Raw genomic sequence first — 115,343 nt, 5'->3', positions numbered from 1 at the left:
ATAGATGTTAATATCACAGGAGTTGATATCTTAATCAACACCCATATAGCTTCTTTACTGATAAGCAATACATCTAAATTGTCCATAAGAAATAGCAGGCAACATAATTAACTGAAAGCTTAACAGCTCAACAATTAACTATCTACAACTATGATTTACCGAAATTACTTTCTGTGACTTAAACATAAAAGCCAATTATAGCATCAATTTTTTTTAAAATCTTCATAAAGTCTGATAAATTTATCCCAACATTTCACATCCAAGGATTTGTCACGCAACATATCATAATGCACCAAGCCTGTAGGAGAAGTGACATTAATCTCTATTAAATTATTCCCTATGAAGTCAAGACCAGCAAAATAAATGCCTCTTTGTTTTAAATCTAATGCAATTTTAGTTGCTGTATCTAAAGCCTTATTTGAAAGATCCACTTTATATACCTTAGCACCTAATACAGTATTACTTAAGAAATTATCTTTGTTCTGTCTTTTAAAGTAACCAAGAATCTCTCCATCAAGTATTAAAACTCTTACATCTCCATCGGTTAAAACATCAGAATCAAAACGCTGCATTAAAAAATGAGTGCCATGATTATTAAATTTTTCAGAAAGGATGTCTTTATAATTTGCATCAGATTTATCAATGAGAATTATATTACTACCACCATATTCATACAGTGGTTTAAAAACAACCTTCCCATATTGCTCTACGAATTTAGTAGCTGTCTCAACATCACAAACAATAATGGTCTCCAAATCACTATACAGGTGATACTTAAATATCTTTTCTGGAGAGAGTAGTATAGCCTGCGGATTATTAATAAAAAAAGCTCTGGTACACAATCCAAATAGATAAAGAGATGTTTGATAAGACATATCAACAGGTGGGTCATGTCGAATAAAAACCATATCATGATTATCTATATAGTCATAATGCTCTGATTTTATAACGATCCCATCATCATCAAGAGTAAAACTATAGTTCTTAGATTTAACACCATCAACAGAATAAAAGACATTCTCAGGATAAGTGAAATATACCGTGAATCCACGATTAATAGCTTCTCTCATTAAATAAATTGAGGTATCTACATAATAACTTACAACAGGCGATATATGAAACAGAACTTTATTCATAAAAATCTCTTAAAAAAAATCAAAATTATTTATAATTAAAAAAAATCCTAACAATCATCAACATGGATGTAATCTTGCACTTTCTTATCAGAAAATGCCTTCACAACAAGGTTAATGATCTTATTACGCTCTTCATCACTATTGGCACGGCCCATCACATATAACACGCCCCTAGTAGATTCAAAAGAGAATCTATCTACAACATCTCCTTTCTTTAATCTCACAAGTAATCTAGCATTACTTGAAACCCATTCAGCTTCAACATACTTTTTTCCATACTCAGCAACTTTTATCTGATTATCAACAGCTAAAATTCCCCTAACATCCCAAGTAATCTTTGAGGCCTCTATTCTCTGTAAACTAGTACTTAAATTTCCAAACAATCTTGCCTTGTTATCTCTGACTTCAACACTTATGTTATTATACGTTGCACCAGCTTCGCGCAAACCTTTCATAACAGATTGCTTTAAAGATGCATCTGTATAAACCGAACACTCTTTGTGCACCCAAGAATAATTGCAACCAGCAAAAGCAACATCTAAATTTAAGCAGTTACAGAAGATTAAAGCCAACCAATACAGCTGTAAGCAACAACATAAATCCCTTGAATGCACAAAATCATCTCAAATTTTCAAAAAAAGAAGTGTATAACAAGACCAGATGGCTGTAAACAGCACCCCCTAATCTGTTACAGTTAAAATGTTTATCAATTTTTCAGCATCGTTCTCCATAATAAAAGAACTCACTATGTAATCTACACAAGTAACAGCATCAACACTCAATGGATCAGATTCCACAAAACCGTAAGGAATACCTTTTTTAGTAACTAAATTATGAAACTTAATCAACTGATCTATTCTTGAGTCCACAGCTCTATAACTAGCTAGATCTATAATTATTCCATCCTTCATATGTGCTAAATAATACCAATTTATTTTAAATATCCTCTGCTGGTATAAACTATTACGATATCTGCAAGCAGTTTCAATTTTTTCTATATCATCCCATGAGTAGTGTTTACTACTAACACCTAAAACCTTTTTAATGTGTACACCATCATCATCAATATAATTTATACTGCGCGCCTCTAAAAATAAGGCTGCAAAGAAAAGTACACCAATAAACACATCATATATTATTAACTTTTTTATTATGATCCATCTTAATTTTTTTACTTTTTCATCTGCCGAAAGATGGGTCATTTTTTGTAGAATTTTACCATCTGCTTTTTTATCAACAAAAATGCTATTTAAAGTAATATGCATGCTGTATGCAGGGAAAAATAGACTAACAAGATATTCAAATAATAATAGATCTATAGGAGTCCAAATAAGTAGAAGTAATGCATCCAACGTATGAGAAAAATCATAAATAAATATCTCACTTTTTGCTGCTAGTTCCTCAAATTTAGTAGTATAAATTACATCATTATTAATCAACAGAATATAAATCACTGGCACAAGTAACGACATTGCAGTGATAAGTATTCTAATAAAAAATGAAATATTTTTATAGCTTAGTTTACGGCTAATTTTATCATATTTATCAAAATCTTTCCCTTCGAAAAGCTTATTCAAAAAACTTTGCATATCATAACTAATTTCTACATAAGAAGTTAATTATATAATAAAAAGATAAACAAAATATAAATTGAAAGATAATTAAAGCATTATTAAGCAATACAGATATTACTAAAAATAAAAAGCAAATCTGCTGCACATTTCTCTAACTTGAGTTTTTGCCTCAACAACACTTATTTGATTCTTAAGTATTTTCACTATCAATTCACCAACTAATTTGAAGTCCTGTTCGGTAAAACCACGAGTAGTCTCTGCGGCTGTTCCAAATCTTAATCCAGAAGTAACAAAAGGGCTTTCAATATCAAATGGTATTGCATTCTTATTGCAAACTATGCCTGTTTCTTCTAATTTATTAGCAACAAAATTACCTTTTAATCCCAAAGAACGTAGATCAACCAATATAATGTGAGTATCAGTTCCTCCGGTGCAAACATCCACACCATTGGAGACCAACACTTCACTTAAAGATTGTGCATTCTTTATAACATTTGTTGCATATTCCTTAAAAGAAGGCAAAGAAGCTTCTAAGAAAGCAACGGCCTTAGCAGCGATAATATGCATAAATGCCCCTCCCTGCATTCCAGGGAAAACTGCACGATTTATTAATTTTATTAATTCCCCATTATTAGTTAGTATTAAACCACCTCTAGGCCCTCTGAGCACTTTATGTGTTGTTGTAGTAATAACATCTGCATACTCGATAGGAGATGGATAAGCTCCCCCTGCTATTAATCCGGAATAATGAGCAACATCAGCTAGAAGGTATGCACCAACTTTATCAGCAATATCACGAAAGGCAGCAAAATCAATTGTTCTAGAATAAGCGCTAGCACCTGCTATGATAATTTTTGGTTTGTGTTCAATTGCAAGCCTTTCAACCTCTGACATATCAATTAACAAAGAATCTTCATCAACTCCATAAGATACAGCATTGAACCATTTTCCGGACTGATTAACTCTACTGCCATGTGTTAGATGTCCACCTGCATCGAGTGAAAATCCTAAGATTGTATCTCCAGGTTTTAAAAGAGCAAGGTAAACAGCTTGATTAGCCTGTGAGCCTGAATGTGGTTGAACATTTGCATATTCACAGCCAAATAACTTTTTTGCCCTTTCAATAGCTAAAGTCTCAATTGCATCACTATTTTCTATCCCCTGATAATATCTTTTCCCTGGGAACCCTTCTACATATTTATTTGTAAACAAAGAAAAACTTTCTATATCAGAAACAGCCCTACTAACTCTATTTTCAGAGGCAATTAAATTAATAGTATCTTTCTGCCTATTTCTTTCCTTAACACATATTTCATAAGCTTCTGGATCAACATGTTCAATAGAGTCAGAAAAAAAATTGTTTACATCATAAATCATAAGCACTTCCTTTATTATTATATTTTTGGATTCTATTAATGTGCCGTGATAAATCACTAAACTTAGTATCTAAGAAAGACTGGATCATATCCAAAGCTAATTTACCATCCACAAAGCAAGCTCCTAAGCAGAGTATATTAGCATTATTATGTTCTCTGGATGCAATAGCCATTTTTCTGTTAAAACAGAGAGCAGCACGAATATCTCTAAATCTGTTTGCACTTATTGACATCCCAATACCAGTGTTACAAATTAGAACACCAAAATTACTAGCTCCACTTAGCACATCCTTCACAACATTAAAAGCATAGTCTGGGTAGTCACATGAATTTTCATCATAACACCCTCGATCAATAAACTTTATATTATCAAAGCTATGCTGCATTATCTCACTTTTTAACTTGAAAGCTGCATGATCAGAGGCCAAAGAAACCGATATCACAGTAAAAAATTGAATCAGTATTAAAGTGAAATTATAACTAATTATGAACAAAAAATAAAACAAGTTTGCTCTTAGTAACAAATAAACATCACCTATATAATTGGAAAAAATAATATTATCTTTTTAAGGAGATAGGTAATATCCATGGATATTACCTATAATTATTTTGCTATTTATCCAATGACTAAACCCTTTTCCTCTGGAGCTACTAATAATTCAATTGCCTCCTTCAATTCAGTACTTATATTTTCACATTCTAGTTTAAACTGCAAAGAAGTAGATGATTTAGGTCTGCTGCTCTCACCTTCTGCTTCTTTCCATTTTTGTTGAATTGCTTCCAGATCTTTAAGTATTGCATTACATCCCATTATCGAACTTTGAGCACTAGTTATCATCACTCTGCTCTCACCTTCTTGCCTTTCATTCGATTTCCCATCTCCTCTTGCTTGAAGTACTGGAAGAGATAATGACGTTAAACGCAAAGGATCTTTTTCTGCAGATGTAGATGGCTTTCCAAGATCATGTTGATTGAGATCAGCACTTGCCTCCGCCGCCTCTGCAGCGCTTTCTTCGCGTATGCTTTCCAAAGGCCTTCCAGATAATGACTCTAAAAGCAAAGGAGCTTTTTCTGCAGATGTAGATGGCTTTCCAAGATCATGTTGATTTAAATCAGCACCTGTCGCCGCCTCTTCAGCGCTTTCTTCGCTTATGCTGTCCAAAGGCCCTCCTCTTGTTGTTTCATATCCATCGTAAAGAAGGCTAGATCTTCTATCAATTTCACAAAATTGAAGACAGTCATACCGCTCAACAAGTGCAAGAAAAATATTTACATTATCAGAAATTGTTGGGGTCTCTCGTTTTTCTTCTGTAGATGCACATATACACTGACAAAAACCAGATTTTGACTCTTTTTCCAGCAAGATAGATCCATCCATACTTTGAAAGGGATGAGTACTAGCAATACTGTGATATTCACGATTACTACTATAATCTTTTTTCAATTCTTCTAGATAAATACCAGAATCCAAAAATACTATTAATTTTTTATCAAGATCAAGAACCACAGGCACTATTTTTTCAAACTTACGATATACTATTCCTACATCTCTCTCTCCCAAAACACTTGAGATGTTAGCAAATTCAGATTTACCAATAAGACAAAGTACTTTACCTGGTTGTTTGCAATTTGTACGTTCCTTCAGAATTCCGGATATCAAATTCAAATCATGTGTATAATTTTTAATATTATTAGCCCATAATACTACATCCCATTCTTGTAATTTCTCTGCTGCATTTTCTGCAGATAAAAAATCAGACTGTCCTAATTCACTATTAAATTTTCTATACAGATCAGTTGTAAAATTCTCTGCCAAAAGTTCACCACTAAAATCCGTAATATACTTCCCTTTTTCATAATAAGTCTTATCCGTCATATTGATATAACTGTTAAGAACTAATTCATCACCATGCAATTCCCTTTTTCTACTCACTACAGTTTCCTTCAGTTCTAAGCGCTGCATTTGTTCTTTTACAAAAACCATATCCCCCTCTATTAAATACAATTATATGAATATTAATTCTCTCTAGAGAGAATTAATTATATCAATCTTCATAATATCAATAAAGATTTTAACTTACAATTCTTTTATTATTTGTGCAGCAATTTCCTCCACAGATTTATATGTTACGTCTAGTGTCATCCATTTTTTGCTCTGAAAGTACAACCTAGAGGCTTTAATTTCTTCTTTAATGCTTTCATGAGAAGCATAATTTTCCGCTTTAGCAAGACCAATTGTATAAAGTCTGCTATTACGAATAGCAAAAAGATGCTCAACCTGTATATAAAATCCTACTGTTAAACTCGCAGAGTTTATTTTTTCAGTGAAAAAATCCATATCAACGCCAAGTACATATGGTATATTTGCTACTTTATATCCTTGAGAAGATAAATAAATGCTAGTAGGTGTTTTAGATGTACGAGAAGCACCAACAATTACTATATCAGCGTTTGTTAAATCCCATATATTTTTTCCATCATCATGAGAAATAGCATAATTCATTGCCTCTATTCTGGAAGAATAGGTATCTCTAAAAGTTAATAGTTCTTCCATGCCAATTTCGTTAGGACTAACATTGCAGAAACATGATACCTCTTTTATCAAATGAGCAAATGCAGGAACAACCATGATTTGCTCATTACGACAAAAATCTTTAAGTTTTTGTCTTATATCAAGATTGGCAATATTATAAATTATCATTCTGTTTTTCTGTTTACGTACAATGTTCAAAATACGCAACATTTTCTTTTCCCCAACAAAAGACCAAACATACGTTTTAGCAGTCAATTTAGATTGGAATCTACTAAAAACATCACGAGACATGTAAACCAAGCTATCGCATACAGAATCTGATATTAAATGTATTTTTATATTTTTCATTTCTCAAAATAAACATCTTCTTGTTAATTTATAGTTATATCACACAGTATGTTAAACATAAGAATACAAAATATTTAGGGCTGGTAAATTTATTATTAATTGTTATAATATTAGGGTCGTTTTGACCGTGCGCCCTTAGCTCAGCTGGATAGAGCAACAGCCTTCTAAGCTGTGGGTCAGGGGTTCGAATCCCTTAGGGCGTACTCAGATTTTCATGGTTCTTTCTGCATTGGAAGCGTTTATCAGTTGTTTTATTCTTCTAAAAACAACAATCAATATTTAAAGCTACGCACCATAAAATATTTTCTATCTTCTAAATTCAAAAGATTTCTTATTGTTTTTTACTAGAAAAGAGACCTCTAAAAATGAACCCTATAGCAATAAAGCTAAAACTATATATTCCTCTGCCTATCCATTTCGTTATTTCCTCTAGATAAATTGCCCCAGGGAAAAATACTAATCCACCAAAAAACGCCGAGCCAAGAAAAACAATAATAATAAAAAAGAAATAGACAGTCCAACTTTTAAACCTTGCAAAAGCAGTATCAAGCATTATGTCATTACAATGATCATTAATTATCCTATCCTTTTTAGTGACATCTGCAGCAGCTTTAACAGAATCAATCCCTTCTAAAAATTCGCTTGGATAATCAGTCTCTCTATTGAATGAATTTCTTTTTTTCTTTCCTTTTGCCATTATGATACATCCTTATTCATAGTAACATCCCCAACTGAAATACTGAGTGTTATTTATCTCTCTTTGCTATTCACATAACCCCTAATAATATATGCGCTCTTACCGTCACTGCTTCAACCGAAACATTAAAAAAAGATGCTACTTCCTGCAGTGTATTACTTTTCTTATATATTTCAATGAATTTCGACGAAGGCATTAAAAGCTCTGCTGCAAACTGATTTGCAAGAATTTCTCTTTGAGGAGATAATAATTGTGTATTCCTATTTAATCTAGGGTTTTCTTCTATTTTATGATTTTTGGTTAAATAGTCATCATCATAAAAAAAATGACCTACTTCATGAGCTATTGTAAATCTATTTCTTCTAAGAGAATGCTTTGTATTAACTGTAATAGAAAATGTACCTGTTGCTTTATCCTTTTCTATATACCCGGAAATATCATCTTCTAGATCATCACACGTGAACATCTTTATCCCTAGTTCTATAGCGAAATCTATCACATTAAAAGGATATTCTCCTCTATATTTTTCGAAGATACTTTTCTGCTCTTTCGTCATTTTTCCGGTAACATCTATCTCCATATTCCATTCTTCATAAAAAACATTTCACTTATTGATATTTAATCATAATATAATATCAATACCTATCCAAAACATTTATTAATATCAAGCTTAAAATAATTTTTAAGATAAAAAAAAGGCAAGAGAATCAAAAAAATCCTCTTGCCTCTTAAAGCAGATTATAATGTTCTGTTTATTCTTACTTTAAATTTCGTTAGGAGTGACGATATTAAACCAGAATTCAAAATTATCAAGCATATTGAAGAAATCCCTAAAGGCTTGTTTATCACCATTAATTTTGACTTTTCCATCACTTAATAAATCTCCCATATTTTTTTCACCCAATTGAATCAAATCAAGATCAGATCTATTAATCTGCACATTACAATCAGCGTCTGATACATGCTTACCAATAGTGTAATTCATAACACCGTGTTCTATATAGATAACAAATTTCTTTGATTTATCAGGGAAAAAGAAGTTCATTGTCATTTTCGCATCGGCAGCTTTTGGATGATTTAAACGAACTGCGATAAAATCTAAGTAAGTTTCAAGCTCCATATTTTTTACCATATCTGGAGAAACGGTATTAATTGCTGGCAATTTTTTCACACCGCCACGCAACTCTTGTGCACCTGTTAGATAAAAATTTCTCCATGGACCATTTTCACTTTGATAGCCCAATTGCTCATAGACATCTGCTAACATATTTTTTGCATTCTGATTATGTGGTTCAGAGAAAACTAGATGTTTTAACACAGTAGCAGCCCAACGATATTCTCCTTTTTTGATATCTTTTTGAACTTTATGCATTAATTTCTTGCTACCGCCCATGTATTCGACCACTTTTTTACCTTCTTCAACAGGCACCAAAGGGTGTAAATCTGAAGGATTACCACTAAAGAAGCCAAAATACTTCTGATACTGTGCTTTAGCACCGTGGTTGATATGACCATAATAACTACGGTTAGCAAAGTTTTTAGCTAAGCTATCTGGCAACTGAAGATATTCTGCAATCTCAATCATTGTCAAACCTTTATTTGCCAATCTCAATGTTTCATCGTGAATATAACGATATACATCTCTTTGCGCTTTAAGTAATTTCATTATATTTTCATTACCCCAAGTGCTCCAGTTATGTGATCCAAAAGAAACTTCAACATCCTTTCCAAATCTTTCTATAGTATCGTGTATATATTTAGACCAGAGTAAAGCATCTCTTACCTGTGCTCCACGAGGAGTTAATAAGTTATGCAGAGTGTGATTCACCTCTTCAGACTGACACAGAGCTTTATATTGCGGAATGTAAAACATTAATTCTGCTGGCGCCTCTGCGTGAGGAGTATTAATGAAAACAAATTCAACGCCATCTATCATCAATTTGGTAGGCGTTTTTGAAATAATAGTATCAGGCTTTATTAAAGTTGCTTTTCCAGAAGAAAGGTTCGCTCCCAACCCTACACCAACATCCCCTTTTGGGTTACCTGGTAAGAGACTTCCATACATATATGAAGCTCTTCTAGACATTGTGTTTCCCGCCATTAAGTTTTCATTAACAGCTTCAATAACAAAATTTTCAGGAGCAATTACTTGAATATTATCTTTTTTGACCCGTTTTTCATTAACAACTCCTTTAACACCACCAAAATGGTCTAAATGAGAATGAGTAAAAATAACAGCTTTAATTTTCATCTTTCCCAAATGTTTTTGAGCAAGTTCATAACCTGCTTTAGCACATCCAGGTGAAGTAAGGGGATCTACCATAACCCACCCAGTTTTTGTTTTAATAAAAGTCATATTAGATACATCAAAGCCTCTAATTTGATATATCTCTTCTGTTACTTTGAATAAGCCTTTTGCTGCTGTTAATCCGGATTGTCTCCATAAACTAGGGTTAACAGTGTCAGGAGCTTCACTACCTTTTTCAATAAAATCATATTTTGTAGTATCAAGTATTTTAACTCCTTTTTCTTCAATAGAAGTTTCAGTTATATCACCTATAAATCCACGATAGGCATTCTCGATATCCGTTTCATCATCAAAAGGAAGATAATTTTCCAATTTCTGATTTTCTTTCTTGGTAGCATTGCTAGCACCTTTTGGCTCTGATGTAGTTTTTATACTACCTTCTCCACCCATTTGGCCAATAATAAGCCAAACTATAATAAGCCCTATCAGTAAAGAGACAGCCCAAATAATATTTTTTTTCTTCATTTTTAAAATTCAAGATAAAATTCTATGCTAAAGTCATTCTAACAAACAAAATTGTAAAAAATATTTAACATCAGTTTACATTAATAAAATTTGACATCTCAATAAAATACAAATATCTTAAAAAAATAAAGTAAAAAAACCCCGTCTTTTGTGATATAATTCAGTGATTTATAGAAGTCAAATTATGATGGAGAGCAGCTCAAGAATTCTCTTACTAATATATAAAAAACAACTATTTGTATTAAAATCGTTTAATTTGCTTAACATATTATTATCTATTTCAAAGGATGCAAAAGACACAAAATTTAGAGAAATTTTTGTTATAGAGCGAATAAAAAAAATACTCAATCAGACAGAAAGAAATTCTATAGGTAATAGATTAAAGGAAGTGTCGATCTCACAAATATTGGATTTCCTAGATATAGCTCTTTATGATTTAGACATCACAGAAAAAGATAAGAGGCAGTTATCTCAATTTTTGAGTAAAATAATGTACATTATCTTCTCCTCATATGAAGATATAAATCTGTTATTTACAAAGATAAAAAAACTCAACAAAGAATATTACGATAGAGATAGTTCATCAATTGAAGATAATGAATATGATATATTGAAACACAGTTTTTTTTCAGAATACAGAGAGAAAATCCGATGGTTATTTTTACAAATAGAACTTTTAGAAAAATACGATATATATAAATCCACAGAATTTACCTTGCTGGAAATCAAAGTATTTTTGAAAGATATTATAAATAAAACGCAAAAACAACATCATATAAATAAAAATGCCGCTGATGATCATTTAATATCTCAGAATGTAACTCAAGAAGATATAAAATCTCCTTTTAATCTGGTAATATTCGATATTTTTAATTGCGACCTTGATGTAATCAACGATTCTCTCTCAACGTTAATGTGGAAAAATAAATATGTAGAGAAAAACAATATCAAAGCATCAGAAGGAAAAAACTTATGTCTCCTAGGGCTATATTTAAAAGAAAGATTAAAAATAAATATCCCAGAAAATAAGAATCTACTAGATATAATAAAAGCTTTTTTTCTTCATCAGATGCTGGATATCCTAAAAAGGAATTATGAGCTCGATAGAAGAAGTTTGGTAGGATATAAAGCCAATAACAAATTCACAAAAGTGATGCACAAAACACCTATGCTATCTTTAAATAACTTAAGACACGAAGAAGATATAACCTTGTTCACAAAAAGTATACAAAGATTCTTAAACTCCAAAGAACAAGTGGAGTTGTGCTGTGAGTTGAAAATTGATGGTGTATCTTTCAATGCTTATTATAAAAATGGATTCTTAGAATACGTTACAACAAGAGGAGATGGAACAGTAGGAGAGGATATAACAGATAATGTTATACATATGCAATCTTTTCCAAAAGAGATAGCATATAATGAAGAGTGTGAAATAAGAGGGGAGTTCTATATGCTAACTAGTGAAGCTCTTGCTCTTGGATTTAAAAATCCGCGAAATGCTGTTTCAGGCTCACTTAGGCAACTAGATAGCAAGGTCGTTGCAACAAGAGATATCCAATATTTTGCATATCAGGCATATTTTCCTAAAGGAAATAACATAACAACTCAAGAAAATGTATTATATTTTCTTGAATACAACGGATTTAATGTAAATAAAAAGCGTCTAATCAGCAGCGATATAAACCTGATAGAAAATTTCTATGCAGATATTTTACAAAAACGTCAACAAATAAAATATGAAATTGATGGCTTAGTTTATAAGGTTAATTCTTGCGAATTGCAAAATAGACTGGGTAACAGAAGTGATTCTCCAAGGTGGGCTATTGCTCATAAATTCCCTACTCATATAGCTAAGACCAAAATCATCGATATAGAATATAGTATAGGTAGAACTGGAATAATAACTCCTGTAGCACTGCTAGAACCTGTAGCTATCAATGGAGTAACATTAAGTAAAGCAAGCTTATACAATCATCAAGAAATAATAAGGTTAAATTTAAAACAAGGAGATACAGTAATCTTAGAAAGATCTGGTGATGTTATTCCTAAAATAAAGCGCGTTGTAATAGAAGAACGAGCAAATAATGCTATACCATTCGTGGAAATAAAAACTTGTCCTGCATGTGGAAGTTCTATCTCAGAGGATGATATTCTTGTAGCTAGAAGATGTAGTAATGCTTCTAAATGCCCTGCTGTAACAATAGAAAAAATAAAACATTTTGTATCGAAAGATGCCTTAAATATCAGAGGTTTAGGAGATGCTCAAATTAAAGTTTTATTCAACGAAGGAATAATTGAGAATATCAATGATATATTTCTCCTAAAAGATAAAGAGGATATCTTATGTAATTTAAACGGATGGGGGAAAAAAACTTTTGAAAATATTATCCAAAGCATAGAGAATGCTAAAAAAATATCTCTAACAAAATTTATTTATTCCATAGGTATAGATTATATTGGCATAAATACAGCAAAAATACTATCTAAGGAATTCGTATCTTATGAGAACTGGAGACAAAAAATGCTCTGTATCGAAGAAACAAAAAGCAGGATAATATCTTTAGATGGTGTGGGCACAGCAGTTGTAGAGTCTTTAGCTTCTTTTTTTAATAACAATAATAATCTAATTTTATTGGAGAATTTATCAAAATTCTTAGATATCCAAAACCATGAAAAAAATGACAACAAATTATTATCTGGTAAAATTATAGTTTTCTCAGGAAAGATGAGCATAATAGGAAGAGAAGAAGCAAAAACACAAGCAGAAAAACTGGGCGCCAAGATATCCTCTAGTGTTTCAAAAAACACTTCATTTGTTGTAGTTGGGGAAAAAGCTGGTACAAAATATAAGAAAGCTTTACAATTAAAGATAGAAGTAAAAAATGAAAGTGAATGGTTGGAATTAATATCAAAACAGATTTAAAATACCAGGAAATTTTATTTCCTCGTGAATTTTAAAGAGGATCTGTTTGTACTCACTATCATTGAAATGTAATAATTTTGATCTGGGTAGTTTATCGCAACATATGAAAAGTTCATCATATAATGAATGTGCAAAAGATCTTATCACAAACTGCTTTTTATCTATTGGAAAATTTATTACTGATGTTATTTAAGGTCTAATCTATACTTTGCCTCGGGATGAGTATGATACAGGAGAAATAAATTTTGACATTATGCAACCATTGTACAATCATGACCTATTAGCTTTGATTGGATTAGGTGAATATGGCATGCACTTCTGTTGCTATGAGATTTAATGTGTTGTAATGCATCTTCTACTAAAGAATTCTCTACAGTTTTAAAGAGATTGCTTCAGATGTAGGTACTGTTTTTATTTTCAGTTTATCTATTATATTAGATTACAGTAAATGTATTGTAACTGCGTTGATTTCACAGTGTTTACAATTACATCTATAATGTAATCATTGATTATAAAAACATAAAAAGCATTTCAAATTTAGTAGCTTAGTAAAGAAAGTTATTCTAAATTTGACTTCTATTTCTTTCATATTAATGATTATTTTTATGCAAGACTCCACCAATTATTTTGACCAATCAGATAAGATGACAGATTTATTCTTTATTTAATATAAAAAAAACTTGACATTAATACTTTTACAACATAACAATATTGTAAAATAATGTTTACTTTTACAATACATTTTTATGGTAATATTCAATAAAATCACCGATCTTAACGATACTCTAAAAAAGACTTATCATGTATCAGATACAAACAATGTCTCCTATAAAATGCTAGAAAGTACAGGTTTATTTATCCTTAGTATGTGTGCAATTTCTTATTTAACGTGCTTTTTTTATGAATCAGCTTTTGATTATTCTCCATCGGAAAGCTTTGGGGATCTTAGCATGAGTTCATTTGATAATATACAATCTTCGAATAATCCATCATTTGTCTTTGATCTATAAATAATCTATCCTATAGTTCAGTAATTTTTTTACAAGACAGATATTTGACATCTTTGATCGCAAACAAGAACAAAAAATTGTACCTTATTATATACAATGGTTTAATCTTACTTTAAATGTGTATTATATCATGTGTACCTTACTATGATATAATAGTTAATTGCTCTTTACTTTATTAGAACATCCAAAATGGACGATATGGCACTTTTTATTGCTGATAATCATATTGCGGAAATGGGCATGAATATACTAGGTTCTTCGGTGCAGCGTGTCTTAATATTATCATATTTAAAATATGGACCTGATATAATATTGCAATCTAACACAGAAACCTCAGAAGGTCTTTTTATTGATGAAGATCCACCATCAAAAGGAAGAATTATTTTGGAAAATTATGCCGATCCTCTAAATCTCATTTCGCCATTAAATACTGTTTTATCCATAGTGCGTGCTATAGGCAATTCTTTCTTGTACCCTATATTCCCTAAACTTTTTACAGATCCTGAATATCATAATATTCATACTAGCAAATCTTTGTTGTTGTTTTCAATGAGGAAATTTGTTCCTTCTTGTCTTTGTCAAAAAAGATTAAAAGATTAACTCAATAATCTAAATAATTAATGTTATAATGATTGTCTAATATATTTAGGTAAAATTGGATATGACATATGAATTAATAGCCGAACCGTATGACACATCAATGGCGGAAGATGTTATCGAGACAGTAGGAGTGTGGAAGTATTATAATTTTCTAATGAATGGCACTGATTCTGATAACATAGAAGCAAACGCAATATTTATAGGTTTTAGTGTAGGTGTTGTAGTATCATGCTTGGTACTTTTTTTAACAGATAGGTTATTAGGAATTTTTAATACAACGTAATTTGTTAAGGCATCGATCATGAATAATTTGCAAAAGACTACTTTTACTTGTTTGAAGTTTTTTTAAAAAACTAAAACATTAGCTTCTTTTATATGGGGATTTAAAAACAGATACGGAATAAGAAATGTATGCACAAAAATATAATGATTTTATTGAAGATCATAATTATGGAAGAGTATATGAATGTGGCAAGGTATTGGGTTTTTTAGCAGATTATTTATAGTGCCTTATACGATTTTTATACTATCTCTTTCAGCATTAATATACGGGGATTCATAACCCATTACCGGGCGTAAAAATATCTCTTTGTGAATTATCATCAAGAAAATGATTCACAGAATATCTATTTACCATTGTTTTCATAAGCCATGTCAATGCTGTTAATATCATTGCTTTTTAGAAGATTTATGCAATCCTTTAGATTGTATAATCTTTCACATGATCTATCGTTTTGACGTATATTTCAGTATCTTTATTTTCAAAGTAGAGTTTTTTACCTTTTTGACATGAAAAAATATTAACTTCCAAAATAAATTCTGCTTTGATATACTATTAAAGAGAAGTTATATGTATTTGATTTTTTGGATGATATTTTACTAACATGTTTTAATAAGCTAGTTACATGCAATATCTTGGCGATATATGCATTGATTTTATGTCATCAAATTGATTCACTTATGCCTTTTGAACTTTCTATTGATCAAGAAAACGGAAACACCTCGAACAACCATGAGGAGTCATTTTTTACAAATATTGGTACTATAAATAATTTCTGTAAACATTGAAGTATAAAAAATGGAACTTAATAATTAATGATTTCTTTTAGTCAGACTATTTTAGGCCTAGGAGTAGGATGTAATCTATATGATCGTTTGTGTGATGGATATCTCATTGAAAATTCTATGCCGATCACAGATAAAGACTCTGCTATCTTTTTGGATGGTAATTCGCAAAGTCCCTTACTTGATTTTTTTTATAATGGATATCCCGTTGAAAATTCTATGCCAACCACAGATAAAGACTCTATTATCTTTTTGAATGATAATTCGCAAAGTACCGTATTTACTTATTCCTTTTTTATCGATAATACAAATAAGATTAAAAGCTATATTAAACCTGGAAAAATCTTTAATATGAGTTATTTTGATCCTCTAAATTTTATATCTCCAGCAAATGGGATATTATCTCTATTACGTATTTTTGGCCAAATTCCGTTATATCAAAAATTCCCTGCACTATTTGAAAGCCCAGAGTATAATAATATCCACACTACTAAATCACTCTTGTTATTTTCAATGAAGAAATTTGTTCCTTCTTTTCTTGTTTAGTGAATGCCAAAAGTAGTATTTTATTTACAAAATAAATATGCTATTATTGTATGTAAACGTATGGATATTTTAATTAATATAAAATAATAATGGATGACTATTTTTCTGATGATGAAAAACCTTCTAATAACCCAAATAATTTAGATTTTTTAAAGAATGCCTCTGATTCAATAGATAACGAGAAATTAATTTTTCTAGGTATACCTCTCGAACTACACACACTCTCTAAAACAGAACAAAAAATTATAAGCGCCAAAATACTTTTTGAAGATCCTAATACGCATGAAGATAAAATTATTAAGGCCAAGATATTTCTTGAATCTGCCACTGAAGAAAGAAATCTTGAAGAGCTAAGCAGCTTCGCTTGTAAGAATCCAATAGAATTCCTTATATTAGCTGGCATAGGATCTGCTATCACTTATGTAATCAGCTGTGTTATGTGTGCATTCGCTAAGCTGGTGCGCTCTGGTTTTAGTTATAAGGATCCAAATATTTCTTAAATAATTTTTATTAAATTTAAAAGGTTGTTATATGTTCGAATTAAACTCGAGTTCAGATCCAGAAATACACATCTCATCTTCTGAGAAACTACATGTTGAAGAGCCACCTATTGTAGAAAAATCATCTGTAGAGTTATTTACTGAAGAATCTACTATTCAGGAAAAAGAAAGCTTAACAACAAGAATTTATAATTTTATGACTAGTTATAATACTACAAATGCAATCTCTGTGATTGTTGGTGTTCTTGTTTTTCTTATCCCCATGATAAAAATCTATTTTAGAAAATAAAATTATATTATAATTAGTATTGTATTTATTTTTATATATACGAAAATAGTAATATGATTATTGTTATTGTCTAAAAACTGGATCATCAGCTTCGCAATAGACAATAAGTCGTTGAATATTTTTATCATTTTTGAGGTCCTTATGTTAAACATGGATTTAAATGCAGACAGTGTGTCATCGATAGATAACCCTTATGATAAATCATCCAATCCCATTTGTAAGACATCTAGTGAGGAATCAATTATTGATGAATCTTATGATAAATCACCCAGTACCATTTGTAAGACATCTAGTGAAGACTCTTCTGCTCAGCAAAAAGAAGCCAGTGAGATTATCAAAGGTATACAATTTAGCATTTCATTAATCTTAGGCTACGGCCTTTTCTATCTGATAAAAAAATGGTACGCCATATAATTTTGCACATTCTAATCATGATGTTAAAATAGGGATTAGCTATTCGTAAAAACAGAAAAAGGTTAAAATCCAAACAAGATAAGATAACTCTGGTTATTGATGTACTTAATGGCAAAAATTATAACATCATTATCCTTCTATTTTTATTAAAAAATGCTTAAATTGATATTTAAACATAAAAGAAGAATAGTAATTCTTCAAATATTTTTTTATATTGATTTAGGTATGGCTTTTGGCTCACTTTTTGACTCATCGTATAATTCTGGATGCAACAAGTCAATTCCCTCATCATGTTGATGTATAACAAACATCAGCACTCCTATCCAGACAATCATGATGATAAATATCGCTCATTGTGTCTTGCATCGTGCGCTACTTTTATTATCGCCATTATATTTGCATTGTGTCTTGAAAAGATTTTCAAAAAGTGAACATAGATGATGTAGATTAAAAACACGAGTAAATACTCCTGCTGTATTTACTCAGAACCCCTCTGATGAATTATTTTGACTAAAGAATATGCACTCCTCAACATACACTATTCTTTTAGAAGTATAATTTTATACCTTACTTTTTATTTCTTTCATTCGATTTACTGCTTCAAAATGAAATTTTTCAGTGTATCTAAACATTCTTTTGAAAGATTTAAATATATTGCCAGATTCTATCAGCAATCTATTTTTTTATCACACAAAGGAATGTAAAATACAAAATATTCTTATACATGTTTTTTAAAAAAGTAACAAAGTATAGCAAAATATTGTATTTTATTTTTTGGGGAAAGGTAATTTAAATATGGATAATAATGCAAACGAAACTTTAGATATGGATAGTCGCGAAAACGACACATGGGCATTTGATTTCGATAAAAGTGGCATTCCTGGTCATCTATTTGCAGGATGCAGAGATGACAACGAAGAGCCTAAGTATATTCTATCTACAAAAATCAACGGTGAAGGCAACGTCGTTAATCGTTATCTATTTGTAGCAGAAAATAATAAACCAGCAGATGATAAACCAGTAGAAGAAGAAGATCAATCCAACTCAAACACACCGTCATGGTTAAGCATATGCTGTCTTGTTGGCATAGTATTCTTTGCTGTGATCTTCAGTCATAACTTTAGTAAGAGAGGGAGGTGATCGTGATTAAAAAAATGAAAGAAGGGTTCATGTATCTAAACATTCTTTTAGAGAGATTTAATACATTGCCAGACTCTATCAGTAATCTATTTTTTTCACACAAAGGAATGTAGAATACAAAAGGTTCTTGTATGTGTTTTTTAAAGCAGTAACAAAGTGTAGCAAAATATTATATTTTATTTTTTGGGGAAGGCAATTTAAATATGTACGATGACGTAGCATGGGAATTTCTTTGGTGTGCAAAGACCACTCCTAGTCATCTATTTGCAGGATGCAGAGATGACAACGAAGAGCCTAGGTATATTCTATCTACAAAAATCAACGATGATGGACAAGTCATTAATCGTTATCTATTTGTAGCAGATACAGCAAATCATGAACCTGAAGATAATAAACCAGAAGAACAAACCAGCTATTACAAGAAGCTATTATTCGGCATATACGGTGTTAGCGTAATGATCATTATTTTGACATCCATTTTTAACCTTGGTAGGGATGATTAGAAAAATGAAAGAAGGGATTCATTATCTAAATATTCTTTTGAATAGTTCTAGTTATATTGCAAAACTCTGTAACTGATATATCTTCTGGTCTTTTACTCAAATCTACAACAGAAGATATATCATTTATATTGTCACATAATGTAGCAAGGGTCTTGCGTATCATTTTACGTCTGTTATTAAAAACAGCACTGACTATTTGTAGAAACAAAGAAAAGTCAAAATCCAAGGTAAGGTTTTTTCTAGGGACTATTTTTATGACTGAAGATTCAACCTTAGGTGGTGGAGCGAAACTACTAGCATTCACATCAAAGCCATAGATAACATCACACATAAGTTGTACTACTACAGATAGTTTGCCATATTTTTTACCATGTGTTGCACATATTCTTTCTGCAACCTCTTTTTGGAACATAAGTGTCATATCTATGATTTCTTCTGAATATTCATTAATTAATTTCATCAAGATATTATTTCCCACATTATAAGGAAGGTTGGCTATCACCTTAAAATTGTGGAGATTAAAATGTAATAAATTAGTTTGTATAAAATCGCAGATAGCAAAATCAAAATTTGTATAATGATTTTTTATATCTTGCAGATGGTTAGTGAAGCGACTATCTTTTTCTATTGCGAACATTTTAGAGACATCCTTAGAAAGTATCTTTTTTGTCACAATACCCTTTCCAGGGCCTATTTCTAGAACGTTTACCCCACTAAGATCTCCAGCAAAATCTATGATATTTTGAACAACACTATCATCTTTCAAGAAGTGTTGTCCAAGAGATTTTTTAGGGAATACCATTGAGAACGCATTTTTAAGAAATTATTTAAAGTGATAAAACATTATCAGTGTCTATTATATCTCTCTTAACATTACTCGTCCATATTACGATACCTCTTTGACTTCTACGAGTCTCAAAAAGGCCGCTTAATAACTCCTGAGTATCATCATCAAGATTAGTGAATGGTTCATCAATTAGCCATATATAGGCGTTGGATATCATCACATAAGCAAAATATACCCTCTTTTGCCACCCTGAAGATAATTTATACATTGGAATATCCAACACATCATCTAAAGACCAAAACCTGACAGCAGGCATTAATAATTCTTCTGTTTCATAAAAAGAAGCCCAATATTTTAAATTGGATATAACTTTTATATTTTCTGACATAAAATCAGTTTTCCCTAAAAAAATCAACTTCTCTGAATAATCTTTTCTATCAGAACCAGTGCTTTGTTCTTTTCCATTATAAAAAAGACTCCCTGCATCAAAAGAAATAAAGCCAGCAAGAGCTCTTAAAAAACTAGTCTTACCGCTACCATTTATCCCGCTTATTTTAAGATATTCTTTTTCTGCTACTTTAAAATTAACATTATCCATGATAATTTTTTCATCACGGATAATTCTTAAATTTTTGCCTTCAATAATTTTCATTATATAATCTCCGATTTGTAGCTCATAAAATTCATATGAAACCATCTTTAAAGATAACAAAGAGAAGGTCTTTAATCATATACATATTGATGATAATAGGTTTTCTTCTTTTGATAACTAAGATGCTAATGATACAAAAAAATTCTAATCGCACTCAAAAAAGACATAATTTAGTCATCGATAAAGAATTCTATCATGCTAAACAAAATAAAATAAATATTTATGATAGAAACGGTTTTATTTTATCTGGTGATTTAACACATTATTCACTGTATATAAAGCCAGAAAAAATTTTGGAAAAAGAGTTAATTCTTAAAGATCTGCATAACTTTTTTCCAGATATGCAATATAACTATTTAAAAGATAAAATATACAGTAACAAGGCATTTGCTTGGATAAAAAAAAATATCTCTGCTAAAGATAGAGAAAAGATGTTAAATCAGGGAATTCCTTTTCTACACTTTATAGAAAGCAACAAGAGATACTATCCCCATAATAATTTATTTTCGCACGTTATAGGTTTTGTAGATATAGACAACAATGGAATAGCAGGTTTTGAACACTTTTTAGAAAAAAATATACAGAAAGAAGAAATAGCAAATTATATAGAAGATAACAGCATAACTCTCTCGTTGGATTTATTCGTTCAATATATAGTAAGAGATGAATTAGAAAAAGCATATAAAGAAACTCAATCTATTGGAGGTGCGGCAATATTAATGAATATAAAAAACGGAGAAATAATATCTACTGTAAGTGTTCCAGATTTCAACCCTAATAACCCTTACAATACCCCTCCTGATAATACGTTTAATCGCTCAACATTTGGTCTATACGAAATGGGTTCTGCTTTTAAGATATTTACTGTAAGTGCCGCACTAGATAGCTCTTTAGTATCCACCGAAGATAGCTTTGATACAACTAAACAAATGCATATTGGAGACTATAAAATAAGTGATTACATAAGTAATATTGGGCAAATATCCCTAACAGATGCGATTGTAAAATCTTCAAATAAAGCCATCTTACAAATAATGGAAAAACTAGGCTCCTCGAAGCAAAAAGACTTTTTTGATAAGATACACATTTTTGAACAGCCTAATATAGAAATTTCTGAAAAATCAAATGCTATAGTTCCTGCTAAATGGTCTCAATCAACTGCTGCTACTGCATCTTATGGATATGGAGTAGCAATATCGCTATTACAACTCACTCAAGGAATAGCAACCATGGTAAATGATGGCTATTTCATCCCTAGCACCATAATAAAGGGGAAAAAAAATAATAGAGAAAAAATAATATCCAGCGAAACTTCAGAAAAAGTAAGAAAAATAATGCTAGAAACAGTTGAAAGAGGTACCGCTAAATCAGCTAAAATCACTAACTACAAAATAGGAGGAAAAACTGGTTCTGCAGAAAAAAATATCAATGGGAAATATGTAAAAAATAAAAATATTGCGACTTTTGTAGCATTTTTCCCCTATGAGGAGCCAAAATATGTATTAGCAATAATGCTAGATGAACCAAAAAGAAACAATAAAGCTCTAACTGGTGGAACGTCAGCTGCTCCTGTAGGAAAAGAAATAATCAAAAAGACCAAAGCGATATTAACGCCATAGTGGTGCCGTTACCGAGAATCGAACTCGGGACCTATTCATTACCAATGAATTACTCTGCCAACTGAGCTATAACGGCTGAAAGAATCCTTAAAAAAATTATAAACCTATATGGAATAAATTAGCAATATATCCAACACAAATGAAAATGTGACCCACCAAAAACAGGTAAAATAATTATACAGTTTATATTTAATGATAAGAAAAATATTGATATAATTGCAAAACAGATTTTATAAAAGAACCTTCTACAAATGAAGAAAAGCAATGAAACAAAAAAAGGTTCCCTTTCCAAAGAAGTTGTAGATAACCTTCGGAAAAATCTTATCAGACGTAAAGTAATGCAAAAGAAAAATAATGCCGGAACTACCAGAAGTGGAGACAATTTGCAGATACCTAAGTGAAAGAATCACTGATACAAAGATTCACTCTGTTATAGTTACAAACCATAGATTACGAAAAAAAGTAGATATAGATCTCCCTGAATTACTAAAAAATAAAATAATAAAAAAAATATACAGATTGGCAAAATATATAATTATCTTGCTGGATGATAAAAACTTTCTAGTTATACACTTGGGTATGTCTGGTAATTTAACAGAGTCTGAAATATCTGATAAACACAATCATATTGTATTTAATTTATCAGAAGGGAAAAAAATAATATACAATGATCCTCGTCGTTTTGGATTAGTATATTTAGCATCAGACATAACAGAATTGAAAAATAAAATAGGCCCAGAACCACTTTCAGAAGAATTTTCTTGTACAAAAATGCAAGAACAGATGAACAGGAAAAATATAGATATAAAGAATGCTCTGATGGATGGTAATTTAGTTTCTGGCATAGGTAATATATATGCCTGCGAAATATTATTTGACGCTAAAATCTCCCCTTTCAAGAAAACTAATGATATCTCAAGTGCAGAATATAAAAGAATTTGGAAAAGCACAATAAAAATACTAAAAGAAGGAATTTTACATGGAGGTTCGTCAATCAGAGATTATAAAACTCCTGTTGGCAATAGTGGTAATTTTCAAAAGCATTTTAAAGTGTATAAAAAACAGAATGTATGCTGTAAAGAATGTAATAATCTAATAAATAAAGTAAAACAAAATGGACGAAGTACTTATTTTTGCAAAATTTGTCAAAAATGAGAAAAATATCTGTATATAAAATCCTTTTTAATATAAAATAATAGTGGATATATTTACTCTTTAAATATACAGCCTCTTATGGCCCGGTAGCTCAGTTGGTAGAGCAAAGGACTGAAAATCCTTGTGTCACTGGTTCGATTCCTGTCCGGGCCACATTTTTGTTTACCTTTGCATTATGAAAGTTTCCAGTTCTATATTGTCTGCTGACTTCTCTAATTTGAAGTCTGAAATAGATTTATCAGATGAAGCCGATATGCTACACATTGATGTAATGGATGGTTTGTTTGTTCCTAATATAACAATAGGCTCATGTGTCATACAGTCTATCCGTAAAGCGACAGAAAAAATCTTGGATATCCACCTTATGATCAATAGACCGTCTGATCTGCTAGACGATTTTATATCTTCTGGAGCAGATATAATAACAATTCATATTGAATCAGAAATCCATGTTTGTCGCACTCTGCAAAAAATCAGACAATCCGGAAAAAAATCTGGTATTGCGCTAGTGCCATCAACAAACATTGAGTCTATATACCATACTTTGCCATATGTGGATTTGGTCTTAGTAATGACAGTTAATCCCGGTTTTGGTGGACAAGATTTCATGCAATGCCAAATGGAAAAATTGACAAAATTGAAAACTATACTGAAAGCAAAAAACTTAGATATAGATATAAGTGTAGACGGTGGTATAAATGAACAAACCGCTTCTGCAGCAAAAGAACATGGCGCAGATATTCTTGTTTCTGGATCTTATATATACTCTGACAAGAAAAAACAATACAACGAGAAAATAAGGCTTTTGAAATCTCTGTAGTATTATTTATTATCTTTTGCATCCCCTGAAGGGATTTTATGTTGTATGAATTTTGAAATAGGTTCAGGGATTTTATCAGACCCTAAAAAAGATGCAAAGAATGAAATTATAGCCGATATCAAGAGTAATTTGATGTGCGGACTAATGGAACGAAAAATCATCATCAAAATGAGAAACAGCGGGATTAATAAAAGAGCAGCACTTTTTATATCTAAATTTTTTATATTATCAATATCAAAAAATACTTTTATAAAATCCATTACTATAATCTCAAAACAAAAATACTATTTTTTATGAATGATTTTGGAATCGTTATTTGCATACGTTCTCAAAGTTAAATAATCAGAATTTCTAAATCTATTTTTTATAACCGATAAAGTATATTCACTTATTCCATTAAAAGAAAGCGCTGTTGCCCCCAACTGCAAACCTAATTCATAAGATTCAACAACAACATTATGCACTCCAAATTGTTTGTACATATTAGCATTAGAAAAATCCTCTAAGCTAACAACAACATTTGCCTCTGGAAACTTAGTGTTAATTATTTTTGTAGCTTTTTTAATAACATTAATGTTAGTAGTAGTGAAAACAAAGGTAGAAGCTCTATCAGAAACAACTTTCTTTAAATCTGCTGCTTTTGTGGCATCACCCTGATAAACAGTAAAACCCTCTGATTTAGCTTTCTCCACTACTTTTTCATCAATATCTATGGCGATATAATTCATTTGACCATCAACTACCATTTTAGAAACAACTTTCCCAACTTTTTGAAAACCTATAATAACAATATGTTTATCTATATCTATTGCCTCGTCTTGGATTGAATTCTCAGAAAAGCCTGAATCAAGCACCAGCATATTTTTGACAGAACCTCTTTTGTGTTTTACTAACAGCCCTCCAACATATGAAAGTAAAGGTGTAACAGCCATAGTAAAAGTAACAACAGAAATCAAGAAATTTATTATTTCATCTCCAACTAAAAATTTACTACCTTCTAAGCTAAGTAATATAAGTGCAAATTCACTCCCTTGGGACAACAATAAACCACCTTGTATAGCTGATCCCCTTTTGAAACCAAAAAACCTAGCTAGTACTAAAATAATGAATGTCTTAACTACAACAAGAGCTATAGACCCAAGTAATATGTATAGAAAATTACTAAACAAGAAATGTAAATCCATTGACATCCCAACTGTCATGAAGAACAACCCTAGTAAAAGCTTCTTAAATGGTAAAATTACTTTTTCAACCTCGTATTTATATTCTGTCTCAGCAACCAATAAACCAGAGACAAAAGCACCCATAGCCATTGAAAGATCCATTTTTTCTGTTACATAAGCAGAACCTAATACAATAAGTAAAGTTGTAGACATGAAAAGCTCGCTGCTTTTTGTTGCAGCAATTATCTTGAAAAATGGCCTGAGAAGTATTCTTCCAGCTGCAAAAATAAATACCAGTGCAATCACTGCACGAAACAAAGAACTAATAATGGGATAAAAAATATTATTTACATCGCCACTAGATAATAAAGGCACTAGCACTAAAAAAGGTACCACTGCAAAATCCTGCATTAATAATACAGCAATTGCAAACCTTCCAACTTGAGTAGATTGCATGCTAGAGTCCTGCAAAACCTGTAAAACAAGAGCAGTAGAAGATAATGCAAGCGCGCATCCTATAATTATAGATGCCTTGCTATCTAAATTGAAAACAAAGTGACAAATAAAAAAGACAGTAAAAGCAGTTAATATTACTTGTAAGGAGCCTAATCCAAAAACGTGTAATCGCATTGACATCAGCCGTTCTACAGAAAGCTCTAACCCTATAAGAAAAAGTAAAAAGACTATCCCAAATTCTGCGAAATATTCCAATATAACAGTAGAATGAACAAGCCCTAATCCGTATATACCAATGGACGCTCCAGCTACAAAATAACCAATAATCGGGCTTATTTTTAACCTAAAAAATAATGTCACAACAAAAACAGATGCTGCAAGTAGAAAAATTACTTCAGAAAGATAATTGTTGTAAGAATATATTTCAGTTTCCATGATCAGACCACTTTATAGAACAACCAGAACTAGACTTTTGTTCTTGAGATATTTTTTTGCTTAATATAACATCCTCTATTGCTTTTTCTAGCTCTTTATTATCAGATCGTCCTCTATATCTCAGAAAATTATCTTGATTGAATACAAAAAAATCAGGAGTACATATAGCACCATAACTCTTAGCAACATCCTGCGATGAATCAAAAAGATAAGGGAAAAAAAATCCTCTCTCAGCAGCAAATTTTTTCATATTATCAAACGAATCATCAGGATATTTTTTTGTATCGTTAGACATAACAGCGGCAATCCCCAATTCATCACGAGAAAATTTATGGAGAGATTCTATAACTGAATCAATTGAGTTTTTTACATAAGGACAATGATTACATATAAACATAACTAATGTAGCTTTATTGCCTCTTATATCATTAAATGAATATTTTTTATCATCGGTAGCCGAAATCATAAAAAAATCTACTGCTTTAAAGGAAAAATCAACTTTATTGCTGCTTAATAAAACCATAGGGCGAAAAAAAAAAGAAAAGGTAAATACACTATAACACCACAGGTGTAAAAAAACGCTTTATAAAAAACAAAAAAACATCAAAATAGGAATATTTTATATATATTTCTATCTAAAAGACCCTATCATATATTATATCTACACCTTTGTAAAAAGATTCTGTAGAAAATAAACTTTCTATTTCCTCCTTCGACAATTTCTCAGAAACCCTGTTATCTTCACTAATTACTGAAAAAAAGCTATCAGAACTCCCATCCCATACTTTTGCTGCTCCTTGCTGAACTATAAGGTATGCATCTTCCCTAGAAAAGCCAACATCTACTAATTTTAAAAGCACTTTTTGTGAAAAAACCAAACCTTTTAAAGCATTAAGATTCCTTTTCACATTATTTTCATGAACAACACAATTTTGCAAAACATTTTTCAATCTATCTAGTGCAAAATCCAGAGTTATACAGGCATCAGGGCATATAAAGCGTTCAACAGAAGAATGAGATATATCCCTTTCATGCCATAACGCAACGTTCTCCATTGCAGGAATAACAAAACTCCTAACCATTCTAGCTAAGCCTGTTAAATTTTCAGAAAGAACAGGATTTCTCTTATGCGGCATGGCTGAACTACCTTTTTGTTTATCAGAAAAATACTCTGAAAGTTCAAGAACCTCTGTTCTCTGTAGATGCCTAACTTCGACAGCTATATTTTCTATAGAAGAAGCAATTCCTCCTAGAATTGAAAAGAAAAAAGCATATCTATCTCTAGAAATGACCTGAGAAGCTGCATTTTCTATAGATAATCCGAACTTTTCTGCAATAAAAATCTCCAACCTAGGGTCCACATTGGAAAAATTTCCTAAAGCACCAGATATTTTACATACAGCAACTTCCTTGCGAGCACTATTCAAACGTTCTCTATGTCTCTGAAATTCAGAAAAGAAACGTACAAAACGCAACCCAAAAACTGTTGGTTCAGCATGAATACCGTGAGTTCTACCAACACAAAACAAATTTTTGTGTTTATAAGCCCTTTTTTTTAAGATATCCAACACATCATCAACAAGAGATATAAGTAGATCACAAGAACGCGTAAGCTGTATAGAAAGGACAGTATCAAGAATATCAGAAGTAGTTAGGCCTTTATGAATAAATCTAGAAGATTCTCCAACATAACTTGCAACATTTGTTAAAAAAGCTATAAAATCATGTTTAACATCTTGTTCTATTTTAGAAAAATCTTCGTAATTAAAATCAGCTTTGTCTTTTATTTGTTTGTAATCTTCTGCTGAAATCTCCCCTATCTTGCTAAAAAATTCGCAAACAGCGACCTCTATTTCAAGAGCAATACGCCACTTTTTATCATGCTCCCATAAAGAAGACATTTCTTCTCTACTATAACGCTCAACAACCATATAATTACAAGAAAAAGAATATAAAAAAACTACAATTCCTGATCACTGACAACTTTTACGTTAATAGAGTGTGAGATAGAATCGCAGAAAAAGATCTCAACTTTATATTGACCTAGAGTTTTTATTGCACCAGCACCACTTATAATTAGATTATCATGAGATAGGCCAACTTTATAACGCTCAGATATTTCACGAGAAATATCTTTGGTGGTAACAGAACCAAACAATTTTCCTTCAGCAGTAGAACGAACTTTTAAAGTAATTAAATCAACATCAGATAGAGCCTCTTTCTGCTTTTTAGCAAATTCCAAACTATCATCTAATTTTTTTACATACTCACTCTTTTGACTTTCTAAATCCCGTAAAGCAGCCTTAGTAGCAAAAACAGCATATCCTTGTCTCACTAGATAAGCAGCATATCCAGGTTTTACAGAAGCAACATCACCTATAGAACCGACGTATCTTATGTTTTTTCCTATTAAAATAATTTTTATTAAACCAGACATAAATTACCCCTCTCTATTTATGATTAGCACAAAAGGGTATTAAGGCGAGAAATCTTGCAATTTTCACTACAGCCCTAACTTTCCTTTGATGCTTACAACAAAGACCTGTAGCTCTTCTAGGTAACACTCTCCCTCCTTCAGATACAAATTCCGAAAGCTGGGTTATATTGTTAAACTTTATATCTTCATTAACTACATCTTTTAATGGGCAAACCTTTTGCTTCTTTTGCGGAGAAAACCTAGCTGTTCTATTTTCTCCAGAAGGCTTCGTAAACTTTCTTCTCATCATAAAACTATAAACTTAAAAAACTAATCATTAGAACCAATGGTGATAGTACCAGTATCTTTTTCTGGATTAAAACACTTCTTTTTGATAAATAAATGACGTATTATCACAGCATTTAATTTTATCTTTCTTTCAAATTCCAAAAGATTTGCATGGATTTCATTTTCAACATAAAAAATTATATAAAAAGCTCTATTACTTCTTTTAATAGAGTATTTAAGGTCAAAAAGACCACAATTATTGCTTGCTAAAATTTTCATGCCATTGTCTTTAAGCAAATCACTTATACCTTCCATCAGATTTACCACTCCTGAAGTACCCAAAGTGTTACTTGCTAAGAAAACCATTTCGTATATTCTTATAGGATCCTTTATTTTTGAACTCATAGAAATCAGCCATATAAAACTAGCTTCAGGATATCATATGAGTAAAATTTTTACAACAAAGTACACAAACTAGAATTAATAAAATATTTTAATTTGTTAATAGAATTACCAATAGTAATTTTTATATACTCATAGTCCTAGATTTTTAAACATTTCATGATATAACCATGAGTAAAAAAATTTATTATTGTTTTTTTATTTATATGAAAACTAGAATAGAAAGAGATTCAATAGGAGAAATAGAAGTCGAAGATAATAAATTCTGGGGTGCGCAAACTCAGAGGTCTTTGCAAAATTTTGCCATAGGAAAAGAAAAAATGCCTGAAGAAATAATTCAAGCTTTAGGTATCATTAAAATGTGTGCAGCAGAAGTAAACAAAGAAAACAAAGATATAAAAAATGAAATAGCAGCCTTAATAATAGAAATAGCAAGTGATATCTCAAAAGGAGAATATAAAGAACACTTTCCTCTTTCAGTATGGCAAACTGGCTCTGGAACACAAAGTAATATGAATATCAATGAAGTGATCTCTAATATTGCCATAGAAAAAACAGGGGGAGAAAAAGGCTCTAAAGATCCGGTTCATCCGAATGATCATGTAAACATGGGGCAATCATCTAATGATACATTTCCTTCTGCTATAAACATAGCAACAGCCATTGCTATAAATAAAAAATTATTACCAGCTCTTGAGAATTTTAAGAAGACTATAAAAGAAAAAGTTGATGAATTTCAAAATATAATAAAAATTGGGAGAACACATATGCAAGATGCCACCCCTCTCACTCTTGGACAAGAATTTTCAGCTTACTATCAACAGATATCAAAATCTATCATTAGAGTAAATAAATCTCTTGATAACATCTATGAATTAGCACAAGGAGGAACTGCTGTTGGAACAGGAATAAATTCAAGAAAAGGTTTTGGGAAAGCATTTGCAAAAAAAGTGGCTAAGCACACTAAATTACCTTTCGTATCGGCAGAAAATAAATTTGAATCTTTATCATGTAGAGATGGAATTGTTGAAGTAAGTGGATCTTTAAATGTATTAGCATCTTCGATGATGAAAATAGCAAATGATATAAGGTTATTATCATCTGGCCCAAGATGTGGCATAGGAGAATTAGAAATTCCAGCTAATGAACCCGGTTCTTCAATAATGCCTGGCAAAGTTAATCCAACTCAATGTGAAGCAATGACTATGGTTTGTTGTCAAGTAATGGGAAATAATACAGCAATAACCGTAGCCGGTTCCAATGGACATTTCCAGTTAAATGTTTTTGCACCTGTGATAGCATATAATGTTTTGTTATCGATAAACAACCTATCTGATGCAATAAATAGCTTCAACAAGAATACTTTCAAAGGAATAAAGCCAAATATAGAAAGAATAGATAAAATGCTACACAGTTCCTTAATGCTGGTCACGGCACTTAATAAGCATATCGGTTATGACAATGCCGCAAAAATAGCAAAAAATGCTCACGCAAAAGGGATATCTCTTAAAGAGTCTGCAAAAGAACTGAATATTCTTTCTGAAGAAGAATTTGAAAAATTAGTAAAGCCAGAAGAAATGATAACTCCTAAATAACAAAAGATACTAAAAAGCCTTATAAATCAGACATAAAATTTATGAACACATGAATAATCCCCTGCAGATAAAAAGGGGATTAGTGTTTTTTCACACTCACGAAATTCTTCTTTTGTATTTTTCTAGCTTTATCTATTTTTTTCTTCCTTCTAATTGCAGAAGGCTTTTCGTAATAAACATTTCTCACAGGAGAAATTCCTTCCCTTTGTTTATCCTTTCTCAGAGTTCTATATGCTTGATCAACATCACCATGATGAACTATATATTTCTTCGACAAACTAGAAACCTCTTAAATAAATCAGAAAACTTTGAAGTATTTTATAACTTAGATATTAAAAAGTCAAAAAAATAATAAAAAACCTAATTAGAACTAAAATTTTTCATTGCTTCAAAAAAGCTATTATTATTTTTTGTTATTTCTATTTTTTCTCTTAAAAAACTCATAGAATCACTTACTCCCATATTATTAAGAACTCTACGAAGAATCCATACTTTACTAAGAATCTCACTATCTATCAATTTTTCTTCATTTCTAGTTCCAGATCTAGTAATATCAATAGCAGGAAATATTCTCTTATCAGATAATTTTCTATCTAAAATTATTTCACAGTTACCTGTGCCTTTGAATTCTTCAAATATAACATCATCCATTCTGGAGCCCGTCTCTACCAATGCGGTAGCAACAATTGTTAAAGAACCACCTTGTTCGATATTTCTAGCAGCACCAAAGCATCTTTTAGGCCTCTGTAAAGCGTTAGAATCAACACCCCCTGTTAATACCTTACCAGACGAAGGTACTACTGCATTATAAGCTCTAGCCAATCTAGTAATCGAATCAAGTAATATTACGACATCTCTGCCTCTTTCAACCATTCTCCTAGCACGCGCAATGACCAATTCAGCCAACTGAACATGACGATGTGCTGGTTCATCAAATGTGGAGCTTATAACATCACCTTTAACGAATCTTTGCATATCAGTTACTTCTTCTGGTCTTTCATCAATTAAAAGAACCATAAGGTGTGTATCGCTATGATTTTGTGCTATAGAATGAGCTATAGTTTTTAACAGCATTGTCTTTCCAGTTTTTGGAGGAGCCACAATTAACGCCCTTTGTCCTTTTCCCAAAGGAGCCATAATATCTATTATTCTTGCACTTATATTTTCTTTATTGCTTAAACCTGAAGATTCACATTCTAATTTTAACTTTTCATTAGGAAAAACAGGGGTCAAACTATCAAAATTTACAAATTTGCTTTTAGTGAAAACTGATTCACCATTTATAGATATAATTTTTGTAAGAGCAAAATATCTTTCATCTTTCTTGGGAACTCTTATTTCTCCCACAACATTATCACCTGTTCTTAAAGAAAATCTCCGAACTTGCCCTGGAGAAATATAGACATCATCAGGACTAGCAACAAGATTTGCTTCTATAGTTCTTATAAATGCAAAGCCATCTCCTAAAACCTCTACAACTCCTGAACTAATAACAGAAGCCCCCCCTCTTTCAAAGATTTTCTTTACTAAAGCGGATATTAATTCGGATTTAGTCAATCCAGATATATCATCCAAATTCTCCGTTTTTGCAACTTCAAGAAGCTTACCAATTGAATATTTTCTTAAGAAAGAAACATCTATTATTTCAACATTTTTTTCTGTCTCTGATTCTTCTGTTTTAGCATCTTGTGCTTCACCATTGTTATCATGATTTTTATTATTAGATCTTCTTCTACTTTTTATAATAGCACCAGAAGGTTTTTCAACCTTATCAACTAATAATGCAGCTGATGATTTATCTATCACAGCATCATCAATATCAGACCCAACAACAGCATGGGTTTTATCTCCAAGTAAAGAACTCATCTACGAAACCAAAAAAGAAAAAGGAAAAAGGAAAATAAAAAAAGAAGTCCAGCTAAAAGGCAGGAACAGTCTTAAAGAAAGCAAAACCGATAAAAACAATCTAACACAAAAAAACACAAACTGTCAACATAACCATATTTAAAAAACAATCATTATTTTTTACATAAATTTACAAAATCCTCCATAGAAAAAGGTTGGAAATATCTTTGTGCCTCTACATAATTAAGTGGAACTATATCATCTGCAAAAAGAGGAACTTTTTCCCCACAAAAACTCTCATCTTTTAGGGGAAATTTATTTTTAACACCACAAATTACAGAGTAAAAAAAAGCAATTATTACATTTGTAAAATCAACATCGCTACCCGATAATCTGTTTTCTATAACTCCAATTTTTTTTTTATTCTAACAGAAGTTTTTCTATTATTATTACTCCATCCTATCACAGAAGGTGTATAATGATCTGAATATTTAAATCTATCAAAAGAAAAAACGGTTGGAGCATAAAATAGCATATTATTTTTCATGTAATAAAGAATACCAGCAACAATTTTATGCAAACATTCTGTATCACATAAAAAAACGTTATTATTTTTTTCATCGAAAAGAGAAAAATTCATTTGAAAACTACTTCCATAGTCTCCCAAAAAAGGCTTAGAATTAAATAAAAAACCCTTTTTTTTCAAAAATTCTCTCACAAAATATAACTCTTCTATCAATCCACAAATATCAGAAGAACACTTTGTGACATATTCAAATTGATTTTTCCCTCTTTCTTTTTTAATGCAATGAAAAAAACTCAAAAACCCAAATATCTTTTCCAACTCTTCTACAGAAACGCTTTCATCAATCGCATAAAATTCCAATTCAAAACCACAAAATGGGGCGAAACCAATTCTATTAAAAAAACATTTCAGCAAAGAGAAGGAGTATTCTAAATCAATTTTATTAAAAATGAATTTATTCATCTATATCTTTTGCATTATCCATCATCATAATAGGAATTCCCTCTTCACAAGAAAAATCCTCTGATCCACAGAAAGATTTTAACATATTTTCATCAGGATCATAAAAAAATCCTGTTTTTGTTTTGAAGCCTTCTAAAATGGCAATCAATCTGAAATCCACCGTTAGTTTAGCAAAATTAAGTAAAAAATGATTAAATACAGTCATACAACTGTAGATATAAACAATTTACAATATAAATATCTGTATGTAAAATGTATATTGTTGTAGACTAATCGTTGGAAGCACACATTAATCCATCTTTTAAATAAATCATTAGAAATTTTTCAATAAAAATGTCAGAAAATAGAAATTTAATAATAGCAGTTTCCTTATCATTAATATTATTTGTTACTTGGAATTATTTCTTTGGTATGAAAAAAGATCTCACAAAAGATAACAATAAAACAAAAATAACAGAAGTTAGAAAAAAGCATAACAAATCTTATGCAATTGCTATGGATAATTCTGGAGAAAGAGTATTTTTTGAAAATGATAAGATAAAAGGTTCTATCACTTTGAAGGGGTTAAAAATAGATGATATAAAAATGAAAAATTTTTATTATGCATTAAACAAAAAAGATAATGTCTCAACTTTATATCCTATAGGTACTGATAATGCTTTTTTTATTGAAAATGGTTGGATATCACAAAGTACACAAACTCCTAATAAAAATTCTTTGTGGCAAAAAATAAAAGACGATGAAGAAGAAAAGGTTTTCTCTTTTACAAACGAAGACAATGTTACTTTTTTAAATGTACTATCATTGGACGATAATTACATGATAAAAATGACACAAAAAGTTATTAATAATTCTGATAAAAACATTGTTTTAAGAGATTATGGAAGAATTAGTAAATCCATATCTGAATACTCAAAATCTAAGACTAACATGGTTTTACACGAAGGATTTGTATCATCAATCAACAATGATTTCACAGAAAAAAAATATAGTAAAATAAAGGGAAAAACCAAAACAAAAATATTAGAAAATAATGAAAGGTATGATTATAATTGGGCTGGTTTTACTACGGGTAAGTATTGGATAAGCTCTTTGATATTTGATGTAGAAAATACCGATTATACGACCGTAGCTAATCTAAAAGATAGAATACAATTTCATTATGTAAGCGATCAATATCAAATTCTTCCTAAAGAAGAACATGAAAGCGAAAATTACTTTTTCTCAGGTCCTAAAAAAATAAATTTATTAGATCAATATAAAAATGAACTAAAAATACAAAAATTCGACAGATCTCTTGATTTGGGGATGTTGTATATATTCACACGTCCAATGATGATATTTCTAGATTACATCAATACTTTTATCAATAATTTTGGACTGACTATAATAATTTTTACGATAATTATAAAATTTGCACTGATTCCAATTAGTTTGAAATCTTATGTATCTACTTTAAAGATGCAAAAAATATCTCCAGAAATACAAAAAATAAAAGATAAATTTAAAGACGATAAGGTCAAAATCAGCCAAGAAACAATGAAACTTTTTAAAAAAAACAAGGTCAATCCTTTGTCAGATATAATACCTCTGCTAATACAGATACCTATTTTCTTTTCTCTATATAAGGTACTATATGTTTCAGTTGATATGTATCAAGCTCAATTTTTCAATTGGATAACAGATTTATCATCTCCTGATAAAACGAGTATTTTCAATTTGTTTGGATTAATAGATTGGACTCCTCCTGGCATGCTGGGAAGTCTTGGTATTCTTTCTATACTCTTAGGGGTTTCTACTTTTGTACAACAATATCTCACTACTGGTAAAAGGAAGGTGCAATCTGAACATGAAAAGATAATAAAATTTATGCCATATGTGTTTGTTTTTGTATCTGCTTCTTTTCCTTCTGGCTTGTTGATTTATTGGATATCAAGTAATTTATTCTCGATATTACAAAGCTCTTTTATGAAAATTTTTATAGCAAAGAAATACTTGTAGAGAGTATATAAAAAACAGATAATAGAATCGAGTAGATTTACAATATATTTTTTTATGATTTTTATAGTAGTATCAGATACCAATAATCACATTACTTATAAACTGCTTGAAAGTGCTGATAAAATATTCAAGGAACATAATCTTGAATATAATACTGTACATATACCTGGATGCTTTGAAATGGTCTCTGTTGTTTCCAAATTAGCTAATAAATATGGAAAAGATATAGAAGCTATAGTTCTTTTAGGATGCATCATAAAAAATGAAACAAAACATGATGAATTCTTATTAAATTTTCTTGAAGCTGGAATATCTAATCTAATAACCAAGCACAATATTTGCGTAACCAACGGAATAATCCACTGTGAAGATGAAAAATATGCAATTGATAGGTCAGAAAATATTAGCAATCCAAATAATTATGGATTGGTTGCAGCCAAGGCATGCGTAGATATGCTAAAATTATATAAATTAATATAAATATTTATAAATGTGTAATATCTACGAAAAAAAAAACGCTAGAATTTTTGCTATTCAATCCTTATATTGCTTCGACTTTAATAAGAAGCACTTTGAACAATATGCAAATGATATAAAAAGTACAATAAAAGAAATATGCAATATAGAAGAAAATAATAATAGCCAAAACAAAGATAAAACAGATTATGATTTTCTGTTATTTTTAGTAGAAAACGCCATCAAAGAAGAGAATGAATTTCTAAAAATTATAAAAAAACACCTAAAAGACACTTGGTCAATAGAAAGATTAAATCTGATAACATTGTGTATATTAAAATTGGCTGTGGCAGAATTTACTTTTTTCAATGATACCGACAAAGATGTCATTATCAATGAATACGTTGGGATTTCCAAAGTATTTTATCTAGATGATAAAAATGTAAATTTCATCAATGGCATTCTTGATAAAATTGGTGATTCTATAAAGAACAGTTCTGTTAATTAAATATACTCATTATTTTGTTAATGTAATTCGACTTTTTTTCCTTATTTATTTTGCCGTTGTATTCTATATTATTATTAAAAATAGATAACATCCCAGCCAAAGACGAAAATCTAGGAGATACGGCATTACTATTAACACTATCCACATCAGAGTAAAATGGCGCTCTTATTTCTACCTCTACGCCATACATAGTACTCACAAGCTCCTTTATTCCTATTAATCTAGAACTACCACCTGTTAAAATTATCTTATGATTAATTTTAATTTCACTAAAAAGAATATCAAATATCTCTTCTACTCTAGGTCTTATATAATTTACTATGCTATATACTGGGATCCCCCTATCATCAAATGTTTTATTACCTATTTTTATTGTCTCCTTATCACTGAACTTATTGGTAAAATATGCTCCACCATATTTTCTTTTTATATTTTCCGCATCTTCTATACTGATATCCAAAGCATAAGCAAGATCATTTGTAATGTTTCTTCCACCCAAAGAGATAGTATTTGATTTCAAAAACATATCATCCCTAAAAAAACCCACAGAGGTGAAAAAGTGTCCAATATCCACGACAAATATACCTAAGTTTTTTTCCTCTGGTAGAGACACAGAAAGGGTTGAACTATAAGCAGAAACACTACATCCATTCAAATATAGATTGTTGGAAGCCAAACAGTGTTTTATATTAAGAACTGAAGTATCAGAAATACATATAACATGAGAACAAATTTCCATTTTCTTCCCATACATACCTATAGGATTTTTCACTCCCTTCATGTTATCAATTGAATAATTTAGAGGGACTATATTCATAACATTATCATCAAAGCAATTACTTATCCTAGACATCAAATTTTCTATATTAACTAAAGATATTTTCTTATCTGATAAATTAATTTTTTCATTAATCACCTTGGTTTTTATATCAACTTTAGAAAAACATATATATACATCTTCTATGTTTTCTTCGCATCTTCTCTCTGCTTTTTTTAAAATTTCAGATATACTGCTCTGCATTTGCTGAACATTTATTATGTTATCACCAATTACTCCACTAGATTCTATTACATAAGAATCCATTATTTCCTTTATTGTTCCTGTTTTTAAACTAAAGTTAACCAATATAGATTTTATGTATTTGCTACCAAGATCTACTACAAGAAAAAAATTTCTTCTAGGCATACGAAAATTAAAGAACATATAAAATATAAATCTAAATAAAAATATTCAATTCTCCCTGTCTATCAAAATTTTCATAAAATAAAGTAAATTTTTACATATAAGATCACTCTTCAAGGTTGTTTTTATAATTTCTATATTTTCCTCTGCTTTTTTTATAGCAAAAGACCTTGCTTTTTCTAACGAATTATTCTTATAAATTAGATCCAATATTTTATCTATATCACTCTCACTTCTTTTCTTTAAAAATTTATTAATAACATTTTTTTCATCATCAGAAGATTCTTCATATGCAACAATAAGTGGTAAAGTTATTTTCCCACCTTTTATATCAGAGAAAAATTTCTTACCAAAAGAATGTCCCGCTCCATAATCCAATATATCATCTAATATTTGAAATATTATTCCTATATTATTTCCAAATTTTATAACTTTTTCTGACAGATCTTCTGTATTACCAGAAAATAACAAACCCACATGACAGGCTAAACAAAAAAGCGGGGATGTCTTTTTTTCAATCATTTTAAAATAATTGTATACACTTTTATCATTTAAAACACCCTCCATTTCCATCTGTAAAAATTCACCTTCAATAAGTTTAAAAGCAGAATCACAAAGAAGTTCTATAACTTTTATGTTTTCTGTTTTTAAAATAAATTGCAAAGATTTACTGATTATGAAATCACCAGAAAGGATACTAACTCTATCTCCCCATTTTCTATTTACTGTATTTTTATCTCTACGTAAAGCCCCATTGTCTATTACATCATCATGCAAAAGAGTACTAATATGCATCAATTCAATGGCAACAGCTGAATTAATAACTTTATCTACATTATTTTTATCCCCTCCAAAAGCATAAAAAATAAAAAGACATAAAAAAGGCCTTATCATTTTCCCCTGTGCACTCATGGTATATGATATAACTTCATTAAGAAGATTATTTTCACTAAGAATCCCCTTAGATAAAATATTTTCTATTAAAACAACATCCTCTGTAGGAATATTAAATTTCTTAGCAAGATCTTTTACATTCATGATATAAAAAAAAAGTCTAGTTTGTAATTTAAATGGTATTATTTATCTATAATAAAGCAAATTATACGGATCTCTTTTTTATATGTTATATATTCTAAATAATAAATGATAAACATAGATAATCTAATAGAAGGAAAAAGTTTACATAATACGACTGCTATAGTCGCAATGTCAGGTGGTGTTGATAGTTCTACTATAGCAACCTATTTACATAAAAAAGGATGTAACGTAATAGGAATAACATTAAAATTATATCAATCAAAAAATAGTAGTACAAAGACTTGCTGTAACGATAGAGATATATATGATGCAAAAAAAGTAGCTGAAAAATGTGGTTTTCCGCACTATATAATAAATTACGAAAAAATATTTAAAGAAGAAGTTATTGAAAAATTTGCACAATCTTATTTATCAGGGGAAACGCCTATTCCTTGTATATTGTGTAATCAAACAGTGAAATTCAGAGATTTACTGGAACTTAGTAAAAATCTAGGAGCAGATACCCTTGTTACTGGTCATTATGTAAGAAGAAAGATAAAAAATAAAAAAGCAGAATTACATCAAGCGGTAGATCTGGAAAAAGATCAGAGTTATTTTTTATTCACCACCACTCAAGAACAATTAGATTTTTTAAGATTCCCTCTCGGGGATATTGAAAAAAATGAAACTCGCCATTTAGCTGAAACAATGGGCGTTCCAACAGCAAATAAAAAAGATAGTCAAAATATATGTTTTGTTGGAGATGGCAAACATCACAAAATAATAGATAAAATTTCTACAGAAAATAATAACGAAGGAAATATAATATTAAAAAATGGCAAGATACTAGGAAAACACAGTGGTATACATAAATTTACAATAGGCCAAAGACATGGCCTTAGAGTATCTTTTTCAGAGCCTCTTTATGTGACAGAAATAAATAAAGAAAACAATGAAATAACAGTAGGAATAAAAGAAGATCTAAAAAAAGATTACTTCGACATAAATATAGAAAATTGGCTAGAAAAAAAGGAAAATCTAGACGATGTATCTATAAAAATAAGATCAGGAATAAAAAAGATAAAAGCGAAAGTTAATATAAATGAAGATAATAAATCAGCAAAAATTGAAATAAAAGAAGAAGGAATATTTGCTATATCTCCTGGTCAAGCATGTGTAATCTATAAAGATTCAAAAGTATTGGGGGGGGGATGGATAAAGAAATGAGATACCTAAAAAGGTATTTCATCATCTATATCAACAATGTTTTTTTCAACATTATTGCCTGAACTATTCTCTGTAGTAGAAGAATTTTCTGCATCATAATTATTGCCAAAGCCTTCATTTCTTTTTGTCTCAAGCATTTTAAGATCGCCTGAATTATTCAATATAATTTCCGTCGTATATCTATTATTGTTATTAGAATCGACCCATTTACGTGTCTTTAGGATTCCTTCTAAATATATCAATGAACCCTTTTTAATATATTTTTGGCAAAGAGAAACTATATTTTCTTTATATACAACAATATTATGCCATTCCGTTGACTCTTTTCTCTCATTTGTATCTCTATCAATCCAAAAATTTGATGTAGCAATGGAAAAAGTAGCCATTTGTTTTGAATTATTCATAGTTCTTATTTCTGGATCTTTCCCTAGTCTTCCCATTAAAAGAACCTTATTTAAAGAAGTCATTTTGTATAAAAGTAAAAAACTCAAGCAATCTGGTTATTATAAAATAACATGCATAAAAAAAACACCTTTATTTAAAAGATCTATAATCATCTTTCTTGTATCTGTAAACTATTCTGGCTTTTTTTAAGTCTTTTTTCGATATTTCCATTTTGACTTTATCGCCCACCAATATTTTAACTCTATTCTTTTTTATCTTTCCAGAAGTATAGGCAAGAACTACTGTTTCTTTCTTTTTATCTTGACTTCCTATTTTCACCCTAAAATTAACATTAGGTAAAAGAGCTATAACCTCCCCATCAATAATTAAAAAATCTTCTGATTTATCAGTTTTCATAAAATATATACATATACAAAAAAATTAAAAAATAAAAACACGCACGATAGAAAGATTACATCTATTTTGCTTATTAAGAAAGAAAAAATAACATATAATCCGCTATTTTAGAATTTAATATAAAAATGTTAATCAATTATTTAATAAAAAATAAAGCCAAGAGAAAAAATTTTAAAAACATTTATGAACATGTATATGAGACAAATTCATTACATAAAAAGATAAAAGATGAAAAAAATTTTGAAGAAAGTTACCTTAATAACCCCATAGTATTTGGATGTGTAAATTTAATAGCAAAATCTGTATCTTCAATACCTATAGAGACCTATCAGTATGAAAATTATGCAAAAAATTCAAAAAAAATAAAAAAAAATTGCAAATTAAGAAAATTGCTAGATACCCCTAACACCACTCAAACTAGACAAGAGTTATTTGAACAAATAGTTTCAAATATACTTCTTAATGGGAACTCATTTTTATTGAAAGTTAAATGTAACTCAATCTCTGAAATATATGCAATAAACCCAAATAGGATAAAAATAGTTCAAGGACCAAATAATATTCCTATAAAATATTTTTATACTATACAAGATAAAAAATTTGAGTTTGATGTTAATCCATTAAACGGAGAGTGCAACATTTTACATATTAAATCATTCAATCCTTCCAATGAAGAATATGGTTTATCTATTACTAGTACTGTATACAAAAACATAAATCAGTATAATAAAAGCTCAGAATGGAACGAATCTCTTTTAAATAATTCTGCAAGACCAAGCGGAGTATTGTCTTTTAAAGATAATAAAAATGGTAATTTTAATTTATCGGAAGAGCAATATTTAAGGTTAAAATCACAGATTGATGAATATATGGGGAATAAAAACTCTGGTAAACCACTTTTATTAGAGGGAGGCTTGGAATGGAAAGAAATGAGCTTTTCTCCTAAAGATATGGATTTTTTAGAAAATAAAATAAGTAATGCTCGTGATATAGCTACAGCCTTTGGGGTTCCTTCTCAATTACTGAATATTCCAGGAGAAAACAAATATAATAATTATCTAGAAGCTAGAATTTGTTTCTGGGAAAATACTGTGTTTCCTATAGCAGAAAAAATTAGAGATAAAATCAATATATGGTTAAGAAATGATATTGAAAAAAATACTTTTTTTGACTTCAACAAAGAAGATATAAATGTATCTATACAAAAGAAGAAATATCTATCAGAATTATTGGAGAAAAATAGTTTTATGACTATAAATGAAAAAAGAACAACAATGGGTTTAAACCCTCTAAAAGGGATGGATATTCTATAAAAAATAATAAAAATTAATATAGTAATATTATATAAACATTGTTGTTATATCATATATTATGAGATCTATAGAGTAAAAAACATATGAAAAAAATATACTATGTATACGAAAAAGAAGGTAAAAAAAATAAATTTTTTATAAAAAAAGGCTTTAATTTTTATGCATTTATTTTTAATTTTTTTTGGTTTTCTATAAATAGGATGTGGATATTATTTGTCCTATTTTTATCAATTTACATATCCTTAAATGTACTAGAAAGTGCCAAAATAATAGATGATATCCAGAAAAATATAATTAGTATTGGCCTTACATTTTACATTGGCTTAACAGCTAACGAATTAAAAAGATTTTCTCTTAATATAAGAGGCTACAAGAGAACTTCAACTATTTTAGAAAAAGATATAATGGAAGCTAGAAAACAATTCTATGAACAAAATTTAAAAAAAAATTAATAAAATAAGACATATTGTATTAAATTTTGCTATATAATATATATTATGTTATCTATATTTTGTTAAAGTAATGTTCTATAAAAAGGATAAAAAAGAAAGTATAGGAAAAAACTTTTTTATGGAAGCAATAAAGAACTGTAGAACTGTTGTTTTGTATTCTTTCATTTTCAGTTTTTTTCTCAATATGTTAGTTTTGTTCATACCTGTTTATACATCACAGGTGTTGGATCGCGTAATATCTAGCGGTAGTCTTAATACTTTGATGGTTTTATTTTCCATAACCTTCTTTTCCATATGTATATCATCTGTACTGGAAAGTTGTAGGTCTATAATGTCTGTAAAAGTAAGTGAATGGCTAGATACAAAGTTGTCTTCTGATTTAATAAGAAGAACAATATCTTCAAAGGTAAAAAATCCTAAATTATCCGTTGGTGAAGTTTTAAGGGATTTTTCAATTATAAAAAACTTTCTAACGTCTCCTAGTTTTTTCTCAATAATGGATTTGCCTTGGACAATAATATACATATTAGTCCTATTTATGATTCACAAATACATGGGATTTTTATCAATATCAGCAATTGTTATTCTCTCCACAATGGCTTTCATTAATAATAGAATGAACTACTCTTTGCTAAAGAAAAACAATGAAAATATGATAAAGAATATCCATAGTATGGATAATATATCTAGAAATTTTGAAGTCCTAGAAGGCATGGGTATGATAGAAAATGTTATGTCTTTCTGGTCAAAAAAGAATGGTTTAGCAGTACAAAATAGCTCTAAATCTAGCATTTTGTCTTCCATAATAATGTCTATAACTAAATTTTTTAGAAATAATATACAAATTATAGTTATATCTCTGGGAGCTTACCTAACAGTAACTCAAGGGAAATCTTGTGGTAGTATAATAGCTTCTTCTATTTTGATAGGAAGAGCTGTAGCACCTTTTGATTCTGCTATAAATAGCTTATCTTTCTTTTCCAATTTAAAGCAGTCTTATAACAGAATTATGGATATAATAAATAATAGCCCTGTTAGAGATTCCAAAAATACAATGATTGATGAAGAAGAATCACAAAAATCAGATAAAGGTGCTCTTATAGAAATAATTAATTTAATTTACTCTCATGAAATAAACAGAGATAAATTAGTACTTGATAAAATAAATTTGACAGTAAACACTGGATCTTGTGTAGGTTTAATAGGAGAAAGTGGTTCTGGTAAATCTACTTTAGCAAAAATGATTGTTGGTATATATAAACCAAATTCAGGAATAATAAAATTAAATGGAAATGATGTCTATCATTATGACAGACAAATGTTTGGTAAAAAAGTTGGTTATTTACCACAAGAAATAGAATTATTTAATACAACAGTAAAGCATAATATATCTAGACTATCTCCAAATATAGATATGGAAAAAGTCAAGAATGCTGCTCAAATAATTGGTATTGATAAATTCATAGAGAGCCTTCCTAATGGGTACGATACTATAATAGGAAACGGTGGTATAGAGTTATCTGGAGGTCAAAAACAGCTGGTTGGTATAGCAAGGTGTTTTTACGAAGATATAGATCTTTTAGTTTTCGACGAACCCAATTCAAACTTAGATGAAAGATCAGATAAGTTGTTGGAAAACGTTATGGAGTATGCGAAGAAGAAAGGTATAACAACTTTTGTTATGACTCATAAGAAATCTATACTTAAATGTGTAGATGCTGTAATAACACTTAAAGAAGGTAGAATACAAAATATAGAAAAGAAAATAAACAAAGAAAAAGATCTATTACTTGATAACGTTGCATCAACAGATTAAGTAAAAAGTATCATTTTTTGGATATCAGAAAACCAAAATTATCTTGTTTTTCATGTGTTTTTATAGAAAAATTTTCTTTCATAAATTCATGCATAAACTGAGAATTTGGATTTTCTGATTCATTTTTAATCATCTCTAAGTATTTTGGTAATTTAGAGTAATCAAAATCCTTCATAACAATAGAAAGATCATTTTCGTTAATTCTGTCAACAATAATAAATTTCGTGGCTTTATTTTTTAAACAGAACAAAAGCATGTTAGTGATAACAACTATCTCATCACGAGATATCTCGTTAAATAAAACATCAATATAACAATCTTTTATAGCAAAATATTTTTTTATGTTATCTTTGTAGTTATAAGTACAATTAAACATATTGAAAGCATACTGCATCACTAAAAAATTATTAATAATTGTGTTAATAATTTCTATAATTTTTTCTTTCGTAATTTCTTCTATATCATCCTCTATAACATCACGATAGAGTGAAAGATATGACATCAAATTCCCTATATCATGAAAAATTTTACCTAAAAGTATATTATTCAGAGACATTTTACAAAAAATAAACTTAATAGTTTATAGGTTATAGTCTACAAAATTATTACAATGTATACAATAATTATTACAATATATACAATAAATAAAATATAATATAGATATTAGTAATATTTAAATGATAAAATGTTCTTATAATGCAATTTTTTGAAGGTTTTTTATGGTAGAAAATAAAGAAACAAGTCTAGAAGAAAGAGAAATGGAAAACATTATAAAAAAGACTATTGAGGATATGGATATCAAAAAAATGATGGATGATCCTAACATGAAAAAAATAATGAGCGATGCTGAAGATATAAACAGATCTTACCAGGAAAAACTTATTGCAGATTTTAGAAAAGTTATTAAAGAAGAGCTTAATATTGTAGTTGATGAAATAAGAAAATGTTGTAAGTAATATGGTAGATTAAATTATCTGTCTGTCTATAATATGAAGAGCGATTTTATGTGCTGCATAGGTTATTATCGCTCTAGATCCCGCTCTTTTAAGTGAAAGTAACTGTTCCATTAACATGTTTAAATTATCTTTTAGCATAATGTATTCTCCACTTACTTGATAAGATATTATTGGTATATTAAATTCTTTACTTGCCCTGTATATAATATCGCAATAAAACATAGATGGTTTAACGATAATAAAATCTGCTCCTTCTTTTATGTCTAGTTTTATTTCTTCTATAGCTTCGTCAGAATTTCTAAAATCCATCTGATAACTACTCTTATCTATTTTTTCTTTTCTTTTACTACCTATAATTTCTCTGAAAGGGTCATATAAATTAGAGTTATACTTAACGGCATAAGACATAATGGATACATTGTGCATATTACAGTTATCTAGAGCGTCTCTTATATGCATTATACGGCCATCCATCATATCTGAAGGAGATATTATATCAGATCCTGCGCTTGCCTGAATTAATGATTGTTTACACAACACTTCAATAGTTTTGTCATTTAAAACATCATTTTCCTTTGTTAATCCATCGTGACCACTTATAGTATAAGGATCCAGAGCAATATCAGATATAACGCCTATAGAGTTACCAAATTTGCTCTTTATCTCTCTTATGGCTCTACATATCAGATTACTTGGATTTATAGCTTCAGCAGCATTATACGTTCTTAATTTTTCATCTATGCAAGGGAATATCATAATAGATTTTATTCCCAAAGATATTATTTCACTTACTTTTTCTAATAACTTATCAATAGAATATCTTTCTATTCCATCACAAAAGGTTTCTATTTTATCTTTTCCTTCTATAACAAATAAGGGCTGTATTAAATCATCAATCGAAATATTATTTTCACAATAAATAGATCTAACCCACTCACTAGATCTTCTTCTACGCATTCTGACACGAGGATACATAAAAAACTCCTTTATACTATTTCATTATTTTTACAGCCATAGAAATACCTAATGCAAGAGTAGCCACACCAACAACTATTGCAGTAAGCATTAAAACATGTGGTAAAGGGTTAGAATAAATAACGCCATTATCATTATAAATTGGAGAAAAGCTATTATCTATGTAAGAAATAGATATATAAAAAATTATCGCAGAAAGTTGTAATATGTTTAAACCAACAAGCTTTTTTATCAAAGAGTTAGTAAAAAATATTATGATTAAACTCAAAGAGAAAATTAAAAATATAACAGCGAAAATAATATTACTTATCACTTTTTTTTACCATACAAAGTTCATAAAATATCAAAAAAATGGATACCATCACAGAAAATACAGTTATAAAAACTCCTAATTCAACGGCAAAAACTCCTATATGCCTAGAAGTTACAATATTATTGGAAAAAAATTCATAATCTAGGAAATATCCACCGAAAAAAATTGAATAAAGGCCAGTACAAAAATAGATAAATACTCCCCAAAAAGACATGTCTAAAAAAAACGAAAGTTTAATAATCTTATTATCACAGAAAACAAATTTATATAAAATAAAAGCGTATGAAAATATTAATCCGCTTTGAAAGCCTCCTCCTGGACTATCTTCCCCATAAAACTGAATATAACAACCATAAAGTATAATTAAAGGAAATATTAAAAATAAAATGCTTTTAATAATAAAATTATTCTTCATCTTCTTTTAAAATTAAAAAAATTGATATACCAGCAATAAAAACAACTATTGTTTCACACATTGTATCAAAACCTCTATAACCTGCCAAAATAGAGGTGGCAATATTATTAAAACCAAAATTTTCATGAACATTATCACAATAATACTGATAATTATGACCATTAACATAATTTGATATGTTACCAAATGTAGGGATTTTTAAAGATACAAAAAATAAAACAACAATATAAAACAAAATAGTTATAGGAATAATTATATAAAATTTTTTAATATTTATTTTTTTACTCTTTTTATCGTACATATAACCAAATAAAAGAACCATGGTAGACATAACAGATCCAACTGCAACTTCTGTCATTGCTACATCAGGAGAATTGCTAAATATGTAGTATAAAACAACTAAAAAACTTATAAACGAAGCTACTAAAATTATTTTTAGAGTTTTATTTATGAAAATAATAGAAACAACACATACAAGTATTAATAATAATATGATTAATAAAAAAATCTGGTTCATTTTGATTTATCGTACTTATATTTAATAGTTCCTAATATGTATCCGCTGGTAGTGCTACCTATAAAATAGATTATCAAAAATAATGATATTTTAAGCATAATATGAAAATTAAAATTGGCTAAAATTATCCCCACAGAAAATAACAGTATCCCTAAACCATCACCTAATGATAAAAAGTGTATTTTGTTATATGAACATTTACTTCTTATTATTCCTATTGTGGAAGAAAAAATAGTAAAAAACCCAGATAACATAAACAATAAAGATAAATAAAACATATCAATATTTTTTATCTATAAAAAATAAAAATACAAGATTCAAAACCCACGAAAAAATTGAATAAATAAAGATATTATCCAATAAAAAAATTTCACTTTTATAAGAAGAATATATCATTATTGCACATACAACACTTGAATTTACTGAATTAATAATAATTATTTGGTTAATATAAACCTTTTCTATAAGAAAATTCACCAATATACAAGCGATATTAAAAAAGAAAAGGGCAAGTATGATAGTATAAAAAAATTCCATATTATACATTTTTTTTATAAGTATCCTCTTATTTTAGTTAATAATCTACTAACATTATCTATAGGAGTATCTTTTAAAATACCGTGTCCCAGATTAAAGATAAAAGGGCTTCTACCATATAGAATATCAATTATATATTCTGTTGATTTTAGAGCATTATCTATGTCATAGCAAAGTAAATAAGGATCTAAATTACCTTGTATAGCAACAATTCCTTCTATATTATCTTTTATCCACTTAGGAGATACAGAATAATCAAAGCCTACACAATCTACGCCACTTAACTTTGCATAATCAATATAGTTTGTTCCTGCATCTTTTGGAAATCCTATTACTTTACAATTTAAACTACTAACAATTTTTTTTGTAGGTTTTATAACAAAAGAATAGAAATCTTCACTGGATAAACAACCTGAAAGGCTATCAAACAATTGTACTAAATTAACACCAGCTTTGATTTGTTCTTGTAGATACATTATTGTTACATCAGTAATAATATCCAAAATTTTTTCAAATTCTTTTCTTTTTTTACTAGCAAAATGTTTTATTTTAGAAAATTTTGAACTACCAAAACCTTCTATCATATAATACGCCACTGTCCATGGAGAGCCTGCAAAACCTATCAAAGATTTCTCATTATCAAGTTTTTTCCTCGTCAAAGATATAGCATCTATTGTATGTTTCAAGTTCATCAAATCACTTGGATGATTTTTTATATCTTCTACAGATTGTATAGTTGTTACTGTAGGATTATTCTTGTTTTCAAAATTTATGTTACATCCTAGATATTTAGGTATAACCAATATATCAGAAAATATAATTGCAGCATCAAAATTGAATCTTTCAATAGGTTGCATTGTTATTTCATGTGCTAGATTAGCATTTTCACATAAATTGAAAAATTTACACCCGTTATTTTGATATAGTTCTCTATACTCTGGTAGATATCTTCCTGCTTGTCGCATAATCCAGCAATATAGCTTTTTTGATTCAAAATTAATTGCTCTTTCTAAATAAGTTTTTTTCATGAATAAATAATATTTCTTATTTATATAAATAAATCTTTATTATTATTATTTATTATCACTGTTGAAAACAAGTTATCAATAAATTATCCACATTATAAACATTGTTGATAAAATATGTTGATAAAATATAATACATGTGATTTTTTCAGATTTTACCATTTGTTTTTCATTTTTAAATTGTTATCAAAATAAAAAATACTATGTGTAAAATAAATATTATTAACATATAAGAAAAATAATACTTACATGTTATTAAAATTGTGGATTATGTTGAATAAATAAAAAAAAAACGTTTTATCGTAATATATGAACATTTTTTTTAACATTATATAAACAATGTTTAGAGGGAGTTATATCGATTCGATTATATTAGAATAGATGTCTATTAAATCTTCTAAATCTTTTATTTTGCAATTTTCATCTATTTTATGTGCGCTTTCGTTATGTAGTCCTATTTCTATTACTGGAGCATAATTTTTAATAAATCTAGCATCTGATGTGCCGCCATTATTTATTATTTTGACATCTCTTTGAGTGGTTTTTTTTATGCAATTTTTTATTAATTCTATAGTTTCTTTTTTTATTTTTGAAACAAAGGGCTCAGAACGTACTTCTATGTTATATTCCAATTTCATTTTATCAGATATTGATAATATAATTTCTTCTATTTTTTTTACTATATAGGAGCTTTTATTTACATTATTGAACCTTATATTGGAAATAATATCTATTGTCTCGGGAATTATATTTTCTATATTTGTATTGCTTTTTATTCCTACTATTTCACAATTTGAAGGTTCAAAAAAATCGTTTCCATCGTCTATTTTATATTTCTTTATTTTGGATATCAGTTCATCTAGCACATTTACAGGGTTTATACATTTTTTCTGGTATGCAACGTGTCCTGCCTTTCCTATTATGCGTATTTTAAATGTTATAGATCCTCTTCTACCTGTTTTTATTACATCGCCCAGATAATTTTCGCTAGTTGGTTCACCTACCAAGCATAGATCTATAATCTTTTTTTTCTCTTTTAACCATTCTATTACTATGGGCATACCATTTTTACTGTTAGTTTCTTCATCAGAGGTCAAGATAATGCTGATGGTTTTATCTTTTATATTAGTTTTTTTTACTGCTTCTAAAAAACAAAAGATAGAACCTTTCATATCAACAACACCTCTTCCGTAACATATATTTTTCTCAATATGCAAAAGAAATGGATTTTTATTTTTCCATTTATTCTGATCTATTGGGTCAACAACATCCATATGTCCTGCAAAACATAGATTTTTACTTTTACCTTCGTTGATAACACAATATAGATTCTTGAAATTATTCTTTTCTATAACTGTTACCTTAAAATTCATGTTTTCTAAGATAGGTATTAAATTTAAAATGCTATCTGAGCTGTCAGGGGATAAAGTTTTTAGATCTATTAAATATTTTAGGAGATCTACGTTCATTTCTTTTTTCGCAAACTAAATAAAAAAGCTAAGGAAACAGCAGTAAAAATACATAATACATAGTAAATTGATGGGTAATCTTTACTTAATAAGAGGATTTTTTTTGTTAATAACTCATCTTTGACTTCAAATAATATTTTTTCTTCTTTTATAATTTCTTCTTTATCAGAAATATAATATATTTCTATTTCATATGTTCCACTTCTTATTTTAGAACCTAATATATCTTTTTCACATTCTTCAACATTGATCTTTTTTATATTATAGTGTCCTTTCTTTACTTTATTTTTTATAAAGAAAGATTCATATTCATTCCTTGATTTAAATTCATCGTAAAATTTTTTTAATTTTGCCTTTTCTTTTAAATCAAATGAAAAATTCTTATTGCTGTATATCTTCAGATAGTTGAACTTTTTTACATCGTGAGTCGATATTTTTTTATTGAAAAGTATTCCTTCGGTTTTTTTAACTGTTCTGTTTTCTTTTGTATCGTGAAGAATTAAAATGAAATCTAAATCATTTTTCTCTTTTATTTTTTTTAATATATCCTCTCTTTTTGATAAATTGGAGCTAAAAATACTTTTTTCTAGAATTACTTTTCCTTCTGCAGATGCAATTGAGGATAAAAACAAGTTAAATACGAATATAGTTGCCAATATTTTATATAATTTCATACTTAATTTGGTTTAATAAAAATGAGTCAAATAAAAAATTTATGAAAACTATAATAGTTATTATTGATAAAGATAGCTTTAAATATTTTGGAGATATTTTTATTTCTATTGTTGAACCAATTAAAACTCCTGTAACAGAACCTAACATAAGAAAAAAAGATAGAATTATATCTACTGTATGCAACAAATAACAGTGCAATAATACTACAAAAGATTGTATAAAAAGAGACTGAAAACTGGACGTCCCTATTGCGTTTTTTATATTCATATTTAATCCATATGCTAAAAATGGTATTAAAATTAAAGCTCCTCCTATTCCTGTCACAGATATAACAAAACCTGTTATCAATCCTATTAATATTATTCCAACTACACTATTTTCATTCTTACTGAACTTGAAGGTTTTTTTTATAGGAAAGCTGTTGATCATTTTATATAAAGCGTTATTTTTGTTTTTTTTAAACCCCCTTATTTCTAGGATGCTATCTTTTAGCATTATCAATCCAGAAAAGCATAATATAAATACATAAACTAATTTTATAAAATCAGATAAAAAATCGTGCTTAGCAAATGTAAATATCAATCCTGTTCCTATCATTGAACCCAAAATAGAGCCAATTAAAACATTGCATCCAACTTCGTATATGATCCTTTTTTCTCTTCTATTTCTTATATATGATGAAGTAAAACTACAAACAAGAGAAAGCATGGAGCTACTGATAGCAAACATTGGTTCTATATCTTTTATCATCATTATTGGGATTATTATAAAATTTCCACCTATACCAAATATTATTGTCATTAATCCTTGTATAAGACCAAGAAGAAGTATTTCTAATGGATTGGCAGTAAAATTAGATATTGGAAAATTAATTAGCATATATTTATTTAGTATTTTAAAATATTACGGATGTTATATTTGTCTTTTTTATAAATCATTTTGTTTAATGATAAGAGAAGTTATTTCTAATGTTACCGAAGGAATAGGAAAAGAAAAGCTAATATACATATTCAAAAGAACTTACTCTTTTGAAAAATTCAGGATTTTTTTAAATTTTATACTTACTCTTTGTCAGATAAAAAGGATCAATATAGTTTTATCTGATTTTAAAAAAATTGATGACTATTTAGGGTTGTGCCATACTTTTGAACACTACCAAATACCAGAAAAGGGCAATTTTACAAATCAACTTGTAAGGGTGAAAGATATATTTACTAAGAAAAGTGTAGTTTATATAAAGAGTATAACTTCTCATGTTGTTATGCATGAACTTGCTCATGCTGTAGAAAAACAATTGCGTGTTCCAATAGAAGATGATTTTTTTCAAGCAATTATGAGTGATTTACAATCTTCTAATATTACAAATATTATTCTAAAAAATAAATTGAAAGGCCTCATGATAGATGAATTAAAGAACTACAAAAAAAAAGACTTTATCTCAGAATTATTTGCTAGATATTTTGAAATATATGCATCATCCAAAGAAATATCTAATGAGAGTTCTATTCCAATATTAGAATTGGATAAAATTTTCCTCAAAACAAATTTTTGGGTTAAAAATAATCTTCTTCCAGCGTTAGATGTATTTTGCTCAGATGATATAAAAAGCTATTCTAGAAGTATTCCTTTTGCCGAATTAAAGGCAAAGTGGATAGATAAAAGTAAATCTTCTAGATCTAATTTGAAGTGGTCAGAAAAAAATAAATCTATATTTGATTAAAAAATATAAAAATGTTAAAAAATATTTTAATATTTGTCTATTTCATTTCGCTCTAGAAATAATGCAAAATTTGTTATCTGAAGCAATAAGGAAAAAATTTGAAGATTTTTTTTCTAAGAAAAATCATAAAATTTTAAAATCTTCTCCATTAGTATTACTAGATGACCCTTCCATACTCTTTGTGAATGCTGGCATGGTTCCCTTAAAAGATTATTTTATCTTCGGGAGAAAAGATGCTTCAAAAAATCTGTGTTCTGTTCAAAAATGTCTTAGAGCTGGAGGAAAACATAACGATCTGGAAAATGTAGGTTTTTCAAAAAGACACCATACGTTCTTTGAAATGCTCGGAAATTTCAGTTTTGGAGGATACTTTAAAGAAGAAGCTATTTGCTATGCATGGGATTTTATAACTAAAGAACTAAATATTGACCCTCAAAGGCTTTATATAACCTATCATTCCAGTGATAAAGAAACTTCCAAACTCTGGAGAAAAATTTCAGGATTAAAAGAAGATAGAATAATTGCTGTTTCAACTAACGATAATTTTTGGCAAATGGGAAATACAGGACCTTGTGGACCATGCACAGAGATATTTTATGATCATCAAAATGATGAGAGTATACAATTTTTAAAAGACTCTAGAAGTGATGACAGGTTTGTTGAGATATGGAATATTGTTTTTATGCAATATAATCTTACGGAAGATGGTAAAAGAGAAAATATAAAGACTCCTTGTATAGATACGGGCATGGGATTAGAGAGAATAGCAGCCGTTTTACAAGGCACAGACGATAATTTTGAGACTGATCTATTTAAAGATATAAAGGATTATTTTGAAGATATTACATCTTGTAAGTATAACAATCAGGTTAAAAATATTGTTGCAGATCATTTACGTTCTTCATGTTTTCTGATTTCAGAGGGGATTTATCCGTCTGGGAAATCAAGAGGATATATATTGAGAAAGATAATAAGAAGGGCTGTTAGTAATTATTACATAAATGGTATAAAAGAACCAATTTTATATAAAATGGTAGATTTTTTCGTAAAAAAGATATCTTCAAGGTATCCAGAGCTAGAAGATCAAAAAGAAAATATAAAAAAAGTTTTAAAAGCAGAAGAGACATTATTCCTTGCTACTATGGGGAGATCAATGCAGTTTATAATGGAAATTATTGACAAAGAAAAAAAAAGATATCCTAATATTTCTTCTACAACAGAGGATAGAGCTGTTGATGATATAGATGGCAATTCTTCGACTCCTTTCTTTCCATCTGCTGCGGCATTTAATCTTTATGATACACACGGTATGCCATTTGAAGTAATAAAAGAAACAATACATAATTTTGGATTTTCTGTAAGTGAGAAAGAATTTCTTGAAGAAATGGAAAAACAAAAAGAAAGAGGTCGTAAGTCTTGGAAAAAAATTAGCCACGATAATTCTTTTTATGAAGATATATCAGAATTACAAACAAAATTTATAGGATATATTAGTCTTGATACTAAAACAGAAATTTTAAATATAAGAAAAAAAGAAGATGATTTGTTTGAAGTTGTTTTAAAAGAAACCCCATTTTATCCTGAATCTGGTGGACAAGAAAGTGATACAGGAACTATTTCATGTATTGATGATAGTTGTGATTTAATGCATGTTCTTTATTCAAAAAAAATAAATGATGTAATTTTGATTACTTGTAAATTAGAAAGAGGTGTTTTTAAAGAGGGACAAAAAGTTTTTGCAAAAGTTGATTATTCTAGAAGAAGGGGGCTTTGTAATGCTCATTCTGCTACTCATTTATTACACTATTTTATTAGAGAGCTTTTTGGTAAACATATAACACAGAAAGGTTCTTTGGTATCTAATAATAAATTTAGATTCGATTTTAATTTTGAGCGCCCCTTTACAAGAAAAGAATTAACAGAAATAGAACATTTGATAAATAACACAATCAGTCAAAATATTACTTCCAAAACTCAAACTATGTCTACAGAAGAAGCTGTAAAAAGTGGAGCGATGTCTATTTTTGGGGAAAAATATCAAGAAGAATCAAGAGTTGTTTCTATAGGAGATTCCGTTGAATTATGTGGAGGTATGCATGTTTATAACACTTCTGAAATAGGTGTTTTAAAAATAACAGATGAGAGGTCTATTTCTAGTGGAATTCGCAGAATAGAAGCTGTAACAGGGTTGGGTGTTATTAGTTATTTTGATACTAAAATAGAAACTCTTGATGAAAAATTATCCGATGAAGAAAAAAAGAGACTACAACTTCTTGCAGATCTTGATAAATTAAAAAATGAACTGATTAAAATAAAGCTAGATAATATTTCCTTAGAGCCCTTCTTTATATCTCAAAAATTCAAATTTGTCATAAATAGTCTAGATTATATAGAGCATTCTAAAATACGAAATTTTGTTACTAATTTTTCTAGAGATAAGAAAGATAGCGTTCTTATTTTTGTTAGTAGTAGCAACAATAAAAAAATAGTTATAATCTGTTGTGGAGATGATGCTGCTAAAATTTTTAAAGCATCAGAGATAATAAAGTTTATAACATCAAAATATTCAACAGGAGGTGGGGGTAGCGATAAAATAGCTCAGACATCTAATATAAGTATTGATGAAAATTCTTTAAAAGATGATATTAAATTTTATTTAGAAAATCATCAGATTTCATAAACTCTACAATATTAAATAATTTTTCTGAATTAGATCCCTTGATTGCTATAAAATCGCCTTCTTTCACTATTTTATGGATGTCCTCTTGTAGATTACTTTTATCCTTAAAGATAATCTTTTCCTTGAAAACATTATTTTTCAGGTGGTTGGAACATTTACCAACCAATATCACAATATCCAGCTCTTTTATTTTTTCGTATATCTTTTGATATATTATTTCTTCGTGGCCTTCTATTTCTGATATTGAACCCAATATAAAAACTTTTCTATAATTTTTTTGGCAATTTTTAATTTTATCTATAAAAAGAAGAACAGACTCTAGCGACGAATTATATGATCCATCAAGAATTTTGATGTTTTTTTGTTTTATCTCAAAAAGTTCATTTCTTCCCTTCACGGGGGAAAAATTATTGATTATTTTTTCTATATAATAATTTTTAAAATCTTTTACAGTATTAGATATTATGGCAAAAGCAATTGCTGAGCTTAGATCTTTTCCTTTATCTGTTTTTTTTATCTTTATTGTATTTCCGTTGTTTTTATTATTTATGATTGTTAAATCATCTTCATAAGATATTGAGAAATCTGCTTCTTTGCTAAATCCAAATGAAATGATATTTTTTATATTGTTGTTTTTTGCCTCTTGTAGTAAAAAATCATAGAAATTGCAATCTCTGTTTATTATCACAAAACCATCTTTTTTTGTATTTTTTATTATAGAGGACTTTTCTTTTGCAATATTTTCTATTGATCCAAATTTTCCAATATGTGCATGTCCTATTGCTGTTATTACAGAAATGAAAGGATTTGTTATCTTTGAAAGTTGATATATTTCTCCTGGGTTGTTTGTTCCTATTTCTGTTATTAAAAATTTTGCATTATTATCACAGTTTAAAAGTGTTAAAGGAACACCGATATCATTATTAAAACTACTTTCTGCGCAACTTGTTGTGAAAAATTTCTCTAAAATACAAAATATTAAATCTTTGGTTGTTGTTTTCCCTATACTACCTGTGATAGATATAACTGTTGGTTTTAAAGAGCGCATATTTAGTAGTGCAAGCTTTTTTATGGCGTCTAATGAATCATTGACCAGTATTATTGGTATATCGTAGTGCTTATGGTCAAAATGATCAGTTAAGACAGCACCAGCACCTTGTTTAATTGCTTTTTGTATGAAGTCAAAACCGTGTCTTTTCATGCCTTTGATACATATAAAGATATCGCCACGTTTTATTAGGTCTGTATTGTGTCGAAATAAATAATTTTTTTCGCACAAATTGCCATATACATTGCAATTTAAAACTTTTTGTATGTTTATTATTTTTATTATCACAATTAAAATATCAAATTTGTATTATCGAATGGTACTTTTATCACAAAAAGTGTATACAAATAAACCTTGTATGGTATTTTACCAGTTTTTTTCGCTGTTTGGTTTTTTTGAGTAATATCTTTTTTACTTTTATATAGAAGAATTGCGTTTTATTAACTTTTTTACAATATGTTATTAAAGGTTTTTTGCTTCTTTTTTAATTAGATTATTTTGTCCACAGTTCAAATTTGGTATTTAGAATAATTTGATTTTTTACATTATTCTATTTTTAATAGTATATTTCATTTTTTTAATATTTAGGAGGTTTATATGCGTATTTTGGCCGTAGATGATGATAAAAATATCACATCGATGATTCAAAGTGTCATAATTAAAGCTGGTTATGTGTGTGATGTTGCGCATTCAGGACAAGAAGCTCTTGAAATTATAAAGTCTAATAGTGGGGACTATAGACATGATTTAATAGTTCTTGACAGAATGTTAAATGATATGGATGGTCTTGACGTAGTTTTAATGCTCAGACATTCAAAAATAGCAGTCCCTGTTATATTTTTCTCTGCACTTTCTTCTGTTGATAATAGAATTAGGGCTTTGGAATTTGGAGCAGATGACTTTATAGCTAAGAGTGAGTTAAATAAAGGGGAATTTTTAGCAAGAATTAGAGCTGTCTTAAGAAGATCTTTCAGGCATAATTTTTCCAAATTCAAAATAGGAAATATGGTGTTAGATTTTCATCTTCAGGTTTGTAAAATGCATGGAAAAACTGTACCATTAACCAATAAGGAATATTCTATGCTTGAGCTTCTATGTATGCATGGGCCAGGAGCAATAGTTTCGAAAGAAAAGTTTATTAGTCATCTATATTCTAATAATGAGCCTTCTGAACCAAAGATCATAGATGTATTTGCATGTAAGCTTCGAAATAAATTGGCTTCTTATAACAAAGATGGTGTTAGTTACATAGAGACTATATGGGGTAGAGGTTACACTCTAAATGAAAATTTCTTCCCTGTTAAGAGTGATAAGAAAGAAGTAACAAAAGGCAATTCAGAAGATAAAGGTAAATCTTCAGAAGATTTTGTAACTTCAAATGACAAGATAGAAAGCTAAGATAATAGAAATTTCTTACAATATTTTTCTATTTTGGGTTTTTTATGAGAAAATTTTTTGAGAATTTTTTTGTATGGCTGAGCATAATAGTCTTTGTTGCTTTTATTTATGATCAACTTTCTTCTGATGGGTCATTAGGTAAAGTAGAAAAGCTTGCTTTCTCTCAGTTTTTGGATAAATTAGATTCTGGTCATGTTACCAGCGTTACTATAAGGGCTGGACAGCTTTACGTAATAGAAGGTCAATTTAGAGACGGGACCCTCTTTAGAACTCAAACTGTCATATACAACGGATTAATAGAGAAATTAGAAAAAAATGGCGTTGTATTTGAATTTATAACCGGAGAAACTGTTATGGGTTTCTTGTTTAGTATGGTTATTTCTTGGTTGCCAATGCTTATCATAATTGGTGTTTGGCTATTCTTCATGAAGCAAATGAATAGCAGTGGTAATAAAGCTATGTCATTTACCAATTCCAAGGCCAAAATGGTGGATGGTAAAAAAAGAAGAGTTCTCTTTAAAGATGTTGCAGGAATAGAAGAAGCAAAAGAAGAATTATCAGAAATCGTCGATTTCCTTAAAGATCCTATGAAATTTAGAAAATTAGGAGGGAAAATACCAAAAGGTTGTTTGCTTATAGGTCCACCTGGGACAGGAAAAACTCTTTTAGCCAAAGCTGTGGCTGGCGAAGCATCTGTTCCATATTTATTAACGGCAGGATCTGAGTTTGTCGAGATGTTTGTTGGTGTGGGTGCAAGCAGAATAAGACAGACATTTAATATGGCAAAGAAAAATGCTCCGTGTGTTATTTTTATTGATGAGATAGATGCGGTAGGACGTCATCGTGGCGCAGGTATAGGCGGCGGAAATGATGAAAGAGAGCAAACTCTTAATCAGTTGTTAGTAGAGATGGATGGTTTTGAATCTAACGAGGGAATTATAATTCTTGCAGCTACCAATAGACCAGATGTTTTAGATCACGCGTTATTACGACCAGGAAGATTTGACAGGCAGGTAGATATATCTTTGCCTGATATACAAGGAAGAGAGAAAATACTTAACGTTCATTTAAAGAAGATTTTGTCAGCTCCAGATGTTGATAGTAGCATCGTGGCTAGGGGTACACCTGGTTTTTCTGGAGCAGATTTAGCTAATTTAGTTAATGAATCTGCTTTAATTGCAGCACGCAGAGACAAAAGATTTGTCACAATGGAAGACTTTGAATATGCAAGAGATAAAGTAATGATGGGTCTTGAAAGAAGATCTTTAATTATGAAAGAAGAAGAGAAAAAATTAACAGCATATCATGAAGCAGGTCATGCGCTTGTATCAATACAAAACAAAGCTTCCGACCCTATTCATAAAGCAACTATTATCCCAAGAGGAAGGGCTTTAGGTTTGGTTATGCGTTTACCAGAGACAGATAGAGTTTCTATAACGAAGGAAAAAATGATAGCTGATATAGAAGTTGCTCTTGGTGGTAGAATCTCAGAAGAGATAGTATTTGGTGAGAACAAAATAACTAGTGGAGCATCATCAGATATCCAGCAGTTGACAAAAATAGCAAGAGCTATGGTCATGGATTATGGTATGAGTGATAAGGTTGGCTTACAACACTATTCTAGCCGAGAAAATGAAAATAAATTGATCTCTTTAGAGAAGATGAATTTAATAGATAGTGAGATTGAAATCATTATATCTGATGCTAGAGATAGGGTAAGGAAAATATTAGAAAGCAATAGAAAAGAGTTGGATAAACTAGCTAATGCTCTATTAAAATATGAGACTTTAACGGGAGATCAAATACAGGATGTTTTAGCTGGGAAGGAAATTAAAATCTCTAATGACGAAAATAAAGAAAAGGTTGTGAAGAAGTCGTCCTTTTTAGATGAAAATGACCTAGAGTATAAATCGGATAGTAAAAAAGCAGATACAGATACAGGAGAAAAGGAGGAAAAAGGAGATGATGTTGAAAAATCTGTGACTAAAAAACGCAAAACAGTCAGGAAAAAAAAGAAAGATGAATAGCTTTTTTTATTTATTCCTCTTTTTTGTTTTTTTGTAATATTATTTTTTTCTTTATGAGTTGTTTTGATTTTTTGCTCTCTGGTCAAGATTCAGATAAGGTTGTGCTGTATTTCAATGCTAGAGTTGTGGACCCTTATTCTAAGTCTGATTTCTTTGGATATGTGCTCACAAGGGGTGGTTTGATAGAAAAAATAGGTGTTGATTATAAAGGCATAAAATATGATGAATCTGTAGATTGTCAAACAAAATTGTTGATTCCTGGTGTTATAGATATACACGTTCATTTAAGAGAGCCTGGTCAAGAGAAAAAAGAGACAATAGAAACTGGTACAAAATCCGCAGCGGCTGGAGGAGTGACAACAGTTGTTTGTCAACCAAATACAGAACCTAAAATATCTAATTTAGAGGTAGTAGAGTGTATTCAGAAAATTGCAAAGGAAAGGGCATATGTCAATGTTCTTATGTACGCTACTATTACCAAGGATGGGAATTTAGTTAACGATATACTAGAATTATATAAATCTGGAGTAGTTGGTTTTACCGATGATGGTTTGCCTGTTATGAATTCCTTGGCAATGCGTGATGCATTCGTTTTAGCTTCAGAGCTTAATGTGCCAATAGCACAACATGCAGAAGATTTATACCTTTCTAACGATGGGTGTATAAATGAAGGTGATGTATCCAAAAAATTAAATGTTAAAGGTATTCCAGAGGAATCAGAATCTGCTATGGTGGCAAGAGACTTGGTTCTAATGGCTAATACAAAGGCTAAATATCATGTTTTACATGTTTCTTCGAAGCAAACGGTTGATTTAGTACGTAAAGCAAAAAATATTGGCAGAAACGTTACCTGTGAAGTTACACCACACCATTTTACATTAAACGATAGCGCTATATTAGATTTTAAATCGCTGGCTAAAATAAACCCTCCTTTGAGAGATGAATATTCTAGGCTGTCTTTAGTAGATGGGCTAAAAGATGGAACAATAGATGTTATCGCTTCTGATCATGCCCCTCATGAAGATGAAACAAAGAATAAATCAATAGAGGAATCCCCTTTTGGAATGATTGGCTTGGAAACAATATTACCACTTTCTTTGGAATTGTATCACAACGGAACTATGGATTTATATTCTGTTTTAGCTAAACTTACTTGTAATCCTGCTGATGTAATCAACATTAAATCTGGAAGGATAGAAAAAGGTTTCTCAGCGGATCTAGTTATATTAGATCTTGATAAAGAATACGAAATTGATGTACAGAAATTCTCTAGTAAATCAAAGAATTCACCTTTTAATGGTAGAAAGGTAAGGGGGAAAGTCATTAGAACGGTTGTTAAGGGCAAGACAGTTTATAAAGAAGTATAAAGCTTTACTCCACGGATTCTGTACCTTTTCGTGCTAATTCATCTGCTAAGTTATTTCCTTCATCTGTTCCGTGACCTTTTATCCATATCCAATCTATATCTAATGTACTAATTGATGAATCAAGTTGTTGCCACAAATCCTGATTCTTTACAGGTTTCTTATTATATGTTTTCCAATTATTTTTTTTCCAATTTTGTATCCATAAAGTTATTCCTTGTTGAACGTATTTACTATCTGTATAAATAGCTATTTTTTTTATCTTTTTATCTTTTATTTTTTTTATGGACATCAATACAGCGGTGATTTCCATTCTATTGTTGGTAGTTGTTTTTTCTCCACCAAAAAAACATTCTCTTTCTTTTGTTCTTGTGTTTTCCAGAACACAACCCCAGCCACCTTTTCCAGGATTACCAGAACAAGAGCCATCCGTGTATATTAATAGATCATACTTCATTATCGATTTTTTTATCCAGCGTTACTAAGATATCATTTTAGTTCAATATAGTATTTTCTCCAAATATAAACCATGGGCAGGTGCTATTCCGTTATATAAGCTTCTATCCTTTGCTTTAAATATTTTATCGATATCCACTTCTCTACCAATGGCTCTATCAACTAAAACAGCAACAATAATTCTTATTTGATGTTGCAGAAAAGATTTTGCTTTAAATCTTATTTCTATAAAATCTCCATTTCTTTCACATTTTATGGAGTTTATAGCTCTTAAAGTTCTATTGGATTGGCAACTTCTTCCTCTAAAAGAGGTAAAATCATGATACCCAATGAATTTTTTTATACTGTTCTCGATTTTATTTATATCTATTGATTTTTTTATGTGCCATGCTTTGTTTTTAAATAAAACAGGCTTGGCTATTCTATTTAATATTTTATACAAGTATGTTTTCTCTTTTGCATCTTTTCTGGCATTAAAGTCAGAAGAAACAATATCTGCTTTTTTTATACATATCATTTCATCAGACAGATGAAAATTAATCCCATTAGCGACAGAATCAATGCTACGTTCTAAATCACAGACAAAACATGCTACTTGTTCTATAGCATGAACTCCAGCATCTGTTCTGCTGCACGATAAAACCTCTACCTTTTTTTGAGAATATTTAAATATTGCGCGTTCTATAGAACCTTGGATATTTCTTTCTTTCGGCTGTTTTTGCCAGCCACGATAATAAGAACCATCATATTCTATAAATAAGCGATATTTTGTCACAAAAAAAGAAAACTCAGAAGAAAGTACAATTATTACAATACTTCTTCTGAGGTACAACTCCTTATAGAATTAAGATAAGGAGTTTAATAAATAAAATAGACAGACTAGCTTTGTTTTAACGGTAATTTCTTATGCAAGTCTTTTTTAGCGTCAGTTGCTGCATTATTTACTGCGTCTTCAGAATCAGAAATAGAGTCATCGTTTTGATCATCTGTCAATAAAGTGTCTTGATAACTTTCTTCTTTAGCAGTAGCAACTGATGCTTGACCATTTGTTATATCAGTAGATTCAACGACATTCTCAGTTATTGTTTCTAAAGTTATGTTTTCTAACATTTTCTTCCCTCGTTTTGAAAAATAAAAAAAAGCACACCTTATTTTGCAGAGATATTACCGTCTTTTGGCCGGTAAAAAACAAAGTGAGCAACTGATCATTGTATCTTCTTCTTCTGTTTTTTGCAATTTTTGTTCACATACTATGAGTAATATTTTACAATTAAAAATCTATATTTATTGGAAATCTATCTCTTCTGTGTATAAAAAGATATCTCTTGGTAGTAATTTATTAATACCCAATGTTGTATTAGCGCCTATGTCTGGTGTTACTGATAAACCATTTAGAAAAATGGTTAGTAAAATAGGATCGGGTCTTGTTGTTTCTGAGATGATAGCAAGCAGAGCTGTTTTGCTAAAATTAAAAGAAACTTTAAAAAAATCAGAGAACAGTGAAGGCGAATTAACTTCTGTTCAAATTGCTGGCTTTGAAAGTGATGTTATGGCAGAGGCAGCAAAGATTCATGTTGATCACGGTGCAAAAATAATTGATTTAAATTTTGGATGTCCTGTTAAAAAAGTTGTGAATGGTTATGCGGGATCTCATTTGATGCGCGATGAAAAAAGAGCTTTTGAAATAATTGAGAGCGTTGTAAAGGCTGTTGATGTGCCTGTGACTCTAAAAATGAGAATGGGTTGGGATAATAGCAATCTTAATGCTCCTAAAATAGCAAAATTTGCTAGCGAAGTCGGTATAAAAATGATAACAATTCATGGCCGAACAAGATGTCAAATGTATAAAGGTAAGGCAGATTGGTCCTTTGTAAAGAAAGTAAAAGAGGCAAGCAAAGTGCCTGTGATAGTCAATGGCGATATTAAAACTTTTGAATGTGTGAAAGAAGCAATGGAGCTTTCAAGCGCTGATGGAGTTATGATCGGGAGAGGAGTATACGGGAAGCCTTGGTTTATAAAGCAAGTCATGAGCTATATGCAGGGTGGTTCAGGAGATTATTCTGTGAGTAGAAAAGAGAAGTTTGATTTAATCAGAGAGCATTATACAGAGATGTTATCTTTTTATGGTTCTGTGGTGGGTGTGCGTATGGCAAGAAAACATCTTGGATGGTACAGTCGTTTTATGTACGATGCTACGTCTTTTCGCCAAAAAGTCTTAAGTGAATCTGATCCAAAAATAATTTTACAAGAAATTGAAAGATTCTTTGTTTTTGAGTAAATTATAACAGATTTGATGTATTAAGAAGCTATTTCTAGTATTCTTACTATATCATTTCTTCCAGAAAATAATGCTAATTCTAAGGGATCTTCTCCAAAGCCGTTTTTCATTTTTATATTTGCTCCCTTTGTTATCAAATAGCGCACTGATCGCTTCTTTTGCGATTTAATTGCAAAAGTTAAGGGTGTTTCATTACTATCAATTTCTATAAAATTTACATGCTTTATTATTTTTAAAAGACCGCTCAACCTTCCTATATTTTGTGCTTTAACATTAACTAAGAACATTTTTTTCATATCATCTATATACATCGCTGGAGGTAGATAATCATTGTCAGGGTTCTTATATTCCTTTTTGCTTATAGAAGAAGGTAATATAATCTTAGGGACAGTTTCAAATTTATCTGGTTTTTTTGGCTCTAATAACCACTCTTCGACCGAAAAATCAATATTTTCATCTTTTGTGTTGATAGCCTCTCGCTTTTTTTGTTTTCTTTGATTTTGTTGTATTTTATCAGGTTCAGGAAAAGATTTTTGAGTTGGTTCTAGAGATTTCACATTAGCTATTGAAGAGCTAGTGTCATATTGTTTTGTATCAACAGATGCAAATATTTTATCAAAATCTTCATTTTCTTCGTGTTCTTCTGGTATTTCTGGAACAACAGGTATGCCATCAGACGACAGCTTAATATCTTCATAAACATTATTATCGCTGTTGCCTTTAGGAATTTCTTCTGCGTAAACCTCAGTGTTATTTTCTCCTGCTACGGTTTTTTTTTCTGGGAATTATTAGGTGGTACTTTAGCAGGTAATGGAGTAGGCTGAACCTGTGGCTTAGTCATATCTGGTGTATTTGATCCAGGAGAAGCAGCAGGATTACTTGTTGCCGGATTATTTGTAGCAGCAGGATTACTCGTTGCCGGATTATTTGTAGCAGCAGTAGTATTTCTAGGATCTATAGGATCATTTATCATTTCGTAATCTTGTTTTTGTATACCTGTATTATCTTGAGGTGCGCTTGGCATGTTACTTTGAGTAGGGTTGTTTTGTTCAGGAGGCATAGGATCCAAACCAGGTTGCTGATTTGCCGGTACAGCAGGGTTATTATTAGCAGGTACATTTTGAGGAAGAGTAGTATTTGTAGTAGATTGATCTGTACTTCCCTGACCCATTGTTTGATTAGACGTATCTCTCATCATTTGTTCTTCTTGTGGAGCGGCAGGATTTTTGTTGTTTTCGCTAGGCATTTTATTTGCATTCACATTTTCATTTCCTTCCGCTTTCTTTGAAACAGATGGAGTGGAGAATTTTAGAGATATAGCATTTATATCACTGAGATTAAAAATCAAATATGCAGATCCTAAAGCAATACAACTATATAGGAACTTCCTAGATTTCTTTTTCTCATCTATGCTTCTTGTTCCTTTTATAAAATTTTTCATACTAAAATCACGAATAAAAATAACAGCCTAATAAAGCCATAAATCAAGATAATTATTCTGCGCCAACAGAATAAACAGCTTTCAGAATAATTATGAGACGATTTTATTAACATATTATTAATTTAACACAACTATTTTCTTATTATGATACAGAAAGTATGTTTTAAATTTTGCTCATAAAAAAATTCGTGTGCTATTTTAACACGTAATTATTATTATTGAACATTATTTTTGCTCTATTTGTTAGTATATGATACACTCTCGTGAGGTTGCTGTTTTTTTCTATAATAATGTCTGATAAAGATTTAAAAAGTTTAAAAAGTAGATTAGATAGCGTTCATTCTACTAGAAAAATGACAAATGTCATGAAGATGATAGCGGCTTCTAAACTAAAAGTTGCAAAAAATAAACTATTGTGTGCGAGTGCTTTTTTATCGAACTTAGGGGATATAACTTCTGCTCTTGATCTTACTGAACATTTACCTAATTATATAGACAATAAATCTAGTGAAGTTTTATACATCGTTATATCTTCTAGTAGAGGTTTATGCGGAAACTACAATAGTTCTGTTTATCGTAATTTTATATCTGAATTGAAAAAAGAAGATGTAAAAAATAATGTCAGAATCATTTTTGTTGGAAAAAAAGCCCACGATTCTTTTTTGCGATCTGAATTTGCTAATAAGGCTGAAATTTTAGATGTCTTTGATGGCGAAATACCAAGTTATTATTTTTCTTCTAGAATTTTAGATACATCTCTAAAATATGGAAAACCCAGTTGTATAAAAGTAGTCTTTAGTAAATTTTTGTCTGGCACTTCTTTCGAATCTTCTGTAGATCTTTTATTCTCTTTACCATGTTCCACCGAAGATTGTAATTATCATTATGATAAGATAAATTTCCTCCCTAGTAGGGGGCATATTTCAGAGGTAATGTTCTTAGAGTTCATTAGGGCAAAATTATATTTTGATTTATCTTCTGGTTATGCTGTGGAAACAATAAGTCGTATGATTTCCATGGAAAATGCTACTAATAATGCCGATGAAGTATCTAAAGATCTGCAGATTAGATGTAATAAATTACGGCAAGAGAAAATAACTGGTGAAATTCTGGAGATAGTTGGCGGTGTTGGATAAAAAATCTTATTTTAGAAATAGCCTCATAAACAGTATAAGAAATTTTCTTTTTGAAATAAGTGGACAAGATGATTGTCTTTCACAAGATGTAGGAGTTTGTTTTTATAAAGTGCTGGAGCATTTTGTCAGTGGATATAATTACGATGTCTCTAAAATTTTTAATATGTATGAACGACCTGCAAATCTGAATGTATGGGAAATAGTGGATTTTGAAGAAATGCATTTTTTAAGCATCTGTGCACATCACTTAACGCCTATGTCTGGAATTTTAAGATTTAGCTATGTTCCGGATAAAAATATTGTAAGCATGGGAAGCATGAGAAGGCTGATAGAGTGCTATTCAAAGCGTTTGCAAAGTTGTGAGCAGTTATGCTTAGATATTTTTGAAAATTTTGATAATATGGTTAACCCAAGGGCTCTTTCTGTTAGTATCGATTGCTTACATTTTTGTACTTTATGCGATAGAGGCACAAAAACAAGTAGTAGCATCTCAAAAGGTTTCAATGAAAATACAAAGAATTGATTGGGGATATGTGTAAATAACTGTAAGAATTGTTTTTTTACGTGCTGTTTTTTGTTATAAATTAATTTAGTTTTAAGGTTTGTTTTGTCAACATGATTAATGGATTTGATTACATAAAGGATTTGATTTTAAAGAAAAAAAAATCAGACGTTTTTATAGAAGCTAGGGTAGCAGAATCTTCATCTATTGCGGTTGGGGTGCGTGACCAAGTAGCAGAAGAAATTGATAAATCCGTTGAGCATTTAATACAATTTAGAGTATTTGGCAAAAATAAGACATTTACATCTACTTGTTCAGAAATTTCTAATGCAGAAAGTGTTTTGGATAAAACAATAGGCACATTAGATCTTTTACCAGAGGATCCTTTAATTCAGATACCTGAGAAATCAAGTGATTTTTCTAGTGTTGATATATCTTCTTTAAAGACACAAGATGACTTCATACCTGATAGTGTTTGGTTGATGGATAAAGTAATGGAGGCTGAAAAGGAAGCTCTAAATTACCCAGGAGTTTTTAGTACTTCCGATTTTAATTTCAGCCATTCAAAAATTAAAACATTGCATTTTGATTCAAACGGTGTTGATTTCTCCATGAAGCGTACATTGTTTAATTTTTCTGCTGCTGTAAAAGCGGGGACAGAAGATAGTGCTCAAGAAGATTATGATTATTTCAGTGCAGTTAACCATTCTCAGCTTCCAGATTTAAAAAATTTTTCAAAAGATTTAGCAGCTAGAGCTGTTGATAGTTTGAATCCAAAAACAATGAGTTCTGAAAGTTGTACAGCAATTTTTTCGCATAGAATTGCAAAGAGTTTTTTATCTAAGATTATAGGCATTATATCAAGTGATGCTGTAGTTGAAAATAAAAGCTTTATAAATCAAGGAGATATTGGAAAGAAAATATTCAGCGATAAAATTACTTTGCTGGATAGACCTTCTAAAATAGGAGGCTTAGGGTCTAGTTTTTTTGATGTGGAGATGAATCGTACCTCAGATAAAGAGATTATTAATAGAGGTGTGCTTAATATACTACCGTCTGATAATTACTTTGGTAGAAAAACTAACAGCAAAAGTACTGGTAATGCCAGATATATGGCTGCTAATGGTGCCGTCAATATAGGATTGTTTAACCCTGAGCTATTGGCAGGAGAGATGACTTTTGATCAGATGGTTTCTTCTGTTGATAGAGGAGTATATATAACTCAGTTGTTGGGTTTTGGTTTTAATCCTGTCACCGGAGACTTAAGTCAGGGTGCAAGAGGCTTTATGATAGAAAATGGTAATATCACTCATCCTGTTAGCGGTTTTACCATTGCAGGTAATTTTAAAACTATGTTCAATAATGTCGAATTATCAGATTATAAAAGCCAAGGCTCTGAGGCTAGTGCGCCGCATTTGATGTTTGATTCTATGGTTGTTGGTGGCTTGTAATTTATCAAGAGAGAAGTTTTTAAATGGGTTTATTTTTTTATCTTTTTAGTTTTTTTGTAATCTTGAGTGCTGTAGGGGTTGTCTTTCTGAAGAATTCTGTGCATTCTGTGATGTGTTTGATTTTGTCATTTATAAATACTGCAGGCCTTTTTATCTTGATGGGAGCAGACTTTCTTGCATTTCTTTTGATAATAGTATACGTTGGCGCTGTCATAGTTATGTTTCTGTTTGTTGTTATGATGGCCGATTTTAAAGTATCCAGTGCACTTAGTGGTATTGGTTTTTTTGAAGGAGGTTTGATATTTGCGATAATAACAGCTTTCACTTTATGTGTCCTTTTTGCATTTAATATTTATAGCCTTAGTGATCAGGTTATCTATACTTCTGTATCTGTGAGAGACTTGGCAGCTGTTTTATATACAGAACATTATCTCGTGTTAGAGATTGCTGGTTTTATACTACTGATAGCTATGGTTGGTGCTATAGCCCTTGTTCTAGAAAAGACAGATAATGTAAAAAGACAAAAATTATTCAATCAGTTAAAAAAACCTAATAGAGCTAAAATGGTTAGTGTTAAGTCAAAAAAGGGAGTTAGCATATGATAGCTTATGATTTTTTTGTAATTTCTATAATTTTGTTTGCTATTGGCTTGTTTGGTCTGCTGCTGAATAGAAAAAATGTCATCAGAGTTCTTTTGGCAATAGAGCTTATATTGCTTTCTATCAATATCAATTTTGTTACTGCTTCATCCATGAACAACGATGTTATGGGCTGGGTTTTTTCAGTTGTTGTATTAACCTTAGGAGCAGCAGAATTAGCTATAGGTTTGGCGATATTAATAGTTTATTTCCGTACTTTTGGAAATATTGATGGGGTTAATATGAATAAGTTAAAAGGTTGATCTATGTTGGAAAAGGCAATTTTTTTTGCACCCTTATTGAGTTGCTTTTGGATGTATCTTTCGAGAGTTTTATCTCGTGATGAATCTGAAAATAAGCTCTTTATTAATGAATATTGTTGTTCTGCTATAATTGCATTTTCTGCCCTTGCATCTTGTTATTTACTTTTCCATCATACAGAACCCTATGTTATTATTCTTGCAAAGTGGTTCTCGGTTGGTCTTTTGGATGTTAACTGGTCTATTTACATTGATAATGTAACTCTTTTAATGTTTGTAGTTATTAATTCTGTTGCTGCTTTCATTCATTTTTATTCTGTTGGGTACATGGCAAAAGATGAAGGGATAAAAATCTTCTTTATTTATCTTAGTTTATTTGTATTTTTTATGCTTGTACTTGTCAGTGCAGGTGATTTATTACAACTTTTTTGTGGTTGGGAAGGCGTTGGTTTTGCTTCCTATTTGTTAATCGGTTTTTGGTATAAAAAAGAATCCGCATGCAGAGCATCTGTTAAAGCATTTATAGTCAACAGGGTAGGTGATCTATTCTTATTGATCGGAATAATAATAGTTTTTGCTGTTTTCCGTAGTGTGGATTTTGTTGATATATTTGGCAATATTAAAGCTGTTGATAATGTTTTTCAGTATCACTATGGAATATTAGAGATAGCAGGATTCTTTTTATTTATTGGCTGTATGGGGAAATCCGCACAAATTGGACTACATGTATGGTTACCAGATGCAATGGAAGGTCCAACACCAGTTTCTGGATTGATACACTCAGCCACGATGGTGACAGCGGGAGTATTTCTTGTGATAAGAATGTCTCCTTTCTTTGATCTTTTGCCAAATGTGAAGATGTTTATTCTTTTTGTTGGCTCTATTACCGCTTTGTTTGCTAGTACTATAGCTATAGCTCAAGATGATATAAAAAGAGTTATAGCCTATTCTACTTGCAGCCAACTTGGATATATGTTTGTAGCTTTAGGTTTATCTGCATATAATGCTGCTTTATTTCACCTTTTCACTCATGCATTCTTTAAATCATTGCTGTTCATGTGCGCGGGGAATGTGATTACATCACTTCACCATGAACAAGATATGAGAAAAATGGGTAATGTAGGAAAAGTTATGAAACTTACTTATGCTGTACAAATAGTTGGATCGCTTTCTTTAGCTGGGATCTTTCCCTTTTCGGGATTCTTCTCAAAGGATCTAATTATCGAATATTCTTTCTTATATCCTGTTGTTTTCTTTGTTGTTTTATTTGCAGCATTTTTAACAGCATTGTACTCTTGGCGTTTGATACTTATGATTTTCACTCAAAACCCTGTGAGTGATGCAAGTAAAAATGTTACTGTGATTCCAAAAGTGATGAATATTGTAATATTTCTTCTTTCTTTTCTCGCTATAGCAGCGGGATTCATAGGAAAGTATTGGATTGGTATAACAGAACAGGAGTTTTGGATTAATTTGGTAGGAATAAAAGAAGCTCCTCACTTACATGCTTGGATGGTACTACCTCTTTTAGTTTCGTTGTTAGGTATTTCTGTTGCATATTTGTTCCGTAATATGTTCTTAAGACAAGATAATATAGTAAGTGTGATTTTAAAGAATAAATATTATTTTGATGAAGTATACAACTTTATATTTGTTTGTGGTTATGAACTATTATCTTTGCTTAGTCGTTATTTTGATGTAAAAGTGATCGATGATGCAGTAAATAGTGTGGGATGTATTGTCAATAAGGTTTCTTCGACAGTTTCTGTTCATGTAAACAGAGGTTCCTTGCATAGATATATTATTTATATGATATTAGGAGCTATTATCAGCATAGTTGGTATCTTCTATTTCTTATCTTTTGCTTAAAGTGTGTTAGTGATATCTTGTATATTTGCATTTTGTTGCTGCATTTTTCTTCTATTTGATTGTTATAATTTTTATAGCTGGTAAAATTATATTTACATTGGAATGAGCATTGTTGTTTATGTTTTTGCCTTTTTTTAAAAACCTCCTTTCTGGGACAAATGATAAAAAAATTCTTAAGAGATTCTCTGGGATATTGAGTAAAGTCAACGAGTTGGAAGCTACTTTGTTGGATAAAGATATCGAAGAATTTGCTAAAAATACAGATAAATTAAAAGATCAGTTAGCTAATGGTGAGAATCTTGATGGTTTATTACCAGAAGCTTTTGCCGCTGTCAGGGAAGTATCAAAACGTTTGTTGAATATGAGACATTATGATTGTCAAATACTTGGTGGTATTGCATTACATAAAGGTTTTATATCAGAGATGAAAACCGGTGAAGGAAAGACACTAGTTGCTGTATTGGCTGCTTATCTCAACGCATTAACTGGCAAGGGTGTTCACATAGTTACTGTTAACGATTATCTGGCTAAACGAGATGCAGAGTGGATGGGGCAAATCTTTAGTGCTTTGGGTTTAACAGTTGGATGTATTACGAACGATATCAAACCTGAAGAAAGAAAAAAGAACTATGCTTGCGATATAGTTTACGCTACTAACAATGAATTGGGCTTTGACTATTTAAAAGATAATATGGTCAATTCTAATAAGGGAAGAGTACAACGTGGTCATTTTTATGCGATCATTGATGAAGTTGATTCTATTTTAATAGATGAGGCTCGAACTCCTTTGATAATTTCCGGACCATCTGAGAAAAATGTTACAGTCTACAATAGAGTAGATAAAATAGTGAAATATATATCGAAAGATAATTTTATATTAAATGAGAAAAATCGCACTGTTAGCCTTACAGAAGAAGGAATGGATGTGGTAGAAGATGTTTTGAGAAGTCATGGGTTGCTGAAAAAAGAAGATTCTCTATATGATTTTGATAATCTTGGATTAATACATCATGTCGATCAAGCTCTTAAGGCACATCATTTATTTGCTAGAAATAAAGATTATATAATTGCAGATGATCAAGTTGTCATTATTGATGAATTCACTGGTCGTATGATGAAAGGAAGGAGGTTTGCAGAAGGTTTGCATCAAGCACTTGAGGCAAAAGAAGGAGTCACAGTACAAAGGGAAAATCAAACATTGGCGTCCATTACTTTCCAGAATTACTTCAGAATGTATGGAAAATTAGCAGGAATGACAGGAACTGCTAAAACTGAAGAAAAAGAGTTCAATAATATATACGGCTTGAGAGTTTTATTGATTCCGACAAATTTACCCATACAAAGAACCGATATGGATGATGAAATATATTGCACTTCCGAAGAAAAATTTGATGCAGTTATTAACCTGGTTGAAGAATGTCACAATAATAGAAAGCAACCTGTTCTAGTGGGAGTTACTAGTATTAAGCAATCTGAGAGATTATCTAAAATGATGAAGAAGCATCATCTTCCTCACAATGTATTAAATGCAAAAAATCACGCACAGGAAGCGGCTATTATTGCAAAAGCAGGAGAGCTTGGTTCTATAACTATAGCTACCAATATGGCTGGAAGAGGTACGGATATTAAGCTGGGTGGTGTGATGAAGGAGATTTCTGAAAAGGATTATTTGAAGAAAAAGAATGCGGTTATTAAATCGGGGGGTCTTTATATCATTGGAACAGAGCGCCATGAAAGCCGTAGAATTGATAATCAGTTACGTGGGAGATCAGGAAGACAGGGAGATCCCGGTAAATCAAAATTCTTTTTATCCTTGGAAGATGATTTGTTAAGGATATTTGGTTCTGAAAAGATTAAATTTATGCTTTCCAAATTGGGTTTAAATAAAGGCGATGTAATAATGCATCCAATGATTACTAAATCTATTGAAAGAGCTCAGAAGAAAGTTGAAGGACATAATTATGATATCCGGAAGAATTTATTGAATTATGATGACGTAATTAATAGTCAGCGACAAGTTATATTTAGTCAGCGTAATAAAATACTAGATATGACTGAGTATGATCTTTCGCCTATGGTACAAGAGATAAATCAGAGCTTAATAAATAGGGCTTTTAATAATGAAAACATAGAGTATGATGATAATGTTGCAGCTACTGGTACACAAAGATTAGTTGTTAAGTCTTTAATTAGAGCTATTCATGCTGTTTATTCGAATAATCTGGATATGGAAGATGAGAAGAATCTAATTCCAGAACGAACATTAGGTATCCTAAATGATAAATCTCAAAAGTTTGTCTATGAAAAAATTGAGACCATTGCACCTGAGGATAGGCTTGGTGTAATAAGGCAGATATTTTTACTATCGCTTGATGAACTATGGCGTAATCATATAAGCTATACCGACAACGTTAGGATGGGAATTGGTATGCGTTCTGTGGGGCAGCAAAACCCTTTGGTGGAGTTTAAAAAAGAAACTTTTATTGCTTTGGAGAAACTGTTTTTTGATTGGAAAGAGATGGTTATTATGAGAGTTGTGCGTGTACAAAATATCTTGGATAGTGCTGAAAAATTTAAAATGAGCTTCCAAATTAAGCATAAGTCAAAAACAGAGGAAGTAGCTAATTCTGGTGTTAAGATGTTAGATAAAAAGAAAGGGAAAGTTTGACAATCTTTTTTGTGTATTATTCTTGGTTCTGGGCGTTTAGTACGTACCTTGCAATTATATCAACTTCTACATTCATTGTATTACCTAATTTTTTGTATTGAAAAGTCGTGTTATGCCATGTATGGCTTATTATATTAACAGAGAACAAACCGTCCTCTGTGATATCATTGATGGTTAGGGAAATCCCATCCAGAGCAATGGATCCTTTAGGAGCTATAAATTTTCTTAGATTTTTATCTATGCTACAATCCACTTTATGTGATTGTTTAATTCTTTCTATACTTTCTATTTTGGCCAAGCCATCTACGTGACCTGTTACAATGTGACCATCCAAGGGGTCGCCTATTCTTACAGAGCTTTCTAAGTTTACAAAATTTCCCTTTTGTATGTTTTGAAAACTTGTTCTATTCATAGTTTCTTTGGAAAGTTCAAAATATAAACAACTATCTTTAATTTGTGTCACTGTTAAGCATATTCCGTTCACAGCAATTGAAGCGCCAATTTTTGTTTTTTTTGCTAGATTATTATTTTTTATTGCTAATAGTACATCTTCATTTTCTTTTTGACGCACAAAATCTATGGTGCTTATATTATTTATTATGCCTGTAAACACTATTTTTAAAAAAATGTATAGTACCAGATGCTAACATGATTGAGTATCACATGTCTATTGATAGGGTAAGAAGAATCTTGAATTAACAAACAGGACATTTTTTATCTGGAAATACAGAGCATATATTATCTTCTAAGGAGCGTATAGGTTTAAATAATGTAATGGATGATTCTTTAGATAAACCTCCATCATTCCTCTTATCAGATGAGGTGGAGATCAAAACGTAGTATTTTGTTTTACCATCTATAATTTCTTTAGCGCAGGCTCTTCTGTTTGTATCTGATAGATTTTTTTGTGTCGTTATACCCAATTCTAGCATTCTTTTGGCAGACATATTAATAATCAAACTCTTATTACATACTGTGAATACTTTTCCCTGATTTATCGCTGGAAGAGTATAATCAATTGGTGTTTTATATACTGGGCTAAATAATCTTTCTTTGTTTTCACATAAGTTGCTAGACCATAATTGTCCTCTCTCATTGAGCTGTACATATCTACCAACATAATACATCCCCACTAGAGTAGGCTTATTATTTTTTCTAGGTGAAATTGAACCACAGAACGTTTGCTTAAACATCTGATTTTTGTTCCATACTCTAGCTAATTTGTTGATACATCTTTCTTTGCTTTGACAATCAAATTCATTATCTTGCATGACTTTAAAGAGATATTCTCCAACGTTTTCTTTATATTTATCGCTTAGTATTAGCTCGGAAATTTCACTAGCTTTCACTTTATATTTTATGTTATCCAGCGGTTGACACAAATCCAAAATATCACGGTTAAAATCTGCTATTTTGACTTTAGCGATGATTTTATCTTGTGGCTTAGCTGCAACGAATTCTGCAGGATATATAAACAAAAACAAAAAACACAAGAATAAATGCTGCGACCTAACTCGATTCTGATATATTTTCACCATCTTTAACGTAATAAGCCCCTGAAACAATGAGATCTAGCGCCTTTGGTAGATTATCACTCCCCTCACGTAGTATATCATCTTCAGTGTACTTAATCCAGTAACCTGCGCCTTCCTGTGATATTAATTCTATTTTTCTGAACTTTACTTTTTCTGCCTCTACGTCTATGTATTTCATACCTATTACGCCTTTTGTATCCAGAATTAATGCACTTGCTGGAAGATAAAATGCCAAGTCTCTATCATAGATTATAGAAGCTGTTGCGCTCATTCCAGTGGGGATAATATCTCCTCTATTATCTATTTGTATTTCTACTAGATAGCATCTAGTATCATCAGTAGATTTCTTGCTTATAAAATCTACAACACCATCATATTTATCAAATCTTGTTACGACTACTTCTGCTTTCTGTCCTTTTTTTATTTTGAAGATATGCCTTTCTGGTACGTAGACATTCAATATGTAGGAATCGGTATCTATTATAGTGGTTATCTCGTCTCCTATATTAACATAGTCTCCTTTATAAAAATTGAGCTTTTCCAAGAACCCTGTAATAGGGGATCTTATTTTGATATCTTCGTATTCTATTGAGGCAAATTTAAATTGTTGTTCGGCGATTCTTAATTCACTTTCGCTTTTATACACATCCATTGTAGATGAAAATTTTTCCTTACGGAGGTTAGATTCAATATCTTTTGATTTCAATTTCTCTTTTAAGCTGCTTTTTGCACTGTTTAATTTTTCTTCTTTATCTAGCGATTCTATTAGCATTATCGTATCGCCTTCTTCAACTATTTCTCCCTCTTGGGATGTGATTTCTTCAATCAGGCCATTTACCTTAGATTTTATTATGATTTTATTTTTTACATCTGTTGTGCCGCTTAGATCAAAGCTTATATCCTTTATTTCAGATTCTATCTTTTTGAGTTTTATGTTGAGCCTTGTTTCTATTGCTTTTTTATCTACATTATTTAACTCAACATCTTTCGTTTGATTAGAGGAATGTTTTTTTTCGCTAACCATCAGTACTACTATGAGAATTATTGTTGTCACCGCAAGCCCAACTTCCATAACAATACGTAGCAAGCTCTTATTACTAAATCTCCACATATAAATCTACTAGTAAAACAACATTTTATAGTATTTTGATATAATCTAACAGTATTTTATCGATTATCATTATTCCGCCAAGGTTTCTATAATGTATCTTTTATATTATCTTTAATATTCTTACATATTATGGTTTCGTAATGCTTAATATCTTGTTTGTTACATTTTTTTTTACGGGTAAGTTTAGATATTGTCCTGGTACTATAGGATCATTGGCATCTTTTGTATTATTGCCATTTTTTTTTGTACAGCCAATAGTTTTTTACTCGATGTTATTTTTTATTGCAATTTTAGGTACTATAGGATCAGATTTATATAGTAAAGATACTGCCAAGAAAGATCCGAAGGAAGTGGTCATAGATGAAGTCTTAGGACAGATGATAACCTTTGTAATGATTTTTCATGCTAACAATTTTTTTGGGATTTATAATCTTTTTTATACAATTTTTACCTCTTTTATTTTGTTTAGATTATTTGATATCACAAAACCTTTTCCTATTAGCATTATTGATAAAAAAGTTAAGGGGGGAGTAGGGATTATGTTAGATGATGTTTTTGCTGCTGTTATTGCTGGCATTTTATATTTTTTATTTGTTTTTTTCTATTTAAAGGTTAATTTTAAGTATATTACATAGTATTTTTTCCCTTTTATATTTTATTTTGTTAAAATGAGTTTATTCATATTATTGATATGCTTTTACCGTGAAGATCTTATTAACAAATGATGATGGAGTGCACTCTGATGGGTTTAAAATTTTATCAGACCTTTGTGTAGGTTTAGGTTATGATAAAATACAAATTATGGCTCCTAAAAGAGATAAAAGTGGTGTAAGTCAATCTATAACCTTGAATACTAACTTGAATTTTGAGAAATTAGGGAAAAATGTATTTTGCCTTGATGGCACCCCAGTAGATTGTGTTATAGTTGCAATGAGCGGCCTTATAGAGGCATTTGATATCCCAGATATTGTGATTTCTGGTATAAACATTGGAATGAATGCAGGGGTTGATACTCTATATTCAGGAACTGTTGGCGCTGCTGTGCAATCTAACCTGTCCGGTGTTGGTTCTTTTGCTATTAGTCAGTTTTATAAAAATAAATCAGATTTTTTCTTTAACACACAAAATGAAATTTTTATCAAACTTTTTGCCAATTTGATGAAGTATGTTGCTTCGATAAAGGACAAATATGTTATTAATGTTAACTTACCTTGTATCCCCATTAGAGGAGTGAAATTAGTTGGATGTACTGATTATATCCGTAATGGAAATATTGTGGAAAAATGCAATGATGATTCTTTTATTATCAAGATGGGAAAACGTATCAATGTACCTCAATTACTCGAGGAGGGGAATATAATGATTAATCTTGTTTCATGTAATAGAGAAATACATTATCAGCCGTCAGTTTTCTCAGAACTTAAAGAGATTGTTGCAAATATTTAGGGAGATATTCTATAATAAAGCGATATTTTTAAATCATATCAATATGAATATTAATTTAGAAAAAAATATTGCTGACGTGTTTAAAAAATTTGAGAGCAAAGCAAGAAGCGATAATGAAAGCGTTGAATTTTGGTTTGCAAGAGATTTGCAAAAGCTCTTGGAATATGAAAATTGGGATAATTTTTTAAATGTTATAAAAAAAGGAATGAGTAGCTGCAAATTAAGTGGGCAGAATGTAGTAGATCATTTTATGGTGATTAGTACAAATATAGCAAGATGTAAGGACTATAAACTTACTCGATATGCTTTTATCTAATAGCTCAAAATGGAGATTCAAGAAAAGAATCAGTTGCCGTTGCGCAAACTTATTTTGCTATCCAAGCGAGGAGACAAGAACTACAAGATAAAGCATTTTGTGATTTGTCTGAAGATGAAAAAAGGTTAATGGAAAGAAAGCAAATCAAGGAAAATAATAAATCTTTATCAAGGGAAGCTGGTAAATTTGGAGTTAAAAGCAAGCTGGATCACGGAAAATTCAATAATCAAGGCTACAAAGGTTTGTATGATGGTGAGATTAATCTAGATATAGCAAAAAGAAAGGGCGTAAAAAAAGAAAAAATTCTGGATTATATGAATTCTGAAGAATTATCTATTAATAATTTTAGAGTAAGTCAGACAGATGCTCAACTAAGAGAAGATAGAAAAAAAGGTCTATATGGTAAAGAATATGCCAATAAAGTTCATTATAAAAAGGGAGAGATGATACGTGAAATGGTGGTGACAAAGCCTGAAAAATTACCTACACCGAGAAAAAGTGTGAAAACAATAGAGAAAGAACAAAAGTATAAGAAGGTGACACAGTAAACTAAACAGCTCTGTACTAGGTGTTTTAAAACACTAAAATTATCTCTTGAATCAGCTTCACAGATTGCAATAGTGTAATATCACCTCGCTTATTACACTATTGTGGTGATGAGAAATCATCCTTTTGTTCACTAGAGTACTGTTCTTTATTTAATTTTTTAAATAGTGGTATCGATACTTTCAGCAAAGATGGAGTAAAGAACAAAGTTAATACCGTTGCAAATGTCATACCGCCAGCTATTGTTGTGGATAACTGTACCCACCATTGTCCAGAAGGTGCTCCTATATTTACTTCCATGCCTATGAAATCTATGTTTATGCCAAATACCATTGGTAGAAGACCAAGAATAGTTGTTCCAGCTGTTAGTAATATTGGTTTAACACGTGATATACAAGCTTTAAGTATTGCGTCTTCTGGATCTATTCCTGCTGCTATTCTTACCACATAATTATCGATTAATATTATGTTATTGTTTACTACTATTCCCGCAAGCGCTATCAAGCCAACTCCAGACATTACAACACTAAATGGTTCTTGTATTAGAATAAGAGCTACTAGTGCTCCAGATGTTGCTAGAACAATACCAGTTATTATTATCATCATATAGAAATAACTATTAAACTGATACAATAAGACTAATATCACAAGTGTTACTGCCAATGTAAATGCCAGAGATAAAAAATTCCCTGATTCTTTTTGATCTTCTATTTCTCCTTTAAAATCTACTTGTACTCCATCTTTTAAATTTGCTTCTTCTTGCAACCACTGTTTCATTTCTTTTACTACCGAAGCAGTTAAAGCTCCTTCTCCTAGGTTTGCTGTTAGAAGTACTATACGTTGTCCATTAAGACGATTTATTTGCTTAGTCTTAAAGTTTGGAGTGACGTTTATTACACTACTTAAGGGAAAGCTTCCTGTAGAAGTTCTTATCATTGTTTCCCCTAGAGTAGTTATATTTCTGTACTCTGGTGGATATCTTAAGACAACATCTATTTCTTCAGTAGAGCTTATAGGCCTATACTCTGTTAATCTTATTCCTTTTGTTATTAGTGACATATATCTTCCAATATCTGAAGTAGTGGATGAAAATAAAGCAGCTTGGGTTCTATCCACTGCTACTTCCCATTCTATTTCTGGAGTGGAAAAACTATCTGAGATATTCAATAGATTAGGTATTTGAGATAGTCTCTTCTTCACTATGGGATATGCTTCAACAGTATCTTGCCAATTGTTAGACCATATTGCTATTTGTACAGGCTTCCCTTGTGAAGGGCCTTCGCTCTTTTCTTCAACATCTATCACTAACCCTGTGAAACTTTTTAGTCTTTCCCTTATTTCATCTAATACGACAGAAGCTTTACGTCTTTCTTTCCAGTCTTTGAATTCTAGACTAATCTTTGCAATTATATCATCCGTCATATTTGAAAAATCTACAAACATGCCAGAATTAGAATAAAACACATCGATGTCTGTATCCAATAAATCTGATAATTTTTCCTCTATTTCATGTGATATTGCAATTCTATCAGGTACGCTATAATTTCCTTGTCCTCTGATTGTTATTAGTGCCTTTTCAGGTTCTATATCTGGAAAGAATTGTAATCCTTTGCCCAATATATTGTATGCAACAATGGAAACAATAAGCAAACCTATTGTCATTGCTACGAAAGTTTTAGGTTTCGTTAACACTTTCTGTAGTAGTAAGTAATACTGATAAGTTATCTTGTTTACATTTTCTGCATCACCGTCTTCTATTGCTTGAGCAATTTGTGCTGCCTTTTCATTCTTGCCTGTGTTGCATATTAAACTACCTACTACAGGACAAAATATCATGGACATCAATATCGAAGCGGAAAGTGTAGACATTACAGTTATCGGCAAATATTTCATAAATTCACCGGCTATGCCCGGCCAGAATAACAATGGCATAAACACTACTACTGTTGTAAGAGTAGAAGATACTATAGGATAAAGCATTTCTAGAGCAGATTCTGTAAAAGCTTGCTTCGGGGAAGTGCCAGTCAGCATTTTGCGGTCTGCATATTCTGTAACTACTATTGCTGCATCTACCAACATCCCGACAGATAATATCAGGCTGAATAAAACAACAATATTTAATGTATAGCCCATATAATTAAGGAACATTATGCTTATAAGAAATGATCCAAATATTGCTATTGAAATAACAAAAGCTGAACGAGCATTGATACTAGAAGCGATAATTGCAAATACCAATAATACTGCTAATATTATGTTGTTCTGCAAGTCTTTTAGAATATCTTTAATGCTTTGAGAATCATCAAAGGTATAGAGTACTTGCAAACTTGGCGGTAATAGAGGTTTATATCGTTCAACTACTTTTTTTACATCTGCAACTGTTTGTATGATGTTTGTTCCTGTTCTTTTTGATACTTCTAATACTACAGTTTGGTCTCCATTTACTACTGCATGAGTTTCGGGATCTTCATATGTAGATCTAATTTCTGCTATATCTTTTAGTTTTATATAAGATTTCCCATCCGATAAAATAGCTAAATCCAATATTGTCTTAATGTCTTCTATTTTTCCTGCTAATCTTATGGAAACACCAGTATCAAATATTCTTCCTGCTGTAACAAGTCGGTTATTTTTATCTAGAGCGTTAACTATCATTGTAATATCGGGATTATAGTTGATCATGTCTTTGGGATCTATGAGGACTTCTATAATCTCATCTCTCTTTCCAGATTCTGCAATATCTAACACACTAGGTACAGTTCTAATTATATCTGTTAGATCCTCTGAGATTTTAAATAGCGCTCTTTCTTCTAATGGACCTTTTAGCACTATATTCAATACTGGCAATAGAGCCATATCTTTTTCTTCTACAATTGGTCTATCTGCTTCATCAGGTAGATTTTCAACAACAGAATCTATCTTCGCTCTTAGTTCTGCCAAAGCTACATCAATATCATATCCTGCTATGAACTCTATTAATACATACCCCATGTTATCAACGGCAAAGGATTTTATCTCTTTAATTCCTTTTACACCTCTTATTTCCTCTTCTATTGGTTTCACCAACAGGTTTTCACTATCTACAGGAGATATACCATCTAAAAAACAAGACACTAGAGCGAAAGGTATTTTTAGCTCAGGAGTTTTTTCTTTGGGCATTGCGATGTATAGATTGTATCCAGTGATTAAGATCACTATCAGTAATAGTACTGTAGCTTTATTCTTATCTATGCATGCTTTTATTATTTCCTTCATTTCTGCATTTCATACCTTTTGTCAGTATATTTATTTTATTTCAGAAAAATTAATTAATTAATAATTTGGATTCTTTGACATATATTGATCTGTCAATCAATTATGTGTCGAATGCCTTGTTATAACAAATATTCTTTTAAAAATTTGCCGGTGATACTATCTACATTTTTTATTAATTCATCTCGATGGCCTTCAAAAATTATTTTTCCACCCTTTTGACCACCTAAAGGACCTATATCTATTATATAATCAGCATTCTTTATTAAATGCATATTGTGCTCAATTACTACTACTGTATTTCCCTTATCACACATCTTATGGAGAATCTTTAAAAGATTTCTTATATCCTCCATGTGAAGACCACTTGTTGGTTCATCCAATATATATATGGTTGAGCCAGTTGATGCCTTTAAGAGTTCTTTGGATAATTTAATTCTTTGTGCTTCCCCTCCAGATAGAGAGTTTGAGTGCTGCCCTAAAGTCATATAGCCTAAGCCTACCTCTTCAAGAGAAGACAATTTCTTGTGTATTTTTGGTATATTAGCAAAGATTTTTAGGGCTTCAATTACTGTTAGATCCAGTACTTCTTTAATGTTTCTATTTTTGTATTTTATTTTTAATGTTTCTTCATTGTATCTATTACCATTGCATTTATCACATACTACGGTTGTACTGGGCATGAACAACATATCTATGGTTAAAGAGCCTTCTCCTTTACATTTTTCACACCTTCCACCCTTCACATTGAAAGAGAATCTTCCTATCTTATAGCCTTTTATCTTTGATTCAGGCAGAGCAGCAAACCATTCTCTTATATCATTAAATAACCCAACATAGGTTGCGGGTGTGGATGAAGATGTCCTACCAATTGGTTTTTGATCAATTACGATCATCTTATCTATCATGTCCAAGCCTTCGTGGCTTTTATAGTCTATGGTACATTCTTTTTTATTGCCTAATTTATGTTCTAAGATATTTTTCAGGGCATAATTTATCATACTTGATTTACCACTACCGGATACACCTGTCACACAAGTTATACAAGATGTTGGAATATTTAAATTTGCGTTTTTTATATTATTACAATTTAGTCCATTTATCTGTAAAAAATTCCTACATTCTCGTGTTTGCTTTCTGAATTCTATTAATTTGTTATTAGCTATATGCTTGCCCGTTATGCTTTCTGAGTTGTTTTTAATTTCTTCCACTGTTCCTTTGGCAATTAGTTTACCTCCATTTATTCCAGCTCCAGGGCCAATATCTATTACATAATCTGCCTTTTCAATTATTTTCTCATCATGCTCGATAACTAGCATCGAATTATCCAAATCACGCAGTAATTTTATGGTATCTACAAGCATTTTATTATCATATGGATGCAAGCCAATGGATGGTTCATCTAACACATAAGTTATTCCTGTTAGCCCACATCCCATTTGAGATGCTAATTTTATTCTCTGTCCTTCGCCACCGGATATTGTACCAGTTTCTCTATCTAGTGATAAATACCCCAGACCTATTTCATTGAGTGTTTTTAATTTAATCTTCAGTCCTCTCATTATCTTATCAGCAATCTCTTTAGAATGAGAATCTATTTCTTCTTCCAGTTTCTGTATCCAATCAAACAGTTCTTCTATTGTTAGTTTTACAATTTGTGATATGTTTTTGTTCCCTATTTTTACGCATAATATGCTGTCTTTTAATCTGTTACCATTACAAACATAACATTTAGTTAGTCCCATATATTTATCCAATTCTTGGGGAACAGTGTTACGTATTGTATCTAATATAGAGTCTTTTTCATTTTTTATTGTAATATCCAATATTGCTTTTTGGATATTTTCATTGACCTCTGATAGTGGCCTAGTGATATTTATCTGATATTTTCTTGCGATATCTATTATTTTTTCTTTAAATAAATTGCTTAAAGAAGGGTGCTCTTCTTTGATTTTTTCTAATATTTTCAACGCACCTTCTTTTATTGAAAGTCTGGCATCTACCATCTTTTCTTTCTGTAATGCATACGTTTTCCCTAGTCCTTGACAATTTTCACATGCACCTTCGTAATTGTTAAAAGAAAACATACCAGGTGTTAATGGACCTAAAGAGAAATCAGATTCGGGACATGCATATTTTTCAGAGAATATTAGCGTTTTAGAGCAATTTTTATTTTCATCTAATAAATCAACTTTAATAGTGCCTTCACCAATTTTTAGAGCAGTTTCTATACTTGCTGTCAGGCGTTCTTCGATAGATTTCCTAACTATTAATCTGTCAACTACAACAGAAATTGTGTGATGCTTATTTTTGTCTAAAGATGGAATTTCCTCAACTTCGTATATTGTATTGTTTATTTTAAAACGTATGAAGCCTTCTTTCTGGATATTATAGAGCTCTTTTTTATGTTCTCCTTTTTTATTCTTTACTATGTCTGCTAGAATTAACATTCTAGTTCCTTCTGCTACATTTAAAATATCTCTCTTTATTTCAGATACATTTTGAGATTTTATTGGTCTACCTGTTACAGGTGAATATGGGATGCCTATTCTTGCAAATAGTAATCTTAAGTAGTCATATAGATCCGTTGATGTTGCAACCGTTGAGCGTGGATTATTAGATGGTTTATTTTGTGTAATTGCTATGGTAGGCGATAAACCCGATATTTCTTGTACTTCGGGTTTATCATATTTTGGGATAAATTGCTTTATATATGCCGGCAGACTATTTGTGTAAAGTCTTTGGGATTCAGCATGAACTACGTTAAAAACAAGACTAGTTTTGCCTGAACCACTTAACCCACTAAAAACAACAAACCTGTTTTTTGGGATAGAAAGAGAAATATCTAGGTTATTATGCGTAGCCTTTAAGATCTTAATGCATCCTTTATCCGTCACTTAAACAAATCTGTAAATAGAAAAATAACCTCTCCTTTCTTCTCTCTATTTATTATAGTATAGTGAGTATTTTCTTTTACACAACAAAATCACTTTGCTAAATCTATTTAGATTTGAGGAGGATGTGTTCTGTTCCCATTTTGAGATCTAGCTTCTCTTACCTCTTCTAAAGCTCCAGGATTTGAAAATAATCTGCTTTCTTCTTCATCAACGGACGAATCTTCTTTCATAGCATCACTTAATTCTGCTATTTGCTCCTGTGTTGTTGGTGCATTAACAGGTTCTTGTCTACCAGATATTGCGTTAATTTCGCTAAGACTTACGATACTGATACTCGAACCTAAATTTTCATCATCTAATTCAAAATCTTGAGATCGAGATCGAGATCGAGATATGTGAAAAGATTCTCTCCGAGCAGAATGATTAGAGTTTAGTGATTGTCTATCAGATCTTTCGTGATCATCGTTTGCATTCACATCTAATCCAGAATCTTGAGACACAGATCTGTATAAAGATTCTTTGCTTTGAGGAGTGTCTATTGACAGGAAATTGTCAGGTTCTCTGTGATCATCGTTTGCATCCAAATTTAATCCAGAATCTTGAGATACAGATTTGTATAAAGATTCTCCTACGCTTTCTTCAAGAGAATGGAATACTTCTTCTTGATCAACGGATGAACCTTCTCGTGGATCAACGGATGAACCTTCTGCTGGATCAACGGAATCTTCTTGCATAGCAGAACTTAATTCTGCTCTTTGCTCCTGTGTTGTTGGTGCATTAATAGGTTGTTGTCTACCAGATATTTCGTTAATCTCGCTAAGACTTATGGCCTCGAAATCCGAATCTAATCCAGAACCTTGAGATATTTGAGAAGATCTTCCTACGCTTTCTTCAAGAGAATGGAATACTTCTTCTTCAACGGATGAAACTTCTGCTGGATCAACGGAATCTTCTTGCATAGCATCACTTAATTCTGCTCTTTGCTCCTGTGTTGTTGGTGCATTAATAGGTTGTTGTCTACCAGATATTTCGTTAACTTCGCTAAGACTTATGGCCTCGAAATCCGAATCTAAGCTAGATGTTGAATCTAGGGATTCTAATGCATCAACAAATTCTTCTTCTCTCTCAATAGATGCTAATAAATTTGCATCACTAAGAAAACTTATACCATCCATGTCTAGACTACTTAGACTACGAGGTTCATATTGTGCGGCACCAGCTTCCAATAGACGGTTAAATGCACCTTGCATCATTCCCCCGATAGCTTGCATACCCATTGCCATCAATCCAGGAGCATTAGTTTCTTCATTGCGTCTATCATTTTCTTGAAGATTAAGAGAAAATTTTTGCGTTCCTTGATTGAGATTTCCTTCAGCTCCATAATTTTGGGGTGTAGTTCTGTTATGTTGTTGTCTTATACTTTCTATTCGAGCAGATTCAGCAGCAGGCGGATCAACGGACGAACCTTCTTGTGGATTAACGGGCAAAATGCTTTGCATAGCATCATCTAACATCTCCATTTGAGAAGGGGCTAATGACGGAAAGTCAGCAGAGTGATGATCTTCTCCTCTTGCATGAGGAACGACAGGTTGATTAGGAGTTGTTGCGTTATTATTACCACCCCAAATCCAATTTGCAGCACCTCGATAAGCATTTTGCGCAGCTCCTGCTGCAATCTGCATTCCTTGAGCTAATAATCTGGGAGCAGTTCCTCCTGCAGCTCCTACAGCTCCTGCGGCTCCTGCAGCAGCATTACCTATAGCAGCTCCTGCAGCTCCTACAGCTTCTGCAGCTCCTGCAGCAGCATTACCTATAGCATTTTGTGCTGCTACTGCATTATTAGCTGTAGTATGTATATCGTCTAATACTCCTTGAATAGGGGCAGCCATATCATCCATTATTTTTGCAGCCTTTTCTGATATATCTTCGGATATCTTATCTGTTACTTTAGTTACTGTACTTGTTATATAAGATGTTACCAATGACACTATACCAAGGGTAGTTAAAGTTGCTCCTATGGAAATAAGTAGTGCAGATACTACGATTGGTGCTCCAAGGGCTAAACTTAAGGCACCACCGATTATTGTTGCAGCGAAAATTGCTGCTGTGACAGCTTTTTTAATTTTTAAACTATTGTTATTATTATCTGCAGAAGTTCTTTTTATATTTTCGTTTGGCATATTTGAAACTTCACTTTTATTTGGCATATTTGAAACCTCATTTTTCTATATCATGCGCTGTGTTTTGTATTTTTACTTACATCTTGCGATAATATTAACTTAATTTATTAAATATATTACTAATATTAAAGGTTTTATCAATAAAAACCTTAATAACAATTGATAGAATTTTTCTTTATTTTTATCAATTGTTACTCTCTTAGTTATAGCAATTACCTTAATAATCTTGTAGTAGCTGCATGTAGCTCTGAAAGAAATGTTTGTGCTCTAGCTTCCTCTATTTGAGTTTCAGGATTATCATCATCATTATTATTATACGATATTGCTGGCAAAGATCCTTCACCTTCAATATCTAGTTCAGATGTTTTTTCTTGATTTTTTTGCAGAGTCTCTCTTGAGATTAGATCTCCTACAGTAAATATCATCAAAGGCATTGCACCAATAAATGTAGTTGTGGCAACAGTAAATGAAGTTAGAAATGCACTTGAAAGAATTCCCATAGCTTCTTTTTTGCTTGTACTCATTTTGCTATCTTCTACATTTAGATTGTGATATTTATCTATTAGATCTTCTGCAGTTTCAATTGTATTAATTTGTATATTTAGAGTATTCAATGTTGCTGTGCCTAATCTTTGTGCTAAAGTTTGCTCTTGATTTCTATCAGTCAATGAATCTATTACATAAGATACAAGGGAGACGGGTAGTGATATTAATAAAAATTTGGGTAATGTTAATGCAACAATTGTCATTCTTGCTAACACCCTTGTAGCATAATTAAGATGTTGAAGTAGTGTATCTTTTGACATATTTATATTTTTAATAATTATTGTATATTGCAATTATAGCATTTTTTTACATTATAGGTGAAAAAATATTAATTTTTTAATGTAATGCTTTCTAATTTATAGTAGAGTAAGATCTATCCAATCCACCATGTGAAACACAGACTACCTTAACTTACTTCCTTTTTTTAATAAGTGTTAATTGTGAGATGAGTAATACTCTCATTTAAGCTTTGTGCTATTAAAATAATTGTAATATTTAAATATATAATCTCGATTTTGCTGTTGAAGTGATGTCAAACTCTTTTCCTTATTTATGTATAGTATCAAAATCTGGAAAATATCATTTCGATTGATACATGAACGTGTGGATTTTTGCTTTAAAATCACAATATTGCAGTTTTATTTAAAGAGAAGGTTGAGAAATTAGTACCCAATCTTCTGTTTCTGCTGCTATTTTTTGGATGTTTGTATTTTGCAGTGTTGTATCAACTTCGGAGTTGCCTTTTGGCATTACTTGTGAAGGCTTTTGAAATTTCTCATCATCAGAGCTAGATAATTCTGCAGGTTTATCTTCAGTTATAACTTGTAATGTTTTGTTACCTCTTGAACTTAAAACCTGAGGTGTAAGATCAAACATTACTTTTTTTTGGGAGTGGGAGTGTTGCTTATTTATTGCTGGGATTACGGCAGGAATTAGCTTGTGTTTTATCCCTGTATCAATATCATAATCAAAAACATTAGGATCTTGTAAAATAATACAGCCATATTTCTCTGAATTTACTTTTAAATCAGGGACATGCACCCAATTTTTCAAAGGTCCACTATAGAACATAAGTAATTTATCTTTATTACTGTCATTTAACTTAAAGCAACTCTTCTGAAAGACATTGAGATCTTGCTTTTCAGTTTGCGTCGATACCGACACTTTTTTACTTTTTGTATCATGCACACTCTCTTTCTCTATAGTTACAGCATTGTCAATATGTGATTTTTTCTCAACGCTAAGACGTAAAGATTTCTTTATGATATAGCTAACGTCAGTAGATTGTCTTAAGGCAATAAAAGCATGTGAAAGTAATGTTTTTTCTAAATCAGGTACAAATACCCAATTCGTATAGTTACCATTTTTACTGAGAAAACTGACCTTTTTGCCATCAAAATTTTTTATTTCCACGTTGTCTTTTTCTATATCTGTTTGTGCTGCTACGTCACGCAAAGTCTTATCCTCTTTTTGATTCTCGTACATTAGATCAACAAAATCCATTATCTTACTACCAATATAAGAGAGTATAGCATATAAAATGTTTTTCATTCCACTTAAAGTGGTGACCATAGTAATATACTAGTGATGTATAAAACATGAATTATACTTGCGTATTAAAAAATATATAGTGCATCATAAATATGGTGCTGTATCCAATGTTGATGCACTTTCTGTAACGTTGTTTATCTCAACAATATCTTCTAAACACTCTTGCATATTGCAATCAACACTTTTATTCTCTTCTTTTGCACTATCAATATCATATATATTGGCTTTGTAGTTTACATTATCTGCAAATATAACACCTTTGGTTCCGTCCAAAAGATCATCTTCTGGATGTCCTTTTATTCTTTCACTATTTTGTAAAAGCTCTGTTAGATTATGAGCACTTTTCATTGTCTCATCTATGGTAATATTATTATTAATATCAACGCATTGTATATTAAACTGTGATGCTGAATGTTTCTGCGTAATGCATTTTAACATTAAATTCATTACGGATTTAAGTCGACCCTCTATAATAAAAATGGTATCTAGTAATCTGTCTGCAAAAGTATTTGCATACGTTTTGATGAAAGGAGGGTTATTATTCATCACATTGTCTGTTATTTTTGCTTTCAATACTCCAGTAATACGCATTTTGACTAATGTTGTAGCTAACATGGTAGTTATATCTGCAAAAAGTTTCGCTAAGTGATGACTGAATTCTAAATCAATGGAAATGTTAGATTTAATCTTTGAAATTAACAAATCTATTAATGATGAAGAAGTTGATGAAACAGTATTTCCAATCATAATAGTAGCAATATTTTTTCTTGTAAATTGAGCGGCTATTTGATCAAGATCCACTATATTTTTCATAATAGAAGTAAATTTATCACAAGCGGTGCCTAAATATGCTTCAGTAATGGAAGCAACATTTTCTATTTCAGCTATTATTTTGTTTGATGATATTTTCTCATAATTATACTCAGAAACTAATTTTTTGATTATGTCTCTAGCAAAGGAAATCATATAACCAGTACATATCAGTACTATAGCGTGTTGAAGTGTGGCATTGAAAACTAGAAAGGTTATTATTGATGCAAAAAGAGATGCATTTACAATACTATAGATAGAATTACGAAATCTATCATATGAGGATTTGTTATCTTCTTCATCATCAAAAAGATCAAGGTCGTCATATGAGGGTTTGTTATCTTCTTCATTCTTAGATTTATTATCTTCTGATGCAGGTAATATTTCTTTTATTATTACTCCACTGACATAACCTAAGATTAATTTTCTCAGAACGTTATAAGAAAAAGTAGTTATATAACTACCACACGCTAACATAACAGCATGACCAAACGCGATATTTAAAGCGAAAAGAGTCATTGTCGCTAGAGCGGTTGATAAAATGATAGCAGAAATAAAAGTAGAAAACGCAGGAAGGTTGCGATATTCGGTTATTTTCATACACTAAGAAACAAAAATTAACAATCATTTAGAACGATACAGGGAAGATCTGTTGATAAAATATCGTCTTTATAGATCTATTTTAGCATATTTTTGTCTTAAATAGTAAAAAATTTAATATTTATATATAATATATTTTACTGCCAACCCATTTCATCTGCTATTCTAGTTGCTGATTTGGTATATTTTCTCAACGTGTATAAAGGAATGTTATCCTCCCTGAATTTTCCAAAAGATCTCAAAATATCAGAAATCTCTACTCCATCTACAACAGGATATTCATGATTCTTCTCTGCATAAAATTTTTGAATCTCCGGTGATATCATGAATTTTATAAACTCTATTGCTTCTTCTTTATGTTTTGCTTGCTCAATAATCCCTATGCCGCTTATATTTATCATTGATCCTCTGTTCCCTTGGTTAGGAAATAAAACACCTATCTTTTTTCCTATATCTTTTTCTTTTTGCCTATAGTAATCAAAAACTCTTGCAACATAGTAGCTATTTACAACTGCAACATTACCATCTCCTTCCATCACTGCCTTTATCTGATCAGTTTCACCTCCTTTAGGATCCCTAGCAAAGTTACGAACTAATCCTCCTGTCCATTGTTTTGCTCGTTGTTCTCCATTATCAGCTATGATGGAAGCAAGCAGAGACTGATTGTAAACAACATTTGATGAAGTGATAAGTATTTGACCTTCGAGCATAGGGTTAGAAAGATTCTCATAATTTTCGATGTCCTTAGGATCAATATTATCTTTATTGTATACTATGCATCTTACTCTTTTTGTTAATGCAAGCCATTTTGCTGATTTGAACTTGTTGGGTATTTTATTTGTCTTTATTTTTGAATAATTGATTGATGCTAATATTTTTTTATCTTCAGCCTTGAGTAAATTAATAACATCCGCTACCAATAGTACATCAGCAGGAGTATTTTCACCTTCGCTTTCTATTCTAGCGATTAATTTGTTGGCATCATCTATAATGTAGTTTACTTTTATACCTGTTTTATTTGTGAATTCATCAAAAATTTCTTTTGTAAGAGCTTCTTTCCTCGAGGAATATATATTTAGAACCTTTTGGTTACTATCACTGGAAATATTAGACATTTGCCTACTTTCTATCATATTTCTTAGAAAATGTGTCTGTTTGTTGTAAAACCACAGGCCAATTACACTAATAAATATTGCTGTATAAATTGCTAGCTTTTTCATGTTTATATCAATCTATAAAAATTCCAATGAAGATTGTAGTATGAATGCTGCAGATTTATCATCATAATATTTCCCATTTTTTTTTGGGCGATTATTGCTTTTCACTATCGCAGAACTCGAGTTATGCTCATCTTGAAAACAACATGGGATATCATGATTAACGCTTAGGTCTTTCGCAAAATCTTTGATTTGCTCAAGCCAGCCGTCATTTCTAAAATGTAAGTTTGGAAAACCTATAATCAACAGACATGCCGATAAAGAACAGAATAACTCTTTAATATACAATAAATCACTCTCTAAAGATCTTCTTTTATATATCTCAAGAGGGGATGCCACAACATGTTCTATATCACTAGTGGCTATACCTATCCTTTTGCGCCCCATATCCAAAGATAACAGAATTTTGCCTTTTATCGCAAAAGAACGTGCTTGTGTAATATTATTATATACCTTCATACATAACAATTAATAGAAAAGAATCGGAGCAGAGAGATTTGAACTCCCGACCTCTTGGTCCCAAACCAAGTGCGCTACCCAAGCTGCGCTATGCTCCGAGTATCATTACTTCAACGAATAAATTCTACATTTTTTATCGTAATAGTCAATATTGACTTATCTATCATATTTTATGATCTATGATATTGTTAGTTTCTTTATTAATAATTCCAATTGATCTAAAGTTTTAAATTTTATTGTGATATTTTTATGATTATTATTTATTTTTACAGGCATTCCTATCTTCTCTGATAGAGTACTTTCTAATCTTATTCGGTTCCCATCTATATCGTTATTTGCAATATCTATTGTAGGATTCTCTTGAGATTCAATGCAGCCGCTTTTTAGATACCTTTGCACTAATTTTTCAGTATCTCTAACATTTAGATTGCTGTCGATTATTATGTCAACTAGCTCCTCATTTTGATCAACATTAATTAATGCTCTTGCATGACCCATTGTTATGTCGTTGTTTGCTAAATGCTTTATAATTTTTTCCGGTAAGAGCAATAATCTTGTTAAATTCGCGATATGACTACGACTCTTATTAACTCTAGATGCTATGTCCTCGTGTTTGTATCCAAATTGATTTATTAATCTCTGATACGCTTGTGCCTCTTCAACAACATTCAAATCACTTCTTTGTACATTTTCTATTATGGAAAGTTCCAAAGTCTCTCTACTATTTGGTGTTTTAATTATACTAGGGAGAGATGTAATATCAGCTAATTTACAGGCTCTAAATCTACGCTCTCCAGCAATTATTTCATATTTGTTGTTACCTATATCTTTTACAATTATAGGTTGTAGAAGGCCATGCACCTGTATTGATTCAGCTAGCTCTAATAGACTTTTTTGATCAAAATGCTTCCTAGGTTGATCTTTATTTTGATATATATCGGTAATATCAATCATCTTTACTTTATGCATTTTTGCGTTAGATTTACCGAGAAAAACATCTGATTTATTAGGAATAAGAGTGGCTATGCCACCTCCTAACCGATCTTTTGTCTTGATTTTTGTATTCATATTTAATCTCATTAATAAAAATAATTTATAAAAATTTTCTTAACTAAATATTAGAAAATAATTAGCGCCCATTGCTTACACCAGATCCTCTTCTTTCACAGAATTAGATTCTGAATATTCAATTTCTTTATTATCTAGGTTATTCGCGATTCTCTCCAATATTTCATATGCTAATCTCAAATATGATTTTGTTCCTGAACATTTTGTATCGTATATAATAGCAGGCTGTCCGTGTGAAGGTGCTTCAGATAATCTAACATTTCGGGGAACTACAGTTTCGTATACTTTGTTTTGCAAATAATCTCTAATATCTTTTTCTACTAATTCTGTTAATCTGTTACGTCTATCATACATAGTTAGTACAATGCCTTCCAAAGTGAGTTTAGGATTTAAATTATTTTTGACTAAATTAATCGTTTTAAGTAAGTGACTCAAACCCTCTAGAGCAAAAAATTCACATTGTGTTGGAATTATCACTAAATCTGACGTGGTAAGTGCATTAACAGTAAGCAACCCAAGCGAGGGAGGGCAATCTAAAAAAATAAAATCATACTTTGGTTTTATTTTTTTCAATATCTCATCTAGTATATACTCTCTATCTTGATCGTTTGCTAACTCTATTTCTGCTGCTGATAAATCCACAGTAGATGTTATTATATCCAAATTAGGAACAGAAGTTTCCTGAATAGCTGATCTTGGATCAATCCCATTGATTAAAATATCATACACACTATGTTCTCTTGATGAATATTCCACTCCCATGCCGGTGCTGCTATTCCCTTGAGGATCTAAATCTATCAATAAAATTTTGCGATCAATGACAGAAAATGCAGTAGCTAGATTAATACTAGTAGTGGTTTTGCCCACTCCACCTTTTTGATTTACTATTGATATAGTCATGCCCTGTTTTTGATCAGTCATTTTATGAACCTTGAAAATAATTATTATTGTTTCACGTGAAACTTTGTTTAGCAACAAGTCGATTGTGATATTAATACCAAAAAGTATAAAAATACTTTTTTGATATTTCAATATTTTACACCATCTAATATTTAATTCTGTTTCATGTGAAACACTTTCTTAATTAGCAAAATACTGCTCATTCGATTTTATTCGACCTTAATGAAGCAATTATATTATATAGACTGTACAAATTGTATTCTTATTCCAAAATATTGCATTTGTTTATCTTGTGTAAGATTTATAAAAAATAGAGCTTATTTATAACATATGATATATTCAGTGCATGTGTAATTTATGTGCGATAATATATATCTTCATATATGCAAAATGTAAGAGATAATCTTATTAGATTATCTAAATTGAGATATTTTTGAGAAATATATTCTACTATGCTGATTATTGAGCATTTATTGCTCAATATGTGAATTGTAGGTTGTGTATATCTACTTTAAATTTTAAAAAGGTGATTTTTGTATGAAATTTAATTTGCTTTTTAAAGTCAATCCCAAGGCAATTTTTATAAAAGGTGTAATTTATTTGTTATTTTTCTTTTTTATCATATGCTTGTTGGCATATTTTATACACTCCGTGGATCGAGAAAAGAAAAATAGCTATGGAATGATTATCATCCCTGAGAACGTTTTTGAAGTTATAGCGATTAATGTCTTAAATCCTCTCATTGAAAAGTATATATATAGGAATGTCAATATAGATAGTTTCTATAATTATTTTATTGATAGTAGATTTAAGAGAAATTTTTTTGGTATGCAGGTTCTGCAAACTAGGAAAGATGGCTATATAAAGTGTGGAGATAAGGTTGATATTGAATATGTTATATATGCAAAGAATAAATATAATGAACAGAGCCTTCACATTGTTAAAAATTTAGATTTCATAGTTGGTCATAGTAAATATCCTTTGTTTAATATAGCTTTAAATGGAGTAGGGAAAGGAGCAATATTTTCTGTCTCTACTACTAATTTCTACAATGATTTATTGCTGACCGATAAATTCTTTATGGATCATGATATAGATAGTCGTAATTTTGACTCTATTAATATAGATTTTAGAGTTTTATCCATTGAAGAAAATAAATTATCTTTTTCTTCTGATAGATTTATAATAAATGACCTTGCAGTAAATGATTCAATGGCTTTATTATGCGGTGATTTTGTACAAGAGCTAGAATATACAATCTATGATTCTCAATGGAATAAATCTGGAAATGGAATTTACCGTAACTTTAGCACTGGAAATCAAAGTGTTCCTGCCATATTTTCCGTTGGGGCTGTAAATATGCAAAAGAATGTTGATAGATATATCACTACTGATAGCGAATATATTAGATATTCTTTAAACAAAGATAAGATAGATTGGTTATCTAATGATATTGCAGAAGGAATGTCTTTTGTTAAATTAAGATTGAAGAGTTTTATTGATCAGTCGGTTTATCAAAAAGAGCTCATAGATTGAGATTTATTTCTGTGAAAACTTTATATATTTAGTTTCATGTTATATTTCTGATAAATATCATGATGTTATATCTATTGATCAAAGTTATTTACATCTAGAAATTTATGCATATATTGCCTTTAAGAGCATAACTTTATTTGATCTTGTTTATTTTTTCTAATTAAATAGCTCTGTATTTGGGTTGGCTAGTGTCCCATTTATTGATGCTATTTTTCAGTCTATTTTATATTCTGCTGAATATGTTATTTTTTGTATTTAGAGTGCATCATGAATTTTTGCCAACACTGTGTATGTTGTTTAGGGCATGATGATCTACATGATTTATTCTTTATTATATCAGCCAAAGATTCTATAAAAGTTGGGTTTGTACTGACAGTTGGAACTCTGTAATAATGTTTTACCAGTGGCTTATAATCTATATCCAGTTCGACAAGTGTTTCAGAATGTTCAGAAACAAAAGATATAGGTACTATCACTACCGGCATTGTATCTCCAATTTCTTTTAATACAGATTCTGTATTTGGTGAAAGCCACTCTACAGGGCCAATTTTACTCTGATAGCATATTTTGTATTTTATATTTGAAAAATGACGCTCCAGTTGTTTCATTGTTAGCTTAGTAGTTTGTTCAATTTGCCACTGATAAGGGTCGCCTTTTTCTACTATTTTAAGTGGTAAAGAGTGTGCTGAAAACAAGATAATGGGCTCTCCATGGTTGAAGGCATCTTTATAAAAAGGTATTATTTTTTCCACTAATGATTGAATATATTTTTCATTATCATAGTAACAACAGCATAAAGTCGTTTTATAAGGAATTAAAGATAAGTATTCATCTAAGAAAGAGAGTGTGGTGGTTGTAGAATATTGTGGATAAAGAGGCAAAACAAAAACTTCATCTGGATCAAAATTTTTAATCTGTTGGATTGTTTCTTTAAAAAACGGATGCCAATGCCTCATAGCGACAAAAACCTTGTATTGAGGAATATACTCAGCAGATTTGCCTAAGTTTAGCATTAATTCTAAAGTTTTGGCCTGTAATTTTGTTTCATCTAAAATCGGTGATTTTCCACCCATCTTATTATATATACTCGTTGCAGCTTTCTTCCGAGATTTTGATATTATTTTTGCTAAGATAAATCTGAAAAACTTTGGGATAGTTAATATGTATTTATCATTAAACAGATTAAACAGAAAACTTTCAATTGAATCTAGAGAATCAGGCCCTCCTAGGTTAAATAACAGAACAGCCTTTTTTTTATCGCTAGACATCAAACCACCTGCTACAAGCAAAATAAGAGAACAGAAATCAGACAAATCAATTGTTCAGCTTGATTAATATTTAATTAATTTAATGATGACATCTCAAATTGCAAACGCTGCTTATGAAGCAACCTTATTTGTCTGTAGAACGGCATCTTTTAGTCTTTTATTCATTCTGCTTACTAATCTTGCTGCTTTATTTTTATGCATTATGCCTTTTGTAACAGATTTATGAATTTCTTTTTGCGCTATTCTGAACGAATCTACAGCTTTTCCTTGATTTTCTGCAGAATAATTATCAAGACAAATTGAAATATCTCGCTCACATTTTTTCTTTATGGTCTTAACCCTATTTTTAATCATTCTATTTCTTATCGTACGTCTCTCTATGACATGTATCATTTTTTTTGCACTTTTGGTATTAGCCATAATCCGAAGTATCTTACCTTTATACTACTACTTAAATCAATAACAGGAATTATACACTAATTTACTTTAATAAAACACTATTTTGACTATATTTATTTCTTATTTAGTTAGGGATTTCAATGTGTTTTATTCTTTTTACTAGATCATGTGCGTATTTGTTGATATCTCCAGCGCCCATAAATATTATGCAATAATTATTTTCATTACGTATTTTCTGGATTGTGCATTCTGAGATTTCTTCGTTAGAATTTATTATGCATAAAACTTCATTTTCTTTGAAAAATTCATTTAATTGTACATTTTCTGTTTTATTGTTTGTTTTTTTGGGCTCATATATTGGAGTTAAAATAATATTTTGCACATCTATTTTTTGAAATATCTTGTTAAATTCTTGTTTTAGACTAGTTAATCGCGCTAATTTATGTATTTGTATAACAGCAATGATTTTTGTATTGTGATTATAGATTTGTTTGACTGCATCAATAGTATTTAAAATTTCTTTTGGATGGTGCGCATAGTCATAAATAATTGATAAATCTTCAGATTCTAGCAATATATCCATTCTTTTTTTCACGCCTGTAAATTCTCTGAATGATTTTTGTATATCTTCATCTTTTATGCCAAATCTCAATGCTACTGATATTGCAGATAAAGCATTCAAGATATTATGTTTTCCGTTGAGATTAAATTGAATGTCTATTTTTTTGCCGTTTTCTTTATCGCAGAATGTAAAATTATTGCGAATTTCTTTGTTTAGAGGAACAGCGTATATATCGCTAGAATCATTTAGAGAATATGTCTTGATATTTTTATCATCATTTACGGAAATTTCTTTTGATGTATCTTGTTCAATGAAAACTACATCATTAGTGGTATTTATAAAAAGACTGATATGCTTTTTTAAATTTTCCATATTGCCGTAAAAATCCAGATGATCTGGGCTACAATTTGTAATGATTGATATATCATGCTTAATGAAATTGAAGGTATTGTCAGATTCATCTGCTTCAATTACCAGGATATTTCTATTGTTGTCTTTTGGAATAACAACATTACTTTGATAATCTCTCATTTCCCCTCCGCATAATACGGTCGGATTCAATGGTGATAGCAAGCTTGCTATCATTGCTGTTACAGTAGTTTTTCCATGTGATCCACTTACTGCAACAACTTTATTATATCTTTTGGATATTAATTCTAGTGTTTCGCGTCTTGATAGGATAATTAACCCCAAAGATTGAGCATGTTGTATTTCTATATTTCCATTAGTTATTGCACTTGAATATATTACTATATCTGCTTCTAAGATATTTTTTGCTTCGTGGGAATCAAATAGCTCAACTTGTTTCTCTAGGTTTTCTAGAAAGGGGCTGTTTGTATTTAAATCAGAGCCTTGTACCTTAAAACCGTAGCTTAGCATTATTTTTGCTATTGCACTCATTCCAGCTCCACCTATGCCTATTATGTGGATGGTTAAATTTTTAGGAGTTAGAAATATATCTTGCATTTATATGCTACTAAAATAAAATCAGAAATATGAGGTTGATTCTTGTTGTACAGGATAGATTATAATGGTTTTATTTTCTGTTAATAGCCCCGTTGCGTGTTGTTTAATCAATATTTCTTTTCAATTTTAGCGTTCCAGAGCACAATACATGACATATCTAAGTAGAGAAAAAATTATTCTAGCCATTGATACTAGTGATATAAAATTGGCTGAAGATTATATCACACAGGCTAAAGATTTATGTTATGCATTTAAATTTGGCTTACAGTTTTTTTGTGCATATGGAATAGATGGCATTTTAAAATTTAAAAGACAGCATGATATACGAGTATTTCTCGATCTGAAATTGCATGATATCCCAAATACTGTTTGTAGAGCATTGGAAGTTTTAGCTAAACATGATGTAGATATGCTCACAATACATTCGTTAGGGGGAGTAAAAATGTTAAGGGAAGCTGTGGATATTATAAGAAATAGTACAGTTAAAACTAAACTGCTAGGAGTTACCATCTTAACTAGTATGCAAAAAGATGATATATCAGTTATTGGGCTTTCTGGTGATGTAGCAGATAATGTCATGGAGCTTGCTGAATTATCTTATAGTTGTAAATTAGATGGAGTAGTCTGTTCTGGATATGAAGCTAATTCCATTAAGAAGAAGTTTGGTGCAAATTTTTTAACTGTTGTTCCAGGAATTAGAGTAAATTTGCAAGGAGATATACAAGATCAAAAAAGAGTTATGTTACCCAAGGATGCCCTTGATAATGGTGCAGATTATTTGGTAATGGGTAGATCTGTGATGCAATCTGGTGATTTAAAAAGTACACTTTCTAACATTTTTTCACAATGATCGTACACAATAGAAAATTAATTGGGCATAAAGAACAGAAAAAATTCATTATGGTTAACTATGATAAAATATCTGTTTGGTTATGGAATGGAATAGAGGGTATTGGCAAAGCTTCATTATTTAGATCTTTTGTATGTTGGGCATTAGAAACTGACGATATAAATCATCCAAATGTTCATTGTTTGGATTGCAAAGGTGTGCGTATTGCAGAATTACGTGATTTTACATATTCTATTTTTCGCTTTGCAAATATGAAACAACGCAAGTTTATAATGTTTGATAATTTTCACCTGATGCCTGAAAGAAATCAGAAAGTTTTATTAAAGCTTTTGGAAGGTATTCCACGGAATGTTATGGTAGTTATCATTAGTCACGATCTATCAAGGGTGTTGGATACAGTAATTTCTCGTTCTTTTGTTTTGAATTTCAATGCACTGACGGAATCACAAATTGCTTTTGTAAGCGATATAACAGATAAATCAGTGATAGCTTTATCATATGGTTCTGTAGGAAGAGCGCTATATATTAAAAGGAATAATGGGATTGTTATTTTCAGAGATATTTTGCGCAGTATATCGGAATCTGGGATACCTTATATTATGCCATCAATAAGTTATCAAAGTGAAAAGGAAAGTATATACAATTATATGTTGCAATGTGTAGTACACAGAATTATTATGCATGGCTATGGCTTAATAGAAGAATTTTTATTTCCGTCGGAGAATTTGCTGCTTGAGAATTGTAAAAAGTTCTTCCAAAATTCTAATGATCTATACGTTTTACAGAAGATGATTAGATCATATTTTGATATATGTAAATTTGTCGAAGATAAGGATAAATATTACATGAATAATTATCCAATCTATTCTTTGCTTTAAGTTGTTATTCTTTCTGTATATATGATATATCCCTTTTGTTTTGCGTGCTATTCATGGCAAACAAAGTAGTATGAAAATCACCTATCTGCTTAAAATGAAAGAGAAGAAATAAGAGATTTACTTTAAGGTATGCATGGTGCCTCTGGCTGGACTCGAACCAGCACGTCCTTGCGAACAACAGATTTTGAGTCTATCGCGTCTACCAATTCCACCACAAAGGCACATCAGGTTTGCATTCACCTACCGCAATTATAATTTTTTTTTATCAAAAAACTATAGTATAAGATATAAAATTATTAACCACAATTTGTTTTTATACTGGTATTGTGAGCTATCTTTCAAAAAGAGAAGTAGCAAAAAATGTACATTCTCAGCTTCTGAGAGAGATGTATGCTTAGTATGTATTTTTAATGCTTATGGTAGTATTTATGGCTTTTTTTCTTATATATCATGAAAAATACAATTGTTTATGGATAAATTGATTTTAATATTTAACACATGTTATGATAAGGAAGATCGTACTAATAGAGGAGGCATACTACTTAGAACGCAGAAAGTAATATTTTTGTGTTTGAGTTTACAATAGGAGATCTGGTTAGAAAGAATCTTAGTGTTCTGCTTGGAGTTTATCAATTATGTGATGAACATGTTATTGCTTCTTTTATAGATGAAATAAGTAATGATTAGCTATCCTAATTTATTTTTTATTCAGGCAATTTTGTCGCAAAGAGATTTCTTGTTTCTGATACATTATCTTTATGATCACTTTAGTGATAGCGTGAAAAATCTTGCATATCAATATAAATGATTTTATTGCAATAAAATTTTCAAAAAAATATTTAATTGATGTTATTTTTAGGGCTTTTGATAATGCAAGCGAATGCATTAAGTTTTTAGTATGATTATTATTTATTTTAATTTTGGTATAAAAGGATATGGTTTATTTTTTTAAAAATAAGGAAGAGAAGGTTTTGTACGAAAAATCAAGTTCTTTTCATAGAGATGAAAATACGGGTAAAAGCCTTTATTTGGTAGAATTTTACAAAGATAATACGAATAGCTGGTTTGGACTTGGTTATCATCTTATTAACAAAATATCTTGCTTTTTTGGTAGGGGAAAGACCAGTATAGAGGAATCCATTCCAAGCAAAGAGATTGAAGTTTGTATGAGAGATATAAAGATATTGCCATATATTGTTAATGATGGGGATAATTCATGGCAGCAAAAAATTACTTTCTCTTGTACAATTAATGAGAATTTATATAAGGATAATGGTACTTTGGAAGCATATGCGTTAACAAAATTTGATTGTTCATTAATTAAAAATTATCAGACATCTGACGATGCTCCTTTTACTACTACTCCTTTTATAATGCAAATGGAAAATGTGTTTTCTTTTACTGCAAAAGGAGAGGAACTGAATGAGTCTATGTTCTTAGATCAGCATAAAAAAGACAATATTATTTACTCTGTGACTGATAAAGATTTTAAGGATGATGGAATGTTTGCTGAAAGTGAGAAGGGTCTATCTGAGTTATTTCCTATTTCTGCAAACTATGAAGTAGGCCGTCTTGTAAGTGAAGAATCTCTTGGAGAGCTTGCATATTTGGCTTATGGAAACTTCTTTGAGGGCTTATTAATATAGACAGTTAAATGTGTTATATTAAGGAAAATTTTTATTTTAATTTTGGGATAGAAGGATATGTTTACTTATAAATGTCGTAAGAGTGAAGATCATAATGGAAAAATAATGAATGTGCGAGAAGCATTTCAAAACAACGACTCGGGTACTGATATCAAAGATGGATACCCCCAAAACTTTTCCCTGACGTTCTTTGCAGAGCGTGAAAATGGTGATGCAGTTTGTGATGATCATAACAGAAAGAAGGTGTGTTATTTTGATTGGAATACAAAGCAAGAAGGATTTCTTCAGAGGCATTGGGTGATTTTTATACATAATGAAAAAAAATCTATAAAGTTTTTCAGTGAAGATGATAAATCGTTTAGACAGGATATTACTTTTTCTTGCAATATCAATGATATTAAGTTCAAAGATGGTATTAAGGATGGAATGTCTTGGAATCTGTCTGATATAACAAAGTATGATTTTGCAAGTTTTGATTGCACTTTATCTAGGTCTTATTCAGAACCTAATGACACAGTTACTGTAGAACTGGGAATCAAAGATTTAAAATCTAGTACTGGAACAGAGGGAGATCTCAAGATAGCTAGCAAGGGTACTACACCTGCTGCTTTCCCAGTAGCAGAAGGTTTTAAATATTCTATTACTCATGAATATTTCAAGGATGGGATGTTTGCTGACAGTGATGCTATATCTAATCTATTGATTACTTCTGGTAATGATGAAGAAATTCATCTTAATATTGGTATAGACACTATTGGAGAAATTATATTCTCAGTCTATGAGGATTTTTTGACAGGTATCATAACATAATATAGATGCCTTGATCACACTGAAGGAAGGTAGGTTTGTTAAATCCTCAGTGTGATTACTGTTTGATTTTGATATAGGGGTGAGAATAACAAGGTAAAGGTAGAGTTATTCTCATTGGAATTTTCTGTAGATTATAAAAATTTAGCCTTGTGTCTACTAAAAAGATTTATCATTTTTTTAAAAGAAATCAGGAGATAAAGAAGATTTTGCCTCCAGGGAAGTTACAATATTCATAAATAACAAGGATTAATCTGTGATTCTTTTTGCTAATAAGGATCTTCGGTAAAAGATTTCTTGTATTTTATCCGTGAATTTGAATTCAATCATTTCAAATATAATCTAACAGGTGTTAAATTTTCATCTTCCAAGTTGGATTTATTAATCAAAAAATAAAGACTTATTATAAGTGCAAGCTCTGATGCTATTGATAATTCTACTAATTACAGTGTTTTTCTTTTGCAGCTAGAATAAGAGATATAAAGTTCTTTTGAATCTGGAATATTTATTATCAATGATGATGTACATAGTTTATTTTTTGCTTCTAGTTATGAGATAGATCAGCTACAAATGTGTAGGCCATAAAAAAATTGAGTTTTTGGTTTATGAGAATTTCTTATAAATTTTAGCTTCATTTGCAATGGTTTTTGTTATATCGAAGATGGAATGATAGAGATTTTGATATGACTGTTATTTTATTTTAATTTTAATATAGGAATCATGGTTTATTTTGAGGGAAAAAATGGAGAAATAATAAGTGTGAGAAAGTCATCACGTTATTCTATTACATCTGATGAAATGAAAGGCAAAGCTGAGAATATAGTTTTTTCAGTGAAATTCTTTGTAGACTCTAAGAGTATTCTCTATGAGAATGATTATGATCATGTATTAATTAAAAAGATGGAGAGTTTATTTGACGGACTGCCAGAGGATAAAGAAGACTTTGTTGCTAGAGAGCTTGTAATATCTATGGATAATATAACGCAATCTATGATGTGTTACGACGAAGGCGTTTATTTCCAGCAAAAGGTTAGTTTTTTGTGTAGTGTTGACGATGTTATATTTAACTATAACGGGAAAAATGTAGTAAAAGAGCAAAATGTAACCTTTAGCTGTTCGTTAATTAAGGAATTTAATAGCCTTCATGATGTTAAATTCATGGTTAATGTCCAAAACATAAAATGTAATCAAGGAGATACAATTGATGCGTCCAAAACAAAAAATGACAATAAAGATGGTAGTGATATTGCAGCAATGGATGTTGATACCATAGATAATGGTTTTAGTTATTCTGTTGGTCTTACAGGTTTGAGGAGTGAGATATTTCCTGATATAGATGATGCTGAATATAATAGCAATAAAAATTTTGCAGAAGATGCACATGCTCTTGGGGAAGTTATGTTTTTGATCTATGATAATCTGATTATAGATTTATTATGAATTATTTAATAAATAAACAGCATTATGATTGATAATATGCTATAAATATTAATAATTTGTTATTGTTTTATATAAATTATGGTATATTTCAGAAATGAAAATGGAGACATAATAACTGTGAGGAAATCAGCTAATTCTTCTGTTAGTCTCAATGAAAATATGAGAGAAGTTGTTAATGCAAATTTTTCAGTACAATTTTTTGTAGAGTGTATGGATGAACTGTGTATAAAAGGTTGTAATTCTGTGCTTACTGAAAAGATGAAGCGTTTATTTGAAGAAATATCAGAGAATAAAGAAGACTTTTTAGTTAGAGAGATTATGATATCTATGGATGATATAAAGCGATCTATGATGTATTCTGAAAAAGGTGATGCTCACCAAAAGATTACCTTCTCTTGTGAAATTGACGATGTTATATTTAGCTATGACGGAGAAATAGCAGAAAGGGGAATTATAGCTTTTGACTGTTCGTTAACCAAGATGCTTGATGATGATGTTCGTTTTGCAGTTGATCTCAAAAATATAAGTTATGATCATGGTTTCATGAAAGAGAATGATGGCGATGTAGTACAAGAATTGAATTTTTATGTGGAACCTACAGATTGGGAAGAGAGTGAATATCATGGTGATATAAATTTTGCAATAGATGCACTTACACTCGGAGAAGCTATATTTTTGTTCTATGATAATTTATTTATGGATTGCTTATGAATAGATAGTTTTATGATTGATATCATGCTAGAATTAGAATATTTATTCTAATTTTGATATAGAAGTAATATGTTATATTTTAAAGATAAGCATGGTGGAACAGTAAAAATAAGTTATTTATCACATTTTAATGATAATCTTTCTGGACAAGAGGGCGAAAATGAATCCAGTGGATTTTTGATGAGATTTTTCGTAGAGCAAGATATAAAGCCTGCAGATTTTTTTTCGAAAATTCGTCAGAATATACTTTGGCTTTGTAACATTAATTGGCCAGAAAAAGAAGAATTTTTAGCTGAAGAAATTGATGTTCGCATAAAAGATGTAGCACGATGTACGGAATTTTCTGGTAACGAAATATCTCAACAAAAGGTTACGTTTTCTTGCAGTGTTTATGATGTTAAGTTTATACTCGGTGTCAAGAAAGAGATGCCCTTTTTTCCTAGTAACGTGTTAAAGCATGAATTTGCGATTTTTAACTGTTCACTAACTAAAAATTTCCATGACATAAACGATGATGACGATGATGATGGTGATGATCAAGATGTTTTGTTCACAATTGAAGTTTGTGATTCGATGTCAGTTTGTGCAGATAATTCTTCAGGTGATATTGCTAAATATTTACCAAAAGATGATTTTACATGTTCTTTAACTCGTGGTGATCTTAAGAAGGGATTGTTTATCGATAAGGATAATAATAGATCAGGCTTATTTCCTCTTTTTGATAATGCAGAAGATTGTGCTTCTTCTTCAGATAGTATGATTAAATATTATCTTGGAGAAGTTGCGTTTTGGGTCTATGAAAATTATTTTTTTACACCAGTATAATTTGATTATAGGGTTTTTTCATTGAAATTTAACGGCTCATTCAATTTGTTGCTGAATTGTTTTGCTTAAATAATCAGAAATAATGATTCATGGTTATTTGTATATATTATTTGAGTATAATTTTTTTGTTTACATCCCTATTTTAAACACTATATAAGCGTTAATTTCAGGGAAAATTGTATATAAAATAGGTATATTTGTTTTTTTCACGTCATATGTTAAGCTTAAGTGCTATGCTACGCTTTCAGAGGAAGTGTAGTGAATTTCTTTTGTATAAAAATTAAGAGGAGTTATGTTGCCAAGTGAATTAGTGTCTCTTGATGTTGATTCTCTAGATCTTTTAGACTTTTTAAAAGAAGAAGATGAGGCTATTCTCAGGGAAAAATCTTTGTCTGTTAGGTCGTTTAATGATCCTAAACTTGTTAAATTTGTAGATTTGCTGATAGATAAGATGCGAGATGAGAGCGCTCCAGGTATTGGGATATCGTCTATTCAAGTTGGCGTAGCAATGCGTTTATTTGTTATCGATAAGATAGGTGCTATGAATCAAGATTATGCCAAAGAGCATAATGTTGATTTGCGACATTGTTTTGATAGTGATCTTGAAGCGCGAGGATATAGTAACTCTATTGATGAACTTACTGTGTTCATCAATCCTAAAATAACATATTTATCTGATGATAAGATTCCTTTTAATGAAGGATGTTTATCTCTTTTGGGTGCTCATGCTGATGTTTATAGATCAAGGCTTGTGCATGTTGAGTATTATGATCTTGCAAATAATTTATGTTCTGGTAAATTTTATGGACTTCCTTCAGTTTGCGTACAACATGAGTACGATCATCTGGAGGGTATTTTATACATCGATCATTTAAATGTGAAGGATCGTGAAACAGTTATAGCAAAGATGAAGAAGAGATCTCGTAGAGAGATTGAGTAATTAATCTCTTATGCTCTTATATATTATCAATAAGCTATTAACATAATCTGTTAAATTTTCTTATTTGATCTTGGATTGTCTGTGTGTATTGCAGAAAATATAATCTTTTAACTAATCTATTTTAGAACTCTATTGTTATTAGGAGTTTTTGATTGGTTTCATATGAGTGCTGTTAATGAGCTTTTATTGCTAGATAGCAATAGAGCTGTTTTGCAAGATACGGAAGTAGAGGATATGGAAGGACAAAGGAAATTAGATGATAATATCAATAATTCTTTTTCTGATGTTTTAGCAAAATTAGAGCAATATGATGCCGCACAAGAAGGAATTTTAGTCAAAGAGGAAGATGAGCCGATACAGAGTGTGTTTCTAGATGATTCTGTACAAGGGAAGAAAAGTGATTACGCATTTTTTGTTCATTCTGTTGATTTAGATGATAAAAATTCGCGATCTGAGGAAGAGATATCTTGTTCAGATGAATCCGTTAAAAATGTTGCAATATTAAACAATGTCCTGAGTATCAAAAGTATTGTATCTTTTCCGGTTTGCGAAAACAAGGTAGTTGATGTTTCTGCTGATTTTGAATCATTGAATAGTTGTGATAATGATTTATTGTCTACCCAATTAGCTTTAAATAGAGAAGTAAAGCAGGAGGAATTTGCATTTTTTCAAAATTACAAGCAGGCTGATGTTGTAGTTGTTGATAAAAAAATACGAGAAGATGAGTCAGAAAGTAAAATCTACCGAAATAAGATTGAATCTTTTTTAGTGATCAATGAAAATTCAGAAGATACAGAATCTTTTGTGAATTTGAAAAAAGAAGTTGTAGTATCTGATGATTCTAATGTTGATTGTATAAATTGTCATCTTGAATTTGCTCCGGCAGAAAAGAATGATAAGGACTTAACATTGTATACAGATTCAAAATCATTGCCGATATCTCAAACTGTTAGTGTTGCCGATTGTGCTAGCCCAAGTGATCAATCAGAATGTACTGTAACATTTAATGTGCTTGATTATACAAATGGTGTATATGATGCATTACCAAGCATTAAGCCAACTGAAGGATCAGAAGATGTTTCTTTAAAATATTCTTTATACTATGGCAAAGATAATGAGCTTTTAACAGGTATGAACGATGCAAAAAATCTATATCAGAGAATATCTCATAATGGTGTAAATTTTAGATTGCCAATATCTGATATTTCAAATATGGGTTTTATGACTGTCACCTTTAGGCCCGGAAGTGCGGCAATTATATTCAGAGGAGAAAATCAAGCTGATGCTAATGTCTCTTATCTTTTTGATAAAATAAGAGAAGAATTAACCAAATTAGGTTTCCGTAAGATGAAATTTAATTATGTTTCTTATGACAAGAAGCATAGGGCTTATAGTGATTTTGACCAATCCAGATTTTGTAATGATAATTTTATTAATATCACGGTATGATTTATGAGTTATTTCAATTCAATTAATAGTCGTAATAGTGCTGCACCAGTATCGAGTTATGATAGTGCTCATCGCAATGATCGCCCTAATAATGACATTGATATAGATCGTAAGGGTTTAATGCAAATTATGTTAGCAAATATGCGTAATGTGGATATTCCTTTAGCTGGTGATAAGGGTAACAGTAGTAATGATTTTGGTACCAAATTTGTTGATAATATGGTTTCGTTTTCTGATATTGGAGCAAAGCAGAATCTAAATGATATTATGATAAGCCTTGCCGATACTATTAAACAGAACACTTTATTTCAAAGAGCGGCTATGATGCAAGGGCAAAATGTTAGAGTGGAGAATGATATTCTTGTTAAGAATGGTAAAGTGAGTGACAGCTTTTTTGATTTGCCATCAGGAGTATCACAGGCGACGATATCTGTTTCTGATAAACATGATAATGTTGTATATAATCGTGTTTTATCAGATCTAGATGAAGGAATAAATAAATTTTCTTGGCTTGGTTTTGGAAACGATGACAAGCCAGTTGCAGATGGAAAGTATAAAATATCTGTTGATGCCTATGATAAAAAGGGTATGTTAATTGACCCCGCTAGAATATCTGGGCTCTTGGAAGGGAAAATATCTAGAGTAGATTTTTCAAGCTTAAATAATGGTGATGGGGAGAGCATGTTCATTTTAGATAATGGCATGAAATTTCTAGAAAGTCAGTTGCACTTTATTTGATAAGAGGGTTTTTATGGCCAGAGTAGATGTTTTTAATACGGGATCTTCAGTTGTTAACGATAACAATATTAAATTGGCAGAGTCTTCTGTTAATATAGCAAACGTGGATACCGTTGCTTTTAAAAGTTCAGATTTCTATAGTCTATTGATTGCGGGTGGAAAAGATATTATAGGTGCACGTCAAGTAAAAGAATATAATGCTGATCAAGATGGCGCAATTGTGACTACCACTAATAATTATAATATGGCAGTCACTGGGAGATCATGGATGATTGTAGAATCTGATGATGGAAAGAAGGGGTTTTCACGCGACGGTAGTTTTAATCTTGATGCACAAAAATATCTGACTAATCATCAGGGTTTAAAGCTAAGTGCTTGGAAAATAGAAGAGGGTCAAACCTATTCTACAATAGATTCCACTGAAGCTGTTAATTTCACAGATGTTGGCGTTACTGCGGAAGCTACAACAAGGGTTCTATTTGATATGAATTTAAATGCCTCTGATGAAAATGCCAAAGGTGTTGGAGAAACAGTTAAGCTTTCTGATACAGCTAATGATAATGTCGGTGCAAAAGATTTAATTTTACCTGATAATTCTAAGATTTTTGTTGGAGACGAATTAGCTCTATCCAATTCTGATGATGAATTCAAGATAAATTTTGGTGGTATTGCTGCATCAAGTGGCTTTGCAAATGGGATATTGGGTGTTAACAATGCACAAGATACATTAACTGGTATTAATAATGGAGATACTATAGTTATCAAGACGGAAACAGGCGGTGAAGAGCAATTTGTGTTTAATACTACTAGTGGTAGTGGATCAGGTAGCAGATTCTCTGATCTAGAAGGTTTGGTAAACAATATTAATCGTTCCAGTAATCTGGCAGCAAGGGTATACAATGGTAGATTATTTATAGGCTCAAATAATGGTGATGATTCAATAGCTTTTGCTACGCGAAATGCTTCTGGAAGAGCAATTGGTGTTTCCAACGCTACATTGCGGGATTCACTTGGGATTGTTTCATCTCCTAAAGATGAGATCGTATCTTCCAAACTGAATGCTATGTTTGAGGGGGTAATCACAGATGAAGATAGCTCCTTTACTGGTGCGGCAGGTGTTAATAATGGAGATAGTTTTACAATTAGACTTTCCAACGGTTCTGAACATAAATTTACAGTTAATAGTGTCGCAGGCCCGGCGAAGAATACAGATGATGATATTGCAACTAAGGGATATTTTGACACCATCAAGGAATTAACAGCTGCTATTAATTCTGTTGACGAATTAGATGCCACGTTTAGTGGAGATCAAATGACAATCAAAATGAAATCCAATTATATGGATAACGTAAGTGTTTTGGCGATTTTAGATCACGGTGGTAATGCTACTAAGCTAGTGAATGAATTAGGAATTGGTTTTTCATCTTCCATGGGTGCGGATGGAAGAGTTTCTCTTGATAATTTTGATAGCACAGAGATATCTTATGGGGGATATGAATCGATTCATTTGAATTCTATTATTCCAACTGATGAAGCTTTAGATTCAATAACTCAAGTTAAAAGTGCTGTCTTGGTTGATGATATCTTCCGTAATAATTTTCACGATGCAGTTCAAGTTGCAGGATGTTATGATCCCTTAGTAAAAATCACAAAAAAAGAAGCAGATGGCCTTAAAGTAATGGTAAATGGGGGTGTAGAACAGGTATTTACATATAAAGCGATATCTCCTGATGCATCATTAAAAGAATTTAATAGCTTGAATACTCTAAAAGATGCGTTAGATAAGGCTGGTTTATTAAAGTCTAATATGGCAGATAACTTTATTACTATAGGTGATGCATCATCTGCTTTAGAATATGTAACAGGTATAAATGGGCATGAAGCTGATGTTTTAGGGATAACTTTTCAAACTCTTACAGCTGGTGATACTTTAAACATCAGTACAGAAAATGGGAAGAAATCTGCTTTAACTTTTGGCGCTAGTGCAGATCTAGATGCTGGAGTTTTTGCTACTTTGCAAGATTTATACCAATTGATGAATAAAAGTTCTGAACAATCTCTAGATTTTATGGTAGAAGCACACGGTGATATTAGCATTGCTAGAAAATCAGATGGATGGGCATCAAGATTTAAAGAAATTTCTGGTACGTCTGCGGGTAAAATCTTCCGGCATGGTGATTCTCTTTTAAGTACTACTCTTAATGTGCAATATAATCCTAACACTAATGATTATGCTGTTGGAAATACATTCCATGATTTATTTAGTTTTAAAAAAAATGTTGAAAATCTTTCTAAGAATGCATTAACAGTTACGTTGAGCAAAGATTCAAATAACATGGTGATAACAACAAATAATGGGTCTAAATTACACCGTTTAGATGATAAATTTCACCAAATCAATGTACAAGATGATAGCCTAAGACATCAAGATACTTTTGCTAAAAATGCCGGATTGAAAGCTGGTGATTTGGTAAATGTACTAGGCTTACATGATATATCGAAGGGTAGTAATAGATTCTCTACGAAAGATGGAATGAATAAGGCAATTAATCACTCTTTAGTTGTACATTCTGAGATTGATTCAAAAGGGAATGTTGTTATTTCTGCATCCGATATACGGGATATCTTCTATAAAAAAGATTCAGATGATAATATAGGAAGCGATATGGTTGGATTTTTTGGTCTAACTGAGGAAACACAAGCATCGTACGATCCTGAAATTCCAGGTTATAGTATTATTTCAGGCGCTATTAAGCCCAATTATCAAACTGAATTCACCATATATGATTCCTTGGGTGATAAACATAATATGAATATGTCTTTTGTAAAATTTGAGAACAATCAGTGGGGTTTTGAAATATTTGCAAATGATAAGACATCAATTGAGAGCCCTAACGGCGATGGATTGTTAGCATATGGTAGTTTAAATTTTGGAGGGGATGGTATGTACCAAGACGGAACTAGTAGTATTCCAGGTTTTAATATACCACCAACAGTTAATGATGGAAAATTTACTTTTCCAATTATTTGGACGAATGGAGCTAACCCTTCAGAGATAGAATTTTGGATTGAAGCAGCTCCTGATGATGCGCCTTTAGAATATCAACAAACTGCCGGTATAAGACAATTTGCAGCAGATAATTCGTACCTTAGAAAGGCACAAATTGATGGTTATCCTACTGGAGAAATGGAAAATATTGAAATAAATGAAGATGGCTTAATTACTGCTATTTTCACTAATTCTGCTAGAAGATCTGTTTATCGAGTTCCGCTTGCTACTTTCAATAATGCTAAAGGATTAATACTTGATAATAATGGAATGCATTATACATCTTCAGAAAGTGGTAGTGCTAGAATATCTACAGTAGCAGACAGCGGGAGTACTCTTAGTGTTGGAGCGTATGAAAAATCTAATGTTGATTTGAATGCAGAAAGTATGAGGATATTAAATATTTCTCATATTACCAATGTAGGAGTGGCATTGTTGTCTCAAGCAGATGAGATGATGGAAAGATTATTACGTTTGGTGCAAGCTTAATTGTGTAACAAGAATCAGTTTTCCATGAGCTATAAAAATGCTCTCAAAAGATGAATAGCTTGTGTTTTTATTAATACAAAGGCCTGCTTTGCAAAGGTAAATAGATATCTATCATATAATGAATAAGAATGGTGAAAATATAATCCTTTTCTGTTTTCTACGTTCCATAGAACAGGAGTAGAGGATTGTATTTATTGTTTAAAGAGGGATATTCCCATGCTTCTTCTTTATTCTCTTATGTTGTTTATCTTGTAAAATGTATAAGCTGTTTATTATTTTTTCTCTTGTTTGACTTGGGAAGATTATGTCATCTATATAACCCCTGGCAGCGGCAATCTTTGGATTACTGAACTTGTTATTATATTCTTTTAAAAGGCCCTCTTTAAGATCAGGATTTTCTTTCAATTGCTTTCTGTATAAGAGATTCACTGCTCCTTCGGCTCCCATAACTGCAATTTCTGTTTGTTGCCAAGCAAAGTTTATATCATTCCCTAAGTGTTTAGAACCCATAACTATATATGCACCGCCATAAGCCTTACGTGTCACAATTGTTACCCTTGGTACTGTGGATTCCGCATAAGCATATAACAACTTTGCACCATTCTTGATGATACCATCTGTTTCTTGTTTTTTTCCAGGAAGAAAACCAGGAACATCCACAAGTGATATTATAGGTATGTTAAAAGCATCACAGAATCTTATGAATCTTGCGCCTTTGCACGATGCATTTACATCAAGACAACCAGCACTCTCTTTGGATTGATTGGCTACAACTCCAACATTACAGCCATTTATTCTTGCAAAGCCCACAATTAAGTTTTTTGCAAAAGACTCTTTGATTTCATAAAAGCTATCTTCATCGAATATTCCATCTATGATGGATTTCATGTTATACACAATAGATGATTCTTTTGGCATAAAATGATCTAGCCATTTGCTGCATTTACCATTATCAGTATATTTTTTAGATATTTGCTGTTTTACAGTATTATTTTGAGGAATATGTTTCATGAATTGTCTTATGCTGAGCATAGCTTCAAGGTCATTGTTGAATACTTTATCCACCACACCGTTTTTCTCAGAGTGGATTTTATAGCCTCCTAATTCTTCTTTGGTTATATCTTCAAACGTTACTTGTTTAACTATTTCAGGGCCAGTGACAAACATGTACGAAGTATTTTTAACCATGAAGATGAAATCAGTTATTGCAGGTGAATAAACAGCTCCTCCAGCACACGGGCCAACGATAATTGATATCTGTGGTATTAATCCAGAAGCGTGGACGTTTCTATAGAATATCTCTCCGTAGCCAAAAAGAGCATCTATCCCTTCTTGTACTCTGGCTCCTCCAGAGTCATTTATGAACACCATAGGAAACAAATTTTCTATTGCAAGATCCATTATTTTACAGATTTTCTTTCCGTGCATTTCACTGAGTGAGCCACCTAAAACTGTGAAATCTTGTGATGCAATCGCTACTTTTTTTCCGTTGATTGTGCCAATGCCTGTTATTACTCCATCTCCTAAGGCACCTTTTTTTTCCATTCCAAAATCTGCACATCTATGCATTACGCGTGCATCTGTTTCCATGAATGAATCTTTATCTAACAACAGATCAATCCTTTCTCTTGCAGAAAGTTTTCCTTGTTCGTGCTGTTTATCTAGTGGTGAAGAGCTTACAATTTTCTCTTTTTGTTTAGTTTTCGTATCAATCAT

At 30.7% G+C, this 115,343-nt stretch carries 112 protein-coding genes and 5 tRNA genes (1 of these 117 running past the window's edge); 54 read left to right on the top strand and 63 right to left on the bottom strand.

Annotated features, from left to right (window positions below; translation table 11 throughout):
• The 8 genes from fliQ to GUI12_00550 form a co-directional block, all read right to left on the bottom strand.
• Window positions 1-86, bottom strand: partial view of a flagellar biosynthesis protein FliQ gene (fliQ, locus tag GUI12_00585; GenBank protein UAT42660.1) — the 5' portion only. The gene continues 178 nt to the left of window position 1, outside the view; the window shows 86 of its 264 coding nt (coding positions 1-86); the start codon lies at window positions 84-86; the stop codon falls past the left edge of the window.
• A 117-nt stretch (window positions 87-203) separates the two neighbouring features.
• Complete coding sequence (locus GUI12_00580) at window positions 204-1,136, bottom strand: hypothetical protein (protein ID UAT42659.1); 933 nt, start codon at window positions 1,134-1,136, stop codon at window positions 204-206.
• A 47-nt stretch (window positions 1,137-1,183) separates the two neighbouring features.
• On the bottom strand, window positions 1,184-1,708 hold the full coding sequence (locus GUI12_00575) for a BON domain-containing protein (GenBank protein ID UAT42658.1): 525 nt from the start codon (window positions 1,706-1,708) through the stop codon (window positions 1,184-1,186).
• A gap of 108 nt (window positions 1,709-1,816) precedes the next feature.
• On the bottom strand, window positions 1,817-2,725 hold the full coding sequence (locus tag GUI12_00570; protein UAT42657.1) for a hypothetical protein: 909 nt from the start codon (window positions 2,723-2,725) through the stop codon (window positions 1,817-1,819).
• 102 nt (window positions 2,726-2,827) lie between these two features.
• Entirely contained in the window at window positions 2,828-4,087 is a 1,260-nt protein-coding gene (locus GUI12_00565; GenBank protein UAT42656.1) for a serine hydroxymethyltransferase, read from the bottom strand.
• Window positions 4,077-4,529 (bottom strand): ribose 5-phosphate isomerase B, encoded by a 453-nt coding sequence (rpiB, locus tag GUI12_00560; GenBank protein ID UAT42655.1) that lies wholly within the window; start codon window positions 4,527-4,529, stop codon window positions 4,077-4,079. Before rpiB ends, GUI12_00565 begins: the two co-directional genes overlap by 11 nt.
• Before the next feature lie 173 nt (window positions 4,530-4,702).
• Window positions 4,703-6,070 (bottom strand): hypothetical protein, encoded by a 1,368-nt coding sequence (locus GUI12_00555; protein UAT42654.1) that lies wholly within the window; start codon window positions 6,068-6,070, stop codon window positions 4,703-4,705.
• 93 nt (window positions 6,071-6,163) lie between these two features.
• The gene (locus tag GUI12_00550) at window positions 6,164-6,967 is read right to left on the bottom strand and encodes a kinase/pyrophosphorylase (GenBank protein UAT42653.1); all 804 of its coding nucleotides are present in this window, start codon (window positions 6,965-6,967) and stop codon (window positions 6,164-6,166) included.
• Window positions 6,968-7,096: 129 nt separating this feature from the next.
• Between GUI12_00550 and GUI12_00545 the strand changes: the two genes are divergently transcribed.
• A tRNA-Arg gene (locus GUI12_00545) sits at window positions 7,097-7,170 on the top strand.
• 128 nt (window positions 7,171-7,298) lie between these two features.
• On the opposite strand, the gene GUI12_00540 is transcribed toward GUI12_00545, so the two are convergent.
• From GUI12_00540 to GUI12_00530, 3 genes are all read right to left on the bottom strand, one after another.
• Window positions 7,299-7,664 carry a hypothetical protein gene (locus GUI12_00540; protein ID UAT42652.1) on the bottom strand — a complete coding sequence of 122 codons (366 nt, stop codon included), beginning with the start codon at window positions 7,662-7,664 and terminating at the stop codon, window positions 7,299-7,301.
• Between the two features lie 70 nt (window positions 7,665-7,734).
• Entirely contained in the window at window positions 7,735-8,244 is a 510-nt protein-coding gene (locus GUI12_00535; protein UAT42651.1) for an ImmA/IrrE family metallo-endopeptidase, read from the bottom strand.
• 183 nt (window positions 8,245-8,427) lie between these two features.
• Complete coding sequence (locus GUI12_00530) at window positions 8,428-10,362, bottom strand: MBL fold metallo-hydrolase (protein ID UAT43428.1); 1,935 nt, start codon at window positions 10,360-10,362, stop codon at window positions 8,428-8,430.
• 259 nt (window positions 10,363-10,621) lie between these two features.
• On the opposite strand from GUI12_00530, the gene ligA reads away from it, so the two are divergent.
• The 10 genes from ligA to GUI12_00480 all read left to right on the top strand — a co-directional run bounded on the left by ligA (window position 10,622) and on the right by GUI12_00480 (window position 19,427).
• Window positions 10,622-13,360, top strand: a complete 2,739-nt coding sequence (ligA, locus tag GUI12_00525) for an NAD-dependent DNA ligase LigA (GenBank protein ID UAT42650.1) — start codon at window positions 10,622-10,624, stop codon at window positions 13,358-13,360.
• A gap of 746 nt (window positions 13,361-14,106) precedes the next feature.
• Window positions 14,107-14,370, top strand: a complete 264-nt coding sequence (locus tag GUI12_00520) for a hypothetical protein (GenBank protein ID UAT42649.1) — start codon at window positions 14,107-14,109, stop codon at window positions 14,368-14,370.
• A gap of 189 nt (window positions 14,371-14,559) precedes the next feature.
• Window positions 14,560-14,970 carry a hypothetical protein gene (locus GUI12_00515; protein UAT42648.1) on the top strand — a complete coding sequence of 137 codons (411 nt, stop codon included), beginning with the start codon at window positions 14,560-14,562 and terminating at the stop codon, window positions 14,968-14,970.
• A gap of 61 nt (window positions 14,971-15,031) precedes the next feature.
• The gene (locus GUI12_00510) at window positions 15,032-15,253 is read left to right on the top strand and encodes a hypothetical protein (protein ID UAT42647.1); all 222 of its coding nucleotides are present in this window, start codon (window positions 15,032-15,034) and stop codon (window positions 15,251-15,253) included.
• A gap of 812 nt (window positions 15,254-16,065) precedes the next feature.
• Window positions 16,066-16,581 (top strand): hypothetical protein, encoded by a 516-nt coding sequence (locus GUI12_00505; GenBank protein UAT42646.1) that lies wholly within the window; start codon window positions 16,066-16,068, stop codon window positions 16,579-16,581.
• 89 nt (window positions 16,582-16,670) lie between these two features.
• Window positions 16,671-17,081: a hypothetical protein gene (locus GUI12_00500; protein UAT42645.1), complete on the top strand. Its 411-nt coding sequence runs from the start codon at window positions 16,671-16,673 to the stop codon at window positions 17,079-17,081.
• Window positions 17,082-17,112: 31 nt separating this feature from the next.
• On the top strand, window positions 17,113-17,370 hold the full coding sequence (locus GUI12_00495) for a hypothetical protein (protein ID UAT42644.1): 258 nt from the start codon (window positions 17,113-17,115) through the stop codon (window positions 17,368-17,370).
• Between the two features lie 141 nt (window positions 17,371-17,511).
• The gene (locus GUI12_00490) at window positions 17,512-17,784 is read left to right on the top strand and encodes a hypothetical protein (protein ID UAT42643.1); all 273 of its coding nucleotides are present in this window, start codon (window positions 17,512-17,514) and stop codon (window positions 17,782-17,784) included.
• A 795-nt stretch (window positions 17,785-18,579) separates the two neighbouring features.
• Window positions 18,580-18,924 carry a hypothetical protein gene (locus GUI12_00485; protein UAT42642.1) on the top strand — a complete coding sequence of 115 codons (345 nt, stop codon included), beginning with the start codon at window positions 18,580-18,582 and terminating at the stop codon, window positions 18,922-18,924.
• A gap of 203 nt (window positions 18,925-19,127) precedes the next feature.
• Window positions 19,128-19,427: a hypothetical protein gene (locus GUI12_00480; GenBank protein ID UAT42641.1), complete on the top strand. Its 300-nt coding sequence runs from the start codon at window positions 19,128-19,130 to the stop codon at window positions 19,425-19,427.
• Window positions 19,428-19,452: 25 nt separating this feature from the next.
• Here the strand turns inward: GUI12_00480 and rsmA are convergent, their stop codons facing one another.
• Window positions 19,453-20,229 (bottom strand): ribosomal RNA small subunit methyltransferase A, encoded by a 777-nt coding sequence (gene rsmA / locus GUI12_00475; protein UAT42640.1) that lies wholly within the window; start codon window positions 20,227-20,229, stop codon window positions 19,453-19,455.
• Window positions 20,230-20,254: 25 nt separating this feature from the next.
• Window positions 20,255-20,866 (bottom strand): heme ABC exporter ATP-binding protein CcmA, encoded by a 612-nt coding sequence (ccmA, locus tag GUI12_00470; protein ID UAT42639.1) that lies wholly within the window; start codon window positions 20,864-20,866, stop codon window positions 20,255-20,257.
• Between the two features lie 35 nt (window positions 20,867-20,901).
• Between ccmA and GUI12_00465 the strand changes: the two genes are divergently transcribed.
• Window positions 20,902-22,485 carry a penicillin-binding protein 2 gene (locus GUI12_00465; GenBank protein ID UAT42638.1) on the top strand — a complete coding sequence of 528 codons (1,584 nt, stop codon included), beginning with the start codon at window positions 20,902-20,904 and terminating at the stop codon, window positions 22,483-22,485.
• Here GUI12_00465 and GUI12_00460 read toward each other — a convergent pair.
• Window positions 22,486-22,561, bottom strand: a tRNA-Thr gene (locus GUI12_00460).
• A 278-nt stretch (window positions 22,562-22,839) separates the two neighbouring features.
• Between GUI12_00460 and mutM the strand changes: the two genes are divergently transcribed.
• From mutM to GUI12_00440, 4 genes are all read left to right on the top strand, one after another.
• Window positions 22,840-23,640: a bifunctional DNA-formamidopyrimidine glycosylase/DNA-(apurinic or apyrimidinic site) lyase gene (gene mutM, locus GUI12_00455; protein ID UAT42637.1), complete on the top strand. Its 801-nt coding sequence runs from the start codon at window positions 22,840-22,842 to the stop codon at window positions 23,638-23,640.
• An 80-nt stretch (window positions 23,641-23,720) separates the two neighbouring features.
• Window positions 23,721-23,793: transfer RNA gene (locus GUI12_00450), tRNA-Phe, on the top strand.
• 19 nt (window positions 23,794-23,812) lie between these two features.
• Window positions 23,813-24,460, top strand: a complete 648-nt coding sequence (rpe, locus tag GUI12_00445; GenBank protein UAT43427.1) for a ribulose-phosphate 3-epimerase — start codon at window positions 23,813-23,815, stop codon at window positions 24,458-24,460.
• A 45-nt stretch (window positions 24,461-24,505) separates the two neighbouring features.
• Window positions 24,506-24,757 (top strand): hypothetical protein, encoded by a 252-nt coding sequence (locus tag GUI12_00440; GenBank protein UAT42636.1) that lies wholly within the window; start codon window positions 24,506-24,508, stop codon window positions 24,755-24,757.
• On the opposite strand, the gene GUI12_00435 is transcribed toward GUI12_00440, so the two are convergent.
• From GUI12_00435 to rpsF, 6 genes are all read right to left on the bottom strand, one after another.
• Window positions 24,745-26,514, bottom strand: coding sequence for a potassium transporter (locus tag GUI12_00435; protein UAT42635.1), 1,770 nt, complete (start codon window positions 26,512-26,514; stop codon window positions 24,745-24,747). The two genes, GUI12_00440 and GUI12_00435, sit on opposite strands and share 13 nt — an antisense overlap.
• Window positions 26,504-27,037 carry a thioredoxin family protein gene (locus GUI12_00430; protein ID UAT42634.1) on the bottom strand — a complete coding sequence of 178 codons (534 nt, stop codon included), beginning with the start codon at window positions 27,035-27,037 and terminating at the stop codon, window positions 26,504-26,506. The genes GUI12_00435 and GUI12_00430 overlap by 11 nt, the downstream gene beginning before the upstream one ends.
• A gap of 112 nt (window positions 27,038-27,149) precedes the next feature.
• Entirely contained in the window at window positions 27,150-28,445 is a 1,296-nt protein-coding gene (locus tag GUI12_00425) for an adenylosuccinate lyase (GenBank protein ID UAT42633.1), read from the bottom strand.
• 29 nt (window positions 28,446-28,474) lie between these two features.
• Complete coding sequence (gene rplI, locus GUI12_00420; GenBank protein ID UAT42632.1) at window positions 28,475-28,951, bottom strand: 50S ribosomal protein L9; 477 nt, start codon at window positions 28,949-28,951, stop codon at window positions 28,475-28,477.
• Window positions 28,952-28,964: 13 nt separating this feature from the next.
• Window positions 28,965-29,237, bottom strand: a complete 273-nt coding sequence (gene rpsR, locus GUI12_00415) for a 30S ribosomal protein S18 (protein UAT42631.1) — start codon at window positions 29,235-29,237, stop codon at window positions 28,965-28,967.
• 23 nt (window positions 29,238-29,260) lie between these two features.
• The gene (gene rpsF / locus GUI12_00410; protein ID UAT42630.1) at window positions 29,261-29,623 is read right to left on the bottom strand and encodes a 30S ribosomal protein S6; all 363 of its coding nucleotides are present in this window, start codon (window positions 29,621-29,623) and stop codon (window positions 29,261-29,263) included.
• A gap of 203 nt (window positions 29,624-29,826) precedes the next feature.
• On the opposite strand from rpsF, the gene fumC reads away from it, so the two are divergent.
• Window positions 29,827-31,215 (top strand): class II fumarate hydratase, encoded by a 1,389-nt coding sequence (gene fumC, locus GUI12_00405; GenBank protein UAT42629.1) that lies wholly within the window; start codon window positions 29,827-29,829, stop codon window positions 31,213-31,215.
• Window positions 31,216-31,294: 79 nt separating this feature from the next.
• Here the strand turns inward: fumC and rpsU are convergent, their stop codons facing one another.
• The 4 genes from rpsU to GUI12_00385 form a co-directional block, all read right to left on the bottom strand.
• On the bottom strand, window positions 31,295-31,492 hold the full coding sequence (rpsU, locus tag GUI12_00400) for a 30S ribosomal protein S21 (GenBank protein ID UAT42628.1): 198 nt from the start codon (window positions 31,490-31,492) through the stop codon (window positions 31,295-31,297).
• A gap of 83 nt (window positions 31,493-31,575) precedes the next feature.
• Window positions 31,576-33,081, bottom strand: coding sequence for a transcription termination factor Rho (locus GUI12_00395; GenBank protein ID UAT42627.1), 1,506 nt, complete (start codon window positions 33,079-33,081; stop codon window positions 31,576-31,578).
• Between the two features lie 379 nt (window positions 33,082-33,460).
• Window positions 33,461-34,048: a hypothetical protein gene (locus tag GUI12_00390; protein UAT42626.1), complete on the bottom strand. Its 588-nt coding sequence runs from the start codon at window positions 34,046-34,048 to the stop codon at window positions 33,461-33,463.
• Window positions 34,041-34,253 carry a hypothetical protein gene (locus GUI12_00385; protein ID UAT42625.1) on the bottom strand — a complete coding sequence of 71 codons (213 nt, stop codon included), beginning with the start codon at window positions 34,251-34,253 and terminating at the stop codon, window positions 34,041-34,043. The genes GUI12_00390 and GUI12_00385 overlap by 8 nt, the downstream gene beginning before the upstream one ends.
• A gap of 128 nt (window positions 34,254-34,381) precedes the next feature.
• Between GUI12_00385 and yidC the strand changes: the two genes are divergently transcribed.
• From yidC to nusB, 3 genes are read left to right on the top strand one after another with little or no spacing between them, the layout of a single operon-like run.
• Entirely contained in the window at window positions 34,382-36,049 is a 1,668-nt protein-coding gene (gene yidC, locus GUI12_00380) for a membrane protein insertase YidC (protein UAT42624.1), read from the top strand.
• A gap of 54 nt (window positions 36,050-36,103) precedes the next feature.
• Complete coding sequence (locus GUI12_00375; GenBank protein ID UAT42623.1) at window positions 36,104-36,529, top strand: hypothetical protein; 426 nt, start codon at window positions 36,104-36,106, stop codon at window positions 36,527-36,529.
• Between the two features lie 10 nt (window positions 36,530-36,539).
• Window positions 36,540-37,013, top strand: a complete 474-nt coding sequence (nusB, locus tag GUI12_00370) for a transcription antitermination factor NusB (protein ID UAT42622.1) — start codon at window positions 36,540-36,542, stop codon at window positions 37,011-37,013.
• On the opposite strand, the gene ftsA is transcribed toward nusB, so the two are convergent.
• Together ftsA and GUI12_00360 are read right to left on the bottom strand one after the other, a co-directional pair.
• Window positions 37,006-38,217 carry a cell division protein FtsA gene (gene ftsA, locus GUI12_00365; GenBank protein UAT42621.1) on the bottom strand — a complete coding sequence of 404 codons (1,212 nt, stop codon included), beginning with the start codon at window positions 38,215-38,217 and terminating at the stop codon, window positions 37,006-37,008. The genes nusB and ftsA overlap by 8 nt on opposite strands.
• 27 nt (window positions 38,218-38,244) lie before the next feature.
• Window positions 38,245-39,234: a polyprenyl synthetase family protein gene (locus tag GUI12_00360; protein ID UAT42620.1), complete on the bottom strand. Its 990-nt coding sequence runs from the start codon at window positions 39,232-39,234 to the stop codon at window positions 38,245-38,247.
• Between the two features lie 105 nt (window positions 39,235-39,339).
• Between GUI12_00360 and mnmA the strand changes: the two genes are divergently transcribed.
• Entirely contained in the window at window positions 39,340-40,440 is a 1,101-nt protein-coding gene (gene mnmA / locus GUI12_00355) for a tRNA 2-thiouridine(34) synthase MnmA (protein ID UAT42619.1), read from the top strand.
• A gap of 5 nt (window positions 40,441-40,445) precedes the next feature.
• On the opposite strand, the gene ssb is transcribed toward mnmA, so the two are convergent.
• The gene (ssb, locus tag GUI12_00350) at window positions 40,446-40,907 is read right to left on the bottom strand and encodes a single-stranded DNA-binding protein (protein ID UAT42618.1); all 462 of its coding nucleotides are present in this window, start codon (window positions 40,905-40,907) and stop codon (window positions 40,446-40,448) included.
• Window positions 40,908-40,974: 67 nt separating this feature from the next.
• Window positions 40,975-41,241: a translation initiation factor IF-1 gene (gene infA, locus GUI12_00345; protein UAT42617.1), complete on the bottom strand. Its 267-nt coding sequence runs from the start codon at window positions 41,239-41,241 to the stop codon at window positions 40,975-40,977.
• 125 nt (window positions 41,242-41,366) lie between these two features.
• Between infA and GUI12_00340 the strand changes: the two genes are divergently transcribed.
• The 3 genes from GUI12_00340 to GUI12_00330 all read left to right on the top strand — a co-directional run bounded on the left by GUI12_00340 (window position 41,367) and on the right by GUI12_00330 (window position 44,822).
• The gene (locus GUI12_00340) at window positions 41,367-42,554 is read left to right on the top strand and encodes a phage portal protein (GenBank protein ID UAT42616.1); all 1,188 of its coding nucleotides are present in this window, start codon (window positions 41,367-41,369) and stop codon (window positions 42,552-42,554) included.
• Window positions 42,555-42,637: 83 nt separating this feature from the next.
• Entirely contained in the window at window positions 42,638-43,006 is a 369-nt protein-coding gene (locus GUI12_00335) for a DUF2628 domain-containing protein (GenBank protein UAT42615.1), read from the top strand.
• A 70-nt stretch (window positions 43,007-43,076) separates the two neighbouring features.
• Window positions 43,077-44,822: a type I secretion system permease/ATPase gene (locus GUI12_00330; protein ID UAT42614.1), complete on the top strand. Its 1,746-nt coding sequence runs from the start codon at window positions 43,077-43,079 to the stop codon at window positions 44,820-44,822.
• 10 nt (window positions 44,823-44,832) lie between these two features.
• On the opposite strand, the gene GUI12_00325 is transcribed toward GUI12_00330, so the two are convergent.
• Window positions 44,833-45,378 (bottom strand): hypothetical protein, encoded by a 546-nt coding sequence (locus GUI12_00325; protein UAT42613.1) that lies wholly within the window; start codon window positions 45,376-45,378, stop codon window positions 44,833-44,835.
• Window positions 45,379-45,541: 163 nt separating this feature from the next.
• On the opposite strand from GUI12_00325, the gene GUI12_00320 reads away from it, so the two are divergent.
• On the top strand, window positions 45,542-45,778 hold the full coding sequence (locus GUI12_00320) for a hypothetical protein (GenBank protein ID UAT42612.1): 237 nt from the start codon (window positions 45,542-45,544) through the stop codon (window positions 45,776-45,778).
• A 9-nt stretch (window positions 45,779-45,787) separates the two neighbouring features.
• Here the strand turns inward: GUI12_00320 and hemB are convergent, their stop codons facing one another.
• The 9 genes from hemB to GUI12_00275 all read right to left on the bottom strand — a co-directional run bounded on the left by hemB (window position 45,788) and on the right by GUI12_00275 (window position 52,583).
• On the bottom strand, window positions 45,788-46,753 hold the full coding sequence (gene hemB / locus GUI12_00315; protein UAT42611.1) for a porphobilinogen synthase: 966 nt from the start codon (window positions 46,751-46,753) through the stop codon (window positions 45,788-45,790).
• 16 nt (window positions 46,754-46,769) lie between these two features.
• Window positions 46,770-47,066 carry a cation:proton antiporter subunit C gene (locus tag GUI12_00310; protein UAT42610.1) on the bottom strand — a complete coding sequence of 99 codons (297 nt, stop codon included), beginning with the start codon at window positions 47,064-47,066 and terminating at the stop codon, window positions 46,770-46,772.
• Entirely contained in the window at window positions 47,056-47,481 is a 426-nt protein-coding gene (locus GUI12_00305) for a Na(+)/H(+) antiporter subunit B (GenBank protein UAT42609.1), read from the bottom strand. Before GUI12_00305 ends, GUI12_00310 begins: the two co-directional genes overlap by 11 nt.
• Complete coding sequence (locus GUI12_00300; protein UAT42608.1) at window positions 47,471-47,998, bottom strand: DUF4040 domain-containing protein; 528 nt, start codon at window positions 47,996-47,998, stop codon at window positions 47,471-47,473. The genes GUI12_00305 and GUI12_00300 overlap by 11 nt, the downstream gene beginning before the upstream one ends.
• The gene (locus GUI12_00295) at window positions 47,995-48,252 is read right to left on the bottom strand and encodes a monovalent cation/H(+) antiporter subunit G (protein ID UAT42607.1); all 258 of its coding nucleotides are present in this window, start codon (window positions 48,250-48,252) and stop codon (window positions 47,995-47,997) included. Before GUI12_00295 ends, GUI12_00300 begins: the two co-directional genes overlap by 4 nt.
• A 297-nt stretch (window positions 48,253-48,549) precedes the next feature.
• Window positions 48,550-49,563, bottom strand: a complete 1,014-nt coding sequence (locus GUI12_00290; protein UAT42606.1) for a uroporphyrinogen decarboxylase — start codon at window positions 49,561-49,563, stop codon at window positions 48,550-48,552.
• A 350-nt stretch (window positions 49,564-49,913) separates the two neighbouring features.
• Window positions 49,914-51,029 carry a succinyl-diaminopimelate desuccinylase gene (gene dapE, locus GUI12_00285; protein UAT42605.1) on the bottom strand — a complete coding sequence of 372 codons (1,116 nt, stop codon included), beginning with the start codon at window positions 51,027-51,029 and terminating at the stop codon, window positions 49,914-49,916.
• Window positions 51,026-51,703, bottom strand: a complete 678-nt coding sequence (locus GUI12_00280) for a hypothetical protein (GenBank protein ID UAT42604.1) — start codon at window positions 51,701-51,703, stop codon at window positions 51,026-51,028. The genes dapE and GUI12_00280 overlap by 4 nt, the downstream gene beginning before the upstream one ends.
• On the bottom strand, window positions 51,690-52,583 hold the full coding sequence (locus tag GUI12_00275; GenBank protein ID UAT42603.1) for a sulfite exporter TauE/SafE family protein: 894 nt from the start codon (window positions 52,581-52,583) through the stop codon (window positions 51,690-51,692). The genes GUI12_00280 and GUI12_00275 overlap by 14 nt, the downstream gene beginning before the upstream one ends.
• Before the next feature lie 67 nt (window positions 52,584-52,650).
• Between GUI12_00275 and GUI12_00270 the strand changes: the two genes are divergently transcribed.
• Entirely contained in the window at window positions 52,651-53,424 is a 774-nt protein-coding gene (locus tag GUI12_00270) for a hypothetical protein (GenBank protein ID UAT42602.1), read from the top strand.
• A gap of 61 nt (window positions 53,425-53,485) precedes the next feature.
• Window positions 53,486-56,104, top strand: coding sequence for an alanine--tRNA ligase (gene alaS / locus GUI12_00265; GenBank protein UAT42601.1), 2,619 nt, complete (start codon window positions 53,486-53,488; stop codon window positions 56,102-56,104).
• On the opposite strand, the gene GUI12_00260 is transcribed toward alaS, so the two are convergent.
• On the bottom strand, window positions 56,070-57,440 hold the full coding sequence (locus tag GUI12_00260; GenBank protein ID UAT42600.1) for a UDP-N-acetylmuramoyl-tripeptide--D-alanyl-D-alanine ligase: 1,371 nt from the start codon (window positions 57,438-57,440) through the stop codon (window positions 56,070-56,072). The two genes, alaS and GUI12_00260, sit on opposite strands and share 35 nt — an antisense overlap.
• 309 nt (window positions 57,441-57,749) lie before the next feature.
• Between GUI12_00260 and GUI12_00255 the strand changes: the two genes are divergently transcribed.
• From GUI12_00255 to GUI12_00245, 3 genes are read left to right on the top strand one after another with little or no spacing between them, the layout of a single operon-like run.
• Entirely contained in the window at window positions 57,750-58,550 is an 801-nt protein-coding gene (locus GUI12_00255) for a response regulator transcription factor (GenBank protein ID UAT42599.1), read from the top strand.
• Window positions 58,551-58,594: 44 nt separating this feature from the next.
• On the top strand, window positions 58,595-60,577 hold the full coding sequence (hflB, locus tag GUI12_00250; GenBank protein UAT42598.1) for an ATP-dependent zinc metalloprotease FtsH: 1,983 nt from the start codon (window positions 58,595-58,597) through the stop codon (window positions 60,575-60,577).
• 53 nt (window positions 60,578-60,630) lie between these two features.
• The gene (locus tag GUI12_00245) at window positions 60,631-61,944 is read left to right on the top strand and encodes a dihydroorotase (GenBank protein UAT42597.1); all 1,314 of its coding nucleotides are present in this window, start codon (window positions 60,631-60,633) and stop codon (window positions 61,942-61,944) included.
• Between the two features lie 4 nt (window positions 61,945-61,948).
• Here GUI12_00245 and rnhA read toward each other — a convergent pair whose 3' ends face one another.
• The 3 genes from rnhA to GUI12_00230 form a co-directional block, all read right to left on the bottom strand.
• The gene (gene rnhA / locus GUI12_00240) at window positions 61,949-62,398 is read right to left on the bottom strand and encodes a ribonuclease HI (protein UAT42596.1); all 450 of its coding nucleotides are present in this window, start codon (window positions 62,396-62,398) and stop codon (window positions 61,949-61,951) included.
• A gap of 42 nt (window positions 62,399-62,440) precedes the next feature.
• Window positions 62,441-63,172 carry a tRNA pseudouridine(38-40) synthase TruA gene (truA, locus tag GUI12_00235; protein UAT42595.1) on the bottom strand — a complete coding sequence of 244 codons (732 nt, stop codon included), beginning with the start codon at window positions 63,170-63,172 and terminating at the stop codon, window positions 62,441-62,443.
• A 104-nt stretch (window positions 63,173-63,276) separates the two neighbouring features.
• Window positions 63,277-63,507, bottom strand: coding sequence for a hypothetical protein (locus GUI12_00230; GenBank protein ID UAT42594.1), 231 nt, complete (start codon window positions 63,505-63,507; stop codon window positions 63,277-63,279).
• A gap of 142 nt (window positions 63,508-63,649) precedes the next feature.
• Here GUI12_00230 and dusB point away from each other — a divergent pair, with 142 nt between their 5' ends.
• Entirely contained in the window at window positions 63,650-64,675 is a 1,026-nt protein-coding gene (gene dusB, locus GUI12_00225) for a tRNA dihydrouridine synthase DusB (GenBank protein ID UAT42593.1), read from the top strand.
• Between the two features lie 20 nt (window positions 64,676-64,695).
• Here dusB and GUI12_00220 read toward each other — a convergent pair whose 3' ends face one another.
• Both GUI12_00220 and GUI12_00215 read right to left on the bottom strand, forming a co-directional pair.
• Window positions 64,696-65,232: an ankyrin repeat domain-containing protein gene (locus GUI12_00220; GenBank protein UAT42592.1), complete on the bottom strand. Its 537-nt coding sequence runs from the start codon at window positions 65,230-65,232 to the stop codon at window positions 64,696-64,698.
• Between the two features lie 206 nt (window positions 65,233-65,438).
• Complete coding sequence (locus tag GUI12_00215; protein ID UAT42591.1) at window positions 65,439-66,116, bottom strand: hypothetical protein; 678 nt, start codon at window positions 66,114-66,116, stop codon at window positions 65,439-65,441.
• Between the two features lie 290 nt (window positions 66,117-66,406).
• Between GUI12_00215 and GUI12_00210 the strand changes: the two genes are divergently transcribed.
• From GUI12_00210 to secA, 7 genes are all read left to right on the top strand, one after another.
• Window positions 66,407-67,252, top strand: coding sequence for a F0F1 ATP synthase subunit gamma (locus GUI12_00210; GenBank protein UAT42590.1), 846 nt, complete (start codon window positions 66,407-66,409; stop codon window positions 67,250-67,252).
• A complete protein-coding gene (locus tag GUI12_00205; GenBank protein UAT42589.1) occupies window positions 67,242-67,775 on the top strand; it encodes a hypothetical protein in 534 nt (177 codons plus the stop codon). Before GUI12_00210 ends, GUI12_00205 begins: the two co-directional genes overlap by 11 nt.
• A gap of 92 nt (window positions 67,776-67,867) precedes the next feature.
• Complete coding sequence (locus GUI12_00200; protein UAT42588.1) at window positions 67,868-69,205, top strand: TldD/PmbA family protein; 1,338 nt, start codon at window positions 67,868-67,870, stop codon at window positions 69,203-69,205.
• 23 nt (window positions 69,206-69,228) lie between these two features.
• Window positions 69,229-69,807 (top strand): NADH-quinone oxidoreductase subunit J, encoded by a 579-nt coding sequence (locus GUI12_00195; GenBank protein ID UAT42587.1) that lies wholly within the window; start codon window positions 69,229-69,231, stop codon window positions 69,805-69,807.
• Entirely contained in the window at window positions 69,804-70,106 is a 303-nt protein-coding gene (gene nuoK, locus GUI12_00190) for an NADH-quinone oxidoreductase subunit NuoK (GenBank protein UAT42586.1), read from the top strand. Before GUI12_00195 ends, nuoK begins: the two co-directional genes overlap by 4 nt.
• Before the next feature lie 51 nt (window positions 70,107-70,157).
• Window positions 70,158-71,972 carry an NADH-quinone oxidoreductase subunit L gene (nuoL, locus tag GUI12_00185; protein ID UAT42585.1) on the top strand — a complete coding sequence of 605 codons (1,815 nt, stop codon included), beginning with the start codon at window positions 70,158-70,160 and terminating at the stop codon, window positions 71,970-71,972.
• 118 nt (window positions 71,973-72,090) lie between these two features.
• Window positions 72,091-74,640, top strand: a complete 2,550-nt coding sequence (gene secA / locus GUI12_00180) for a preprotein translocase subunit SecA (GenBank protein UAT42584.1) — start codon at window positions 72,091-72,093, stop codon at window positions 74,638-74,640.
• Window positions 74,641-74,656: 16 nt separating this feature from the next.
• Here the strand turns inward: secA and GUI12_00175 are convergent, their stop codons facing one another.
• The 3 genes from GUI12_00175 to GUI12_00165 form a co-directional block, all read right to left on the bottom strand.
• Window positions 74,657-75,253, bottom strand: coding sequence for a riboflavin synthase (locus GUI12_00175; GenBank protein ID UAT42583.1), 597 nt, complete (start codon window positions 75,251-75,253; stop codon window positions 74,657-74,659).
• Window positions 75,254-75,335: 82 nt separating this feature from the next.
• Window positions 75,336-76,118, bottom strand: coding sequence for a hypothetical protein (locus GUI12_00170; protein UAT42582.1), 783 nt, complete (start codon window positions 76,116-76,118; stop codon window positions 75,336-75,338).
• A 31-nt stretch (window positions 76,119-76,149) separates the two neighbouring features.
• On the bottom strand, window positions 76,150-77,247 hold the full coding sequence (locus tag GUI12_00165; GenBank protein UAT42581.1) for an efflux RND transporter periplasmic adaptor subunit: 1,098 nt from the start codon (window positions 77,245-77,247) through the stop codon (window positions 76,150-76,152).
• 179 nt (window positions 77,248-77,426) lie between these two features.
• Here GUI12_00165 and GUI12_00160 point away from each other — a divergent pair, with 179 nt between their 5' ends.
• From GUI12_00160 to GUI12_00145, 4 genes are all read left to right on the top strand, one after another.
• Window positions 77,427-77,921: a phosphatidylglycerophosphatase A gene (locus GUI12_00160; protein ID UAT42580.1), complete on the top strand. Its 495-nt coding sequence runs from the start codon at window positions 77,427-77,429 to the stop codon at window positions 77,919-77,921.
• A gap of 67 nt (window positions 77,922-77,988) precedes the next feature.
• Window positions 77,989-78,732 (top strand): 5'/3'-nucleotidase SurE, encoded by a 744-nt coding sequence (gene surE / locus GUI12_00155; GenBank protein ID UAT42579.1) that lies wholly within the window; start codon window positions 77,989-77,991, stop codon window positions 78,730-78,732.
• A 43-nt stretch (window positions 78,733-78,775) separates the two neighbouring features.
• The gene (locus GUI12_00150; GenBank protein ID UAT42578.1) at window positions 78,776-79,048 is read left to right on the top strand and encodes a hypothetical protein; all 273 of its coding nucleotides are present in this window, start codon (window positions 78,776-78,778) and stop codon (window positions 79,046-79,048) included.
• 104 nt (window positions 79,049-79,152) lie between these two features.
• On the top strand, window positions 79,153-79,596 hold the full coding sequence (locus GUI12_00145) for a hypothetical protein (protein ID UAT42577.1): 444 nt from the start codon (window positions 79,153-79,155) through the stop codon (window positions 79,594-79,596).
• Window positions 79,597-79,693: 97 nt separating this feature from the next.
• Here GUI12_00145 and GUI12_00140 read toward each other — a convergent pair whose 3' ends face one another.
• The 11 genes from GUI12_00140 to GUI12_00090 form a co-directional block, all read right to left on the bottom strand.
• Complete coding sequence (locus GUI12_00140; protein UAT42576.1) at window positions 79,694-82,849, bottom strand: efflux RND transporter permease subunit; 3,156 nt, start codon at window positions 82,847-82,849, stop codon at window positions 79,694-79,696.
• Between the two features lie 119 nt (window positions 82,850-82,968).
• Window positions 82,969-85,725: an excinuclease ABC subunit UvrA gene (uvrA, locus tag GUI12_00135; GenBank protein UAT43426.1), complete on the bottom strand. Its 2,757-nt coding sequence runs from the start codon at window positions 85,723-85,725 to the stop codon at window positions 82,969-82,971.
• 125 nt (window positions 85,726-85,850) lie between these two features.
• Window positions 85,851-87,950: a hypothetical protein gene (locus GUI12_00130; protein ID UAT42575.1), complete on the bottom strand. Its 2,100-nt coding sequence runs from the start codon at window positions 87,948-87,950 to the stop codon at window positions 85,851-85,853.
• Window positions 87,951-88,135: 185 nt separating this feature from the next.
• A complete protein-coding gene (locus GUI12_00125; GenBank protein UAT42574.1) occupies window positions 88,136-88,729 on the bottom strand; it encodes a hypothetical protein in 594 nt (197 codons plus the stop codon).
• A gap of 382 nt (window positions 88,730-89,111) precedes the next feature.
• Window positions 89,112-90,020 carry a hypothetical protein gene (locus GUI12_00120; protein ID UAT42573.1) on the bottom strand — a complete coding sequence of 303 codons (909 nt, stop codon included), beginning with the start codon at window positions 90,018-90,020 and terminating at the stop codon, window positions 89,112-89,114.
• Between the two features lie 84 nt (window positions 90,021-90,104).
• A complete protein-coding gene (locus tag GUI12_00115) occupies window positions 90,105-91,430 on the bottom strand; it encodes a hypothetical protein (GenBank protein UAT42572.1) in 1,326 nt (441 codons plus the stop codon).
• Between the two features lie 137 nt (window positions 91,431-91,567).
• Window positions 91,568-92,650 carry an extracellular solute-binding protein gene (locus tag GUI12_00110; protein ID UAT42571.1) on the bottom strand — a complete coding sequence of 361 codons (1,083 nt, stop codon included), beginning with the start codon at window positions 92,648-92,650 and terminating at the stop codon, window positions 91,568-91,570.
• 12 nt (window positions 92,651-92,662) lie between these two features.
• The gene (gene ruvX / locus GUI12_00105) at window positions 92,663-93,106 is read right to left on the bottom strand and encodes a Holliday junction resolvase RuvX (GenBank protein ID UAT42570.1); all 444 of its coding nucleotides are present in this window, start codon (window positions 93,104-93,106) and stop codon (window positions 92,663-92,665) included.
• Between the two features lie 23 nt (window positions 93,107-93,129).
• A tRNA-Pro gene (locus GUI12_00100) sits at window positions 93,130-93,204 on the bottom strand.
• A gap of 79 nt (window positions 93,205-93,283) precedes the next feature.
• On the bottom strand, window positions 93,284-94,174 hold the full coding sequence (locus GUI12_00095; protein UAT42569.1) for a ParB/RepB/Spo0J family partition protein: 891 nt from the start codon (window positions 94,172-94,174) through the stop codon (window positions 93,284-93,286).
• Between the two features lie 75 nt (window positions 94,175-94,249).
• A complete protein-coding gene (locus GUI12_00090) occupies window positions 94,250-95,074 on the bottom strand; it encodes a ParA family protein (protein UAT43425.1) in 825 nt (274 codons plus the stop codon).
• Between the two features lie 537 nt (window positions 95,075-95,611).
• Between GUI12_00090 and GUI12_00085 the strand changes: the two genes are divergently transcribed.
• Entirely contained in the window at window positions 95,612-96,610 is a 999-nt protein-coding gene (locus tag GUI12_00085) for a hypothetical protein (protein ID UAT42568.1), read from the top strand.
• Between the two features lie 242 nt (window positions 96,611-96,852).
• On the opposite strand, the gene hemH is transcribed toward GUI12_00085, so the two are convergent.
• The 3 genes from hemH to murC all read right to left on the bottom strand — a co-directional run bounded on the left by hemH (window position 96,853) and on the right by murC (window position 99,805).
• Complete coding sequence (gene hemH, locus GUI12_00080) at window positions 96,853-97,878, bottom strand: ferrochelatase (protein ID UAT43424.1); 1,026 nt, start codon at window positions 97,876-97,878, stop codon at window positions 96,853-96,855.
• Between the two features lie 111 nt (window positions 97,879-97,989).
• Window positions 97,990-98,298: a 30S ribosomal protein S20 gene (gene rpsT / locus GUI12_00075; protein ID UAT42567.1), complete on the bottom strand. Its 309-nt coding sequence runs from the start codon at window positions 98,296-98,298 to the stop codon at window positions 97,990-97,992.
• 103 nt (window positions 98,299-98,401) lie between these two features.
• The gene (murC, locus tag GUI12_00070) at window positions 98,402-99,805 is read right to left on the bottom strand and encodes a UDP-N-acetylmuramate--L-alanine ligase (GenBank protein ID UAT42566.1); all 1,404 of its coding nucleotides are present in this window, start codon (window positions 99,803-99,805) and stop codon (window positions 98,402-98,404) included.
• 148 nt (window positions 99,806-99,953) lie between these two features.
• On the opposite strand from murC, the gene pyrF reads away from it, so the two are divergent.
• Together pyrF and GUI12_00060 are read left to right on the top strand one after the other, a co-directional pair.
• Window positions 99,954-100,655 carry an orotidine-5'-phosphate decarboxylase gene (gene pyrF, locus GUI12_00065; protein UAT42565.1) on the top strand — a complete coding sequence of 234 codons (702 nt, stop codon included), beginning with the start codon at window positions 99,954-99,956 and terminating at the stop codon, window positions 100,653-100,655.
• Window positions 100,652-101,533: a hypothetical protein gene (locus GUI12_00060; protein UAT42564.1), complete on the top strand. Its 882-nt coding sequence runs from the start codon at window positions 100,652-100,654 to the stop codon at window positions 101,531-101,533. The genes pyrF and GUI12_00060 overlap by 4 nt, the downstream gene beginning before the upstream one ends.
• Before the next feature lie 134 nt (window positions 101,534-101,667).
• Here the strand turns inward: GUI12_00060 and GUI12_00055 are convergent.
• Window positions 101,668-101,754: transfer RNA gene (locus tag GUI12_00055), tRNA-Leu, on the bottom strand.
• 714 nt (window positions 101,755-102,468) lie between these two features.
• On the opposite strand from GUI12_00055, the gene GUI12_00050 reads away from it, so the two are divergent.
• The 9 genes from GUI12_00050 (at window position 102,469) to GUI12_00010 (ending at window position 113,627) form a co-directional block, all read left to right on the top strand.
• Window positions 102,469-103,179 (top strand): hypothetical protein, encoded by a 711-nt coding sequence (locus tag GUI12_00050; protein UAT42563.1) that lies wholly within the window; start codon window positions 102,469-102,471, stop codon window positions 103,177-103,179.
• Between the two features lie 57 nt (window positions 103,180-103,236).
• Window positions 103,237-103,989, top strand: coding sequence for a hypothetical protein (locus tag GUI12_00045; protein UAT42562.1), 753 nt, complete (start codon window positions 103,237-103,239; stop codon window positions 103,987-103,989).
• Window positions 103,990-104,706: 717 nt separating this feature from the next.
• Entirely contained in the window at window positions 104,707-105,426 is a 720-nt protein-coding gene (locus GUI12_00040; GenBank protein UAT42561.1) for a hypothetical protein, read from the top strand.
• A 78-nt stretch (window positions 105,427-105,504) separates the two neighbouring features.
• Window positions 105,505-106,137, top strand: a complete 633-nt coding sequence (locus GUI12_00035) for a hypothetical protein (protein ID UAT42560.1) — start codon at window positions 105,505-105,507, stop codon at window positions 106,135-106,137.
• A gap of 69 nt (window positions 106,138-106,206) precedes the next feature.
• The gene (locus GUI12_00030; protein ID UAT42559.1) at window positions 106,207-106,962 is read left to right on the top strand and encodes a hypothetical protein; all 756 of its coding nucleotides are present in this window, start codon (window positions 106,207-106,209) and stop codon (window positions 106,960-106,962) included.
• A gap of 292 nt (window positions 106,963-107,254) precedes the next feature.
• The gene (locus tag GUI12_00025; protein ID UAT42558.1) at window positions 107,255-107,902 is read left to right on the top strand and encodes a peptide deformylase; all 648 of its coding nucleotides are present in this window, start codon (window positions 107,255-107,257) and stop codon (window positions 107,900-107,902) included.
• Window positions 107,903-108,064: 162 nt separating this feature from the next.
• Complete coding sequence (locus GUI12_00020) at window positions 108,065-109,351, top strand: hypothetical protein (protein UAT42557.1); 1,287 nt, start codon at window positions 108,065-108,067, stop codon at window positions 109,349-109,351.
• A gap of 3 nt (window positions 109,352-109,354) precedes the next feature.
• Window positions 109,355-110,089: a hypothetical protein gene (locus tag GUI12_00015; GenBank protein UAT42556.1), complete on the top strand. Its 735-nt coding sequence runs from the start codon at window positions 109,355-109,357 to the stop codon at window positions 110,087-110,089.
• 13 nt (window positions 110,090-110,102) lie between these two features.
• Window positions 110,103-113,627 carry a flagellar hook-basal body complex protein gene (locus GUI12_00010; GenBank protein UAT42555.1) on the top strand — a complete coding sequence of 1,175 codons (3,525 nt, stop codon included), beginning with the start codon at window positions 110,103-110,105 and terminating at the stop codon, window positions 113,625-113,627.
• 198 nt (window positions 113,628-113,825) lie between these two features.
• Here GUI12_00010 and GUI12_00005 read toward each other — a convergent pair whose 3' ends face one another.
• Window positions 113,826-115,343 carry an acyl-CoA carboxylase subunit beta gene (locus GUI12_00005; protein ID UAT42554.1) on the bottom strand — a complete coding sequence of 506 codons (1,518 nt, stop codon included), beginning with the start codon at window positions 115,341-115,343 and terminating at the stop codon, window positions 113,826-113,828.

This window comes from Anaplasmataceae bacterium AB001_6 (assembly GCA_020002265.1).
Taxonomy (GTDB): Bacteria; Pseudomonadota; Alphaproteobacteria; order Rickettsiales; family Anaplasmataceae; genus AB001-6.
This window is presented reverse-complemented; position numbering and strand designations above follow the sequence as displayed.

Excerpts from the sequence above, each read along its gene's own strand:
- ccmA (UAT42639.1), bottom strand. The coding sequence starts at position 20,866 with ATGAAAATTATTGAAGGCAAAAATTTAAGAATTATCCGTGATGAAAAA.
- GUI12_00390 (UAT42626.1), bottom strand. The coding sequence starts at position 34,048 with ATGAATAAATTCATTTTTAATAAAATTGATTTAGAATACTCCTTCTCT.
- GUI12_00395 (UAT42627.1), bottom strand. The coding sequence starts at position 33,081 with ATGAGTTCTTTACTTGGAGATAAAACCCATGCTGTTGTTGGGTCTGAT.
- GUI12_00535 (UAT42651.1), bottom strand. The coding sequence starts at position 8,244 with ATGGAGATAGATGTTACCGGAAAAATGACGAAAGAGCAGAAAAGTATC.
- hemB (UAT42611.1), bottom strand. The coding sequence starts at position 46,753 with ATGTATCCTCGTGTCAGAATGCGTAGAAGAAGATCTAGTGAGTGGGTT.
- GUI12_00340 (UAT42616.1), top strand. The coding sequence starts at position 41,367 with ATGTTAATCAATTATTTAATAAAAAATAAAGCCAAGAGAAAAAATTTT.
- GUI12_00500 (UAT42645.1), top strand. The coding sequence starts at position 16,671 with ATGGATGACTATTTTTCTGATGATGAAAAACCTTCTAATAACCCAAAT.
- GUI12_00005 (UAT42554.1), bottom strand. The coding sequence starts at position 115,343 with ATGATTGATACGAAAACTAAACAAAAAGAGAAAATTGTAAGCTCTTCA.
- GUI12_00150 (UAT42578.1), top strand. The coding sequence starts at position 78,776 with ATGAATATTAATTTAGAAAAAAATATTGCTGACGTGTTTAAAAAATTT.
- GUI12_00295 (UAT42607.1), bottom strand. The coding sequence starts at position 48,252 with ATGTTATCTGGGTTTTTTACTATTTTTTCTTCCACAATAGGAATAATA.
- GUI12_00480 (UAT42641.1), top strand. The coding sequence starts at position 19,128 with ATGTACGATGACGTAGCATGGGAATTTCTTTGGTGTGCAAAGACCACT.
- GUI12_00510 (UAT42647.1), top strand. The coding sequence starts at position 15,032 with ATGACATATGAATTAATAGCCGAACCGTATGACACATCAATGGCGGAA.
- nuoK (UAT42586.1), top strand. The coding sequence starts at position 69,804 with ATGATAGCTTATGATTTTTTTGTAATTTCTATAATTTTGTTTGCTATT.
- GUI12_00495 (UAT42644.1), top strand. The coding sequence starts at position 17,113 with ATGTTCGAATTAAACTCGAGTTCAGATCCAGAAATACACATCTCATCT.
- GUI12_00140 (UAT42576.1), bottom strand. The coding sequence starts at position 82,849 with ATGAAGGAAATAATAAAAGCATGCATAGATAAGAATAAAGCTACAGTA.
- GUI12_00195 (UAT42587.1), top strand. The coding sequence starts at position 69,229 with ATGGGTTTATTTTTTTATCTTTTTAGTTTTTTTGTAATCTTGAGTGCT.
- GUI12_00015 (UAT42556.1), top strand. The coding sequence starts at position 109,355 with ATGAGTTATTTCAATTCAATTAATAGTCGTAATAGTGCTGCACCAGTA.
- GUI12_00555 (UAT42654.1), bottom strand. The coding sequence starts at position 6,070 with ATGGTTTTTGTAAAAGAACAAATGCAGCGCTTAGAACTGAAGGAAACT.
- GUI12_00130 (UAT42575.1), bottom strand. The coding sequence starts at position 87,950 with ATGCCAAATAAAAGTGAAGTTTCAAATATGCCAAACGAAAATATAAAA.
- GUI12_00325 (UAT42613.1), bottom strand. The coding sequence starts at position 45,378 with ATGTCTCTGAATAATATACTTTTAGGTAAAATTTTTCATGATATAGGG.
- GUI12_00520 (UAT42649.1), top strand. The coding sequence starts at position 14,107 with ATGGTAATATTCAATAAAATCACCGATCTTAACGATACTCTAAAAAAG.
- GUI12_00230 (UAT42594.1), bottom strand. The coding sequence starts at position 63,507 with ATGTTAGAAAACATAACTTTAGAAACAATAACTGAGAATGTCGTTGAA.
- GUI12_00435 (UAT42635.1), bottom strand. The coding sequence starts at position 26,514 with ATGGAAACTGAAATATATTCTTACAACAATTATCTTTCTGAAGTAATT.
- rpsF (UAT42630.1), bottom strand. The coding sequence starts at position 29,623 with ATGAGTTCAAAAATAAAGGATCCTATAAGAATATACGAAATGGTTTTC.
- GUI12_00030 (UAT42559.1), top strand. The coding sequence starts at position 106,207 with ATGTTATATTTTAAAGATAAGCATGGTGGAACAGTAAAAATAAGTTAT.
- GUI12_00040 (UAT42561.1), top strand. The coding sequence starts at position 104,707 with ATGGTTTATTTTGAGGGAAAAAATGGAGAAATAATAAGTGTGAGAAAG.
- GUI12_00335 (UAT42615.1), top strand. The coding sequence starts at position 42,638 with ATGAAAAAAATATACTATGTATACGAAAAAGAAGGTAAAAAAAATAAA.
- GUI12_00045 (UAT42562.1), top strand. The coding sequence starts at position 103,237 with ATGTTTACTTATAAATGTCGTAAGAGTGAAGATCATAATGGAAAAATA.
- GUI12_00210 (UAT42590.1), top strand. The coding sequence starts at position 66,407 with ATGTCTGATAAAGATTTAAAAAGTTTAAAAAGTAGATTAGATAGCGTT.
- GUI12_00010 (UAT42555.1), top strand. The coding sequence starts at position 110,103 with ATGGCCAGAGTAGATGTTTTTAATACGGGATCTTCAGTTGTTAACGAT.
- rnhA (UAT42596.1), bottom strand. The coding sequence starts at position 62,398 with ATGAAGTATGATCTATTAATATACACGGATGGCTCTTGTTCTGGTAAT.
- GUI12_00160 (UAT42580.1), top strand. The coding sequence starts at position 77,427 with ATGCTTAATATCTTGTTTGTTACATTTTTTTTTACGGGTAAGTTTAGA.
- infA (UAT42617.1), bottom strand. The coding sequence starts at position 41,241 with ATGAAAACTGATAAATCAGAAGATTTTTTAATTATTGATGGGGAGGTT.
- GUI12_00580 (UAT42659.1), bottom strand. The coding sequence starts at position 1,136 with ATGAATAAAGTTCTGTTTCATATATCGCCTGTTGTAAGTTATTATGTA.
- GUI12_00425 (UAT42633.1), bottom strand. The coding sequence starts at position 28,445 with ATGGTTGTTGAGCGTTATAGTAGAGAAGAAATGTCTTCTTTATGGGAG.
- GUI12_00035 (UAT42560.1), top strand. The coding sequence starts at position 105,505 with ATGGTATATTTCAGAAATGAAAATGGAGACATAATAACTGTGAGGAAA.
- GUI12_00290 (UAT42606.1), bottom strand. The coding sequence starts at position 49,563 with ATGAAAAAAACTTATTTAGAAAGAGCAATTAATTTTGAATCAAAAAAG.
- GUI12_00255 (UAT42599.1), top strand. The coding sequence starts at position 57,750 with ATGCGTATTTTGGCCGTAGATGATGATAAAAATATCACATCGATGATT.
- GUI12_00165 (UAT42581.1), bottom strand. The coding sequence starts at position 77,247 with ATGGAAGTTGGGCTTGCGGTGACAACAATAATTCTCATAGTAGTACTG.
- GUI12_00360 (UAT42620.1), bottom strand. The coding sequence starts at position 39,234 with ATGAATGTAAAAGATCTTGCTAAGAAATTTAATATTCCTACAGAGGAT.
- GUI12_00215 (UAT42591.1), bottom strand. The coding sequence starts at position 66,116 with ATGAAAAATTTTATAAAAGGAACAAGAAGCATAGATGAGAAAAAGAAA.
- GUI12_00090 (UAT43425.1), bottom strand. The coding sequence starts at position 95,074 with ATGACTATATCAATAGTAAATCAAAAAGGTGGAGTGGGCAAAACCACT.
- fumC (UAT42629.1), top strand. The coding sequence starts at position 29,827 with ATGAAAACTAGAATAGAAAGAGATTCAATAGGAGAAATAGAAGTCGAA.
- rpsT (UAT42567.1), bottom strand. The coding sequence starts at position 98,298 with ATGGCTAATACCAAAAGTGCAAAAAAAATGATACATGTCATAGAGAGA.
- GUI12_00200 (UAT42588.1), top strand. The coding sequence starts at position 67,868 with ATGATTAATGGATTTGATTACATAAAGGATTTGATTTTAAAGAAAAAA.
- GUI12_00540 (UAT42652.1), bottom strand. The coding sequence starts at position 7,664 with ATGGCAAAAGGAAAGAAAAAAAGAAATTCATTCAATAGAGAGACTGAT.
- nuoL (UAT42585.1), top strand. The coding sequence starts at position 70,158 with ATGTATCTTTCGAGAGTTTTATCTCGTGATGAATCTGAAAATAAGCTC.
- GUI12_00050 (UAT42563.1), top strand. The coding sequence starts at position 102,469 with ATGGTTTATTTTTTTAAAAATAAGGAAGAGAAGGTTTTGTACGAAAAA.
- GUI12_00505 (UAT42646.1), top strand. The coding sequence starts at position 16,066 with ATGATTTCTTTTAGTCAGACTATTTTAGGCCTAGGAGTAGGATGTAAT.
- GUI12_00430 (UAT42634.1), bottom strand. The coding sequence starts at position 27,037 with ATGGTTTTATTAAGCAGCAATAAAGTTGATTTTTCCTTTAAAGCAGTA.
- GUI12_00275 (UAT42603.1), bottom strand. The coding sequence starts at position 52,583 with ATGCTAATTAATTTTCCAATATCTAATTTTACTGCCAATCCATTAGAA.
- hflB (UAT42598.1), top strand. The coding sequence starts at position 58,595 with ATGAGAAAATTTTTTGAGAATTTTTTTGTATGGCTGAGCATAATAGTC.
- GUI12_00320 (UAT42612.1), top strand. The coding sequence starts at position 45,542 with ATGGTAGAAAATAAAGAAACAAGTCTAGAAGAAAGAGAAATGGAAAAC.
- GUI12_00330 (UAT42614.1), top strand. The coding sequence starts at position 43,077 with ATGTTCTATAAAAAGGATAAAAAAGAAAGTATAGGAAAAAACTTTTTT.
- GUI12_00530 (UAT43428.1), bottom strand. The coding sequence starts at position 10,362 with ATGGGTGGAGAAGGTAGTATAAAAACTACATCAGAGCCAAAAGGTGCT.
- GUI12_00110 (UAT42571.1), bottom strand. The coding sequence starts at position 92,650 with ATGAAAAAGCTAGCAATTTATACAGCAATATTTATTAGTGTAATTGGC.
- GUI12_00025 (UAT42558.1), top strand. The coding sequence starts at position 107,255 with ATGTTGCCAAGTGAATTAGTGTCTCTTGATGTTGATTCTCTAGATCTT.
- rsmA (UAT42640.1), bottom strand. The coding sequence starts at position 20,229 with ATGGTATTCCCTAAAAAATCTCTTGGACAACACTTCTTGAAAGATGAT.
- GUI12_00020 (UAT42557.1), top strand. The coding sequence starts at position 108,065 with ATGAGTGCTGTTAATGAGCTTTTATTGCTAGATAGCAATAGAGCTGTT.
- GUI12_00465 (UAT42638.1), top strand. The coding sequence starts at position 20,902 with ATGAAACCATCTTTAAAGATAACAAAGAGAAGGTCTTTAATCATATAC.
- mnmA (UAT42619.1), top strand. The coding sequence starts at position 39,340 with ATGATAAACATAGATAATCTAATAGAAGGAAAAAGTTTACATAATACG.
- GUI12_00270 (UAT42602.1), top strand. The coding sequence starts at position 52,651 with ATGATAAGAGAAGTTATTTCTAATGTTACCGAAGGAATAGGAAAAGAA.
- GUI12_00565 (UAT42656.1), bottom strand. The coding sequence starts at position 4,087 with ATGATTTATGATGTAAACAATTTTTTTTCTGACTCTATTGAACATGTT.
- GUI12_00440 (UAT42636.1), top strand. The coding sequence starts at position 24,506 with ATGAATTTTGAAATAGGTTCAGGGATTTTATCAGACCCTAAAAAAGAT.
- dusB (UAT42593.1), top strand. The coding sequence starts at position 63,650 with ATGAGTAATATTTTACAATTAAAAATCTATATTTATTGGAAATCTATC.
- GUI12_00490 (UAT42643.1), top strand. The coding sequence starts at position 17,512 with ATGTTAAACATGGATTTAAATGCAGACAGTGTGTCATCGATAGATAAC.
- murC (UAT42566.1), bottom strand. The coding sequence starts at position 99,805 with ATGCAAGATATATTTCTAACTCCTAAAAATTTAACCATCCACATAATA.
- secA (UAT42584.1), top strand. The coding sequence starts at position 72,091 with ATGTTTTTGCCTTTTTTTAAAAACCTCCTTTCTGGGACAAATGATAAA.
- GUI12_00245 (UAT42597.1), top strand. The coding sequence starts at position 60,631 with ATGAGTTGTTTTGATTTTTTGCTCTCTGGTCAAGATTCAGATAAGGTT.
- yidC (UAT42624.1), top strand. The coding sequence starts at position 34,382 with ATGTCAGAAAATAGAAATTTAATAATAGCAGTTTCCTTATCATTAATA.
- GUI12_00385 (UAT42625.1), bottom strand. The coding sequence starts at position 34,253 with ATGACTGTATTTAATCATTTTTTACTTAATTTTGCTAAACTAACGGTG.
- GUI12_00125 (UAT42574.1), bottom strand. The coding sequence starts at position 88,729 with ATGTCAAAAGATACACTACTTCAACATCTTAATTATGCTACAAGGGTG.
- GUI12_00280 (UAT42604.1), bottom strand. The coding sequence starts at position 51,703 with ATGAAATTATATAAAATATTGGCAACTATATTCGTATTTAACTTGTTT.
- ligA (UAT42650.1), top strand. The coding sequence starts at position 10,622 with ATGATGGAGAGCAGCTCAAGAATTCTCTTACTAATATATAAAAAACAA.
- pyrF (UAT42565.1), top strand. The coding sequence starts at position 99,954 with ATGACATATCTAAGTAGAGAAAAAATTATTCTAGCCATTGATACTAGT.
- GUI12_00115 (UAT42572.1), bottom strand. The coding sequence starts at position 91,430 with ATGAAAATAACCGAATATCGCAACCTTCCTGCGTTTTCTACTTTTATT.
- ssb (UAT42618.1), bottom strand. The coding sequence starts at position 40,907 with ATGACTTCTTTAAATAAGGTTCTTTTAATGGGAAGACTAGGGAAAGAT.
- rpsR (UAT42631.1), bottom strand. The coding sequence starts at position 29,237 with ATGAGAAGAAAGTTTACGAAGCCTTCTGGAGAAAATAGAACAGCTAGG.
- hemH (UAT43424.1), bottom strand. The coding sequence starts at position 97,878 with ATGTCTAGCGATAAAAAAAAGGCTGTTCTGTTATTTAACCTAGGAGGG.
- GUI12_00300 (UAT42608.1), bottom strand. The coding sequence starts at position 47,998 with ATGAACCAGATTTTTTTATTAATCATATTATTATTAATACTTGTATGT.
- GUI12_00305 (UAT42609.1), bottom strand. The coding sequence starts at position 47,481 with ATGAAGAATAATTTTATTATTAAAAGCATTTTATTTTTAATATTTCCT.
- GUI12_00515 (UAT42648.1), top strand. The coding sequence starts at position 14,560 with ATGGACGATATGGCACTTTTTATTGCTGATAATCATATTGCGGAAATG.
- alaS (UAT42601.1), top strand. The coding sequence starts at position 53,486 with ATGCAAAATTTGTTATCTGAAGCAATAAGGAAAAAATTTGAAGATTTT.
- GUI12_00485 (UAT42642.1), top strand. The coding sequence starts at position 18,580 with ATGGATAATAATGCAAACGAAACTTTAGATATGGATAGTCGCGAAAAC.
- GUI12_00375 (UAT42623.1), top strand. The coding sequence starts at position 36,104 with ATGATTTTTATAGTAGTATCAGATACCAATAATCACATTACTTATAAA.
- ruvX (UAT42570.1), bottom strand. The coding sequence starts at position 93,106 with ATGAAGGTATATAATAATATTACACAAGCACGTTCTTTTGCGATAAAA.
- GUI12_00095 (UAT42569.1), bottom strand. The coding sequence starts at position 94,174 with ATGAATACAAAAATCAAGACAAAAGATCGGTTAGGAGGTGGCATAGCC.
- GUI12_00120 (UAT42573.1), bottom strand. The coding sequence starts at position 90,020 with ATGAAAAACATTTTATATGCTATACTCTCTTATATTGGTAGTAAGATA.
- dapE (UAT42605.1), bottom strand. The coding sequence starts at position 51,029 with ATGAACGTAGATCTCCTAAAATATTTAATAGATCTAAAAACTTTATCC.
- nusB (UAT42622.1), top strand. The coding sequence starts at position 36,540 with ATGTGTAATATCTACGAAAAAAAAAACGCTAGAATTTTTGCTATTCAA.
- GUI12_00550 (UAT42653.1), bottom strand. The coding sequence starts at position 6,967 with ATGAAAAATATAAAAATACATTTAATATCAGATTCTGTATGCGATAGC.
- mutM (UAT42637.1), top strand. The coding sequence starts at position 22,840 with ATGCCGGAACTACCAGAAGTGGAGACAATTTGCAGATACCTAAGTGAA.
- GUI12_00085 (UAT42568.1), top strand. The coding sequence starts at position 95,612 with ATGAAATTTAATTTGCTTTTTAAAGTCAATCCCAAGGCAATTTTTATA.
- GUI12_00060 (UAT42564.1), top strand. The coding sequence starts at position 100,652 with ATGATCGTACACAATAGAAAATTAATTGGGCATAAAGAACAGAAAAAA.
- ftsA (UAT42621.1), bottom strand. The coding sequence starts at position 38,217 with ATGTTCTTTAATTTTCGTATGCCTAGAAGAAATTTTTTTCTTGTAGTA.
- GUI12_00570 (UAT42657.1), bottom strand. The coding sequence starts at position 2,725 with ATGCAAAGTTTTTTGAATAAGCTTTTCGAAGGGAAAGATTTTGATAAA.
- rplI (UAT42632.1), bottom strand. The coding sequence starts at position 28,951 with ATGTCTGGTTTAATAAAAATTATTTTAATAGGAAAAAACATAAGATAC.